Annotated in this window: 41 protein-coding genes, 1 pseudogene and 1 riboswitch (2 of these 43 only partly in view); of the genes and pseudogenes, 24 read left to right on the top strand and 18 right to left on the bottom strand. The window is 69.9% G+C overall.

Annotated features, from left to right (window positions below; translation table 11 throughout):
* On the bottom strand, positions 1 to 70 hold the beginning of the coding sequence (locus HNR20_RS03345; RefSeq protein ID WP_221309685.1) for a hypothetical protein. Its footprint begins 1988 nt before the window's first position; 70 of the gene's 2058 nt are visible here — the first part of the coding sequence; its start codon is at positions 68 to 70; its stop codon lies off the left edge, out of view.
* A 243-nt stretch (positions 71 to 313) separates the two neighbouring features.
* Here HNR20_RS03345 and HNR20_RS03340 point away from each other — a divergent pair, with 243 nt between their 5' ends.
* The 5 genes from HNR20_RS03340 (at position 314) to HNR20_RS03320 (ending at position 4402) form a co-directional block, all read left to right on the top strand.
* Positions 314 to 1189, top strand: a complete 876-nt coding sequence (locus tag HNR20_RS03340; RefSeq protein ID WP_184176388.1) for an endonuclease/exonuclease/phosphatase family protein — start codon at positions 314 to 316, stop codon at positions 1187 to 1189.
* Between the two features lie 99 nt (positions 1190 to 1288).
* Complete coding sequence (locus HNR20_RS03335) at positions 1289 to 1759, top strand: SRPBCC family protein (RefSeq protein WP_229687146.1); 471 nt, start codon at positions 1289 to 1291, stop codon at positions 1757 to 1759.
* Positions 1756 to 1893, top strand: coding sequence for a hypothetical protein (locus HNR20_RS03330; protein ID WP_184176386.1), 138 nt, complete (start codon positions 1756 to 1758; stop codon positions 1891 to 1893). The genes HNR20_RS03335 and HNR20_RS03330 overlap by 4 nt, the downstream gene beginning before the upstream one ends.
* A gap of 62 nt (positions 1894 to 1955) precedes the next feature.
* Positions 1956 to 3005: a serine hydrolase domain-containing protein gene (locus tag HNR20_RS03325; RefSeq protein ID WP_184176385.1), complete on the top strand. Its 1050-nt coding sequence runs from the start codon at positions 1956 to 1958 to the stop codon at positions 3003 to 3005.
* Between the two features lie 122 nt (positions 3006 to 3127).
* Positions 3128 to 4402: a hypothetical protein gene (locus tag HNR20_RS03320; protein WP_184176383.1), complete on the top strand. Its 1275-nt coding sequence runs from the start codon at positions 3128 to 3130 to the stop codon at positions 4400 to 4402.
* Positions 4403 to 4446: 44 nt separating this feature from the next.
* On the opposite strand, the gene HNR20_RS03315 is transcribed toward HNR20_RS03320, so the two are convergent.
* Positions 4447 to 5106, bottom strand: a complete 660-nt coding sequence (locus tag HNR20_RS03315; RefSeq protein ID WP_184176381.1) for a dihydrofolate reductase family protein — start codon at positions 5104 to 5106, stop codon at positions 4447 to 4449.
* A 57-nt stretch (positions 5107 to 5163) separates the two neighbouring features.
* Entirely contained in the window at positions 5164 to 5904 is a 741-nt protein-coding gene (locus HNR20_RS03310) for a helix-turn-helix domain-containing protein (protein WP_229687145.1), read from the bottom strand.
* Positions 5905 to 6066: 162 nt separating this feature from the next.
* Between HNR20_RS03310 and HNR20_RS03305 the strand changes: the two genes are divergently transcribed.
* From HNR20_RS03305 to wrbA, 3 genes are all read left to right on the top strand, one after another.
* Positions 6067 to 6777 (top strand): ThuA domain-containing protein, encoded by a 711-nt coding sequence (locus tag HNR20_RS03305; RefSeq protein ID WP_184176379.1) that lies wholly within the window; start codon positions 6067 to 6069, stop codon positions 6775 to 6777.
* Positions 6747 to 7856 carry a Gfo/Idh/MocA family protein gene (locus HNR20_RS03300; protein ID WP_184176377.1) on the top strand — a complete coding sequence of 370 codons (1110 nt, stop codon included), beginning with the start codon at positions 6747 to 6749 and terminating at the stop codon, positions 7854 to 7856. The genes HNR20_RS03305 and HNR20_RS03300 overlap by 31 nt, the downstream gene beginning before the upstream one ends.
* Positions 7857 to 8058: 202 nt before the next feature.
* Positions 8059 to 8658, top strand: coding sequence for an NAD(P)H:quinone oxidoreductase (gene wrbA / locus HNR20_RS03295; RefSeq protein WP_184176375.1), 600 nt, complete (start codon positions 8059 to 8061; stop codon positions 8656 to 8658).
* 137 nt (positions 8659 to 8795) lie between these two features.
* Here the strand turns inward: wrbA and HNR20_RS03290 are convergent, their stop codons facing one another.
* The gene (locus HNR20_RS03290; RefSeq protein WP_184176373.1) at positions 8796 to 9323 is read right to left on the bottom strand and encodes a PadR family transcriptional regulator; all 528 of its coding nucleotides are present in this window, start codon (positions 9321 to 9323) and stop codon (positions 8796 to 8798) included.
* Between the two features lie 62 nt (positions 9324 to 9385).
* Here HNR20_RS03290 and HNR20_RS03285 point away from each other — a divergent pair, with 62 nt between their 5' ends.
* The gene (locus HNR20_RS03285) at positions 9386 to 10138 is read left to right on the top strand and encodes an alpha/beta fold hydrolase (RefSeq protein ID WP_184176371.1); all 753 of its coding nucleotides are present in this window, start codon (positions 9386 to 9388) and stop codon (positions 10136 to 10138) included.
* A 51-nt stretch (positions 10139 to 10189) separates the two neighbouring features.
* Here HNR20_RS03285 and HNR20_RS03280 read toward each other — a convergent pair whose 3' ends face one another.
* Positions 10190 to 11056: an oxidoreductase gene (locus tag HNR20_RS03280; RefSeq protein WP_184176369.1), complete on the bottom strand. Its 867-nt coding sequence runs from the start codon at positions 11054 to 11056 to the stop codon at positions 10190 to 10192.
* Between the two features lie 70 nt (positions 11057 to 11126).
* Between HNR20_RS03280 and HNR20_RS03275 the strand changes: the two genes are divergently transcribed.
* From HNR20_RS03275 to HNR20_RS03260, 4 genes are all read left to right on the top strand, one after another.
* Entirely contained in the window at positions 11127 to 12026 is a 900-nt protein-coding gene (locus HNR20_RS03275) for an MBL fold metallo-hydrolase (RefSeq protein ID WP_308425435.1), read from the top strand.
* Positions 12023 to 12496 carry a MarR family winged helix-turn-helix transcriptional regulator gene (locus HNR20_RS03270; RefSeq protein ID WP_184176365.1) on the top strand — a complete coding sequence of 158 codons (474 nt, stop codon included), beginning with the start codon at positions 12023 to 12025 and terminating at the stop codon, positions 12494 to 12496. The genes HNR20_RS03275 and HNR20_RS03270 overlap by 4 nt, the downstream gene beginning before the upstream one ends.
* Positions 12497 to 12533: 37 nt before the next feature.
* Complete coding sequence (locus HNR20_RS03265) at positions 12534 to 12965, top strand: SRPBCC family protein (RefSeq protein ID WP_184176363.1); 432 nt, start codon at positions 12534 to 12536, stop codon at positions 12963 to 12965.
* 284 nt (positions 12966 to 13249) lie between these two features.
* Positions 13250 to 13831, top strand: a complete 582-nt coding sequence (locus HNR20_RS03260; RefSeq protein WP_184176362.1) for a GNAT family N-acetyltransferase — start codon at positions 13250 to 13252, stop codon at positions 13829 to 13831.
* Positions 13832 to 13936: 105 nt separating this feature from the next.
* On the opposite strand, the gene HNR20_RS03255 is transcribed toward HNR20_RS03260, so the two are convergent.
* The 6 genes from HNR20_RS03255 to HNR20_RS03230 form a co-directional block, all read right to left on the bottom strand.
* A complete protein-coding gene (locus HNR20_RS03255; protein WP_184176360.1) occupies positions 13937 to 15406 on the bottom strand; it encodes a PepSY-associated TM helix domain-containing protein in 1470 nt (489 codons plus the stop codon).
* 182 nt (positions 15407 to 15588) lie between these two features.
* Complete coding sequence (locus tag HNR20_RS03250) at positions 15589 to 17715, bottom strand: bifunctional copper resistance protein CopD/cytochrome c oxidase assembly protein (RefSeq protein ID WP_229687143.1); 2127 nt, start codon at positions 17713 to 17715, stop codon at positions 15589 to 15591.
* 54 nt (positions 17716 to 17769) lie between these two features.
* A complete protein-coding gene (locus HNR20_RS03245; RefSeq protein WP_184176358.1) occupies positions 17770 to 18369 on the bottom strand; it encodes a copper resistance CopC family protein in 600 nt (199 codons plus the stop codon).
* The gene (locus HNR20_RS03240) at positions 18366 to 19607 is read right to left on the bottom strand and encodes a Dyp-type peroxidase (protein WP_184176356.1); all 1242 of its coding nucleotides are present in this window, start codon (positions 19605 to 19607) and stop codon (positions 18366 to 18368) included. Before HNR20_RS03240 ends, HNR20_RS03245 begins: the two co-directional genes overlap by 4 nt.
* Complete coding sequence (locus HNR20_RS03235) at positions 19604 to 20188, bottom strand: copper chaperone PCu(A)C (protein ID WP_184176354.1); 585 nt, start codon at positions 20186 to 20188, stop codon at positions 19604 to 19606. The genes HNR20_RS03240 and HNR20_RS03235 overlap by 4 nt, the downstream gene beginning before the upstream one ends.
* Before the next feature lie 145 nt (positions 20189 to 20333).
* Positions 20334 to 22358 carry a copper resistance CopC family protein gene (locus tag HNR20_RS03230; protein WP_184176352.1) on the bottom strand — a complete coding sequence of 675 codons (2025 nt, stop codon included), beginning with the start codon at positions 22356 to 22358 and terminating at the stop codon, positions 20334 to 20336.
* A 158-nt stretch (positions 22359 to 22516) separates the two neighbouring features.
* A riboswitch (cobalamin riboswitch) is annotated at positions 22517 to 22733 on the top strand.
* A gap of 192 nt (positions 22734 to 22925) precedes the next feature.
* Here HNR20_RS03230 and HNR20_RS03225 point away from each other — a divergent pair.
* Both HNR20_RS03225 and HNR20_RS03220 read left to right on the top strand, forming a co-directional pair.
* Positions 22926 to 23372, top strand: coding sequence for an acyl-CoA thioesterase (locus tag HNR20_RS03225; RefSeq protein ID WP_260321991.1), 447 nt, complete (start codon positions 22926 to 22928; stop codon positions 23370 to 23372).
* Between the two features lie 91 nt (positions 23373 to 23463).
* The gene (locus HNR20_RS03220; protein ID WP_184176348.1) at positions 23464 to 24363 is read left to right on the top strand and encodes an ABC transporter substrate-binding protein; all 900 of its coding nucleotides are present in this window, start codon (positions 23464 to 23466) and stop codon (positions 24361 to 24363) included.
* A 72-nt stretch (positions 24364 to 24435) separates the two neighbouring features.
* Here HNR20_RS03220 and HNR20_RS03215 read toward each other — a convergent pair whose 3' ends face one another.
* The 6 genes from HNR20_RS03215 to HNR20_RS03190 all read right to left on the bottom strand — a co-directional run bounded on the left by HNR20_RS03215 (position 24436) and on the right by HNR20_RS03190 (position 32150).
* Positions 24436 to 24966, bottom strand: a complete 531-nt coding sequence (locus tag HNR20_RS03215) for a GNAT family N-acetyltransferase (RefSeq protein WP_184176346.1) — start codon at positions 24964 to 24966, stop codon at positions 24436 to 24438.
* A gap of 175 nt (positions 24967 to 25141) precedes the next feature.
* Positions 25142 to 26902 (bottom strand): acetyl/propionyl/methylcrotonyl-CoA carboxylase subunit alpha, encoded by a 1761-nt coding sequence (locus tag HNR20_RS03210; RefSeq protein ID WP_184176344.1) that lies wholly within the window; start codon positions 26900 to 26902, stop codon positions 25142 to 25144.
* A 29-nt stretch (positions 26903 to 26931) separates the two neighbouring features.
* Positions 26932 to 27144 carry an acyl-CoA carboxylase epsilon subunit gene (locus tag HNR20_RS03205; RefSeq protein WP_221309682.1) on the bottom strand — a complete coding sequence of 71 codons (213 nt, stop codon included), beginning with the start codon at positions 27142 to 27144 and terminating at the stop codon, positions 26932 to 26934.
* Positions 27141 to 28718, bottom strand: a complete 1578-nt coding sequence (locus HNR20_RS03200) for an acyl-CoA carboxylase subunit beta (protein WP_184176342.1) — start codon at positions 28716 to 28718, stop codon at positions 27141 to 27143. Before HNR20_RS03200 ends, HNR20_RS03205 begins: the two co-directional genes overlap by 4 nt.
* Positions 28708 to 30483 (bottom strand): fatty acyl-AMP ligase, encoded by a 1776-nt coding sequence (locus HNR20_RS03195; protein WP_184176340.1) that lies wholly within the window; start codon positions 30481 to 30483, stop codon positions 28708 to 28710. Before HNR20_RS03195 ends, HNR20_RS03200 begins: the two co-directional genes overlap by 11 nt.
* Before the next feature lie 38 nt (positions 30484 to 30521).
* Complete coding sequence (locus tag HNR20_RS03190; protein ID WP_229687224.1) at positions 30522 to 32150, bottom strand: flavin monoamine oxidase family protein; 1629 nt, start codon at positions 32148 to 32150, stop codon at positions 30522 to 30524.
* Between the two features lie 283 nt (positions 32151 to 32433).
* Between HNR20_RS03190 and HNR20_RS03185 the strand changes: the two genes are divergently transcribed.
* From HNR20_RS03185 to HNR20_RS32600, 9 genes and pseudogenes are all read left to right on the top strand, one after another.
* Complete coding sequence (locus HNR20_RS03185; RefSeq protein WP_221309680.1) at positions 32434 to 33363, top strand: ACP S-malonyltransferase; 930 nt, start codon at positions 32434 to 32436, stop codon at positions 33361 to 33363.
* A 156-nt stretch (positions 33364 to 33519) separates the two neighbouring features.
* On the top strand, positions 33520 to 53853 hold the full coding sequence (locus tag HNR20_RS03180) for an SDR family NAD(P)-dependent oxidoreductase (RefSeq protein ID WP_446425750.1): 20334 nt from the start codon (positions 33520 to 33522) through the stop codon (positions 53851 to 53853).
* Between the two features lie 21 nt (positions 53854 to 53874).
* The gene (locus tag HNR20_RS03175) at positions 53875 to 63945 is read left to right on the top strand and encodes an SDR family NAD(P)-dependent oxidoreductase (protein WP_184176334.1); all 10071 of its coding nucleotides are present in this window, start codon (positions 53875 to 53877) and stop codon (positions 63943 to 63945) included.
* A gap of 48 nt (positions 63946 to 63993) precedes the next feature.
* A complete protein-coding gene (locus HNR20_RS03170) occupies positions 63994 to 69513 on the top strand; it encodes a type I polyketide synthase (RefSeq protein WP_375791643.1) in 5520 nt (1839 codons plus the stop codon).
* 232 nt (positions 69514 to 69745) lie between these two features.
* Positions 69746 to 94675, top strand: coding sequence for a type I polyketide synthase (locus tag HNR20_RS03155; RefSeq protein ID WP_311736867.1), 24930 nt, complete (start codon positions 69746 to 69748; stop codon positions 94673 to 94675).
* A gap of 35 nt (positions 94676 to 94710) precedes the next feature.
* A complete protein-coding gene (locus HNR20_RS03150; protein ID WP_184176330.1) occupies positions 94711 to 104811 on the top strand; it encodes a type I polyketide synthase in 10101 nt (3366 codons plus the stop codon).
* Between the two features lie 20 nt (positions 104812 to 104831).
* Positions 104832 to 111047 (top strand): annotated as a pseudogene (locus tag HNR20_RS03145) (type I polyketide synthase); the annotation flags it as partial.
* Between the two features lie 120 nt (positions 111048 to 111167).
* On the top strand, positions 111168 to 111716 hold the full coding sequence (locus HNR20_RS03140) for a CcdC protein domain-containing protein (RefSeq protein WP_184176326.1): 549 nt from the start codon (positions 111168 to 111170) through the stop codon (positions 111714 to 111716).
* Between the two features lie 183 nt (positions 111717 to 111899).
* Positions 111900 to 113090: a glycosyltransferase gene (locus HNR20_RS32600; RefSeq protein WP_184176324.1), complete on the top strand. Its 1191-nt coding sequence runs from the start codon at positions 111900 to 111902 to the stop codon at positions 113088 to 113090.
* Between the two features lie 127 nt (positions 113091 to 113217).
* On the opposite strand, the gene HNR20_RS03130 is transcribed toward HNR20_RS32600, so the two are convergent.
* On the bottom strand, positions 113218 to 115343 hold the 3' portion of the coding sequence (locus tag HNR20_RS03130; RefSeq protein ID WP_184176322.1) for a helix-turn-helix transcriptional regulator. 694 nt of this gene lie beyond the right edge of the window; the window shows 2126 of its 2820 coding nt (coding positions 695–2820); its start codon lies beyond the right edge, outside the window; it ends in the stop codon at positions 113218 to 113220.

The following is a 115343-nucleotide window of genomic DNA, read 5'->3' as shown; positions in this document are numbered from 1 at the left end:
TACGTGCGCCGAAGACCGCCGCCCGGTTCTCGGCGGACACCCGCGGCACACTGAACCAGTCTCGGATCATGACCGACTCACCCGTCGGCTGTCCCAACTACCCCACCCCCTCCGGCCCCGAGTGCACTGTCCGGGCAGGGGGATTCGGGCGGTAGCGCTGGGTCCAGAACCCGACATCCATCCACTTCGGAATGCCTTGGCAGAGCAAGGGAACTTGTCGATTCTTTGTCGTCGGATGTTCGGTGTCGCGTCAACGAGAATTGTTAGCGTGCGCTGGCCGCCACCGACGGCGGTTCCGTGTGAAGGGACGTCGATGCGTAGGACAACACAGTGGTCGGCCCGCGCCCTGGGCGCTCTCGCGGGCGTGGTCGCGCTGGTGGCGGCCCTGCTGCCGGCCACTCCGGCGGCTGCGGCGAACGTGGCCTTCAAGGCTGCGACGCTGAACATCTACAACGGGCTGAGTCAGGCCGACTTTGTGCACGACCTGAACCTGATCGCGTCCAGGGCGGATCTCGTCGGTCTCAACGAGGTCGGCAACCGCAAGGCTTTCCTGAAGAGCTGGGCCGCCGACAACGGGTGGTGGTTGTCCGCGCCGGGCGGGACCAACCAGGCCGGCGAGGCGCTGATCGCCAAGAAGAGCATGTTCGACGTGCTCGATCAGGGCTCGGTTTTCGTTTGTGACACCAACGGTCCGGGCGAGGTGCCGCCCGCGCGCTACAACAACTGGGTCAAGTACCGGCACAGGGCCAGCGGCCGCAACGTGACACACATCAACGCCCACGCGGTGGCCAGCATCGAGACCGCCGGACGGCCGGAGGACCTGCCGCGCACCCGGTGCGCCGAGGCGCAGTTCCAGGGACTCAAGGAACTGGCGGTCGACAAGCAGAGCGAGGGCCAGGTCATCGTGAGCGGTGACCTCAACGTCGACTTCAGCGCCGACCGGAGCTACGGGTACGCGAAGTTTCCGTGGCAGGTCTTCGAGGCCAACGAGCTGCCGAACCTGCGCTCCAACTACAACCTCTACGGCGAGAAGGGCACCGGAACGCACGGCAACCGGCACATCGACTACGTCTACTTCTGGAAGCGGCTGCCCGAGCATCAGCTCATGTGGATGACCGACTACGACATCGTCGGTGGCACCAGGTCCGACCACAACGGTGTCGTCGCGACGTTCTCCATCCAGAACTGACGCGCTCGCCCTGGTCGTCGTGGATCGTCGCCCGGGACGGTTTGCCTGGTTCTTGACCGGTGGCTGTGCTGGCTCGGGGTGTTGATCTAGGCTGCCGACGTGGCGACGCTGATCGAGATCGTGTCCGTCATCGGCGCTGCCCCGAACGTGGTGTTCGATCTGGAACTTGACGTAGACGTTCATGCCGCATCCCTGCAGGGCAGCCAGGAGACGGCCACAACCAGCACAGGCCAGCGCCACCTCACCCTCGGGGACGAGGTTACCTTTCGCGCTCGTCATCTCGGTTTGCGCTGGTGCATGACCAGCCGTATCACCGCTTACGAACGCCCATACCGCTTTGTCGACGAGCAGACGCGGGGTCCTTTCCGCGCCCTCCGTCACGAGCACCACTTCCAGGCCCTCGCCGGCGGTGCTACGAAGATGACCGACCGCCTGAGTATCAGCGCACCCATGGGACCGTTGGGAGTGGCGGTGACCCGGTTGCTGATCGCGCCGTATCTGCGACAGCTACTCAAGCGGCGGGCGGCCCACATCAAGAATGTGGCCGAAGCCCGCATCCGTAGGGCATGACCCGCTTCAGACAATTCTGGTACGGCGAGGTCACCACGTTGGAAGGGCTCGCCCAGCCGGACGACTTCACTGCCCAGCGGCAGACGTACCTGAGCGGGGTCGCAGAACGGCGGCGCCGCATGGGCAAATACTGAGGCTCAGAAATCGGAGCCGTCCCGGGCGCCCTCATGTCGACACGTGGCAGACACTTGATGGCATGACTGTGTCTGTGGATCGGCAGGCTCTGGGACGGATCGTCCGCGAGTTCGGTGCCCGATGGACAAGGGATGCCGCCGACATCGATACCTACCTGGCAGCACAGGTCTCCGACACGAGTCATCGAGAGGTTGTCGGCCCGCTGCTTGCCGCCAGCGGGGCCAGTGGTGTTGTCCGGGTGGGGGGTCGCGAGGTCTCGGCCTGGGGCGATCCGGCCGTCCCTGAGATGGCGTTCAGCGTTACCAAGTCGGTCGTGTCGGTCGTGGCTGGCCTGGCCTTCGACGACGGGCTGCTGGTGCCGGACCAACCGGTACACCAGGTCGTTGACGTTCCCGAATTCCACGGGCCGCACAACGAGCGAATCACCTGGCGGCATCTGCTGCAGCAGTCGAGTCAGTGGGAGGGCGAGCTGTGGGGCAAGCCGACGAGCGTGGACGCGCAGAGCTTCCGCGAAAGGACAGAGGTGCACGGCACGCCGCCGGGAGAGGGGTGGGCGTACAACGACGTGCGGATGAACCTGCTCACCTACGCGCTGACGCTTCTGTTTCGTAGGTCGCTACCGGACGTGCTGCGGGAACGGGTCATGGTCCCTCTGGGTGGCTCGGACCGGTGGTCGTGGCACGGGTACCGGACGAGCGCCGTCGACATCGACGGCCACCGGGTCGAGGTGGTTTCCGGCGGCGCGCACTGGGGTGGGGGCCTTGTTGTCCCTGCCAGGGATCTGGCCCTGATCGGGCAGCTCTTCCTGAACCGAGGGACCTATGCCGGGACCCGCCTGCTGAGCGACGACTGGATTGATCAGTCATGGGCTCCATGCCCGGTCAAACGTGAATACGGCTATCTGTGGTGGCTCAATGATGAGCAGGTGCCGTGGCCCGGTGCCCCGGCGACCGGCCGCAGCGCCCGCGGCAACGGCGGACGACACCTGCTGTGGGTCGATCCGGCCCGTGAGCTCGTGCTCGCCTCCCACTGGACCGAAGAACCGCTCGATCTGATCCGCGAGGTTTCTCGAACCGTCACGGGCCTCAGCCCCAGCCCGACTTCGCCATAGCCACAGCCGATCTGCCTTCGGAGCTGGTTCCAGTTCGTCGCGGTGCATGTCGGTTTGGGTTCGAGCCTGGTTTGGGGGAGCCGGTTGGGAACTGGGCCTTGCAGCGGGAGCAGAATGGCCGGGTGGAGCAAAAGGTGATCGATGCTGTCCGGAACGGTGACCTCTCCGCTGCACGCCAACATCTGAACGCGCTGCCGGTTGAGGCGCAGTGGCAGGACGAGGGCCGTGCGGTGGCCGGCGAGATTGCCCGCTGGGGTGGCCCGGGGCTCACGCAACTGCTGTACGCGCACGGTGAAGCCGTGCCCTCCGGACCCTGGGGCGACGTCGACCCAGTGGTCTGGGCGGCCGAGCACGGGGCCAGCAGCCTGTTGGCACATCTCCTGTCGTGTCACCCGGTCCCGGAGGCCACACTGCGGACTGCGCTCGACGCAGCTCGGGCCTGGCTCGATGTCGACCCGGAGGCTGAGCTGCGCCGCCGGTCGGGGGCGGTGGACGACGACGCCGTCACGGTGACTCGGGATTACCTCAGCGTGGACGAATACTCGCCCCGAGCGCTGCGGATCCGCCTGACCGCCGCCGACGGCCGACGAGCGGAGGTCCTTGCCGAGCACCGGGCCGTCGTCACCGCCCTCGAAAGGTGGCTGGACCTCCCCGTCTCACGCGACGAACTGCTGGGGCGTGCCCTGTGGTCGGCGGACCCGGATTCGTACGACTGGCAGGCGTCGCGGCACGCCGTCATGACCCGGTACCCGGTGGAGGAGACCTTCCGGTGGGCAGCCGGGCGGCTCGCCGACCCGGAGGCGGCGGCGCGCGGCTTCGCCGCGGAACTGCTGCACTTCTGCACGCTGGACGGGGAGGCCGCGGACGCGCCGTACGCCGCCGATGCACTGGTGGTGCTGCGGGATCGAATGGCGGTCGAGACGGACACCGAGACGCTGTGCAGCGTGCTCGGTGCCTACGCAGGCTTCAGCGAGATCGGCGCGATCCTCTACGAGTTTCTACCGTTCGTCCTGGACCATCGCCCCCAGGTGCGCAGCCGCGTGGCTGCGGACCTGCTCAATGGCGTCGGTGGCCCCGCCGACGACCCACCACGTCACGTCCTGGAGGCGATGCTGAGCCTCGCCCAGGACCCGGACCGGACGGTCCGCGCGGTGACGACGGCGGAGTTCATCTATTCCGCGATCGACGTGCCCGCACTGCGAGAGCTGCTCGCCGATCTGATGAGCGGCGACGACAAAGAGGTCCGGGTCTACGCGGCGAGCGGCCTGGCCCTGCGAGGGGATGCGCACGCCCTCGCGGAGCTACGCCGGATGAGCGAGGAGGACGGGTATGACTCGCTCGCCTGGTCCCAACTCGATTCCGTGGAGCGGATGCTCGCGCCGCCGGCTCGGTCCTGACTTGCACCAGAGGGATGTGCCGAGATGAAGGCAAGCCATCGGTGTCAGTCGAGGACTGTCGTCGAGCGCCCCCTCTCCACGGTGTACGCGCCCGCAGAGATCACACCGAGGGTCGTGGGGGTCAGAGTCAGCGAGACAACGCCGCCGGGCAGCTCGCGCGCGCTCCCGTCGGAGGCTGCGAATGTCGCGAACGTCGATCCGTCCGGGAACAGGCGCTTTCCGGTTCCGACGACGACCGGGTACTGGAGCAGCCGGTAGAGGTCGACAAGTCCAGCCTGGTGCAGCGCCTGCACGAGCTTCCAGCTGCCGTGAACCTGAAGCTCCTTGCCGGGAAGCTCCTTGAGTCGGCGCACGTCGTCCACGATGTCAGTGCGGAGGACCGTCGTCGGGCTCCAGTCTGCCTCCTGGTCCGTCAGCGTCTTGCTGACGACATACTTCGGCAGCGTGTTCAGCTTGGTGGCGATCAGGTCGCCAGGCGCGGTGACCTTTGTCCAGTACCCGCCGAGCAGGCCGTAGCTCGTGCGGCCGAAGAGGAACGCGTCCGCCTCACGGAACCAGCCCTCGACGACCTCGTTGGTGTGCACGGATGCGTGCGGGACGAGCCACCCGCCGCGGTCGAAGCCGCCCGAGCGGTCCTCGTCGGGAGCTCCCGGTCCTTGCATGATTCCGTCGAGGCTGACGAAGACGTTGACGCTGAGCAGCACGGTTCTCCTCCGAATTCCGGAACGGGGACAGTCGCCGGGGCGGCCGGCAGACGGAGGTTAGCTGCCTGGTCGCGGGCCGATCTTGTACAGAAACGACATCGATGCCTCGTCGCCCGCGCGCAGCCCCCGCGCGGTGCGCCCGACGTAGCGCCGCAGCGCATGTGCCAGGTGAGCTTGGTCGAAGTACCCCAGCGCCTCGACGACCACGCGCCAGTCGAGCCCATCGCGCAGCATCGTGGCCGCGGCGTTCACGCGGTCGATCTGCGTCACGGCGGTCTGCGAGAGGCCGGTAACCGCGCGGTACTGCCGCTGAAGGGTTCGTTGGGACGGATGGCCCTCGGGGTGCCCGGCGAGGTGCTCCTCGACTCTCAGGCGTGATCGCACCAGCAGACCAGCGTGCCGCAGGCGCCGGACGAACTGCTCGGCGTTCTCGTACGTCGGCGCTTCCCAGTCCTCGCCGCCGATGACTATCCGGCCCGAGTCCGTCACCGGGAAGGGCACGTACCCGTCGACGATTGATGCTGCGGGGTGCGGCCGAAGAACGGTGCCGAGCGTGAGCCGGATCCCGAGGAACTCGGCGTTCGGTGGGACCGGCGCAGTAGTCGCCCTGGTCTCCGGCCCGCGCAGGCTGGCAAACAGATGTCCCTGCATGCGGGTGAGTATCAGTTGGCTGCACGTGCGTGCTGCGGACGTCATCGTTTCTTCCACGTCGCTGCTGGTCCGCCACACGCGGTCGACGATGCTCGCGTCTGTCTCGGTGTCACGATGGTCGAATCGCAAGCGCAAGGCCTCCTCCACCGCGAACCAGCGACGTTGGCTCCCGAGCGTAGGGGATCGATGTGGATCACGGACGGCATCTACGAGTACGGTTTCGGTGCTCGACGAGCACGGGCATCGGCGGCACGTCGCCAGGGCGGGAGCACCCGGCCCGGTGGTGACGGACCGTGGGAGGGAGCGAGCGTGGCGCAGCGGAGAGCACTGGTTGTTCGGGGTGGCTGGGAGGGGCACCAGCCGGTCAAGGCGACAGAGTTGTTCATCCCCTTCCTCGAACGCAGCGGCTATGCCGTACGGGTTGAGGAGTCGACGGAGATCTACGCCGATGCGGCCGAGATGGCCGCCACCGACCTCGTGGTGCAGTGCGTGACGATGTCGCAGATCACCTCGGACCAGTCGGCGGGCCTCAGCGCGGCGGTCATCGCCGGTACGGGCTTCACCGGCTGGCACGGCGGCATCGTCGACTCGTTCCGCGCGTCATCCGAGTACCTGCATCTGGTGGGCGGCCAGTTCGCGACCCACCCGGGTAAGGAGCCGTGCGAGCGTCACGGTGGCGCGGAGGACAACTTCCTGCCGCACACGGTGCGCATCACCGACCTCGGCCGCGAGCATCCGATCACTGCGGGGATCGAGGACTTCGACCTGGTCACCGAGCAGTACTGGGTGCTGCACGACGACCTGATCGACGTACTGGCCGTCACCACCCACCCAACGCAGGCGTGGCATCCCTGGCACCGGCCGGTCACCTCGCCGGCGATCTGGACCCGGCTCTGGGGTGCCGGGCGCATCGTCGTGACGACCCCGGGGCACAGCCCTGACGTGCTGGAGCACGCGGACGTCCGTACCGTCATCGAGAGGGGGATGGTGTGGGCGACCCGCACCGCGTCGGCGTCGTAGGTCTCGGGGTCATCTCCCGCGCGTACCTGGACACGCTCGCGAACCACCCCGCGGTGAACATCGTCGCGCTGGCCGACCTCGACGCAGCCCGGTCGGCCGCGGTCGCGGCCACGATTCCCGGCGCCGAGGCGATGAGCGTCGAGCGCCTGCTCGCCCGCCCGGACGTGCAGACGGTGCTCAACCTGACGATCCCCGCGGCGCACGCCGATATCTCGCTCGCCGCGATCGACGCGGGCAAGAACGTGTATGTCGAGAAGCCACTCGCCGTGACGTTCCCGGACGGTCGCTCGATCATCGAACGGGCCGCGTCGGCCGGCGTCCGCGTCGGGTGCGCGCCGGACACCGTTCTGGGAACGGGTACGCAGACGGCGCGGGCGGCGATCGACGGTGGGCTCATCGGACGCCCGATGTCCGCGTCGGCCGTCATGGTCACGCCGGGGCACGAGCGCTGGCATCCCAACCCCGACTTCTACTACGCCCCGGGCGGCGGTCCGTTGCTGGACATGGGGCCGTACTACATCTCGGCGCTGATCCACCTGCTCGGGCCGGTTCGCGCGGTGAGCGGAGCCGCCGGCCGTCTGCGCGCCGAGCGCGTCATCGGCTCGGGCCCGCGTACCGGCGAGCGGATCCCGGTGGGGGTGGACACCCACGTGACCGGGGTGCTCGAGCACGCCAACGGTGCTCTCTCCACCATCACGACGAGCTTCGACGGCGTCGCGACGACGGCCGCGCCGATCGAGGTGCACGGGGAGACCGGCACGCTCGCCGTACCCGATCCGAACCGTTTTGACGGTGAGGTCCGCCTCTTCGCGCTCGGTGGTACCGAATGGCGCGTTCTGGAACCGCGGGCCGGTTACGCCGAGGGTGCCCGAGGCGTCGGTCTGATCGATCTTGTCAGGGCCGAGGGTCAGCGTCCGCCGCGCGCTGGCGGCGGCGTCGCGCTGCACGTGCTCGAAACGATGACCACCCTGCTCCAGTCGGTGGCCGAAGGCCGGCGGATCGAGCTGACGACGGTGGTGGAGCGGCCCGCGCCAGTGCCACTCACGCCGGTCGAGGACTGGACGGCGTACGACGCGTAAGTAGTCAGGCGCGTCGAGCCTGAGCACCGAAGGCCGCATCGGGCACCTGCCCGGTGCGGCCTTCGCTGTGCGCGGTTCCTGCTGCGGCACTCGGACGGCCTGCTCAGGCCAGGTGGCGACCGCCTCGCTGCCGCTGCTACAGTCAAGTTGTTGCTGCAGCAAATTTATCACTAGCAAATACTTTGCCGAAAGGGTTCCTTCGATGACCAAGCTCTCCGTCATCTACTACTCCTCGACCGGTACGGTCCACGCGATGGCCAAGCGGCTCGCCGAGGCTGGCGAGAAGGCCGGCGCCGAGGTGCGGCTGCGCCAGGTTCCGGAGCTTGCCCCCGAGGAGGCCATCGCCTCCAACGCCGCCTGGAGCCAGCACTTCGACGCCACGAAGACCGAGGCGAAGGCGGCCGCCGACGACGTCGTCTGGGCCGACGCGGTGCTGTTCGGCACCCCCACCCGTTACGGCAACGTCTCCAGCCAGCTCAAGCAGTTCATCGACACCCTCGGCCCGCAGTGGGGGCAGGGGCTGCTGGCCGACAAGGTGTACGCCGGCTTCACCGCATCCATGACCGCCCACGGCGGTCAGGAGTCGACGCTCCTGGCGCTTTACAACACGATCCACCACTTCGGCGGTCTGGTCGTCGCCCCCGGGTACACCGACCCGCTGAAGTTCGGCGACGGCAACCCGTACGGCGTCTCGCACGTCACCGGCGGAAGCAACGACGCTCCGCTGGGCGACGCCCAGCTCAACGCCCTCGACCACATGGCTCAGCGGGTCGTCAAGATCGCTGGCAAGCTCACCGCCTGACAAGCCTCGCTGCTGCTGGGTGGCCTCCCGAGCAGACGCGAACGATCAGGGGACAGTGGTTCGAGTCGCTCCGAGCGCCCAGCAGGCCAAGGGCCGGTTTCCCGCCAGGGGGAGACCGGCCCTTTGGCTGCCGGTTGTCATCGCGGGAGTGATGTCAGCATTTCTCGCAACCAGGCAATCTCGGTGCGGCTGGTGGCGGTGGCGATGCGGAACAACCCTTGGCGAAAAGGGTCGTGGGGAAAGTCGTCAGCGCGCAGCGGTCGATCGCCGTCCCAGAAGAAGCTCGCCGGCTGGGTGAGGAAATCGAGCCGGCGGCGCAGGACGGCCGCCTGGGCTGCGGGATCGTCGAGGTGGCGCAGGAACGCCAGCAGCGTGAACCAGCGGTTCTCGTCGGTGATGAAGAGTTCGTCGGGTGTGCGGAGCTGACGCAACAACTCGGCCTGTCCGGCCGGGCTCAGGATCAGTACGTGCCGTGGTGCCGCCACCTGGCCAGCCTGCACGTCCCGGCGAAGCAGACCCGCACGCTCCAGGCGCTTGATCGTCGGGTACAGCGTCCCGTCCGCGATCGGCCGGACGTGGCCGGTGAGTGCAGCCGCGCGTTTGCGTAGCTCGTACCCGTGCAGCGGGGCGTCGGCCAGGAAGCCCAATATCGCGAACTCCAACACCGTGCTAACTTACCTCGGCAACGGAATACCTCGAACACGAGGTATCAGTCGGGAGGTATGTGATGCGTGGCGCCCAGGTCCGACCGGATGGCACGACGATCCGCTGGGTGGAACTCCCCGGCGCCGAACCCACACGGGTCTACCTGCACGGACTCGGCGCCTCCTCGCCGACGTACTACGCGGCGGTGGCCGCCAACCCCGCCCTGGCCGGACGGCGCAGTCTGCTGATGGATCTGCTCGGGCACGGCATCAGCGACCGGCCGGCCGACGCCTCGTACACCCTGGAGGAGCACGCCGACCTCACCGCCACCGCGTTGACCGCAGCCGGGGTCAGCGCCGCAGAGGTGATCGCACACAGCATGGGCGGCGCCGTCGCCGTCGTCCTGGCCGCCCGCCATCCGCACCTTGTCTCGGCACTGGTTCTCGTCGACGCCACCCTCGACCCGCAGCCTCCGGGCGTCGGCATCGGTGCCCGCTACACGGAGGAGCAGTTCGTACACGGCGGCGGCCGGTCCGAGACGCTCACCCGGGTCGGCCCGGCCTGGGCGGCGACGATGCGACTGGCCGGTCCGGAGGCGCTCTACCGCACGGCGGCACACCTCGGCCGCGGCACCACCCCCACCATGCGGGAACTGCTGCTCGAACTGCCCGTGCCGCGCACCTACCTCCACCCGGCCGGCAACGAACCGATCGGTGCGCAGGCCCTGACCGACGCCGGCGTGCGGGTGATCTCCGTACCCGACAGCGGCCACAACATCATGCTGGACAACCCCGACGGCTTCGTCGCGGCCACGGTCGCGGCATTGCCGGCGTAGCGCAGGCGTTCCATCCGCGATCCCGCGCGGTCGTACTCAATCGGCTGCCGCTCACCGCGCGGCATCGAGCAGGGCGAGGTCGTCTTCTGTCAGCCGCACCTGGGCGGCGGCGATGTTCTGTTCCAGGTGTGCCAGGGAGCTGGTGCCGGGGATGAGCACGATGTTCGGTGAGCGGGCCAGCAGCCAAGCCAGAGCCACCTGCGGCACGGTGATGTCGTGCCGGCTGGCGACGGCGCTCAGGTGCTCGGCGGTGAGCGGTTGGAACCCGCCGACGGGGAAGAACGGGACGTAGGCGATACCGGCCTCGGCGCAGGTGTCGACGAGTGGATCGTCGTCGCGGGCGGCGATGTTGTAGAGGTTCTGCACGCACACGATCTCGGCGACGGCGCGTGCCCGGTCGACCTGCTCGGGCGAGACGTTGGAGACCCCGATGTGGCGGACGAGGCCTTCCGCACGCAGGGACATGAGGGTTTCCAGCGCGCCTTCGAGCGGCGCGTCGGTGTGTCCGCGATCGCCCATGCGGAGGTTCACCACGTCCAGCCGGTCCACGCCGAGGGAGCGCAGGTTGGCCTCGATGCCGCGGCGGAGGCCATCGGGAGTGAGTCCGCGCTGCTCGGTGGGTGGCAGCGTGATGTCGGGCCCCTCGACCAACGCACCGACCTTGGTCACGATGACGAGATCATCGGGGTACGGGTGCAGTGCGGTGCGGATGAGTTCGTTCGCGGACACGCCGTCGCGTGCGTAGTAGTTGGACGTGTCGAGGTGGTTCACGCCAAGGTCCACGGCGCGACGCAGGATCGCCATGGCGGTGTCCCGGGCAGGTGCCTCACCCCGTGGCCAGCCGGTGAGTTTCATGGTGCCGTACCCGAGCCGGTTGACGGCGAGGTCTTCGCCGAGCGTCCATCGTTCGTTCGTCATGATCAACAATCTAGTCCTCGGTTCTTGACAGGGGGAGTCGCTTCGGCGTCTAATCCATGTCGCGACATACATGTCACGACACCTAAGGAGTACGATGAAGCCGATCAAGCGGGTTACGGTCGTCAGCACCGGCACCGTCCAGATCCGCCCCGAGCACCGCGAAACGAACGGCACCCCGCTGCTGTGGTGGCTCAACACGTCGCGCCGGTGGACCGAACCACTCCCGATCAACGTGTACGTGATCGAGCACGACAAGGGGCTGGTGCTGTTCGACACCGGCCAGGACAGGCGCTCGCTCACCGATCCGGGGTACTTTCCGGGCGGTCCGGCCGGACAGATCTACCGCAGGCTCGCCAAGTTCGACATTCCTGCGGGCGCAACCCTGACCGACCGACTTCGCGATCAGGGTTACGACATCGCCGACGTGCGCGTGGCGATCGTCTCCCACCTGCATCAAGACCACATCGGCGGCCTGCGGGAGCTGCCGAGATCGGCGCGGATTCTGGTCGATGCCGCCGAACTCGCGGAGGTCGACAAGAAGTTCGCAGTCTTCGCCGGGCTGATGCGGGAGCACATCCACGTGCCCGGCGTCAGGTTCACGGCTGTCACCCCGCAGCGCGTCGAAGACCCCGCCATCGCGCCGTTCACGCACGCCCACGACGTCATGGGCGATGGCTCGCTGTTGTTGCTGCCAACCCCCGGGCACACGCCGGGCTCGATGTCGCTGCTGCTACGCGGTGAGGGGCTGCCGCCCATGCTGTTCGTCGGTGACGTCACCTACGACGTGCAGCGTCTCGCGGCCGATCGCATCCCCGGAGTCGGCGACGCCCGCGGACTGCACGAGGTCACCAAGCGAGTCAACATGTTGGCCGCCCGCCATCCGAGCATGCCGATTCTCGCCGCACACGACCCTTCGGCGGCCGGGCTCCTGGCCACGGCGCTGCGAGAACACGGCACGATGCAGGTGTGAGAACAGCCGAGCAGCTTCGCTACCTCATCCTCGCAGCACAACGAGAAGGCAACCGCCAGCTCACCGTGCTGCTGTCCGAGATCGGCGTAACGCCGGCGCAGTCGGAAGCACTGCGCATCATCGGCGACCACGGACCGCTCGCGCTCAGAGAACTCGGCGACATGCTCGTCTGCGACACCGGCACCAGCCCCAGCCGCATCGTCGACCGACTCGTCGCCGCGGGTCTCGTGGAGAGAACCACGAGTGAACACGACCGGCGGCAGGTCAGGCTCATGCTCACCGAGCAGGGACGGGACAAGGCCCTCCGCGTCGCAGAGATCGAGAACCGGCTGTACGACCTGCTCGACCGTGCCAGTGAGGGAGCGGACATCGGCGCCTTCCTCAGGTTCCTCGACGGCTTCACCCGACAGTCGCCCGCCGGCTCAGCTCTCGCGAACCGCCTCGCCGCCGAGAAGAAGCAAACGGAATGACCGCGTCGCTGGGCGCGGCGCGTACACAGGGGATCCCATGACCTTTCAGCTAGGCCTCGACATCGCTGCCCCAGCGGAGCGGGTGTTTGAATTTGTCGCCGACTTCACCACCATGCCGAGGTGGTATTCCGCAGTGCGGCGCGTGGAGCGCATCGGCGGCATCCGCGGCCTGGGAACCCGATACAAGGTGTATCGAGATCTCCCCGGTGGGCCCGCCCTCAACGACGTGTCAATCACCAAGCATGCAGAGGGCGAGGAGGTCGTCTTCACATCACTGAGCGGACCTACTCCGTTCACCTATCGCTACCTCGTCCGGCCCGCACGCGACACCACGAGACTCATCCTCGAGGGCACGATCAGCGCAGCCGGACTCACCGGCCCGGCCGCACTCCTCGGACCGCTCGCCGAGCGACTCTTCAGGGGCGGGATGCGCGACAACCTCGGCGCACTGAAACAACTCCTGGAGTGACCAGCAGCTCTGCTCGGTGGCGTAGGGCTTCGCAGTGGCGCACAGCGCGCACTCGGGTCTGGTCAGGCTGAAGCGGGTCGCCACCACCGGCCGCGATGCTCTCCGGCGATGGATGACTCCTCCTCCCCAGCAGAGGGGAACGCACTGCCTCTGCTGAGGCATTGGCATCCGCCATTCCGATCACCGGCGGTTTGCTCGTCCCTCATCGGCGTCGACCCGTTAGGGTGACGCGGCCACGTTGGGACAATCGTGAGTGCTGTTCAATAGTCGCGGGGGAAGAGCCAATGAAGGATCTCAGCCACAAGCCGACCCTGACCGGACACCTGGTCACGCTGCGGCCCGTAACTGTCGACGATGCCGAGGCCATGATCGCAATCATGGCCGACCCCGAGGTGGGCCGCCTCACTGGAAGCGTCAGCAACAGCGCGGACCTGGGAGTTGCCCCACCCCTTGAGGGCAGCCGCGACTGGTACGGCTCACGGGGCGCCACCGACGACCGGCTGGACCTGGCCGTCGTGGACAAGGCCACACGCCGCCTCGTCGGCGAGGCAGTCCTCAACTGTTGGGACCCCGATGCCCGCAGCGTCAGCTTCCGCACCCTCATCGGGCCGGAGGGGCGCGGTCGCGGACTGGGCACCGAAGCTACTCGCCTCCTCGTCCGCTACGCCTTCGACGAGCTCGGAATGCATCGGGTCGGGCTCGAGGTCTTCGACTTCAATCCCCGCGCCCGCCACGTCTACGAGAAGCTCGGCTTCGTTCACGAAGGCACTCGTCGCCACGCCCTGTGTTTTGACGGCGATTGGATCGACGCCCACGACATGTCCATCCTCGAGCACGAGTGGGCCACGCACCGTGGCAACCTCTGACGGCACGGATGTCCCGGTCCGGGCCGGCTCGTCGTCCTGCTGAGGATCGCGGCGGTCGGATCGTCCCGGTCGTCCAGGCAGCGGCGACCGGGCACCGACGCGGCGTCAGCTGCCGGCCGGTGCCGGGGAGGTGGGGGCGGCGGCAGGACGTCGACGTCGCGACACCGCTCCCACCACGACGTCGACGACGAGGAAGGTCAGCAGGGTGAGCCCGAACAGCGGCAGCGCCCAGCCGATCGCCACGGTCACCGGTACGCCGATCAGCAGCGCCCAGAACGGGAGGCCGCGTAGGCCGCCGCGGGTCGGCGGGGTGCCCGCGAGGGCGCGGCGGTCGCCGCGGGTGGGTCGGCGCTGCCACCACATGCGGTAGCCCCAGACGATGACGCAGAGCAGCCCGAGGGCGAGCGCGGCGAGCAGGATCTGGTTGGCCAGGCCGAACAGCAGGCCCATGTGGGCCTGGATGCCGAGGCCGCTGAGTTTGGCCAGCAGGGGCCAGTCGGCGAAGTCGCTGCGGTCGGTGATCGTGTCGGTGGCGGGGTCGACGGCGACGCGGTCCTTGGCGACCGGCCACGTGTTGTCGGTCTGCGTGACGGTCCAGGCCGAGCCCGGCGCGGTCGCCGGGGCGATCTCGACCGGGCCGGAGAGGCCCGCGTCACGTGCGACCGTCAGTACGCGGTCGAAAGCCGCCGACTCGACCAGCCCGCCCGCCCCGGCGTCACCGTGGTGGTGGCTGCCGCCGTCGGTCCCGGCCGGGGCGGCGGCGAGGCTGGTGGAGATCTCCGGAGTGCGAGCGTCGAGCGCGTCGAGGCCGGCGCTGAAGTTCGCCCCGGCATAGCGGGACCAGGTCAGTCCGGTCGCCGAGAGGAAGAGCAGGCCGACGGCGAGCCAGATGCCGGTGGTGGCGTGCCAACCCCGGGTGCGGCGGACGCCTCTGCCGGCGGACAGGTCCGGCACGAGCAGGTGTCGGGCGGTGGCGCGAGCGGTGCTGCGGCGGCGCCACCACAGGATGACTCCACCGAGAGCTAGCACCCAGAGCCAGCTTGCGGCCAGTTCGGAATAGTGCTCGCCCACCGTGCCCAGGTGCAGGTGGCGGTGCAGGTCGTCCAGCCAGGTGGCGGCCGGTGTGGAGCCGAACCAGGTGGTGAGCTGCCCCTGGGACTCGGCGGTGTAGGGGTCGATGTAGACGGTGTGCTGTTTGTCGCCGAGCTCCGGCAGGGAGAACATCACCTTTGTGGTGCGGTCGCCGTCGCCGGGCTGCACGGCGGTGATGCTGCCGTCGGGGTGCGCGTTTCGCGCGGCGCCGACCTGCTCGGCCAGCGGTAGCGGACGCTCACCCACCTGGGCGACCGTCAACTGGTCTCCGTAGAGAATGTTGTCCAGTTGCGGGGTCGTGGTGTAGGCCAGACCAGTCAACGCGGCGACCACCAGGAACGGTGCGACGAGGACACCGGCGTAGAAGTGCAGCCGGAGCAGCAGCGCGCCCAACGGCGAGGCTCGCCGTGACGGCCGGGCGGGTGCGTCGTCGGCCGCAGCGGGCTCCGGCGTCGGCGTGCCGGACAACTCGGTGAGAGACATGTTCGTCCGATCGGCTCGTCGGGTCGCGCCCGATGGTCGGTCCTCGTACTGGTGGCGCGTCGGCGGGCGGTTCGTGCGCATCGGCTCCCGCTTGATGTGGTAGTCGGGAGGATGCAACGCGCGGTTCCCACGGACTTGCCAAACCAGGCACGGGCCAAGCTCGACGTGGTCGACGCGGCTGTTCAGATCTGGTGGAACCCGGGACCGGTCGTTCGTCGAGGGTCTTCGGCGTCCTGCCCCGCAACGGCGAGGAACGCGTTGTAACGGGCGAGGTCGTCATCCTCGCCCGCGGCGTCGGCCCGGTCGGCGGCCCGGTCGAGGCGGGCCTGTTCGCGCTGGTCGGCTCGGATCCACTGACGAACCAGAATGATCATGACAATCGCGGCGGGGATCTCCCCGAACGCCCAGGCGATGCCGGCGCCGAGCTTCTGGTCGTCGAGCAGCGATGACGCCCAGGCGGGGTGCACGGAGATGTACCAGTCGGGCGCGATCACGGTGGTGGTCTGCATCAGGACCAGGCCGAAGAAGCCGTGCGCCATCATCGACGCGAGATGGATGGTCACGAGCAGGGGGTGGGGGAGGCGCCGACGGCCCGGGTCGACGCCGATGAGCACCCAGAACATCAGGTAGCCGGCGACCACGAAGTGGGTGAGCATCGCCAGGTGACCGAGGTGCGAGCGCATCAGTACGCCGAGCAGGTCGCTGAAGTACAGGCCGAACAGGCTGACGGAGTAGATGCCGAGCGCGACGAGGGGGTGCGTGAGCAGCTTGGTCGGCCGGCTGCGCACCGCGATGAGCAGCCATTCCCGGGCACCGCGTACCTGCGGGTCGGCCGGTCGGCGCAGGGTACGTAGGGCGAGCGTGACCGGTGCGCCGCCGACCAGCAGGATCGGCACCACCATCGACAGCACCATGTGTTGGGCCATGTGCGCGCTGAACAGCACGTAGGCGTAGCCGGCGACGCCCAGATTGGTGGCCGCGGCCAGCAGCAGCATCCCGCCGACCCAGCTCGCCGTCCGGGTCGCCGGCCACCGGTGCCCGTCGGCGTGCAGTCGCCGTACGCCGCTCAGGTACCCGCCGATACCCAGGGCGCAGAGGGTCAGGAAGAACATGTCCGGCAGGGGTTGCCCAAGCAGGTTTTCGGGCGTGGGCGCGGCGGGCAGCGGGAAGCCGAGCAACTCGGTGATCGGGTCGGCCTCGCTGCTGGAGACGGCGGCGGGGGTAGGGCTGCGGGACAGCGCCACCGCCAGTCCCACGGTGGCGGCGAACACGATCAGCTCCCCGGCGGCCAACCGGCCGAAGGCGCGCCGCTGGCCGGCGCGCAAGGCTGGCAGGGTACGGGTGCGGTGTGCCGCGCCGGCGGCGCCGAGGATCAGCAGCGCGGCGAGTTTGCCGAGGACCAGCCAGCCGTAGCGGGAGTGCCAGAGCTGCTCCACCGCGCCGAGCCGTACGGCAGCATTGGCAGCGCCGCTCACCGTCACGGCGACGAAGCAGCCCAGCGCGAGGCGGCTGTACCGGGCGACGGCATCGGCGAGCAGCCGGTTGCGTCGCACCATCAGCAGGGCGACGAGCCCGCCGATCCACATCGCGGCGGCGAGGATGTGCAGGGCCAGGCTGGTGACCGCGATCTGGTGGTTGCCGGCCCCGGCGGCGTGGCCGGTGAAGGCCGGGGGCAGTACCGCGACGCAAGCCAGGACGGCGACGGTCGCAGCGAGCCCTCGGGAGACACCAGCGCGCGACAGGAGGGCCACCGTCAGAGCCAGACCTGCCTGCAGCGCGAGGGACTGCCCTTGGGCGATGGTGGTGGCGAAGCTGACCACTGTCGAGGGTCGGAGCGTGTCCAGGGGCTGCCCGAGCAGGTCGGAGACCGTCAGCACGATCAGCGACAGCGCCGCCACCGCCCATCCGACCGCCGCGATACTCGCCCGTCGCAGGAGCATATAGCCGTGGGGCGAGACGCTGCGTTCGTCGCCGGGCAACAGGAACGCGGCGGTCACCAGCATCCCGACGGTGACGGTGGCCAGCCCGTCGGAGAGCAGCCGGACCGCTGGCAGCGCCCAGGTCGTCGCCGGTCCCGCGTCGGGCAGGCCCGGGATCGCGGCCGTGAGGGCGCCGCCGAGCCGCAGGCCGAGCAGCAGCAGGGCGACCCCCGACATGCCGGCGGCAACCGCGATCAACCAGCTGGACCCTCCGGCGTCTGCGCGCCGAGCGTTGATTCGAGCTCGGGTGGTCGCTGGCGCGGCCGTGACGATCGTGGAGGCACTGCCGGAGCTGTCGGCGGCGAGCTGATGCGAATCTGTGTCGGACACTTGTTGACCTTGACTCTGGAGTGATGAGCTGTCGCAGCGGCGGGAGGCGCGGATTTACGGTCGGCGACGAGTCGACCGCCGCCACAGCAGGCTGGTCGCCACCACGGCGAGGGCGGCCAGCGCGCCGCCGCCCACGAGGACACCGGCTCCCGGACCGCGATCGGGCTCCGCCGCTGCGGCGGCCGATGGGCTGGCCCCTTGGGCGGCTGTGCTGGTCTGCGCTGCGGTGGCCGAAGGGTCGGCCACCGTGAAGGGATAAGACCCCTGGACCGGGTGCCCGTCGGTGGAGACCACCCGGTACGCGACCGTGTACGTGCCGTTCGGCAGGGTGTCGCTCACCTTGACCGTGCTCCTCGCCCCGGCGACCACCGGGTCGCCCGTCGGGATCTTCCGCTTGGAGGCGTCGGTGAGCACGATGGTGGTGAACGTGGGATCGAGCCGCTGCATGAATTCGAGCGTGAGCTCGGTAGGTGCGCTGGGCAGTGTCGCGTCCTTGGCCGGCGACGCGGACCTGAGCGAGTTGTGCGCCCAGGCGGGACCGGCCGGGACGAGCAGTGCCACCAGGGCGGCGAGCACCGCGACAACGAGCCGGACGGCTCGGGAGCGGGACAACGGGACGGTCCTGGTGAGCGACTCTCCGATGGGGCGGTTCATCCGAGCACCTGCTCGCCGATCCAACCGCCGGGCGGGCAGCCGGGCGGGATGGCGAAGACAGCGGATCCGATCGGGGTGGTCCATTCGTTGAGCAGGTCCCGCTCGGCCAGCCGACGTTGGATGGGGAGGAACTGTCGGCTGATGTCGGCCTGGTACGAGGTGAAGATCAGCCCGCTGTCCGCGTGGCCCTCCGTTATCGGAGCGCCGTCGTAGTTGTAGGGCCGACGCAGGATCTTCAGCCGGTCGTCGGTGACGTGTGCCCGGGTGAGGTGGGAGAAGTCCGGGATGACGGTGAGCCCGTCCGGGCCGGTGGCGGCGAAGTCGGGTTCGTCGTGTTCGGCGGTGCCGGTCAGGGGCGCGCCGGTGTCGAGGCGTCGGCCGCTGGCGAGTTCACGGTCGGCGCGGCCGAGCAGGTCCCAGGTCTCCAGGTTCATGCTGATGCGTCGTACGACAAGGGTGGTGCTGTCGCGCAGCCACGCGGGGCCGTCGGGCACCCAGACGGCGGAGTCCATCGGCGTCCCGGGTCGGGGGTTGGCGGTGCCGTCGAGTTGGCCGAACAGGTTGCGTTGGGTGCGGCCGCCGGGCTCCACGCCAGGGCTGCGGCGGAAGCCCTGCTGGACCCACCGGACGGTGGCGAAGGGCCGGCTGTCCTTGAGCAGGACTCGTTGGGCGTGCGCGACGGTTATCGGGTCGTCGGCGCAGATCTGCAGCAACAGGTCGCCGCCGGACCAGGCCGGCTGGAGCCGGTCGATGCGGAACGAGGGCAGCTCGGCCAGGGATGCCGGCCGCCGGTCCTCGACGCCGGCCGCCCGGTACAGGCCGGGGCCGAAGCCGAAGGTCACGGTCAGTCGTGCAGGCAGCAGGCCGAGTTCGGCCTCGGTGTCGGCCAGGGCGGGCTTGCCCTGGGTGAGGCGGGCGGCGTCGTCGGTCAGCAGCCGCAGCATCCGACCCGCCGCGGCCCGCTCGATGCCGGCGCGAAGAGTGAGCGCCACGAACGACGCGTGGGCCTGCGGGTCGGTGGCGACGCCAGCCTGCCGAGGCCCGTGGAACGGCTCGACCGTGCTACCGACGGCGGCGACGGGCACGGCCTCGGGCAGCCGGTCGTCGCGGTCCTCGGCCTGCTTGTCGCCGATCGCGGTGACTCCGGCGACACCGGCGAACGCGCCTCCAGCGGCGAGGGCACCGCCGGTGAGCAGGCCACGTCTGCTCACCGGACGGAGAGTGGGTTCCGGGGTCATGAGGCCGGGCTCATGCTCATTCCCGGCGTCGGGCTGGCCCCATGGCCGGGCGCGTAGCTCTCCTGGGCGCCGGTGAACGGCTTGGCCACCGCGGTGAACGTCTGGGTCCTGAGGTCGGCGAAGGTGAGGGTGAAGGTCAGCTCGTCGCCAGCCTGCACCGGCTGCTTCACGTCCATCAGCATCAGGTGGTCGCCCCCCGGCTCGAGCACATGTGTGCTCTTCGCCTTGATCACGATGCCGCCCGGCTTGGCCTGCATGACCATCTTTCCGTCCTTCATGGTCATCTCATGCAGTTCCATCCGAGACACCTCGGTGGAGGCGCCGGTGATGGTGACGTCGGTCTCGGTGTCGTTGACCAGCGTGCCGAACGCCGCGGTCATGCCCTTGTCGGCGGCCTTCACCCACGGGTCACGGATGCCGACCACGCCCGCGGCGACGCTCGCCGACGCCGACGGGCCCGCAGCGGCGGACGACGGGGTTTCCGACGATCCGCAGCCGGCGACACCGACTGCCAGGAGGGCGGCGGTGGCGAGCAGAGCGACCGGGCGGCGGCCTGCGCCGGCGTGGGTGGTGCTGGGCATGAACGGTCCCTTCGGTAACGGGTCTGGCGTCAGGTTGGTCGGCACCACCAGCGGAAAAGTTCCGGTATGGCTGGCAAATGACGTCACCTGGCTGCCGACGACCGGCCGCCGATCGGGCCGCGCGGGCGTCTACCGACCCCTCACCTCACGGCAGGTTGATCGTGTACTCGGCGGTGTGCACCTTCCCGCCAACCTGGAAGTCGAAGAACGCTCGGTACCGGCCGGAACTCGGAGCGGTCAGCCAGAACTTGACCGTTCCGTCGACCAGTTCCGGCTCGGGGTGGACGTGTACGTAGCCGAGGTCACCCTCGCGGACCACGACCAGGTGCCCGTACGCGCCCAGGTACCGCTCCAGTTGCGCCGACTCCGCCGTGCCGGCGCGGTTGACCTGGAACTGCACCGGCGCCGTCACCGCCACCGTTGGCGTGCCGGTCATCGACACCTCGAACGGCCCAGCCGCCGCTTGTGCCTGCGCCGGTGGCAGGGCGGCCGGCGCGTACGCGCCAGCAACATGGTGGTCGACGCCCAGGACGAGAGGCAGTTGGGCACCGTCGGCCGCGGTCACGGAGAAGTCGGCGTAGATGCGGTAGCCACCGGGCCGGGCCAGCGTCAGGGGGACGCTCCAGGTGCCATCGGAGGCCATCGTCGGGTGCAGATGCTGGTAGCCGCTCAGGTCGCGACCCACCACGATCATGTGCAACGGCTTGTCGTGGACCACCGCGAAGCGTGTCGCCGCCTGCCGGTCGGTCCCGACGATCCGGAACCGGTAGTCCGCGCGTACCCCGGGTGGTTGGGATCGCTCCAGCGGTTGCAGCGTGTACCCGCCGGCGCTGACCGTCGTCCCCGCCGCCAGCGTCTCGCCCGTGCCCCCGTCGCCGGGGTGCGAGTGCGGGCCGGTTCCTGCCGGGTGTTGATGCCCATCGCCTGCGGATATCGCTCGCCCGGAGGTAGCCGGAGCGCCGGCGGGCTGCCGCGCGTTGCTGGTCGGTTCCTCGGTGCCCGTACCGATGCGGGCCAGCCCGAACCCGGCGAGCAGGGCCAGCGTCAGCCCACCGACGAGCAGCGCCAGGTGCGTGTTGCTCAGCCGAGACCCGGGTGTCCCGGCAGCGACATGCTGCAGCAGAGGGTCGGCGGGGGTGGACCGCGACTCGTCCTCCGGGGTGGCTGGTGCCTGCGTCGACCCCGCCTGTTGACCTGCCGGCGTTGACCCGGTCGCGGCGGTCCTGGCGGTGACGAGTGCCCCGCTCCTACGCCCCGCGGGCACGGCGACGCCGCGCTGCCTGCCGCCGGAACCGGCCGCGCCGCCTCGACGACTGCCGCCGGTCGTACCGGTCTTGCCGCCGGTGGTCTTGCTCCCGGCTCGGGGTTCGGAGTCGCGTCGGCCCGAGGGCGCCTTCGATGCGCGGCCCCGGCCGGAGGATCTGCCGGCGGGCGCGGGGCGGCGCCAACCAATGAATCCCGCCACCGCCGCGACGACCGCGACCACCCAGCCGGTCCAGGCCAGGGGGCCGGAACCGCTCTCGTCGTTCGACGCTGCCGAAGCGGCAGCCGTCGCCGGTGCCGCCGACCCGGCTGCTGGGGCCGCCGATCCGGCCGGTGCGGCCGACGCCTGTCCTGACGTCGAATGCTGCTCGATGGCGGCGACGAGGGACGGGTCCGGCTGGTGGGTCGGCGGGCTCCACCCCTGGGGTGCGGCCGTCGCCCGGCCCGTGTAGCGGAAGGTCATCGTGCCCCGGACCGCGTCTCCGTCCGAGGCGACCGACAGGTAGCTCACCGAGTACTGTCCGGCCGCCGGCAGATGGGCGACGGTCACCACCGCCGGGAACCCGGTCTTGTACTCACGCGGTTCGAACTTCCCCTCCACCAGGAAGTACTCCCGCACCGGCTTGTCCAGCGGCTTCGGCTCGCCGTACGTCCAGCCGTTGTCGACGCGGGCGCCGCCCGGGGCGGTGATCGTGAAGTACGCGTTGGCGGCGACCTTCTCCGTGAAGTACAGCTGCACCGCCGCCAGCGGCTCACGCAACGTGGCACCGTCCCCTGGCGTGGACATCGCGAGGGTCCCGTGAGCTGCCGCGGGCTGAGCGGACGCGAGCAGAGCGACCGCCGAGGCGAGGACGAGCGCGAGGAGGGCCGAGACCACTCGCCCGGGAGTCTGGGGGAGACGACGCATCTGAATATCCTCACCACGCCGAGACTTTTTTCAAGAGGCGGTTTCGTTTTTACCGAGATGGCAAAAGTTGGCGAGGTTGGGGATCGATCTTCGTGTCCTGGCGTGGCCTGTCCAGCCGCGAGGCACGCCAGCTGGCTGGGCGGCCTCGCTGACCAGCTATGCTTCCCGGCGGCGCTGGTTCGCCCGGTCGGCTGCCGATCGGGCGTCGTAAGAGGGAACCCGGTGTGAATCCGGGACTGCCCCGCAGCGGTGAGTGGGAACGACCGCCGTCATCAGCACTGGGCCAGTGGCCTGGGAAGCGACGGCCAGTAGGAGATCGGCGTGGAGCCGGTCAGGCCCGCGAGTCCGAAGACCTGCCGGTGCCGCGTACACAACCGTGTGCGCTGCCGTCGGCCTCGCGGGTGGGCTGAGCGGGTGACCTGCCGCGCATCTGCGTGGGTGTGTCCTCGTCAGCGTGTCCGCGTTCCGGTGGTGTGGTTTCCCGAGGGACGGACTACCGCTGTGCACGACATCATCACGATCGACGGTCGAGCGCCGTCGGCGTCGCACCTGACCCTGTCGCAGATCATGGATCAGCACCACACGAACCTGATGGGTACGGTGCACGGTGGCCGGATCCTCAACCTCATCGACTCCGTTGCCGGGGTGGTCGCCGCCCGGCATTCCGACGGGCCGGCCGTCACCGCCGCCATCGACGAGACCGCGTTCCTCCGGGCGGTTCGGGTCGGTGACGTCGTCCACGTCGACGCGCGCATCACCTGGGCGGGACGCAGCTCGATGGAGGTGGCCGTGAAGGTCACCGCGGACCGGTGGGATCGGGCGGTGCCGCCCACCGACGTGGCCACCGCCCACCTGGTCATGGTCGCCATCGACGACGACGGGCAGCCGCGGGCGGTGCCGCCGCTGCTGCCGGAGACGGACGGGGACCGGCGTCGCTACCGGGAGGCGGAGATCCGCCGGGAGCACCGTTTGGCGCTGCGACGGGCGTTGCTCGACGGCGCCGAGGAGGTCTGAGACATGCTCGGACTGTCCGTCGCGACGTTGGCCGGCTCTCGCGGTGTCGGCGAGTGGACGTGGCTCGGTCATGCCTGGTAGGCAGGCGGGTGTGCGAATCGTTTCACTGCTGCCGGCGGCCACGGACATCGTGGCCATGCTTGGCGTGACCGGGCACCTGGTCGGCCGGACGCACGAGTGTGACTGGCCGCCGGGGGACCTCGCCGATATTCCGGCGGTAACTGCGACTTCCCTGCCTGAAGCCCTGACGAGCAGGGAGATCTCGGCGGCGATCGCTGGCGACGCGCACCGAGGATCGTCGTTGTACCAGCTCGACGTCGCCCTGCTGGAGGACTTGAAGCCGGATCTGATCCTGACCCAGGATCTGTGCGACGTGTGTGCGGTCTCCTACGAACGGGTCAACGACGCCGTGCGGATGATCGACCTCGATACCAGGGTGGTGTCCCTGGAGGCGAGGACCATCGGCGGGATCCTGGACACGGTCGACGTCGTGGCCGCGCTGACCGGCACCGAGGGCAGGGCAGCGGAGATCCGGGCTGACGGCGAGCGTCGCCTCGCCGCCTTGCCGGGGTCGGTGACCGATGCGCCGACGGTGCTGTTCGTCGAGTGGCTCGACCCGCTGATGCCCGGCGGACACTGGGTGCCGGAGCAGATCACCTATGCGGGCGGGCGGTCTCTGCTGCTCGGGCCGGGCGCGCACAGCATCCCGCACCGGTGGTCCGTGGTCGCGGACCTGGCTCCCGACGTGGTGGTGTTCGGGCCGTGCGGATTCACGCCCGAGCGAACCTTCGACGAGCTGTCCGTGGCGGCCACGCAACCCGGCTGGGCGGACCTGCCCGCGGTTCGTCAGGGGCAGGTGTGGGTGGTCGACGGGCCCGCCTACTTCAACCGACCCGGCCCGAGGGTCGTCGACGGCGCGGAGATCCTCGCCGCGATCCTTGCTGGCCGTCCAGACGCCCGCGCTCGGCGGGTTCCCGTCGACGCCGGTTGACGCAGCCGCTGGTGAACCTGGGTTCCGCGGGTAGCCGGACCCCGCCGAAGCGCGTCGGCGGCGAAGCGCGGCTCAAGCGACCCGTTGGGCGAGCACCTGCCCTGGCCAGGTTCCAGACAGGAAGCTTTCGGTGGAAGTGAACCCGTGGCGCTCGTAGAACGCCACCAATTCGCCACCGCCGCCCGCCCAGCAGTCGACCCGGAGCAACCGCACGCCGGCTCGCCGGGTTTCGTCCACGGCGTGTGCCAGCAGGGCCGACCCGAGTTTCCGACCGGCGAATCGTCGGTGGGAGACGAGTAGGCGGACGTACCGCTCGGGTTCTTTCGCGGGCGCGATCGGCGCCCGCGGGTTGGGCCCGGAGTCCAACACCAGGGTCGCGGCCGGTGTTCCGTCCACCTCCGCGATGTACGGGAGGTTCTCGGTCAGGTACCGGTCGACCAACTCGGGCCCTCCGGGCTTCTCCGAGAACGGGATCGTGCCCCACTGCTCGGTGTTGCCGCGATCGTTCATCCAGATCACCGCGGAATCGAGCATGTCCAGTACGGCGGGTGCATCGGCCGGGCCACCGCGTCTGATACGTATGCCGCGGGTGATGTCGTCCATGGCGGGATCGTAAACCGCGGCTGGCCGATCACGACCGAGATAATGATCATGGTCCTGGGGAATCCAGCGCCACGCCGACCAGCAGCTCATGCAGGGCATCGCCGTTCGGCGCCCGGTCGGTGCTGCGACCGGGCGGGGCAGGAGTGGTTGGCGCCGCGGCGTCGGCAGCGTGACCTCAGTCCCTGATCTCGCAGATGAGCGCACCGCTCTGCACGTTCGTACCGATCTCAGCGGTCATGCCCTTGACGGTGCCCGCCCGGTGCGCCTGCAGCGGCTGCTCCATCTTCATCGCCTCCAGCACGACGATCAGGTCGCCGGCCTGCACCCGCTGCCCGTCGGCAACCGCAACCTTCGTGATCGTGCCGTGCATCGGGGAGGTCAGCGCCTCTCCGCCCCCGGTGGGCGCACCGCCGGCGGCGGCAAGGCGCTGCGGGGGACGGTTGAGCCCACGGCCCGCTGCGGACGCCCTGCCGAGACCGGCGGGCACGGTGACCTCGACGCGTCTGCCACGGACCTCCACCACCACGGTCTCCCGGTCCTCGGGGCCGGGCACGCCCTGCCCGGGACCCGGGTACGGGGTCAGCCGGTTGGCGAATGCGGTCTCGATCCACCGGGTGTGCACGTCGAACTCGTCATCGGGGGAGTCGGGTGCGAACGCGGGGTCGGCGACCACCGCGCGGTGGAACGGCAGGGTCGTCGCCAGGCCCTCGATCCGGAACTCGGCCAGCGCCCGTCGGGCTCGTTGCAACGCCTGCTGCCGATCCCGCCCGGTGATGACCAGCTTGGCCAGCATGGAATCCCAGGCCGGCCCGATCACCGAACCGGCCTCGACGCCGGGGTCGAGCCGGACGCCGGGACCGCTCGGCGGAACGAAGCGGGTGAGGGTCCCCGGTGCCGGCAGGAAACCGCGGCCGGGATCCTCCCCGTTGATCCGGAACTCGATCGAGTGCCCGCGTACCGGCGGATCTTCGTAACCCAACGGCTCGCCGCGGGCGATCCGGAACATCTCCCGCACCAGGTCGATGCCGGTGACCTCCTCGGTGACCGGATGCTCGACCTGTAGCCGGGTGTTGACCTCCAGGAACGAGATGGTTCCGTCGCGGGCGATGAGAAACTCGCAGGTCCCGGCGCCGACGTAACCTGCCTCCCGGAGGATCGCCTTGGAAGCGTCGTACAGGGTCTCCTGCTGCGCTGGCGAGAGAAACGGCGCCGGCGCCTCCTCGACAAGCTTCTGGTGGCGTCGCTGCAGAGTGCAGTCCCGGGTGGACACCACCACCACGGAGCCGTGCCGGTCGGCCAGACACTGCGTCTCGACGTGCCGGGGCCCGTCGAGATACCGCTCGACGAAACACTCGCCCCGGCCGAACGCCGCGACCGCCTCCCGGACCGCGGATTGGTAGAGCTCGGGGATGTCCGCCACGGCCCGGGCGACCTTCAGACCCCGGCCACCACCACCGAACGCGGCCTTGATCGCCACCGGCAGCCCGTGCTCGCTGGCGAACGCGACGACCTCGTCGGCGCCGGCCACCGGACCCGGCGTGCCGGCCACCAAGGGAGCGCCCACCCGCTCGGCGATGTGCCGGGCGGTGACCTTGTCGCCCAAGGCCCGGATCGCCGCCGGCGGCGGGCCGATCCAGGTGAGGCCGGCGTCCAGCACCGCCTGGGCGAACTCGGCGTTCTCGGAGAGGAACCCGTAGCCGGGATGCACGGCGTCGGCCCCGGAGTCGACGGCCGCCCTCAGCACCTTGGTCGTGTCCAGGTAGCTGGTCGCGGGGGTCTCGCCGCCGAGCGCGTACGCCTCGTCGCAGACCCGTACGTGCAGGGCGTCGCGATCGGGCTCGGCGTAGACCGCGACGCTGGCGAGCCCTTCGTCGGAGCAGGCCCGCGCTATGCGGACCGCGATCTCGCCACGATTGGCGATGAGAACCTTGTGCACGACAGCTCTCCAGTCTTCTCCGGTGCCGGTCATCGGGTCGGCGGCGGCATCCAGCCGGCGGTCCGCCAGGCACCCTGCCCGAGCTCGACCGGCCGGCCGGTCATCCGCCGCGCGGGGGCCGCCCAGGCCGCACCAGCCGCCGCGGCGGAGCGGGACCGCAACAACGCGGCCACCACGATCGTGGCCAACTCCTCGTCGCTCGGGTCGCCGTGCACCACGAGGCGCGGCATCGCGGTGCTCACAGCGGGATGTTCCCGTGCTTGCGCGCGATCCGGGTCGTGCGCTTGTCGCGCAGCGCCTCCAGCGCCCGGGTCACGGCGAGCCGGGTCTCGTGCGGCATGATCACCTCGTCGATGTAGCCGCGCTCGGCGGCCACGTACGGGTTGCACAGGGCGCGCTCGTATTCCGCGCGCAGCCGAAGGCGCTCGGCGGCCGGGTCGGCGGCTTCCGCGACAGCGCGCCGGTGCAGGACCGTCACGGCGCTCTCACCACCCATGACCGCGATCTCCGCCGTGGGCCAGGCCAGGTTGATGTCGATGCCGAGGTGCTTGGAGCCCATGACGCCGTAGCCACCCCCGTAAGCCTTGCGAGTGACCACCGTGACCATGGGAACGGTGGCCTCGGCGTACGCATAGATCAGTTTCGCGCCGCGTCGGATGATGCCGTCGGTCTCCTGCTCGACGGCGGGCAGGAATCCGGGTACGTCGACGAAGGTCAGCACCGGTACGTGGAACGCGTCGCACATGCGGATGAACCGGGCAGCCTTCTCGCAGGCGTCGATGTCCAGAGCCGCCGCTGAGACCATCGGCTGGTTGGCCACGACGCCGACGCTGCGCCCGGCGACCCGGCCGAAGCCACAGATGATGTTGCGGGCGAACAGTTGCTGGGTCTCGAGCAGTTCACCGTCGTCCAACACGGCCCGCACCACCCGCTGCATGTCGTACGGCTGGTTGGGCCGATCCGGGATGAGCCCATCGAGCTCCCGGTCCTCGGCGGTGATCTCGGCGACCACCGGGGCGTCGTAGGCCGGCGGCTCCTGCATGTTGTTCGAGGGCAGGTGACTGAGCACCACGCGGATGTACTCGAATGCGTCCTTCTCGTCCCGGGCCAGGTAGTGCGAGGAACCCGAGACGGTGTTGTGGCGCATGGCGCCGCCGAGCTCCTCACGGTCCACCCGCTGGCCGGTGACGGTGTGCAGCACCTCGGGCCCGGTCACGAACATGTGCGAGATGTTCTCGACCATGACAACGAGGTCGGTGACCGCCGGCGCGTACACCGCGCCACCGGCGCACGGACCCACCATGAGGGAGATCTGCGGGATGACCCCGGACGCGGCGACGTGGCGCTTGACCAGCTCGGCGTAGAAGGCCAGGGAGACGACACCCTCCTGAATGCGCGCACCACCGGAGTCGTTGATCCCGATGATCGGGCAGCCGGTCTTGAGCGCCAGGTCCATGATCTTGACGATCTTCTCGCCGTACACCTCCCCGAGGCTCCCTCCGAAGACCGTGAAGTCCTGGGCGAAGACGCAGACCCGCCGGCCGTCGATGGTGCCGTAGCCGGTGACCACACCGTCGCCCAGTGGCCGGTGTCGATCCATCCCGAAGTCGCGGCTGCGGTGCCGGGCGAAGGCGTCCAGCTCGACGAAGGATCCCGCGTCGAAGAGCGCGTCGATCCGCTCCCGCGCGGTCATCTTGCCCTTCTCGTGCTGGCGGCGTACCGCGTCGGTCTCGGCCATGGCCGCCAGTTCCGTGCGGCGGTTGGCCAGTTCGGCGATGCGCTCCGCGGTGCTCGCCGTGATCTCGTCAGCGGACATCGGCGGCACCCGCCCGGACCACCGCGACCGACTCGGCCGACTTCAACTCGCCGTTCAGGTACAGCGCGCGGCAGGCGCGCCGCTGCACCTTCCCGCTGGAGGTCCGCGGCACGACGCCGCGCCGGACCACCACGACCCGGTCGGCGTCCAGCCGCACACCGTCGCGGATCGCGGCGTGGACGCGCTTCCTGAGCTCGTCGGCTCCGGTGGACCGCAACACCCGCCCATCGGCCTCCACCACGACGATCAACTGCTCGGTCAGCCCGTCGTCGACCGAGAACGCGGCCGCGCAGTTGGTCTGCAGACCGTCCACCGAGGACTCGGCCAGCAGCTCGATGTCCTGGGGATAGAAATTGCGCCCGTTGCGAATGATGACGTCCTTGAGTCTGCCGGTGACGAACAGCTCACCGTCGAGCAGGAAACCCAGGTCACCGGTACGCAGGTGTGCCTGGCCCGACGGGTCACCGGCGATTCGGGCGGCGAACGTCTCATCGGTCTCGCGCGGCCGGTCCAGGTAGCCCATGGCGACACACGGACCGTGGATCCAGATCTCACCGACGACGCCCGGCGGGCAGACGCCGCCGTTCTGCGGGTCGACGACGCGTACCGTGGTGCGGCCAACCGCCCGGCCCAACCCGACCAGTGGCTGCGCGCCCTCCGCGCCGTCGGCGGCCGGTTCGGCCCGGCCCTCGCGCAGCGCCTGGCTCGACACCCACCGTACGCTGGGCAGGTCCTCCTCGGCGGCGGCAGTCGCCTTGAGGGTGTTCTCGGCGAGACCGTACCCGGCGCACATCGCCTCCGCGGCGAACCCGGCGGCGGCGAACCGCTCGGTGAACGCCTCGATGGTGTGCCAGCGCACCGGCTCCGCGCCGTTGGCGGCGACCCGCCACGAGGACAGGTCGAGGGTGTCGCCGAGGGCCGCGGCGCCGGCGCGCACACACAGGTCGTACGCGAAGCTCGGCGCCGCCGCGTGCGTGCCACGGAACCGGGAGATGGCATGCAGCCAGCGCTCGGGGCGGCGGATGAACGCCTCGGGCGCCATCAGGTAGACCGGGGTGCCGGAGCACAGCGGCAACATGATGCCGAACAGCATCCCCATGTCGTGGAAGAGCGGCAGCCAGGAGACGATGACGTCGTCCGGGCGCAGCGGCCACGACTCCTCGGTCTCGGCGACATTGGCCAGGAAGTTCGCGTGGGTGACTATCACGCCCTTCGGGTCACCGGTCGAGCCCGAGGTGTACTGCAGCAGCGCGATGTCGTCCGGCTCCGGCGCGGCACCGATCCAGTCGGCGGTCGGCGCGGTGAGCGACTCGGTGTCGATCAGCGTCAACCCCCACAGCTCGGGCGCGTCGGCGAAGTCCGTCTCAAGGCGCTGCTTGATCGCGCCGGTGGTCAGCACCGTCGTGGTGCCGGCGTCGTCGGCGATCCGCCGCAGACGCCGCAGGCTGCTACGCCGATTGGGTGCCTGCACCGGCGCGGCGGCGATCCGGGCGTGCAGGCAGCCCAGCAGGGTACGGATGAATTCCAGCCCGGACGGGTACAGCAGCACGGCCCGACCACCGGCAAGACCGGCCTCGGCCAGCGCCCCGGCGCGCAGCCGGGCGGCGGCGTCCAGCTCCCGGTAGGTCAGCGAGCCGTCGGGCTCCTCGCCATCTCGCAGAAAAACGTAGACGACCTCGTCCGGCTGCTTCTCCCGGCGCAGCCGCAGCGCGTCGGTCACGGTGCTGAACGCGGTGGCCCGCGGCTCGAATCCCGTGCTCGTCATGGTGTTTTCCTCTCTTGGCAGTCGTCGCCGCGGCTGGCTCAGGTGTATGGAAGTTCGAGCGGCGCCAGGCTGTGGAAGAGGTCGCCCGGGCCAGGATTTGCCGGATCGGCTGCCCCGCCCAGGTGGTTGAGCACGCCCCACACCGCGTTGAGGGCGGTGGTGACCGCCCCCTCGGCGAAACCAGCGGTCCATGACACGTCGTCGCCGCACAGGAAGAAGCCGCGGTGCTCCGCCGCCATGTCGTGTTGCATGAACTGGGTGAACAACCGGCGCTGATACCGGTAGTGGCCGGGGAGGTTGGCCTTGAAGGCGCCCATGAAGTGCGGCTCGTTCTCCCAACTGACCGCGAGCGGCTCGCCGATCACGTGCGCCCGGATGTCCACCGCGGGATAGATCGAGGCGAGCCGGTCCAGCAGCACGTCGAGCCGTTCGCTGGCCGAGAGCGTCGCGACCTTCTGGGAGTCGTCGTTCCAGGTGTACGACAGACACATCACCGCGGGGTGCTGCGGCCCGTCGTCGAACAGGTACAGACCCCGTATGATCCGGTCGCTCAGCGTCATGCTGAGCACCTCACGGCCGGTCGCCGGGTCGACGTCGCGCCAGAACGGACGGTCGACCAGGACGAACAGCTTCGACGAGCCCATGTAGTGGGTACGCTCGACCGCAGTCCACAGCGGGGTCGGCATCAGCGCCTCGTCACAGCGGACCCGGTTCAGCAGCGTCCAAACGTGCGGCGTGTAGACCACCGCGGGATAACGGACCACCCCGCCGCCGGCGTCCTCGACCAGGATGTCGCGGCCGACCCGGCGCAGCCCGGTCACCCCGGGACGGGGCGAGCCGCCGTGCAGCCGGGTCAGCGATGTGCCGGCCGGCCAGTGCGCGAGGTCCGCCGGGCGGTGCTCCCACAACCCTCGGGGGAGCTGCTGTGAGCCGCCCAGGATCGCGACGTGGTTCTCGTCGGCCTCGGTGGACACCACCCGGAAGATCTCCAGGATCGAGTTCGGAAAGTCGGTGTCCCAGCCACCGGTCCCGAACCCGACCTGGCCGAACAGCTCCCGGTACCGGAACGAGTCGAAGCCGGGGCTGGTCGCGAGGAAACCGTAGAACGACTGGTCGTCGTACTCCTCGACCAGGCGGTTCCAAATGGTCTTGAGGGTGGGCAGATCGCGGTCGCGCAGCGCGCTGCGCAGGGTGGACAGCTCGGCCCGTTCCTGAAGCGCCTTGGTCCACAGCTCGGTGACGGTCTGGTACTGCTGCGGCAGGTCGGCGTCGGTCCGAGCGAACTCGCGCTCGCCGTTCAGATCGATCACCGTGCTCGGCGTGGTCGGGGCCAGCGGGTTCGGGAACGGGCGGGTGGGCAACCCAAGCAGGTCGATGTAGTGGAACAGGGAACGGGCCGCCACCGGGAACCGCATCGCGCCCATCTCGGCCACCTGGCCCGGATGGCCCGGGAACGACACCGAGCGCATCCGTCCGCCGATCTGGTCGGCCTCGTACACCACCGGCCGCAGGCCCAGGCGCATCAGCTCGTACGCCGCGGTGAGCCCCGCCATCCCACCGCCGATCACCGCCACCGGGGTGCCGGCCCGCTCCGGTGGCAGCGTGCCCAGCCCGGCGGGGTGGCCGAGCCATCCGTCGTAGGAGAACGGGAAGTCCGGCACTAGCATCGTCACCGGAGGGGAATCGGCTGCAGTCATCGCATACGCCCTTTAGCCTGAGTCGGCAATACTGATCTGGATTCGGAACCGTCCGGCTCGGTCGTGCACGTTCGACGACGCTATTTGCGGCCGTCGTTGCAGGACAACCCCTATCCGCCGGGCGACGATCCCCCCTAACCGGGCGCGGGCATGCCGGCTGGGGTCCGATAGGGGTTGATGGGGGTAGCCCCGGGACCGCACCGGTGACTATCGTCGGCAAAGCTGTCCGCCGGCTGACTGTGGGTGAATCTCGATGGAACAGAAGACAGCGGTTGTCTTCCCGGGAATGGGACCTTCTAATTTCTCCACGGTCGGGAGGTTCATGGTCCTCGACCCGTACGCGCGCCGTCGTATAGCCACCACCGACGAGGTTCTCGGATACAGCCTCCTGGACCGATTCTACGAATCCGACGACGACTATTCCGAATACACCCAGATCGCATTCCTCGTCAATTCGGTGGCGCTCGCCGACCGGGCGGTGGCCGAGGGCGGCATGCGCGCGGACGTCTGCGCCGGACCCAGCTTCGGGCAGAAGGCCGCCGCCTACTGGGCCGGGTCGATGGACTTCGGCGACGTGGTGCGGATGACCGCCGAGCTCGCCCGGTGCGAACGCGACTACTTCGCCGACCAGCACACGGACGTGGTCACGCACTCGTTCGTCCGGGTGCCCGAGGACCGCCTCCAGGAGTACCTGGACGACCTGACCCGTCGCGGCGGATGGTACGACATCTCCGGCCGCCTCGACCGTGGCTTCCTCATGCTGTCGATCCGCGCGGGCCTGCTGGACGAACTCAAACAGGCGATCAGCGACATGGGCGGCTATTCGATGTACACCATGCGCCCGCCGGTGCACGCCGCAATATTCGACGGCCTGCGCCGCCGTGCCGAGGAATCGGTGATCGGACGATATGCGATCGAAGCACCCCGGATGCCGGTCATCGCCGATCAGGACGGCCGGCTGGTGACCACTGCGGACGACATGCAAAGAATGCTGCTCGACACGTTCGACCGCCCGATCGACTGGCCGGCGATGGTCGCCACGCTGATCGAATCAGGGGTCAAGCGGATGTACATCACCGGGCCGGAGAACCTCTTCCGCCGGGTCGATTGCACGCGCCGCAATTTCGAGGTCGTGAACGTCGACCCGAAAGCGGCCCTGCGTACGTTGCTGACGCCTGCCTGACCCCGGTCGCGGTGGGGTCCGTAGGGGTGTGTTGCGTTTCCGGCGCCCACGTAATGTCGCCGCGAGTCGCGTTCTCTTTCAGGGCCGTGCCGGCGGAGTTGTGGAGCGGATAATATGGGGCAGCACGGGGAAAACGGTTCGCGGGCGGACGTCGCGGTGCTCGACCTGGTGACCGCGGTGACCGCCCGGGTCCTGCAGGCCGCCGAGTTGGGTGACGGCACCGTGGACGCCGACGTCTCCTTCATAGACCTCGGCTTCCATTCCCTGGCCGCGGTCGACCTGCACAGCCGCCTGAGCGGTGAGACCGGGCTGGACCTGCCGGTGACGATGCCGTTCGACTACCCGACCCCGCGAGCGCTCGCCCGCTACCTGCAGAGCCGTCTCACCGGCGACGGCGGGGAGCAGGTCGCCTGGTCGGCCGAGACCGCGCCCGGCCCGGTCGTCGACGACCCCGTGGTGGTCGTCGGCATGGGCTGCCGGCTGCCCGGCGGCATCGGTTCGCCCACCGAGCTCTGGGCGCTGCTGCAGGCCGGCGAGGACGCCATCGGCCCGTTCCCGGACGACCGGGGCTGGAACCTTGCCACCCTGTACTCGGAGGACCCCGACGAGCCCGGCACCGCCTACACCCGGCACGGTGGCTTCCTCCGCGACGCCGCCGACTTCGACGCCGAGTTCTTCGGCGTGTCCCCGCGCGAGGCAGTCGCGATGGACCCGCAGCAGCGGCTGCTGCTCGAAACCACCTGGGAGGCGCTCGAACGCGCCGGCATCGAACCACGCTCGATGCGCGGCCGGCAGGCCGGCGTCTTCGTCGGGGTCGAGAATCAGGAGTACGGCCCCCGGCTACAGGACGCCAGCGACGGACTGGAGGGCTACCTGCTCACCGGCACCGCCGCCAGCGTCGCCTCTGGACGTATCGCCTACACCTTCGGCTTCGAAGGCCCGACGGTCACCGTCGACACCGCCTGCTCCGCATCGCTGGTGGCGCTGCATCTTGCCGCCCAGTCGCTGCACCGCGGCGAGTGCTCGCTGGCGGTGGCTGGCGGCGCCGCGGTCATGTCGAGCCCTGGCGGCTTCATGGCGTTCAGCCGCCAGCGTGGACTGGCCCCGGACGGGCGCTGCAAGGCGTTCGGCGCCGGCGCGGACGGCACCGGCTGGGCTGAGGGTGCCGGCATGCTGGTCCTGGAGCGGCTCTCCGACGCCCGCCGCAACGGGCACCCGGTCCTCGCCGTCATCCGCGGCAGCGCCATCAACTCCGACGGCGCGTCGAACGGTTTGACCGCGCCGAACGGCCCGTCCCAGCAGCGGGTCATCCGGCAGGCGTTGGCGAACGCGGGGCTGTCGCCGGCTGACGTGGACGCGGTGGAGGCGCACGGCACCGGGACCCGGTTGGGTGACCCGATCGAGGCGCAGGCGCTGCTGGGCACCTATGGGCAGAACCGTCCGGAGGGGCAGCCGTTGTGGCTGGGCTCGATCAAGTCGAACATCGGGCACACCCAGGCCGCGGCCGGCGTCGCCGGCGTGATCAAGATGGTGCAGGCGCTGCGCCACGGGATGCTGCCTCGGACGCTGCACGCGGACGAGCCGACCGAGCAGGTGGACTGGTCGGCAGGAGCGGTGTCGCTGCTGACCGAGCCGCGGGCGTGGCCCCGGACCGAGCGGCCACGCCGGGCCGGCGTCTCGTCGTTCGGCATGAGCGGCACCAACGCGCACGTGATCATCGAGGAGGCGCCGCCAGCGGAACCGGCTCCGGCACCCGAGCCGGCCGGCGACGACCCGGCGACACCGTGGATCCTCTCCGGCCGTTCCCCGCAGGCCCTGCAGGAGCAGGCCTCGCGGCTGCTCACCTGGCTGGCCGCCGAGCCGGACCAGCGGCCCGCGGACGTCAGCCTGTCTCTGGCCGTGAGCCGGACCCAGTTCGAGCACCGGGCTGTCGTCCTCGGCGCCGGCCGGGAGACCCTCGTGCAGGGCCTGACCAGCCTGACCAACGGCACACCCGACCCGAACGTGGTCACCGGCGCGGCCCGTCCCACGCCCCGGCTCGCGGTGATGTTCACCGGCCAGGGCAGCCAGCGTGTCGGCATGGGTCGTCGGCTCTACGACACCGAGCCGGTCTTCGCCGCCGCGATCGACCAGATCTGCGGCCTGCTGGACCGCCAGCTCGGCGTCTCCCTGCGCGAACTGGTCTTCGGCGCGGACACGGCGACCGGCGACCTCGACGAGACCGTGTACGCCCAGGCCGGCCTGTTCGCCGTCGAGGTGGCCCTCTACCGGCTGGCCGAGTCCCGGGGCGTACGCCCGGACTACCTCATCGGCCACTCGGTCGGCGAAATCGCGGCGGCCCACGTCGCCGGCGTGCTGTCCCTGACCGACGCGTGCATCCTGGTCGCGGCCCGGGGCCGGCTGATGCAGGCGCTGCCCACCGGCGGCGCGATGGCCGCGGTCGCGCTCGACGAGGCCACCGTCCGCGCCGCCCTCGACGACCGGGTGTCGATCGCCGCGATCAACGGGCCGTCGTCGGTGGTGATCTCCGGCGTGGAGCAGGCCGTCGCCGACCTCGTCGAGCGCTGGCGTGCCGACGGGGTCCGGGTCCGCCGGCTGCGGGTCAGCCACGCGTTCCACTCCGCGCTCATGGAGCCGATGCTCCAGGAGTTCCGCTGGTACGCGCGGGTGATGGAGTACGCCCCGCCGCGTATCCCAATCGTCTCCAACGTCACCGGACGCATCGCCACCGCCGAAGAGCTGTGCTCCCCCGACTACTGGGTGCGGCACGTTCGCGAGGCCGTCCGCTTCGCCGACGGGATCTCCGCGGTACTCGACCATGGTGTGACCGCGTTGCTGGAGCTCGGTCCCGACGGGGTGCTGTCCGGCATGGCGCAGGAATGCCTGGGAGACGCTCCGGTCACCGTGGTCACCGCTCTGCGCCGCGAGCGCGACGAGGCGCAGACCTTCGCCGCCGCGGTGGCCCGGCTGCACACCGCCGGCATCGGAGTTGACTGGACCGGTGCGCCGGCCACCGCTGGCGCCCGGGTGGTGGAGCTTCCGACGTACGCGTTCCAGCGGCAGCGCTTCTGGCTGGACACCGCTGCCGTCGCCGGTGATCCGGCCAGTCTGGGCCTGAACGGGCTCGATCACCCCCTGCTGGGCGCGGCGATCACACTGCCGGACAGCGAGACCGTGGTGCTGACCGGTCAACTCGCGGCCGCCGGCCACCCGTGGCTGGCCGATTACCAGGTCGGTGACGTCGTCGTCGCCCCGAACAGCGTTCTGGTCGAACTGGCCGTTCAGGCCGGTGACCAGGTCGGCTGCGGCACGCTCCGGCAACTGACGATGCACGCGCCGTTGACCGTGGACCCGGACGGTGCCGTCGCGCTGCGAGTCACGGTCGAGCCGCCGACCGGCGGCGAACGGCCGGTGACGGTCCACTCCCGCCCGGCCGACGCTCCGGTGGAGACGCCCTGGACGATGCACGCCACCGGCACGGTCGCCGCTTCGGCGCCCGCCGCGCCGCCGGGAACCGGTGACGACGGCCCGACCGTCGAGGTCGACCTGCCGGTCACCGGATTCGGTCTGCACCCCGTGCTGCTCGACGAGGCGGTCCGAGGTGACGGTGTGCCGCTGCGCTGGGAAGGCTTCACCCTGTACGCCGAGGGCGCCACCGCCGTACGGGTCCGGCAGACTCCGGTCGACGACGGAACGGCCGTGCTGCTGACCGACACCGCGGGCGAGGTGGTCGCGACGATCGACCGGGTCGTCTTCGGTGAGCCAGCCGCGACCGTCCACGGGCGAACGCACGACTCACTGTTCCGCGTCGAGTGGCGTGAGGTGACGGTGCGGCCCGACACCGACGATCACGACGTCGTCGTCGTGCCCGTCCCGAACGACCCGACGGACGGCGTCCTCGAAGCCGTGCACGCCGCGACCGCAGAAGCCCTCGACACGGTGCAGCGACTGCTGGCCGACGAACGGGTGGACTCCCGGCTGCTGTTCGTGGCGCGCGGTCCCGGCCTGGTGCAGGCGGCCGTCTGGGGTTTGGTGCGCTCGGCGCAGAACGAGAACCCCGGCCGGTTCCTGCTGCTCGACACCGGTGACACGCCAATCAGCGACCGACTGCCGGACGGGTTGCTTTCGGCTGTTGTTGCGTCGGGTGAGTCGGAGTTGCGGGTGCGTGGGGGTGTGTTGGAGGTGCCGCGGTTGGTGCGGGCGGTGGTGGGTTCGGGTTCGGGTTCGGGTTCGGGGTTGGGGTTGGTGGGTGGTGGGGTGGTGTTGGTTACGGGTGGTACGGGGGCGTTGGGTGCGTTGGTGGCGCGGCATTTGGTGGTGGTTCATGGGGTGCGGGATTTGGTGTTGGTGAGTCGTCGTGGTGGTGGTGCGCCGGGGGCGTCGGAGTTGGTGGCGGAGTTGGTGGGGTTGGGGGCGTCGGTGCGGGTGGTGGCGTGTGATGTGGGGGATCGGGGGCAGTTGGCGGGTGTGGTGGGGGGGATTGTGGGTTTGCGGGGGGTGGTGCATACGGCGGGTGTGGTGGATGACGGTGTGGTGACGTCGTTGTCGGTGGGTCGGTTGGCGGGGGTGTTGGGGCCGAAGGTTGATGCGGCGTGGTATTTGCATGAGTTGACGGCTGGTTTGGGTTTGCAGTTTTTTGTGTTGTTTTCGTCGTCGGCGGGGTTGTTTGGTGATGCGGGGCAGGGTAGTTATGCGGCGGCGAATGTGTTTTTGGATGAGTTGGCGCGTCGGCGGCGGGCGGTTGGGCTTGCGGGGCTTTCGTTGCAGTGGGGGTTGTGGGAGGAGTCGTCGGGGATTACTGGTCATTTGACGCGGGCTGATTTTGATCGGATTCGGCGTGCGGGGATGCGGCCGTTGGAGTCGGGTCGGGCGCTTGCGTTGTTTGATGTTGCGCTTGGTGGTGGTCATCCGGTGCTCGCACCCATGCACCTCGACTTCACCACGCTGCGAGACAACGCGTCACCACTGCTGCGCGCCCTGGTCGGCACACCTGCCCGCCGCACGGCGAACGCGCGAGGGGGCGACTCCACCCTGACCGGCCGACTCGCCGGCATGTCCCGCGCCGACCAGGCCCAGACGATGTCCGCCCTGGTGCAGGTGGAGGTTGCCGGGGTGCTCGGGTTCACCGGCGGCGAGCAGGTCCGCACCGATCGGTCCTTCCGGGAACTCGGGTTCGACTCGCTGACGGCGGTCGAGCTGCGGAACCGGCTGAGTGTGGTGACCGGGCTGCGGCTTCCGGCGACGGTGGTCTTCGACTATCCGTCGGTGGCGGCGCTGGCCGACTTCCTGCTGGTGGAACTGGTCGGCGGAGCGGTTCCGGTCGTGCAGGAGGTGCGGCCGGGCGCGGTGGCCGACGAGCCGGTGGTGATCGTCGGGATCGGCTGCCGGTTCCCGGGCGGGATCGCCTCGCCGGACGACCTGTGGCGGGTGGTCGCCGGCGGCGAGGACGCCATCTCCGCGTTCCCGGTGAATCGTGGGTGGGATGTGGGTCGTCTGGTGGATCCGGGGTTGTCGCGGCCGGGTACGACGTATGTGGGTGTGGGTGGGTTTTTGCATGATGCGGGTTTGTTTGATGCGGGTTTTTTTGGTGTGTCGCCGCGTGAGGCGTTGGCGATGGATCCGCAGCAGCGGTTGTTGTTGGAGGCGTCGTGGGAGGCGTTGGAGTCGGCGGGTGTGGATGTTGGTGGTTTGCGGGGTTCGTTGACGGGTGTTTTTGCTGGTGTGATGAGTACTGATTATTTTCCGGGTTTGGGGTCGGTGTCGGCGGAGCTTGAGGGTTATTTGAGTACGGGGACGTCGGGGAGTGTGGCGTCGGGGCGGATTTCGTATTCGTTTGGTTTTGAGGGTCCTGCTGTGTCGGTTGATACGGCGTGTTCGTCGTCGTTGGTGGCGTTGCATTTGGCGGCGCAGTCGTTGGGTCGTGGTGAGTGTGATCTGGCGTTGGCCGGTGGGGTGACGGTGATGGCCAGTGCGGATACGTTTGTGGATTTCTCTCGGCAGCGTGGGTTGGCGCCGGATGGTCGGTGTAAGGCGTTCGCGGGTGCGGCGGATGGCACGGGTTGGTCTGAGGGTGTCGGCATGCTGGTGTTGGAGCGGCTCTCCGACGCGCAGCGCAACGGTCACCGCATCCTGGCCGTGGTGCGTGGCTCCGCCGTCAACCAGGATGGTGCGTCGAACGGCTTGACCGCGCCGAACGGTCCGTCGCAGCAGCGGGTGATCCGGCAGGCCCTGGCGAATGCCCGCTTGTCGGCGGCGGATGTGGATGCGGTGGAGGCGCACGGCACGGGCACCCGGTTGGGTGATCCGATCGAGGCGCAGGCGTTGTTGGCGACGTATGGGCAGGACCGGTCGGAGCCGTTGTGGTTGGGTTCGATCAAATCCAATATTGGTCACACCCAGGCCGCGGCGGGTGTCGCGGGCATCATCAAGATGATTCAGGCGATGCGGCACGAGTCCCTGCCGCGGACGTTGCACGTCGACGAGCCGTCGCCGCATGTGGACTGGTCGGCAGGAGCGGTGTCGCTGTTGACCGAGCAGCGGCCGTGGCCTCGGGGTGAGCGTCCGCGTCGGGCTGGCGTCTCCTCGTTCGGGATCAGTGGCACCAATGCGCACGTGATTTTGGAAGAGGCACCTGCCGTGGCGGCGGTTGTTGCGGAGCGTGTTGTTGATGCGCCGGTGCCGTGGGTGTTGTCGGCGAGGTCTGAGGCGGCTTTGCGGGATCAGGCAACTCGGCTCAGTGATTTCGTTGCCGCGCATCCGGAGATCTCGCCGGTCGATATCGGGTGGACGTTGGCGGGTCGGGCTCGTTTCGAGCATCGTGCGGTGCTCAACGCTGGTTCGTTCGATGTGTCGCCGCGGGTGGCGGTGGAGGCGCGGTTGGGGGTGATGTTCACCGGTCAGGGCAGTCAGCGTTTGGGTATGGGTCGGGGTTTGTATGACACCTTCCCGGTGTTCGCGGCAGCGTTCGACGAGGTGTGCGACCTGCTCCCGGGTGATGTGAAGTCGGTGGTGTTCGGGGATGACGCCGACCTGTTGAACAACACGGAGTACGCGCAGCCGGCGTTGTTCGCCGTCGAGGTGGCGTTGTTCCGGCTTGCGGAGTCGTGGGGTGTGCGCCCGCAGGTGCTGCTCGGCCATTCGGTGGGGGAGATCGTCGCCGCGCATGTCGCGGGTGTGTTCTCTCTGTCGGATGCGTGCACGTTGATCGCGGCGCGTGGTCGGTTGATGGCAGCTCTGCCTGCGGGTGGGGCTATGGCGGCGATCGGCCTGGACGAGGCCACGGTTGCCGCGGCCTTGCGGGCAGATGCGGCCTTGGGTGAGCGGGTGCAGATCGCTGCCGTGAACGGCCCCACCTCGGTCGTGATCTCCGGCGACGAGGAAGCTGTTGAGGCGCTGGTGGGGCGGTGGCGTGCTGAGGGTGTGCGGGTGCGCCGCTTGGCGGTGAGTCACGCATTCCATTCGCCTTTGATGGAGCCGATGCTGGCGGAGTTCACCACGGTGTTGGAGGGCCTGACGTTCGGGGCGGCGCGCCTGCCGGTGGTGTCGAACCTGACCGGTGAGGTCTCCGACTGCGGTTCGGTTGAGTACTGGGTGCGGCACGTGCGGGAAGCGGTCCGTTTCGCGGACAGTCTGGCGACGGTGGCGGGGATGGGTGTGACCGCCCTGTTGGAGTTGGGTCCGGACGGTGTGCTGTCCGCGATGGTCGACGACACGTTCGCGGTCGCTGCTCTGCGGGACGGTCGTGACGAGGCGGAGTCGTTCACTGCCGCGCTCGGTGGTCTTCATACGGTGGGGGTGGAGCTGGACTGGGCCGCTGTCTTCGCCGGCCGGGGGGCGAAGCTCGTCGACCTGCCGACCTACGCGTTCGAACATCAGGAGTTCTGGCTGCGCAAGAGCGTAAGCACCGGCGACGCCACCGGTCTGGGCCTCGGCGAAAGCAATCATCCGCTACTCGGCGCGACGATCTCGCTTCCCGGAAACGGCACCCTGATGCTGTCCGGTCGCCTCTCCGCCCACGCCCAGCCGTGGCTGGCCGACCACCGGATCGACGGCCGGATCGTGCTGCCCGCGACCGCACTGCTCGACCTCGCGATCCACGCCGCCGACCAGACCGGGGCCGGCTCGGTCAACGACCTCACGCTGCAGGCCCCGCTGGTCCTGCCGGAACACGGCGGCCTGGCCCTGCGGGTCAGCGTCACCGATGGCGACCGGGTCGCCATCCACAGCCGGCCCGAGGACGCGGCCACCGACGAGGTGTGGACACCACACGCGACCGCGGTGCTCGCGACCGAACCCGCCCCGACCGGTGTGGGGCTGGCCATCTGGCCGCCCGCCGGTGCGCAGCGTCTGAACCTCGACGGCCTGCAAGCGGAGCTCGCCGAGGCCGGGACCGACCATGGCCCGTCGTTCCAGGGGCTTCGCGCCGCCTGGCACAAGGGCGGGACGGTCTGGGCGGAGATCGTGGTACCCGACCGTACGACGCTGGCCACCGACGGATTCGGCCTGCATCCGGCACTGCTCGCTGCGGTCCTGGACAGCCTGACCGCGCGCCGCTTTCAGGACGGCGACCGGCGGACCCTTGTGCCGGAGTACTGGGACGGGGTGACCCTGCACGCCCAGGGCGCCACGACCCTCCGAGCGGAGCTCGCCCCGGACGGACACGACGGCGTGTCGCTCACCGTCGCCGACGCGGCCGGCGCTCCAGTGCTCACCGCGCGCTCGCTACGGCTGCGCCCGATCACGCCCGACGAACTCTCCTCGAATCGGCACCTGACTCGGGACGCGGTCTTCCGGGTGGACTGGGTGTCGCCGGCCGTCGCAGATCCGACAACCACCGCGCCGGCCCTGATCGTCGAGAGCCTCGACAGGCTGACCGCCGACGAGACGCCCGAGACCGTGCTGCTGCCCCTGACCGTCGAGTCCTCCGAGGACCTCGCGACGGCGACCCGGGCAGCTACCACCGCAGCGCTCTCCCTGGTCCAGCGCTGGCTCGGCGAGAACCGGTGGGCCGGTTCGCGGCTGGTGTTCGTGCTGCGGGGATCCGGCCCGGCGACGGCCGCCGTAACCGGCCTGCTGCGCTCCGCCCAGGCCGAAAACCCAGACCGGTTCGCTCTCGTGGACGTGGGCACGGCCCCGGTCGACGAGGGCACACTGGTCGCCGCCGCCGCGTCCGGCGAGCCGGAGATCCGGGTACGCCGGGGCGAACTGCTGGTGCCCAGGCTGGTCCGGGTGGCCCTACCTGAGCATTCCGACCGCCCGGAACTTGCCGGAACGGTGCTGGTCACGGGTGGTACGGGGGCGTTGGGTGCCCTGGTGACGCGGCATCTGGTGACGGTTCATGGCGTACGGGATCTGGTGTTGACGAGTCGTCGCGGTCTTGGCGCGCCGGGCGCGCCGGAGCTGGTGGCGGATCTCGCGGAGCTGGGTGCGTCGGTGCGGGTGGTGGCGTGTGACGTGGCGGATCGGGCGCAGTTGGCCGGTGTGCTCGACGGAATCGCCAAACTGAGTGGCGTCGTGCACACCGCGGGCGTGCTGGACGACGGCCTGGTGACCTCCCTGACCCCTGAGCGGTTGCACCGGGTGCTTGCCCCGAAGGCCGACGCGGCGGCTCACCTGCACGAGCTGACCCGCGACCGCGACCTCGCGATGTTCGTGCTGTTCTCCTCGGCCGCGGGTGTCTTCGGCGACCCGGGGCAAGGCAACTATGCGGCCGCGAACCGGTTCCTCGATGCCCTCGCCGCACACCGTCGCGAACTCGGACTGCCCGCCACCTCCCTGGCCTGGGGCTTCTGGGAGCAGCGCAGCGGTATCACCGGGCACCTGTCGGCGGCGGACGTCGACCGGATGCGGCGCGGCGGAATGCTGCCCCTCGACACCGCACGCGGCCTCGCCCTGTTCGATCTGGCGTGTGCGGGGGACGAGGCCGAACTCGTCCTGATGCCGCTCGACCTGCCCGCGCTGCGGACCGCCGGAACCACGCCCGCGCCGCTGCTGCGCGGACTGGTTGGTGCCCGCGCCCGGCGCAACGCGACCGAGGCCGAAACCCCCACCCTGGCCACGACCCTCGCCACACTGCCGCCCGCAGAACGTGAAACGCACCTGCTCGGTCTGGTCCGGGTCCACGTCGCGGCGGTGCTCGGACACGGCGATCCCTCGGCGATCGCACCCCGTACCGCGTTCCAGGATCTCGGCTTCGACTCGCTCACCGCTGTCGAGCTCCGCAACCGGCTCGGAAGCGCTACCGGTATGCGGCTGCCCAGCACGCTGATCTTCGACCACCCGAGTCCGGACGCGCTGGTGCGGCACCTGCTCAGCGAAGCGCTGGGTCAGGCCGCCGAGCAGGCTCCGACCCGTACGCGTGCCGCCCTGAGCGACGAGCACGACCCGATCGTCATCGTCGGCATGGCCTGCCGTTACCCGGGTGACGTCGCCTCACCCGACGACCTTTGGCAGCTGACCGCCAGCGGGCGCCTCGGTCTCACGCCGTTCCCGGTGAATCGTGGGTGGGATGTGGGTCGTCTGGTGGATCCGGGGTTGTCGCGGCCGGGTACGACGTATGTGGGTGTGGGTGGGTTTTTGCATGATGCGGGTTTGTTTGATGCGGGTTTTTTTGGTGTGTCGCCGCGTGAGGCGTTGGCGATGGATCCGCAGCAGCGGTTGTTGTTGGAGGCGTCGTGGGAGGCGTTGGAGTCGGCGGGTGTGGATGTTGGTGGTTTGCGGGGTTCGTTGACGGGTGTTTTTGCTGGTGTGATGAGTACTGATTATTTTCCGGGTTTGGGGTCGGTGTCGGCGGAGCTTGAGGGTTATTTGAGTACGGGGACGTCGGGGAGTGTGGCGTCGGGGCGGATTTCGTATTCGTTTGGTTTTGAGGGTCCTGCTGTGTCGGTTGATACGGCGTGTTCGTCGTCGTTGGTGGCGTTGCATTTGGCGGCGCAGTCGTTGGGTCGTGGTGAGTGTGATCTGGCGTTGGCCGGTGGGGTGACGGTGATGGCCAGTGCGGATACGTTTGTGGATTTCTCTCGGCAGCGTGGGTTGGCGCCGGATGGTCGGTGTAAGGCGTTCGCGGGTGCGGCGGACGGCACCGGCTGGTCCGAGGGTGTCGGCATGCTGGTGCTGGAGCGGCTCTCCGACGCGCAGCGCAACGGCCACCGCATCCTGGCCGTGGTGCGCGGTTCCGCCGTCAACCAGGACGGCGCGTCGAACGGCTTGACCGCGCCGAACGGTCCGTCGCAGCAGCGGGTGATCCGGCAGGCCCTGGCCAACGCCGGGCTGTCCCCGGCCGACGTCGACGCGGTCGAGGCACACGGCACCGGCACCCGGCTGGGTGATCCGATTGAAGCGCAGGCGTTGTTGGCGACGTATGGGCAGGACCGGTCGGAGCCGTTGTGGTTGGGCTCGATCAAATCCAATATTGGTCACACCCAGGCGGCGGCGGGTGTCGCGGGCATCATCAAGATGGTGCAGGCGATGCGGCACGAGACCTTGCCGAAGACCCTGCATGTGGATGAGCCGTCGCCGCACGTGGACTGGTCCGCTGGGGCGGTGTCGCTGCTGACCGATTCGCGGCCCTGGCCGGCGACGGATCGTCCGCGTCGGGCTGGTGTCTCGTCGTTCGGGATCAGTGGGACGAATGCGCACGTGATTCTGGAGGAGCCTCCGGCCGAGGTGGCCCGGGAGGTTTCAGTCTCGGCGCCGGTGCCGTGGGTGTTGTCGGCGAGGTCGGAGGCGGCTCTGCGGGATCAGGCCGGCCGGCTCAGTGATTTCGTCGCGGCGCATCCGGAGGTTTCTCCGGTGGATGTCGGGTGGACGTTGGCGGGTCGGGCTCGTTTCGAGCATCGTGCGGTGCTGACCGCTGGTTCGTTTGAGGTGTCGCCGCGGGTGGCGGTGGAGGCGCGGTTGGGGGTGATGTTCACCGGTCAGGGCAGTCAGCGTTTGGGTATGGGTCGGGGTTTGTATGAGGCGTTCCCGGTGTTCGCGGCGGCGTTCGATGAGGTGTGCGACCTGCTCCCAGGTGATCTCAAGGCCGTGGTGTTCGGTGCTGACCCTGACCTGTTGAACAACACGGAGTTTGCGCAGCCGGCGTTGTTCGCGGTCGAGGTGGCGTTGTTCCGACTCGCGGAGTCGTGGGGTGTGCGCCCGCAGGTACTGCTCGGCCACTCAGTGGGGGAGATCGTCGCCGCACACGTCGCGGGCGTCTTCTCCCTGGCGGATGCGTGCACGTTGATTAGCGCGCGCGGTCGGTTGATGCAGGCGTTGCCCTCGGGTGGGGCGATGGCCGCGATCGGCCTGGACGAGGCCACGGTCGCCGCGGCCTTGCGGGCAGATGCTGCGCGGGTGCAGATCGCCGCCGTGAATGGCCCTACCTCGGTGGTGATCTCCGGCGACGAGGAAGCGGTCGAGGAGTTGGTGGGGCGGTGGCGTGCTGAGGGTGTGCGGGTGCGCCGCTTGGCGGTGAGTCACGCGTTCCATTCGCATTTGATGGAGCCGATGCTGGCCGAGTTCACCACGGTGTTGGAGGGGCTGACGTTCGGGGCGGCCCGGTTGCCGGTGGTGTCGAACCTGACGGGTGAGGTGTCGGACTGCGGTTCGGTTGAGTACTGGGTGCGGCATGTGCGGGAAGCGGTCCGCTTCGCCGACAGTTTGAGCACGGTGGCGAGCATGGGTGTGACCGCGCTGCTGGAGTTGGGTCCGGACGGTGTGCTGTCCGCGATGGTCGACGACACCTTCGCGGTCTCCGCGTTGCGGGATGGTCGTGATGAGGCGGAGTCGTTCACTGCCGCGCTCGGTGGTCTGCATGCGGTGGGGGTGGAGTTGGACTGGGCTGGTGTGTTTGCCGGCCGGGGCGGCCGGCTGGTTGATCTGCCGACCTATGCGTTCGAGCATCAGGAGTTCTGGCTGCGTAGCAGCGCCGGCACCGGAGATGCCACGGGTCTGGGTCAGTCCGCGACCGGGCACCCGCTGCTTACCGCTGTCGTCACGGTTCCCGACAGCGACACGTTGGTACTGACCGGTCGTCTCACCGCCTCGGCGCACCCGTGGCTGCCCGCCGAGGGCACCCTCATCGAGTTGGTCGTGCATGCCGCAGACCAGGTCGGCGCGGTCTCGGTCGAGGAGCTGACCGTCCACACGCCGCTGATGCTGCCGGAGCGGGAAGCCCTGACACTGCGGGTGACCGTGGACGGAGCCCGCACGGTCAGCGTCTACTCCCAGCCCGAGGGGGCGGCAGCAGAAGATCCATGGACGCGGAACGCGAGCGGACTCCTGTCCGCCACGCCACCGGCCGCCGCAGCCGCCAACGACAGCACGGCCGTCGAGGTGAGCCTGTCGGAGACCCTGACCGTCGAGGGCTTCGGGCTGCACCCCGCCCTGCTTGACTCGGCCCTGCGAACGCTGCCCGTCGATGGTGTGCCGCTGCGGTGGCACGGGTTCACCCTGCACGCCCAGGGCGCCACCGTCGTACGGGTCCAGACGTCGCCGTCCGACGACGGTCACGCGCTCTGGCTGACCGATGCGGAGGGCCAGCTCGTCGCCTCGGTGGACCGGGTGGTGCTCGGCGAACCCGTGAGCGGCGCCCCGGGACGGCCCGAGGACGCATTGTTCCGGGTCGAGTGGCGGGAGATCACCTCGGAGTCGGTGGCCGACCCGGCGTGGACCATGCTCGGCACGGACCTTGACCACCTGCTGCGTGACGGGGCACCCGACGTGGTTGTCGTCCCACTGGAGAACGACCCGGACGGTGACGTCACCGCCGCACTGCACACCGAGACGGCACGCGTCCTGGCGCTGCTCCAGCGCTGGCTGGCGGACGAGCGATGCGCCGATGCCCGGCTGGTCTTCCTGACCGAGGAGCACGGACTGGTGCGGGCCGCCGCCGGTGGTCTCGTACGCTCCGCTCAGAGCGAGAATCCGGACCGGTTCCTCCTGCTGGACGTCGGCACGGCACCGGTCACGACCGGATTGCTTGCCGCTGCGATCGGATCGGGCGAGCCGGAGATCCGGGTACGCGACGGGGGCCTCCACGCACCGCGACTGGTCCGGGCGGCAGCCGGGGAGCGGGTGGTACCGGATCCGGACGGCACCGTACTGGTCACCGGCGGCACCGGTGGGCTGGGTGCGCTCGTGGCACGACACCTGGTGACCGGTTACGGCGTACGGAATCTGGTGTTGACGAGTCGCCGCGGTCTTGCCGCGCCGGGCGCACCGGAACTGGTCGCGGAACTCGCGGACCTGGGCGCTACGGCGCGAGTGATGGCCTGCGACGTGTCCGACCGGAGGGCACTGGCCGCGGTGCTCGACGGCATCGAGACGCTGACCGGCGTCGTGCACACCGCCGGCGTCCTCGACGACGGTCTGGTGACCTCGCTGACCCCGGAGCGGCTCAACCGCGTGCTGACGCCGAAGGCTGTCGCGGCGTACCACCTGCACGAGCTGACCCGGGACCGCGACCTTGCCATGTTCGTGCTCTTCTCCTCCGCGGCCGGGGTGTTCGGCGAGGCCGCGCAGGGCAACTACGTCGCCGCCAACCGGTTCCTCGACGCCCTCGCCGCGCACCGGCACGCGCTGGGCCTTCCCGCAGCGTCCGTGGCCTGGGGTCTCTGGGAGCAGCGCAGTGGCATTACCGAGCACCTGACTACGGCCGACCTGGACCGTATGCGCCGTGCCGGCACCATGCCGCTGTCCGCCGAGCGGGGCTTGAAGCTCTTCGACGCCACCGCCTCGGGTGCGGAGCCGCTGCTGGTGCCGATCGCCCTGGATCTCGCCGCCCTGCGGTCCGGTGCGTCCGGGATCCCGCCCCTGCTGCGAGCGCTGGCCAAGCGTCGCGCCCGGCGCACTGCCTCGGCGGGGACGTCCGCTTCGGCCTCTTCAGCCCTGGCCGACCGGCTCGCGACCATGACGCCAGCAGAGCGTGAGAACGAGTTGCTCGACCTGGTCCGCAAGCAGGTCGCGGCGGTTCTGGGGCACCTGGATCCGGCCGTCGTGGAAGCGTTGCGGCCATTCCACGAGACCGGTTTCGACTCACTCACCGCAGTCGAGCTGCGAAACCTGCTGCAAGCGGCGACCGGGCTGCGCCTGACCGCCACGCTGATCTACGACTTCCCGACTCCCGCTCTGCTGGCAGCGCACCTGGGAGAAGCCGTGCTCGGCGCGGACCCGGCCGGCGGCAACCGCGGTGTGACGCTGCTGCGGGCCGATGACGAACCGATCGCCGTGGTCGGCATGAGCTGCCGGTATCCGGGCGGAGCAGGATCTCCGGAAGACCTCTGGCGGCTGCTGGTCGATGGGCAGGAGGCCCTGACGCCGTTCCCCGCGGATCGCGGCTGGGACCTCGGGCAGCTCATCGATCCGGACGGGATCCGGCCCGGCACCACGTACGCGGGCGTCGGTGGCTTCCTTCGCGACGCCGGCGACTTCGACGCCGGCTTCTTCGGGATCTCGCCCCGCGAGGCACTGGCCATGGACCCACAGCAACGGTTGCTGCTGGAGGCTTCGTGGGAGGCGTTCGAGTCGGCCGGGATCGACCCCTCATCGGTACGCGGCACGCCGACCGGAGTGTTCGCCGGCGTGATGAGTTCCGACTATCACGCCGGACGCGACGAGCTGCCCGAGGGTGTCGCCGGATACCTGGTGACCGGCAACTCGGGCAGCGTGGCCTCGGGCCGGGTGTCCTACACGTTCGGGCTGGAAGGCCCGGCGGTCACGGTGGACACGGCGTGCTCGTCGTCGCTGGTGGCGATGCACCTGGCCGCCCAGGCGCTGGGTCGGGGCGAGTGTGACCTCGCGCTGGCCGGCGGCGCGACGGTGATGGCCAGCCCGGACACCTTTGTCGACTTCGCCCGCCAACGTGGTCTCGCCGTCGACGGACGGTGCAAGGCATTCGCGGGTGCCGCGGACGGCACCGGGTTCTCCGAGGGTGCCGGCATGCTGGTGCTGGAGCGGCTCTCCGACGCGCAGCGCAACGGCCACCAGGTCCTGGCCGTGCTGCGGGGCACGGCCGTCAACCAGGACGGCGCCAGCAGTGGCCTGACCGCGCCGAACGGCCCGTCACAGCAGCGGGTGATCCGGCAGGCTCTCGCGGATGCGGGCCTGACCCCGGCCGACGTCGAAGTGGTGGAGGCGCATGGCACCGGCACCCGGTTGGGTGATCCGATCGAGGCGCAGGCGCTGCTCGCCACGTACGGGCAGGACCGGTCCGAGCCGTTGTGGTTGGGATCAATCAAATCCAATATCGGTCACACCCAGGCGGCGGCGGGTGTCGCGGGTGTCATCAAGATGATCCAGGCTTTCCGCCACGAGGTGTTGCCCCGGACGTTGCATGTGGATGAGCCGTCGCCGCATGTGGACTGGTCGTCCGGGGCGGTGTCCCTGCTGACGGAGCAGCGGCCGTGGCCTCGGGGTGAGCGTCCGCGTCGGGCCGGCGTCTCGTCGTTCGGGATCAGTGGCACGAACGCGCACGTAATTTTGGAAGAGGCACCCGCCGTGGCGGAGGTGGCCTCGGAGTCTTCGGTGTCGGCGCCGGTGCCGTGGGTGTTGTCGGCGAGGTCGGAGGCGGCTCTGCGGGACCAGGCCGGCCGGCTCAGCGATTTCGTTGCCGCGCATCCGGAGATCTCTCCGGTGGATGTCGGGTGGACGCTGGCCGGTCGGACCCGTTTCGAGCATCGTGCGGTGCTCAACGCTGGTTCGTTCGATGTGTCGCCGCGGGTGGCGGTGGAGGCGCGGTTGGGGGTGATGTTCACCGGTCAGGGCAGTCAGCGCCTCGGTATGGGTCGAGGTTTGTATGACACCTTCCCGGTGTTCGCGGCAGCGTTCGACGAGGTGTGCGACCTGCTCCCGGGTGACCTAAAATCCGTGGTCTTCGGTGCTGACCCTGACCTGTTGAACAACACGGAGTTTGCGCAGCCGGCGTTGTTCGCCGTCGAGGTGGCGTTGTTCCGGCTTGCGGAGTCGTGGGGTGTGCGCCCGCAGGTGCTGCTCGGCCATTCGGTGGGGGAGATCGTCGCCGCGCATGTCGCGGGTGTGTTCTCTCTGGCGGATGCGTGCGCGTTGATCGCGGCGCGTGGTCGGTTGATGGCAGCTCTGCCCGCGGGTGGGGCGATGGCGGCGATCGGCCTGGATGAGGCGACGGTCGCTGCTGTCACAGATGAGCGGGTGCAGATCGCCGCCGTCAACGGCCCCACCTCAGTCGTGATCTCCGGCGACGAGGAAGCAGTCGAGGCGCTGGTGGAGCGGTGGCGCGCGGAAGGTGTGCGAGTGCGCCGCCTGGCGGTGAGTCACGCGTTCCACTCGCATTTGATGGAGCCGATGCTGGCGGAGTTCACCACGGTGTTGGAGGGCCTGACGTTCGGGGCGGCCCGGTTGCCGGTGGTGTCGAACCTGACGGGTGAGGTGTCGGACTGCGGTTCGGTTGAGTACTGGGTGCGGCATGTGCGGGAAGCGGTCCGCTTCGCGGACAGTTTGAGCACGGTCGCGGGGATGGGTGTGACCGCGCTGTTGGAGTTGGGTCCGGACGGTGTGCTGTCGGCGATGGTCGACGACACGTTCGCGGTTTCCGCGTTGCGGGATGGTCGTGATGAGGCGGAGTCGTTCACTGCCGCGCTCGGTGGTCTGCATGCGGTGGGGGTGGAGTTGGACTGGGCCGGTGTCTTCGCCGGCCGGGGCGGCAGGCTGGTTGATCTGCCGGCCTATGCGTTCCAGCATCAGCGGTACTGGCTCGACGCGCCTACCGGGACTGGTGACCCGTCGGGGCTCGGCCTGGGCCAGAGCAACCACCCGTTGCTCGGTGCGGCCGTGTCCCTGCCCGACAGCGACACCGTGCTGCTGACCGGCCGCCTGTCGCCGCGTTCGCACGCCTGGCTTGCCGACCACCGGATCGGCGGCACCGTCGTCGTGCCTGCCGCCGTGCTGGCCGACCTCGTCCTGCATGCTGCCGCCGGATCCGCCGTCGAGGAGTTGGTCGTGGAGACTCCACTGACCCTCGACGACGAGGGCGCGGTCGACCTTCGGGTCACCGTGACCGGCGGCCATCGCGTCACTGTCCACTCGCGGCCCGGCGACGCGCCCGCCGACCTGCCGTGGACCCGGCACGCCGAGGCGCGGATCGGCGTCGCCGAACCCTTCGCACCGGACAGTCTCGCCGCGTGGCCGCCAGCCGGCGCCCGCCCGATCGACGCCGATGGCGTTTACCACCGTCTCGGTGCCGCCGGCGTCGAGCACGGCGAGACGTACCAGAACCTGCAGGCGGCCTGGCAGCACGGCGACGACGTGTACGCCGAACTGGTCCTCCCCGAGACGACCGCCGTGACCGGGTTTGGCCTGCATCCCGCCCTGCTCGACGCCGCCCTGCACGCCGTCATGATCGACAGGTACGACGATGGTCAGGTAGCGACGACGGCGACGTGGAGCGGTGTCACCCTGTTCGCGGAGGGCGCCACCGCGCTCCGGGCGCGGATCTCGCCGGTCGGGGACGGTGCGGTCGCGGTGTTGCTCACCGACGCCGACGGGGAACCGGTCGCGACCGTGCGGTCGCTGACCTGGCAGCCGCTGCCGGAGAACGCGAGGCTGCGGCCACCGTCCCGGCTCCACGACTCGCTGTTCCGATCGGATTGGACCATAGTGGCCCCGGCGGCCGACGCGGTTCCTCGTACCGCGGTGCTGCTCGGCACGACGGAGAGCCTGCCCGAGGCGTTCGGTGCGCTCCCGGCGTACGGAAGCCTGGCCGCCCTGGCCCGCGACGTGGCCACCGGAACCGGCGTCCCCGACGTGGTCTTCGTCCCGTTCACGGACCCGGGCGTGGACGAGGTGGCCGACCGGGTCCATACCGCGACCCAGAAAGCCCTGGCCCTGGCCCAGGACTGGCTCGCCGAGGAGAGCCTGCTGGCCGCACGGCTGGTCCTGGTCACCCGGGGCGCCGTGGCGACCGGGCCGGACGAGCCGCTCACCGACCTGGCGCACGCGGCGCTCTGGGGCCTGATCCGGTCAGCGCAGCGCGAGAACCCCGAACGCTTCGGCCTGCTGGACCTCGGACCGGACGCGGCGGTACCGGACCTGTTGGCCGCGACGGCCGGCGGCGGCGAACCGGAACTCGCGGTCCGAGGCGGGACGCTGTACGGCCGCCGGCTGGTCCGGCACACCACGGACCTGGACGAGGTCGTCCCGGCTGGCACCCTGAACCCCGGTGGAACCGCTCTGATCACCGGCGGCACCGGCACCCTCGGGGCTCTCGTCGCCCGGCATCTGGTTGCCGAGCACGGCATCCGGCACCTGGTGCTGGTCAGCCGGCGCGGCCGGGTCGCGGCGGGGGCGGCGGAGATCGAGGCCGACCTGACGGCTCGCGGCGCCACGGTAGACATCCTGGCCTGCGACGTGACCGACCGCGACGCCGTCGAACTGGTCGTCAAGGCGATCCCGGCGGCGCATCCGCTGACTGCGGTGGTGCACACCGCGGGCGTCATCGACGATGCCACCATCGGCTCGCTCACCACGGACCGGCTGGACCGGGTCCTGCGGCCGAAGGTCGATGCCGCACTGCACCTGCACGAGCTCACCGCCGGACAACCGGTCGAGGCCTTCGTGCTGTTCTCCTCGGCGGCGGCCACGTTCGGCGAGGCGGGTCAGGGTAACTACGTTGCCGCCAACACCTTCCTCGACGCCCTCGCCCAGCACCGGCACGCCCTCGGCCTGGCGGGCACCTCCCTGCAGTGGGGCTTCTGGCAGGAACGCAGCGGCATCACCGAGCACCTCACCGAAGCCGACGTGCGCCGGATGGAACGCGGCGGCATGCTGCCGATCACCGCGGAGACCGGGATGGCGTTGTTCGACCGGGCGCTGGCGTCCGGGCGGCCGGTGCTCGCCCCGATGCGCCTCGACCTACCCGCGCTGTGGGCCGGCGAGGACGGTGAGTCGGCGCTGCTGCGGGCACTGCGGCCAGCCCGGGCCCGCCGTACGGTGCGAGTGGCTGGTGTCACGGAGCAGCCGGATCGCCTGGCGGACCAACTGGCCCGGCTCACAGCCGACGAGCGCGAGCGTGTCCTGCTCGACCTGGTCGGCGAGAACGTCGCCGCCGTGCTCGGGCACGACGGCACCGACGAACTCCATCCAGGGCGGCCATTCAAGGAGTTGGGCTTCGACTCGCTGACCGCAGTGGAGTTGCGCAACCGGCTCAACGCCGCAACCAACCTGAGGCTGAACAGCACCACGGTGTTCGACTACCCGACGCCGCTCGCCCTGGCACGCCATCTGCGTACGGCCCTCGGCACCGACCTTCCGGAGCCGGACGGCGACCCGGAGGAGCAGCGGATCCGCGCCGCCCTCGCGGCCCTGCCGTTGTCCCGCATCCGCGAGGCCGGGCTACTCGATCTGCTGCTCGACCTGACAGGTGAGACCGGGACGGGCAACACCGAGTCCGCCGCCGACCAGGGCGACACCCTCGAATCCATCGACGCCATGGACACCGAGCACCTGATCCGCATGGCGCTCGGCGACTCCGACTCCTGAACCGACACGGGGAGCCTTCTCATGACTACGTCCCAGGCCCAGCTGGTAGAGGCGCTGCGTGCTTCCCTGAAGGAGACCGAGCAGCTCCGGCAGCAAAACCGGCAATTGATCAACAGCGGCTCGGAACCCATCGCCATCGTCGGGATGAGCTGCCGGTACCCCGGGGGCGCCGGCAACCCGGAGGAACTGTGGCGGATCGCCTTCCAGGGCATCGACGCGGTGACGCCCTTCCCGGAGGACCGCGGCTGGGACGTGACGGATCTGTACGACCCGGATTCTGATCGTCCCGGCACGGTCGCCTGCCGCGAGGGCGGCTTCGTACCCGACGCCGGGGACTTCGACGCCGCCTTCTTCGGGATCTCGCCGCGCGAGGCGTTGGCCATGGACCCGCAACAGCGGATGCTGCTGGAGGCGTCCTGGGAAGCGTTCGAGTCCGCCGGGATCGACGTGACGACCCTGCGGGAGAGCCGGACCGGCGTGTTCACCGGCGTGATGAGCTCGGACTACCTGGCCAACCTGGCAGGCGCGCCGGAGAGCGTCGAGGGCTACGTGAGCACCGGCAACTCCGGCAGCGTGGCCTCCGGGCGGATCTCGTACACGTTCGGTTTCGAGGGCCCGGCGGTCAGCGTCGACACCGCCTGCTCGTCGTCGCTGGTCGCGCTGCACCTGGCGTTGCAGGCGCTGCGGCGTGGCGAGTGCGCTCTCGCGCTTGCTGGCGGCGTGACGGTGATGGCCAGCCCGGACACCTTCATCGAGTTCTCCCGGCAGCGTGGTCTCGCGGCGGACGGCCGGTGCAAGGCGTTCGCGAACGCGGCGGACGGCACCGGGTGGTCGGAGGGCGTCGGGATGCTGCTCGTCGAGCGACTCTCGGACGCCCGCCGCAACGGTCACCGAATCTTGGCGGTGGTGCGTGGTTCGGCGGTGAATCAGGACGGCGCGTCGAATGGTTTGACCGCGCCGAATGGTCCGTCGCAGCAGCGAGTGATCCGGCAGGCCCTGGCGAATGCCGGGCTGTCCCCGGCTGAGGTCGACGTGGTCGAGGCGCACGGCACGGGCACCCGGCTGGGTGATCCGATCGAGGCGCAGGCGCTGTTGGCGACGTACGGACAGGACCGGTCCGAACCGTTGTGGTTGGGCTCGATCAAATCCAATATTGGTCACTCGCAGGCCGCGGCGGGTGTCGCGGGGATCATCAAGATGATCCAGGCTTTCCGGTACGACGTCCTGCCGAAGACCCTGCACGTCGACGAGCCGACAGCGCAGGTGGACTGGTCGTCCGGGGCGGTGTCCCTGCTGACCGAGCAGCGGCCGTGGCCTCGGGGTGAGCGTCCGCGTCGAGCCGGTGTCTCGTCGTTCGGCATGAGCGGCACCAATGCGCACGTGATTTTGGAAGAGGCGCCTGCCGTGGCGGAGGTGGCCTCGGAGTCTTCGGTGTCGGCGCCGGTGCCGTGGGTGTTGTCGGCGAGGTCCGAGGCGGCTCTGCGGGACCAGGCCGGCCGGCTCAGCGATTTCGTTGCCGCACATCCGGAGATCTCTCCGGTCGATATCGGGTGGACGTTGGCCGGTCGGGCTCGTTTCGAGCATCGTGCGGTGCTCGACGCTGGTTCGTTTGAGGTGTCGCCGCGGGTGGCGGTGGAGGCGCGGTTGGGGGTGATGTTCACCGGTCAGGGCAGTCAGCGCCTGGGTATGGGTCGGGGTTTGTATGACACGTTCCCGGTGTTCGCGGCGGCGTTCGATGAGGTGTGCGATCTGCTCCCGGGTGATCTCAAGTCGGTGGTCTTCGGCGACGACCCCGACCTGTTGAACAACACGGAGTACGCGCAGCCGGCGTTGTTCGCCGTCGAGGTGGCGTTGTTCCGGCTTGCGGAGTCGTGGGGCGTGCGCCCGCAGGTGTTGTTGGGTCATTCGGTGGGGGAGATCGTCGCTGCGCATGTCGCGGGTGTGTTCTCTCTGGCGGATGCGTGCGTGTTGATTAGCGCGCGTGGTCGGTTGATGGCGGCTCTGCCTGCGGGTGGGGCGATGGCCGCGATCGGCCTTGACGAGGCGACGGTCGCTGCTGTCATTGGTGAGCGGGTGCAGATCGCCGCCGTGAATGGCCCCACCTCGGTCGTGATCTCCGGCGACGAGGAAGCGGTCGAGGAGTTGGTGGGGCGGTGGCGTGCTGAGGGTGTGCGGGTGCGCCGCTTGGCGGTGAGTCACGCATTCCATTCGCATCTGATGGAGCCGATGCTCGCCGAGTTCACCACGGTTCTGGAAGGCCTGACGTTCGGGTCCGCGCGCCTGCCGGTGGTGTCGAACCTGACGGGTGAGGTTTCGGACTGCGCTTCGGTTGAGTACTGGGTGCGGCATGTGCGGGAAGCGGTCCGCTTCGCCGACAGCCTGGCGACGGTTGCGGGTATGGGTGTGACCGCCCTGTTGGAGTTGGGCCCCGACGGTGTGTTGTCGGCGATGGCGGATGACACGTTCGCGGTCGCTGCTCTGCGGGATGGTCGTGATGAGGCGGAGTCGTTCACTGCCGCGTTGGGTCGTCTGCACGAGGTGGGTGTGGAGCTGGACTGGGCTGGGATGTTCGCCGGCCGTGGGGCGAAGCTCGTCGACCTGCCGACCTACGCGTTCGAACACCGCCGCTACTGGGCGACCTCCCCAGCCGGCCAGGGTGACGCCGCCGAACTCGGCCTGGACGTCACCGGCCACCCACTGCTCGGCGCCGCGGTCACCGTCCCCGGCACGGACACGGTGATCCTCACCGGCCGCGTCCCCGCCCAGGCACACTCCTGGCTCTCCGGCGGCGGCGCGCTCCTGGACCTGGTGGTGCACGCCGGCGACCAGGTCGGCTGCGGCACGGTCCGGCAGTTGACCATCGACGGGCCGCTGACGTCCGCAGCTGGCCGGACCCTCGCGATCCGCGCGATCGTCGACGGCCCGAGCCCGGACGGCTCGCGCCCGGTGACGGTCTTCTCCCGTCCGGCCGCCGACGTGCCGTGGACCCGGCACGCGCAGGGCACGGTCGTACCGGCACCGGCCTCCGTCCCCGCCTGGCCCGGCGACGACGGCGCGGTCGAAGTGACCCTGCCGGAGTCGGTGCCGGCCGAGGGCTTCGGGCTGCATCCGGCGCTGCTGGACGAGGCGCTGCCCGGCGCCGCGGTCGAGTGGCACAACTTCACGCTGTACGCCGTGGGCGCGACGGCGCTCCGGGTCCGTGCGGTGCCCGTCGACGGCGGCGTGTCGCTGCTGCTGGCCGATCGGACCGGCGCCGTGGTGGCGTCGGTGGACCGAGTCGTGCTCGGCGACCTGCGTCCGGTCGGGCAGGTGACGGACTCGCTGTTCGGCGTCGAGTGGGACGAGGTCGCGCCCGCGTCAGGGGCTGGTGTCGCCGACGTCGTGGTCGTCACGATCGCCGAGGACCCGGCCGATGACGTGGTCGCGGCCGTGCACACCGGGGCTGCGGAGGCGCTCGCCGCCGTGCAGCGGTGGCTGGCCGACGACGCGCGGACCAACTCTCGGCTGCTGTTCGTGGCCCGCGGGCCCGGCCTGGTGCAGGCGGCCGTGTGGGGTCTGGTGCGCTCGGCGCAGAACGAGAACCCGGACCAGTTTCTGCTGCTCGACACCGGTGGCGTGCCCGTCACCGAGGAACTGCTGACCACTGTCGCGGCTGCGGGCGAGACGGAACTGCGGTTGCGGGCCGGCGCGCTGCAGGCACCGCGGCTGGTCCGGGCGACCGCCGAGCCGGCGCCGGTGGAGTTGCCCGGGACGGTGCTGGTCACCGGCGGCACCGGGGCGCTGGGCGCGTTGGTGGCGCGGCATCTGGTGACTGCCTATGGCGTACGAAATCTGGTGTTGACGAGTCGTCGCGGTCTCGCTGCGCCGGACGCGGAGCAACTGGTCGCGGACCTCGCGGAGTCAGGCGCGTCAGCACGTGTGGTTGCTTGCGACGTCGCCGACCGGGCGGCGGTGGCGGGACTGCTCGCCGGAATCACGGACCTGGTGGGAGTGGTCCATACCGCGGGCGTGGTGCACGACGGCGTGGTCACCTCGCTGACGCCGGAGCGGCTGGACCGGGTGTTCGCGCCCAAGGTCGACGCGGCCCACCACCTGCATGAACTGACCGCCGAGCGGAATCTGCGGATGTTCGTGGTGTTCTCGTCGTCGGCCGGCCTGTTCGGTGACGCGGGGCAGGGCAACTATGCGGCGGCGAACAGTTTCCTGGACGAGCTGGCGCGCCAGCGTCGCGCGGCCGGGCTCGCGGGGCTTTCGCTGCAGTGGGGCCTGTGGGAGCAGTCGTCGGGGATCACCGGTCACCTGACGTCGGCGGATATCGATCGGATCCGGCGCGCGGGCATGCGGCCACTGGAGTCGAAGCAGGCCCTCGCCCTGTTCGACACCGCGCTCGGAGGAAACACGCCAGTTCTGGCGCCGATGAACCTCGACCCGGCGGTCGCGCGCGGCGCGGGCGGCGGACTTCTGGCCGGCTTCGCCACGCGGCCCGCCCGCCGGGTCGTCAGCACGGTGACCGCGGCGGGCGACACGTCGCTCAAGGGGCGGTTGGCGACGCTGCCGCGGACCGAGCAGCAGGAGACGGTCTCCCATCTGGTTCGCACAGAGGTGGCCGGAGTCCTCGGATTCGCCGGCACTGACGAGGTGCCCTCCGGGCGCTCGTTCAAGGAGCTCGGGTTCGACTCGCTGACGGCGGTCGAGCTGCGGAACCGGCTGAGTGTGGTGACCGGGCTGCGGCTTCCGGCGACGGTGGTGTTCGACTATCCGTCGGTGGCGGCGCTGGCCGATTTTCTGCTGGTGGAACTGGTCGGCGGAGCGGCTCCCGTGGTGCACGAGGTGCGGGCGGGCGCGGTGGCCGACGAGCCGGTGGTGATCGTCGGAATCGGCTGCCGGTTCCCGGGCGGAATCACCTCGGCGGACGACCTGTGGCAAATGGCCGCCGACGGCAGGGAGACCCTCACCGCCTTCCCAGCCGATCGCGGCTGGGACGTCGAGCGGCTCTACAACCCGGATCCGGACCAACCCGGATCGACGTACGTGACGGTCGGCGGCTTCGTCGACGCCAGCGCGTTCGACCCCGGCTTCTTCGGGATCTCACCACGTGAGGCGCTGGCCATGGACCCGCAGCAGCGGTTGCTGCTGGAGGCGTCCTGGGAGGCGTTCGAGGCCGCCGGGATCGACGTGACGACGCTACGGGGCAGCCGGACCGGCGTCTTCGCCGGCGTGATGAGCTCGGACTACTACTCGGACTTCAGCACCCTCCCGGACGGGCTTGAGGGCTACCTCGGCGTTGGCAACGCGGGCAGCGTGGCCTCGGGGCGGATCTCGTACACGTTCGGTTTCGAGGGCCCGGCGGTCAGCGTCGACACCGCCTGCTCGTCGTCGCTGGTGGCGCTGCACCTGGCCGCGCAGTCGCTGAGTCGTGGGGAGTGTGACCTGGCCCTGACCGGCGGCGTGACGGTGATGGCCAGCCCGGACACCTTCGTGGACTTCTCCCGGCAGCGTGGTCTCGCCGCGGACGGCCGGTGCAAGGCGTTCGCGAACGCGGCGGACGGCACCGGCTGGTCCGAGGGCGTCGGGATGCTGCTCGTCGAGCGACTCTCGGACGCCCGCCGCAACGGACACCGAATCTTGGCGGTGGTGCGGGGTTCGGCGGTGAATCAGGACGGCGCCTCGAATGGTTTGACGGCGCCGAATGGTCCGTCGCAGCAGCGGGTGATCCGGCAGGCATTGGCGAATGCGGGGCTGTCCCCGGCTGAGGTCGACGTGGTGGAGGCGCATGGCACGGGGACCCGGTTGGGTGATCCGATCGAGGCGCAGGCGTTGTTGGCGACGTATGGGCAGGATCGGTCGGAGCCGTTGTGGTTGGGGTCGGTCAAGTCGAACCTGGGTCACACGCAGGCGGCTGCCGGGGTGGCTGGGGTCATCAAGATGGTGCAGGCGATGCGGCATGAGGTGTTGCCGCGGACCCTGCATGTAGATGAGCCGTCGCCGCATGTGGACTGGTCGTCGGGTGCGGTGTCGTTGTTGACCGAGTCGCGGCCGTGGCCGGCGACGGATCGTCCGCGTCGGGCTGGTGTGTCGTCGTTCGGGATCAGTGGGACGAACGCGCACGTGATTTTGGAAGAGGCGCCCGCCGTGGCGGAGGTGGCCTCGGTGTCTTCGGTGTCGGCGCCGGTGCCGTGGGTGTTGTCGGCGAGGTCGGAGGCGGCTCTGCGGGATCAGGCCGGCCGGCTCAGCGATTTCGTTGCCGCACATCCGGAAATCTCTCCGGTCGACATCGGGTGGACGTTGGCCGGTCGAACCCGTTTCGAGCACCGTGCGGTGCTCGACGCTGGTTCGTTTGAGGTGTCGCCTCGGGTGGCGGTGGAGGCGCGGTTGGGGGTGATGTTCACCGGCCAGGGCAGTCAGCGCCTCGGTATGGGTCGGGGTCTGTATGACACGTTCCCGGTGTTCGCCGCCGCGTTCGACGAGGTATGCGACCTGCTCGCGGGTGATCTCAAGTCGGTCGTCTTCGGCGACGACCCCGACCTGTTGAACAACACCGAGTACGCGCAGCCAGCATTGTTCGCCGTCGAGGTGGCGTTGTTCCGGCTTGCGGAGTCATGGGGTGTGCGTCCGCAGGTGCTGCTCGGCCACTCAGTGGGGGAGATCGTCGCCGCACACGTTGCGGGCGTCTTCTCCCTGGCGGATGCGTGCGCGTTGATCGCGGCGCGTGGTCGGTTGATGGCGGCTCTGCCTGCGGGTGGGGCGATGGCCGCGATCGGCCTTGACGAGGCGACGGTCGCTGCTGTCACAGATGAGCGGGTGCAGATCGCCGCCGTGAACGGCCCCACCTCGGTCGTGATCTCCGGCGACGAGGAAGCTGTTGAGGCGCTGGTGGGGCGGTGGCGTGCTGAGGGTGTGCGGGTGCGCCGCTTGGCGGTGAGTCACGCGTTCCATTCGCATTTGATGGAGCCGATGCTGGCGGAGTTCACCACGGTGTTGGAGGGCCTGACGTTCGGGGCGGCGCGCCTGCCGGTGGTGTCGAACCTGACCGGTGAGGTCTCGGACTGCGGTTCGGTTGAGTACTGGGTGCGGCACGTGCGGGAAGCGGTCCGCTTCGCCGACAGTCTGAGCACGGTCGCGAGCATGGGTGTGACCGCGCTGCTGGAGTTGGGTCCCGACGGTGTGCTGTCCGCGATGGTCGACGACACGTTCGCGGTCGCTGCTCTGCGGGACGGCCGTGATGAGGCGGAGTCGTTCACTGCCGCGTTGGGTCGTCTGCACGAGGTGGGGGTGGAGCTGGACTGGGCTGGTGTCTTCGCCGGCCGCGGCGGCAAGCTGGTAGACCTGCCCGGGTACGCCTTCCAACACCAGGAGTACTGGCTGCACCAGGCCGCCGCGACCGGTGACGCGACCCAGATCGGTCTCACCGTCAGCGACCACCCTCTGTTCGGGGCGATCGTGCTGTCCCCGGACGGCGACGCCGTACAGCTGACCGGCCGGCTCACCCGTCAAACCGTCTCGTGGGCGGACGACCACCGGATCGGCGACGCCGTCGTGCTCCCCACCTCCGCGCTGGTCGACCTGGCCGTGTACGCCGGTGACCAGATCGGCGTTGGCACCGTCGACGCGCTGACCGTCGAGGCGCCGCTGACACTTCCCGACAGTGGTGGATTGTCCCTGCGGGTCGGTGTCGACGCCGGCCACCAGGTGACCGTGCATTCCAAGGCCGACGGTGACGAGGTCTGGGTCCGGCACGCGGTCGGGACCGTACGCCCGGCACCGGCCACGGTTCCGGCCGGGTTGACCGCCTGGCCGCCGCCCGGTGGCGAGCAGATCGACGTCGACGACCTGTACGCGGCTCTCACTGGAGCCGGTGTCGAGCATGGTCCGGCGCTGCGGGGTGTGCGGGCCGCCTGGCGGCACGGCGTCGACCTGTACGCCGAGGTAGCCCTGCCCTCGTCGGTCGAGCTGGCTGGCTTCGCCCTGCACCCGGCACTGCTCGATGCCGCCCTGCACCTGGTGGTCGCCGAGCAGTCCACGACGGGCGTCCGGCTACCGTCGGAGTGGACCGGCTTCACCCTGTACGCGCAGGACGCGACCGACCTGCGGGTACGGATCAGCCCGGTGGAGGACGGCGTCTCCCTGCAGGTCGCCGACGGGACCGGGGCTCCGGTGGCCACGGCGGAGCGCATCCGGTTGGCCGACGTCACGGCCGGCGCACCACGTCGTAGCAGCGAGTCGCTGTTCACCGTCGACTGGGTGGGAGCAGAGGAGTTCGACGCGACCCTGGACGGGTCGTGGGCGGTGCTCGGCGTCGATCATCTGAATCTGCACGCCGTGCTGAAGGAAGCAGGCGTCGAGGCTGCCGTGCACACCGACCTCGATGCTCTGCTCGAATCGGCGGTGCCCGGCACGGTCGTGGCGCAGCTGGACGGCGAGTCCACCGGCGACATGGTGACCGCGGCGCACGCGGCGGCGGCCCGAGCGATGGCCCTGCTGCAGCGGTGGCTCACCGATGACCGCTGCGCCGACTCCCGCCTGATCCTGGTGACGCGCGGCGCGGCCGGACTGGACGTCGACGACCTGGCGCACGCCACGGTGTGGGGTTTGGTGCGTTCGGCGCAGAACGAGAACCCGGACCGCTTCGTGTTGCTCGACGCGGGCGCCGAACCCGTTGGCGCTGGGTTGCTTTCGGCTGTTGTTGCGTCGGGTGAGTCGGAGTTGCGGGTGCGTGGGGGTGTGTTGGAGGTGCCGCGGTTGGTGCGGGCGGTGGTGGGTTCGGGTTCGGGTTCGGGGTTGGGGTTGGTGGGTGGTGGGGTGGTGTTGGTTACGGGTGGTACGGGGGCGTTGGGTGCGTTGGTGGCGCGGCATTTGGTGGTGGTTCATGGGGTGCGGGATTTGGTGTTGGTGAGTCGTCGTGGTGGTGGTGCGCCGGGGGCGTCGGAGTTGGTGGCGGAGTTGGTGGGGTTGGGGGCGTCGGTGCGGGTGGTGGCGTGTGATGTGGGGGATCGGGGGGAGTTGGCGGGTGTGGTGGGGGGGATTGTGGGTTTGCGGGGGGTGGTGCATACGGCGGGTGTGGTGGATGACGGTGTGGTGACGTCGTTGTCGGTGGGTCGGTTGGCGGGGGTGTTGGGGCCGAAGGTTGATGCGGCGTGGTATTTGCATGAGTTGACGGCTGGTTTGGGTTTGCAGTTTTTTGTGTTGTTTTCGTCGTCGGCGGGGTTGTTTGGTGATGCGGGGCAGGGTAGTTATGCGGCGGCGAATGTGTTTTTGGATGAGTTGGCGCGTCGGCGGCGGGCGGTTGGGCTTGCGGGGCTTTCGTTGCAGTGGGGGTTGTGGGAGGAGTCGTCGGGGATTACTGGTCATTTGACGCGGGCTGATTTTGATCGGATTCGGCGTGCGGGGATGCGGCCGTTGGAGTCGGGTCGGGCGCTTGCGTTGTTTGATGTTGCGCTTGGTGGTGGTCATCCGGTGCTCGCACCCATGCACCTCGACCTCGGCACCCTGCGGGCGAACGGACCGACCGCCCCGATCCTGCGCAAGCTCGTCGGGACCGGTGCCCGGCGGTCGGCCGCGGCGGCGATCGACGGACCGGGCCTGGCGGAGCGGCTCGCCGCGATGTCCCCGGCGCAGCGGCACAACGCCCTGCTCACCCTGGTCCGCACCCACGTCGCCGGGGTGCTCGGGCACACCTCCGTCGCGGCGGTGCCGCCGGAGCGGGCCTTCCGCGAGCTGGGCTTCGACTCGCTGACCGCAGTCGAGCTCCGCAACCGCCTCAACGCCGAGACCGGGCAGCGACTCAGCGCCACGCTGGTCTTCGACTACCCGACGCCGCTGGCCCTCGCCGAGCACCTCCTCGCCGAGGTGTTCGGCGCCCAGCAGGCCGGGCCAGGGTCGGTGCTGGCCGAGCTGGACCGCCTGGAATCACTGCTCGCGGGCTTGGAGGCGGACGGCGACGACGCCGACCGCATCGGCGATCGGCTGCGGACGCTGCTGGCCGAGTGGACCGGGAACCGGCGTACCGCGCCGGAGGAGCCCGTCGACGACCTGGCGTCTGCCGACGCCGACAAACTGCTCGACATCATTCAGCGGGAATTCGGTCGGTCCTGACCCCGGTGCCCGCTCCCCGCCGTAACTGAACAACCGATTGGTGGCCTGATCATGGCGCAGGACGACAAGCTGCTCGAGAACCTCAAGTTCATGACCGTCGAACTGCGCCGGACCCGGTCCCGGCTGGCGGAGGCCGAGGAGGCCGCGCGCGAGCCGATTGCGATCGTCGGCATGGCCTGCCGGTTCCCCGGCGGGGTGCGGTCGCCGGAAGACCTGTGGGACCTGGTGGCCGAGGGCGGCGACGCGATCGGCGAGTTCCCGGTGGGCCGTGGCTGGGACGTCGACGGCCTGTACGACCCGGACCCCGACAAGCCCGGCACCACGTACGTGCGGGAGGGCGGTTTCGTCGACGACGCGGACGGCTTCGACGCGTCGTTTTTCGGCATTTCCCCGCGCGAGGCTCTGGCGATGGACCCGCAACAGCGGCTGCTTCTGGAGACGAGCTGGGAGGCGCTGGAGCGCGCCGGCATCGACCCGTCCGAGCTGAAGGGCAGCTCCACCGGCGTCTACGTCGGCATGATCCACAACGACTACGGCTGGACGGTGCCGACGGTGCCCGCCGACATCGAGCCGTTCCTGTCGAACGGCAACATCAGCAGCGTCGCGTCCGGGCGGGTGGCGTACTGCCTGGGCCTGCAGGGGCCGGCTGTCACGCTGGACACCGCCTGCTCCTCGTCGCTGGTGACGCTGCACGTGGCAGCGCAGGCGCTACGGAACGGCGACTGCGACCTGGCGCTGGCCGGCGGTGTCACGATCATGTCGATGCCGGTGAACTTCACCGACTTCAGCCGCCAGCGCGGCTTGGCCCTGAACGGGCGGGTCAAGGCTTTCGCGACCGCGGCGGACGGCACCAACTGGGGCGAAGGCGTCGGCATGCTGGCACTGGAGCGGCTGTCGCAGGCGCGCCGCAACGGCCGCCGGATCCTCGCTGTCCTGAGTGGATCGGCGATCAACCAGGACGGTGCGTCGAACGGCCTGACCGCGCCGAACGGCCCGTCGCAACGGCGGGTCATCCGGCAGGCGTTGGCGAACGCGGGGCTGTCGCCGGTTGACGTGGACGCGGTGGAGGCGCACGGCACCGGGACCCGGTTGGGTGACCCGATCGAGGCGCAGGCGCTGTTGGCCACCTATGGGCAGGACCGTCCGCAGGGGCGGCCGTTGTGGCTGGGTTCGATCAAGTCGAACATCGGGCACACCCAGGCCGCGGCCGGCGTCGCCGGTGTGATCAAGATGGTGATGGCGCTGCGGCACGAGGTGCTGCCCGAGACGCTGCACGTGGACGAGCCGACGACGCAGGTGGACTGGTCGGCGGGTGAGGTGTCGCTGCTGACCGAGCCGCAGCCGTGGCCCCGGACCGAGCGTCCGCGCCGGGCGGGTGTCTCGTCGTTCGGCATCAGCGGGACGAACGCGCACGTGATCGTCGAAGAGGCCCCGGCCGTCGCCGCGCAGCCTGTCGAGGCCGGCGCCGAGCCGCCGCTGGCCACGGCCGTCGTGCCGTGGGTGCTCTCCGGCCGTTCCGAGGCCGCGCTGCGCGCGCAGGCCGAGCGCCTGGTCCGGTACGTCGAGCAGCGTCCCGACTTGGACGTCGCGGCGGTGGGCCGCGCTCTGGCCGGTAACCGGGCCGCCTTCGAGCACCGCGCCGTGGCCGTTGGCACCGACCGTGCCGAACTGCTCGCGGGCGTCCGGAGTGTCGCCTCTGGTGGTCCGGTGTCGGGTGTGGTGTCGGGTGTGGGTGGGGGTTCGGGGTGTGGGGTGGTTTTTGTTTTTCCGGGTCAGGGGTCGCAGTGGGTGGGGATGGCGGTGGAGTTGTTGGAGTCGTCTTCGGTGTTTGCGGGGGCGATGGGTGAGTGTGAGGTGGCGTTGTCGGAGTTTGTGGATTGGTCGTTGGTGGGGGTTTTGCGGGGGGTGGTGGGGGAGCCGTCGTTGGAGCGGGTAGATGTGGTGCAGCCGGTGTTGTGGGCGGTGATGGTGTCGTTGTCGCGGGTGTGGGCGGGGTTGGGTGTGGTGCCGTCGGTGGTGGTGGGTCATTCGCAGGGGGAGATTGCGGCGGCGGTGGTGGCGGGGGTGTTGTCGTTGCGGGATGGGGCGCGGGTGGTGGCGTTGCGGTCGCGGTTGTTGGTGGGGTTGGCCGGTGGTGGGGGGATGGTGTCGGTGGCGGCGGGTGTGGGTGTGGTGGAGGGGGTTTTGGGTCGGTGGGGTGGTGGGTTGTCGGTGGCGGTGGTGAATGGTCCGTCGTCGGTGGTGGTGTCGGGTGAGGTGGGGTTGTTGGCTGAGTTTGTGGGGTGGTGTGAGGGTGAGGGGGTGCGGGCGCGGTGGGTGCCGGTGGATTATGCGTCGCATTCGGCTCAGGTGGAGGTGTTGGAGTCGGAGTTGGTGGGGTTGTTGGGGTCGGTGTCGGGGGTTTCGGGGTCGGTGGCGATGGTGTCGTCGGTGTCGGGTGGGTTGGTGGATGGGTCGGAGTTGGGTGGGGGTTATTGGTATCGGAATTTGCGTGAGCGGGTGGATTTTGAGGGTGCGTTGGGTGTGGCGTTGGGGGTTGCGGGTGTGGGGTGTGTGGTGGTGGAGGTGTCGGCGCATCCGGTGTTGGTGATGGCGGTTCAGGATGTGGTGGAGGGTGTGGGTGGTGGGGTGTCGGTGGTGGGTTCGTTGCGGCGGGGTGAGGGTGGGGCGGGGCGGTTGTTGTTGTCGGCGGGTGAGGTTTTCGCGGCGGGTGTGGATGTGGATTGGTCGGGGGTGTTGGGTGTTGGTGGGTCGGTGGTGGATTTGCCGACGTATGCGTTTCAGCATCAACGCTTCTGGCTCGACGGTCCGGCCGCGGTCAGCGACGCGAAGGACCTCGGCCTGGAAGCCGTCGACCATCCGCTGCTGAGCGCCGCCGTCGCGCCCGCCGACTCGGACAGCCTCGTGCTCAGCGGACGGATCTCGCTGCGCACCCACCCATGGCTCGCCGAGCACGCCGTGCTGGGCAGCGTGCTGGTGCCCGGCACCGCTTTCGTCGACCTCGCCCTGCACGCCGGAGACCGGCTCGGCTGCGGCACTGTTGAGGAGCTCACCCTGCGGGCGCCGCTGGTGCTGCCCGCAGCCGGCGGAATCCGGCTGCAGGTCAGCGTCGAGGCCGCCGACAGTGACGGGCGGCGCGCGATCACCGTGCACTCCTGCCCGGACGACGACACCGATCCGGTCTGGACCTGCCACGCCGCTGGCACCCTCGCGCGCGGCGCGATCGTCGCCGACGACCTGACCAGTTGGCCGCCCGCCGGCGCCGAACCGCTCCCGGTCGACGGGGTGTACGAGCGCCTCGCCGGCCACGGCTACCAGTACGGCACGGTGTTCCAGGGGCTGCGCTCCGCCTGGCGGCACGACGGCGACCTGTACGCCGAAGTGGCGCTGCCGGACGCCGGAGCAACAGCCGGATTCGTGCTGCACCCGGCGCTGCTCGACGCCGCCCTGCACACCGTTCTGGTGGCCGCCGAGGCAGGCCCGGACCAGGACGTGCGGCTGCCGTTCTCCTGGGGCGGGGTGAGCGTGCACGCTACCGGCGCCGCCCGGCTACGGGTCCGCCTGCACGTCGACGACGACGGGCGGATCTCGTTGACCGCTGCGGACCCGACCGGCGCGCCGGTCGCCGTCGTCGAGGGGCTGTCCACCCGCCCAGTCACCGCCGGGCGCCTGGCCGCCGCGGGCGTCAACCTGCAGGACTCGCTGTTCCGCGTCGACTGGACCGCCCTGACGGCGGCCCCGGCCCGAGCCACGGTGTCCTACGCGATCCTGGGTGCCGGTGAGCTCACCGCCGCTCTCGGTGGTGCGGACGTACCGGAAACCGGCCCGGCCCCCGACGCCGTCTGCCTGGCCCTGGATCCGGAGCCGGTCGCGCCGACCACCGGCCTGCCGGAGCGGGCCCGGGCCGCCACCACGACCGTCCTGGAGACGGTCCAGGCGCTGCTCGCCGACGAGCGGCTCGCCGCGACCCGCCTGGTGATCCTGACCCGCGGCGCGGCCGGCCCGCAGGTCGGCGACCTGCCCGACGACCTGGTCCACGCCCCGGTCTGGGGTCTGATCCGCTCGGCCGAGTCGGAGAACCCCGGCCGATTCCTGCTGCTCGACGTCGGCGCCGATCTCCCGGACGGCGATCAACTGAGCGCGGCGCTGGCCTCCGGCGAACCCGAGTTGGCGCTGCGCGACGGCGTGCTGCACGCGCCCCGACTCGCCCGGACGGCGGCCGCCACCGAGCAGCCGGCCCTGGACCCGTCCGGCACCATGCTGATCACCGGTGGTACCGGCACCCTCGGTGCGCTGGTCGCCCGCCGTGCGGTCGCCGACTACGGCGCCCGGCGCCTGCTGCTGCTCAGCCGCCGCGGCCCGGCCGCCACCGGCGCCGCCGACCTGACCGCCGAGCTCGAGGCGGCCGGCGCGGACGTCACCGTGCTGGCCTGCGACACGGCCGATGAGACCGCGCTGGCCGCGGCGCTGGCCACGATCCCGGCGGACCGGCCGCTCACCGCGGTCGTCCACACGGCCGGTGACCTGGACGACGGGGTGCTCGGCTCGCTCACCCCGCAACGGCTCGACCGGGTGATGCGTCCCAAGGTCGACGCGGCGGTCCACCTGGACCGGCTCACCCGGGACCTGAAGCTCAGCGCGTTCGTGCTGTTCTCGTCGGCGGCCGGCGTCTTCGGCGGCCCGGGGCAGGGCAACTATGCGGCCGCGAACACGTTCCTGGACGCTCTGGCCCGGCACCGGCGTCGCGCCGGGCTGCCTGCGGTATCGCTGGCCTGGGGGCTCTGGGAGCAGCGCAGCGGACTCACCGGCGAGCTGGGCGAGGACGACCGGCGGCGGATCGCCGAGTCCGGGGTGGGCACGCTGCCGACCGCCGAAGGGCTGGCGCTGTTGGACGCCGGCTGGACGTCGGAGCAGGCGGTGGTCGTACCGGTGAAGCTTCAGCTGGCCCGGCTGCGGGCCCTGGCCGACCGCAGCGACCTTGCCCCGCTGATGCGTGGGCTGGTCCGCACCACGGCGCGGCGCGCTGCCGGCGGCGACGCCGAACCCGACGGCAACGCCCTCGCCCGGCGTCTCGCTGGGCTCGCCGAGACCGAACGCGCGAAGCTGCTGCAGGAGATGCTGCGTACGCACGTCGCCGCGGTGCTGGGCTTCGCCGGTCCACAGGACGTCACGCCCACTCGTGGCTTCCTCGACCTCGGCATCAACTCGCTGACCGCGCTGGAGCTGCGCAACCGGCTGAACGCGGCGACCGGACTGCGGCTGCCGGCCACCCTGATCTTCGACTACCCGTCCACCGACGCGCTCGCCGAGCACCTCGACAAGCAGCTGGTGGCCGGTGCCGGCGGCAGCGGCCGGACGGTGGTCCGAAAGGACCTGGAACGCCTGGAGTCGGCCCTGGCGGGCGCCGAGCTCGACGAGGCCGAGCAGGCCGAGATCACCCGGCGGCTGCAGGCGATCCTGGCTGGTCTGACCCGTAAGGACGCCGACGGTGACGTGGCCGCGCAACTCGACTCGGCCACCGACGACGAGATGTTCGCGCTGATCGACAACCAGCTCGGGGTGCTCTGACCGGCGGGCGGATCCTCGGGTGCGTAGGGGGACGGTTAGGGGTGTCAGCCATCCTGGACCGTCCCTTACGGTCGCATAGGAGAGCGAGCAGCCCCGACGGATCCCTGTTCTGACAAGGGAATTCGTCGAGCACCTGTCCGCTGTGTCCGCTCCGGGAGCCCGCATGTGGTGGCGGCTTCCGTTGACCTGAGTCCAGCCCGGTCGTGCTGCCGTATCGAAGAGGTTGCCGTACATGCAGAATGAGCAGAAACTTCGCGAATACCTCAAGCGCGTCACGGCCGACCTGCAGCAGACCAAGCAAAGGCTGGACGAGGCGGACGAGCGGCGACACGAGCCGATCGCGATCGTCGGGATCGGCTGCCGCTACCCGGGCGGCGCAGGCTCTCCTGAGGAGCTGTGGCGCATCGTCGCCGAGGAGCGCGACGTCGTCTCCGCGTTCCCCACCGACCGCGGCTGGGACTTCGACGCGCTGTACCACCCGGACCCCGACCAGCCGGGCACCTTCTACACCCGGGAGAGCGGCTTCCTCTACGACGCCGCCAACTTCGACCCGGCGTTCTTCGGCATCTCCCCGCGGGAGGCGCTGGCCATGGACCCGCAGCAACGGCTGCTGCTCGAGGTCGCCTGGGAGTCGCTGGAGCAGGCTGGGATCGACCCGCAGACGCTGCGCGGCACCCGCACCGGCGTCTTCGCCGGAGTCATGTACCAGGACTACGCCGCCCGTCTCGACACCATCCCCGCTGACATCGAGGGCTACCTCGGCGTCGGCAACGCCTACAGTGTCACCTCCGGACGCATCTCCTACACCCTGGGCCTGGAGGGTCCGGCCGTCTCGGTCGACACCGCCTGCTCGTCGTCGCTGGTCACCCTGCACCTGGCGGCACAGGCGCTGCGCAACGGCGACTGCACCCTGGCGCTGGCCGGCGGCACCACCGTCATGTCCACCCCGGACACCTTCGTCGACCTGGCCCGGCAGCGTGGCCTGGCGCCCGACGGCCGATGCAAGGCGTTCGCGGATGCCGCGGATGGCGCCGGTTTCGCCGAGGGCGTCGGAATGCTGGTCCTCGAACGGCTCTCCGACGCCCAGCGCAACGGGCACCGGGTACTGGCCGTCGTGCGCGGCTCGGCGATCAACCAGGACGGCGCGAGCAGCGGCTTGACCGCGCCGAACGGTCCCTCCCAGCAGCGCGTCATCCGCCAGGCCCTGGCAAACGCCCGGCTCACCGAAGCCGACGTCGACGTCGTCGAGGCGCACGGCACCGGCACCACCCTCGGCGACCCGATCGAGGCGCAGGCGCTGCTCGCCACCTACGGACAGGACCGTCCGGAGGGCCGGCCGCTGTGGCTGGGCTCGATCAAGTCGAACATCGGGCACACCCAGGCCGCGGCCGGCGTCGCCGGGGTGATCAAGATGGTGATGGCGATGCGGCACGGGATGCTTCCGCGCACCCTGCACGTCGACCAGAGGTCTTCCAAGGTGGACTGGTCGGCGGGTGCGGTCGCCCTGCTGACCGAGTCGCAGCCGTGGCCGATCGCGGAGCGTCCGCGCCGTGCGGGTGTCTCGTCGTTCGGCATCAGCGGCACCAACGCCCACGTCATCCTTGAAGAGGCGCCACCTGCGGCGGCCGAGGAGCCCGAGGCGTCAACCCAGCGTCGCGACCTGGACGGGCCGGTCGTGCCCTGGGTCCTGTCCGCCAAGACCCCGGCCGCCCTGCACGGACAGGCCGAGCGGCTCGCACGCTGGGTGACCGAGCGGCCCGATCTCGACCCGGCCGACATCGGCCGTTCCCTGCTGTCGTCGCGCTCACTGTTCGACCACCGCGCCGTCGTGGTGGGCGACAGCCGCGACGAGCTGCTGCGCAACCTCACCGACTTCGGCCGTGGTGGTCCGGTGTCGGGTGTGGTGTCGGGTGTGGGTGGGGGTTCGGGGTGTGGGGTGGTTTTTGTTTTTCCGGGTCAGGGGTCGCAGTGGGTGGGGATGGCGGTGGAGTTGTTGGAGTCGTCTTCGGTGTTTGCGGGGGCGATGGGTGAGTGTGAGGTGGCGTTGTCGGAGTTTGTGGATTGGTCGTTGGTGGGGGTTTTGCGGGGGGTGGTGGGGGAGCCGTCGTTGGAGCGGGTAGATGTGGTGCAGCCGGTGTTGTGGGCGGTGATGGTGTCGTTGTCGCGGGTGTGGGCGGGGTTGGGTGTGGTGCCGTCGGTGGTGGTGGGTCATTCGCAGGGGGAGATTGCGGCGGCGGTGGTGGCGGGGGTGTTGTCGTTGCGGGATGGGGCGCGGGTGGTGGCGTTGCGGTCGCGGTTGTTGGTGGGGTTGGCCGGTGGTGGGGGGATGGTGTCGGTGGCGGCGGGTGTGGGTGTGGTGGAGGGGGTTTTGGGTCGGTGGGGTGGTGGGTTGTCGGTGGCGGTGGTGAATGGTCCGTCGTCGGTGGTGGTGTCGGGTGAGGTGGGGTTGTTGGCTGAGTTTGTGGGGTGGTGTGAGGGTGAGGGGGTGCGGGCGCGGTGGGTGCCGGTGGATTATGCGTCGCATTCGGCTCAGGTGGAGGTGTTGGAGTCGGAGTTGGTGGGGTTGTTGGGGTCGGTGTCGGGGGTTTCGGGGTCGGTGGCGATGGTGTCGTCGGTGTCGGGTGGGTTGGTGGATGGGTCGGAGTTGGGTGGGGGTTATTGGTATCGGAATTTGCGTGAGCGGGTGGATTTTGAGGGTGCGTTGGGTGTGGCGTTGGGGGTTGCGGGTGTGGGGTGTGTGGTGGTGGAGGTGTCGGCGCATCCGGTGTTGGTGATGGCGGTTCAGGATGTGGTGGAGGGTGTGGGTGGTGGGGTGTCGGTGGTGGGTTCGTTGCGGCGGGGTGAGGGTGGGGCGGGGCGGTTGTTGTTGTCGGCGGGTGAGGTTTTCGCGGCGGGTGTGGATGTGGATTGGTCGGGGGTGTTGGGTGTTGGTGGGTCGGTGGTGGATTTGCCGACGTATGCGTTTCAGCATCAACGCTTCTGGCTCGAGGAAGCCGACGACGAACGCACCGCCGGGAACGTCCACGAGATGGCCCCCGAGGAATTCCGCTTCTGGGACGCCGTCGACCGCCAGGACACCGCCGCGCTCGAGGCCGCGCTAGACGCCGGTGAACAGCAATGGGTCGATTCCGCGCTCCCCGTTCTGGCCACCTGGCGTCGCCAGTACCAGGACCGCTCGACGATCGATCGCTGGCGCTACCGCGTCACCTGGAAACCGCTGCCGACCCGAACCACCGCGCTGAGCGGCACCTGGTTCCTGATCACCCCCGACGGCGTCGCCAACGACTGGATGGACGGTGCCGAGACCACCATCGCCGCGCACGGTGGCAACACGATCCGCCTCTCCTGCGACGCGGCGGAAATCACCCGCGCGGCGCTCGCCGATCGGATCCGCGAGCTCGCCGCCGCCACACCGCCGGCCGGCATCCTCTCCCTGCTCGCTCTCGACGACGCCCCGCACCCCGACCATCCAGCCGTGCCCTGCGGGCTCAACGGAAACCTCGCCCTCGTGCAGGCTCTCGGCGACGCCGGAATCGACGCCCCACTGTGGTTGGGAACCCGCGGCGCGGTCTCCACCAGTGGAGCCGACGCGGCTGCCCTTCCCGCCCAGGCGCAGATCTGGAGCCTCGGCAGGGTCGCCGGTCTGGAACACCCGGACCGTTGGGGCGGCCTGATCGACCTGCCACCGGCGGCCGAGCAGCGCAGCCTCGCCCAGTTCGCCGCCGCGCTCAGTGGCGCCGGTGACGACGACGAGATCGCCATACGCGCCAGCGGCATGTTCGGCCGTCGCTTCCAGCGCGCCTCGCTGATCGACTCGGCCGGCGGAGAAGGCTGGACCCCGCGCGGCACCATCCTGATCACCGGTGGCCTCGGCGCGCTCGGCCGGCACGTCGCCCGCTGGGCCGCCGGCAACGGGGCGAGTCACCTGGTGCTGTGCAGCCGCCGTGGCGCCGACAGCCCCGGCGTGGACGAGCTGAGCGCCGAACTGGCCGCCCTCGGCGCCCGCGTCACGATCGTGGCCGCCGACACCGCCGACCGCGACGCGCTGGCCGCCGTCCTCGCCGAGACCAACCAGGACAGCGACGAGCCACTCACCGCGGTCGTACACGCGGCCGGGGTGGGGGACACCGCCGCGCTGGCCGACACCGACCTCGACCAGACCGCGGCGATCATCACCGCCAAGGCCGCCGGCGCCGCCCACCTCGACGAACTGCTCGGCGACACCCCGCTCGACGCGTTCGTACTCTTCTCCTCGAACGCCGCGGTCTGGGGCGGCGCCGACCAGGGCGCGTACGCCGCGGCCAACGCCGCCCTGGACGCGGTCGCCGAGCAGCGGCGCGCCCGCGGCCTGACCGCCACGTCGATCGCCTGGGGCCTGTGGGCCGGTGGCGGCATGGGCGCCACCGGCGACGAGATCGCCGTGCTGCGCCTCGGGCTCAAGCCGATGGATCCGCGGCTCGCCGTGCTCGCCATGGTGCAGGCCGTCGAGCACGAAGAGACCACCGTGTCGATCTGCGACATGGACTGGGAACGCTTCGCCCCCGCATACACCGCCGCCCGACCCCGGCCGTTCATCGGTGACCTGCCCGACGTACGGCAGCAGACCCAGGCCCAGCAGCAGCCGCCGTCCATCGAGGCGGGCACCGAGTTTGCCCAGCGGCTGGCCGTCCTGCCCGCCGGTGAACGGCGCGACGTGGTCCTCGAGATCGTCCGGTCGCAGGCCGCCGCCGTGCTCGGCCACTCCGGCACCGACGCGATCCAGCCCGCCTCGGCCTTCCGTGACCTCGGCTTCGACTCACTGACCGCGGTCGAGGTGCGTAACCGGCTCAACGCGGCGACCGGCCTGCGTCTGCCGTCCACCCTGGTCTTCGACCACCCGAACGCGTACGCCGTCGCCGACTTTTTGCTGGCCGAGGCGCTCGGCGCCCACGACACGCCCGCGCCGATCGTGGGAAGCATGGTGGCCGCCGACGACGAGCCGATCGCCATCGTGGCGATGAGCTGCCGGTTCCCCGGCGACGTCCGCACCCCGGAGCAGCTCTGGGAACTCGCCGTCGAGGGCCGCGACGCGATCGCGCCGTTCCCCGCCGACCGCGGCTGGAACGACGGCGACAGCGAGGACGGCGAGTCGTACGCCCGTGACGGCGGCTTCGTCTACGACGCCGGCGACTTCGACGCCACCTTCTTCGGTATCAGCCCGCGCGAAGCCATCGTCACGGACCCGCAGCAGCGCATCCTGCTCGAGATCGCCTGGGAGGCCTTCGAGCGGGCCGGGATCGACCCGCACTCGCTGCGCGGTACCCCGGCCGGTGTCTTCGTCGGCGCGACCGCCCAGGGGTACGGCTCCGAGGCGTACGAGGCGCCGGAAGGCTCCGAGGGCTATTTCATCACCGGCAGCCAGACCGCCGTCATCTCTGGGCGCGTCTCCTACGTGCTGGGCCTGGAAGGGCCCGCGATCACCATCGACACCGCGTGCTCCTCGTCGCTGGTTGCCATGCACCTCGCGGCGCAGTCGCTGCGGCGCGGCGAGTGCAGCCTGGCGCTGGCCGGCGGCGTCACAGTGATGGCCAGCCCCGGAGCGTTCGTCGAGTTCGCCCGCCAACGCGGCCTCGCGGTGGACGGCCGCTGCAAGGCGTTCGCGGGCGCCGCCGACGGCACCGGCTGGGGCGAGGGCGCCGGGCTCGTGCTGCTCGAACGTCTCTCCGACGCCGAACGCAACGGCCACGAGGTGCTGGCCGTACTGCGTTCGTCGGCGATCAACCAGGACGGCGCCAGCAACGGCCTCAGCGCGCCGAACGGCCCGTCGCAACGGCGGGTCATCCGGCAGGCGTTGGCGAACGCGGGGCTGTCGCCGGTTGACGTGGACGCGGTGGAGGCGCACGGCACCGGGACCCGGTTGGGTGACCCGATCGAGGCGCAGGCGCTGTTGGCCACCTATGGGCAGGACCGTCCGCAGGGGCGGCCGCTGTGGCTGGGCTCGATCAAGTCGAACATCGGGCACACCCAGGCCGCGGCCGGCGTCGCCGGCGTGATCAAGATGGTGCAGGCGGTTCGGCACGGCTACCTGCCCCCGACCCTGCACGTGGACGAACCGACCCCGCAGGTGGACTGGTCGGCCGGCGCGGTCGAACTGCTGACCGAGGCCCAGCCGTGGCCCCGCACCGAACGCCCCCGCCGGGCCGGCATCTCATCGTTCGGTGTCAGCGGCACCAACGTGCACACCATCATCGAGCAGGCGCCACAGCCCGCCGCGGCCCCCACGGCGGCCGAACCGACGGTTCCGGACGGCGTCGTCGTGCCATGGGTGCTCTCCGCCCTGTCCGAGGCGGCCCTGCGTGACCAGGCGGCCCGGCTCGCCGAGTTCGTCGCCGCCGCACCGGACACGCACCCGGCCCAGGTCGGCCTCTCCCTGGCCGTGACCCGGGCCCGGTTCCCGCACCGCGCCGTCGTGCTCGGCGCCGACCACACCGAACTACTGCACGGTCTGACGGACCTGGCCGAGGGCCAGGGTGGCCTCGGCACGCTCGCCGGCGTCGCCCCGGCCGCCGCCCGCGTCGCCGTCATGTTCACCGGCCAGGGCAGTCAGCGCGTCGGCATGGGTCGTCGGCTGTACGACACCTTCCCGGTCTTTACCACCGCCTTCGACCAGGCATGCGAGCTGCTCGAAAACGAACTCGGCGCGTCCGTGCGCGACGTCGTGTTCGGCACCGACTCGACCGCCGGCGACCTCGACGACACCGTCTTCACACAGGCCGGGCTCTTCGCCGTCGAGGTCGCGCTGTTCCGCCTGGCCGAGTCGTGGGGCGTCGTGCCGGACTGCCTGATCGGCCACTCCATCGGCGAGATCGTGGCGGCCCACGTGGCCGGCGTCCTCTCGCTGGCTGACGCGTGCGTGCTCGTCGCCGCCCGCGGCCGGCTGATGCAGGCGCTGCCCGGCGGTGGCGCGATGGCCGCGGTCGCCCTGGACGAGGCCACCGTCGCCGAGGCGATAGCCGCCTCGGCCGGCCAGATCTCGATCGCGGCCGTCAACGGCCCCACCTCGGTGGTGATCTCCGGGAACGCGGACCACGTCGAGGACCTGGTCGAAACCTGGCGCGCCGCCGGGGAGCGGGTCCACCGGCTACGGGTCAGCCACGCGTTCCACTCCGCTCTGATGGAGCCGATGCTCGACGAGTTCGGCCGGGTCCTGGCCCACCTCGACTTCGCGGCGCCGCGGATCCCGGTCGTTTCCAACGTCACCGGCGCCCTGGCCACGACTGACGAGCTGTGCTCGCCCGCGTACTGGGTCCGGCACGTCCGCGACACCGTCCGCTTCGCCGACGGCATCACCGCGGTGCTCGCCCGCGGCGTGACTGCCCTGCTGGAGTTGGGCCCGGACGGCGTACTCTCCGGCCTGGCCCGGGAGAGCGCCGGCGACACGCCACTTGCCGTCGCCGCGGCGCTGCGCAAGGGCCGCGAAGAGATCGCCGCGTTCACCGCGGCGCTCACCGGCCTGCACACCAGCGGCCTCGAACTGGACTGGCACGGCGTGTTCGCCGGCCGGACGACCACCACGATCGACCTGCCCACCTACGCCTTCCAGCGCCAGCGCTACTGGTTGCGCGCCGCCCCCGCGGCCGGTGACGCGAGCGGCCTCGGCCAGTCCGCGACCGGCCACCCGCTGCTCGGCGCCGCTGTCGCCCTGCCCGACAGCGACACGGTCGTGCTCACCGGCCGCATCTCCGCTCAGAGCCAGCCGTGGATCGTCGACCACCAGGTCGCGGGCGCCGTCCTGCTGCCCGGTACCGCCCTGGTCGACCTCGCCGTCCACGCTGGTGACCAGGTCGGCTGCGGCACCCTGCAGGAACTCGTGATCGAGGCGCCGCTGGTCCTGCCGACGCGTGCCGCGGTCGTCCTGCGGGTGACCGTCGAGGGCTCCGCTGGTGCGACCTCGCGTCCTGTCGCCATCTACTCCCGCCGCGCCGACGCGGCCATCGACGACGCCTGGATCCGGCACGCCAGCGGTCTCCTCACCATCGAGACGCCCGTCGCGCCGCCGGAGCTGCAGGAATGGCCGCCAGCCGGCGCGCAGCCGCTCGACGCCGCCGGGCTCTACGACGACCTCGCCGCAGCCGGCTTCGGCTACGGCCCGATGTTCCAGGGACTGCAGGCCGCCTGGCGTCGCGGCGACGACGTGTACGCCGAGGTGGAGCTCCCGGAGACCGCCTCGGTCGCCGGATTCGGGCTGCACCCCGCGCTGCTCGACGCCGCCCTGCACGCCGACGCACTCGGCTTCCCGGCGGCGGAGCAGGACGCGCCGCGCCTCCCGTTCGCCTGGACCGGAGTCACCCTGTACGCCCGGGACGCGTCGGCCCTGCGGGTCCACCTCACCCGCGCCAACGAGGGCCTGACGATCAACGTCGCCGACGGGACCGGAGCCCCGGTCGCCGCCATCGACCGGCTGGTCTTCCGCGCGGTGGACACCGACCGACTGGCACAGGCACCGGCCGTCACCGACGCCCTGTTCCGGCTCGACTGGGTGCAGCTGCCGGTCACCGTCACCACCCAGCCCTCCTGGGCGGTGCTCGGCCCGGTCATCCCTGGCGTCGAGGCCGGCGTCCATCCGGATCTGGATTCCCTGCTCGAAGCCGAGGTGCCGGAGACGGTACTGGTGCCGCTCCCGCCCGCCCCGGACGCCGAGCTGCCAGCCGCGATGCATGCCGCGGCCACGGGTGTGCTCACCCTGATGCAGCAGTGGCTCACCGACGAGCGCTGTGCCGGGTCGCGTCTCGTGTTGATCACCTCGGGCGCGGCCGGTGACGACATCACCGACCTGGTGCACGCACCGGTCTGGGGACTGGTCCGTTCGGCGCAGAGCGAGAACCCGGGCCGCTTCGTCCTGGTGGACGTCGCCGGCGCGGCCGGCGGGGAACTGCTCGCCGCCGCCGTCGAGACGGGCGAACCCGAACTGACCGTACGGGACGGGGTGCTGCGCGCGCCGCGACTCGTTCGTACCACCGCCGCGCAGCCCGAACGTCCCGCCCTGGAGCCAGGTGGCACGGTGCTGGTCACCGGAGGCACCGGTGCACTGGGCGCGCTGGTGGCCCGGCACCTGATCACCGCGTACGGCGTGCGTCACCTGGTCCTGACCAGCCGCCGGGGACCCGCCGCACCGGGGGCCGACGACCTGGTCGCAGAACTCACCACCCTGGGCGCCACCGTTGAGGTGGCCGCCTGCGACGTGGCCGACCGCGCGTCGCTGGCCGCCCTGCTGGCACACCTCCCCGCGCTGACCGGCGTCGTGCACACCGCCGGTGTCATCGACGACGGGCTGGTCACCTCGCTGACCCCGAGCCGCCTGACGGACGTACTCGCCCCCAAGGCCGACGCTGCTCTGCACCTGCACGAGCTGACCCGGGACCGCAACCTGGCGATGTTCGCGCTGTTCTCCAGCGCCGCCGGCATCCTCGGCAGCGCGGGTCAGGCCAACTACGCCGCCGCCAACACCTTCCTGGACGCGCTCGCCCAGTACCGTCGTGCCGAGGGTCTGCCCGCCGTGTCCATGGCGTGGGGCCTGTGGGCGCAGTCGCAGGGCATGGGCGGCAGCCTGGACGACACCGGCCGGTCCCGTTTGCAGCGCGGCGGCGCCCGCGGCCTCGAGGACGCCGAGGGCTTGGCCCTCTTCGACGCCGCCCAGCTCGGACAGGACCCCGTGGCCCTGCCGATGCGTCTCGACCTCGCGTCGCTGCGGCGCACGGCGACCGAGGTGCCCCACCTGTTCCGCTCGTTGGTGCGTACCACCGGCCGCAAGTCCGCCCGCCGCGGTGCCGGCGGCGACGGTTGGGCGCGGCAGATGGCCGCGCTCGGCGAGGCCGAACGGCACGAGACGATCCTGAATCTGGTACGGACTCAGGTCGCGGCGGTGCTCGGGCACGCCAGCCCGGACGCGGTGCAGCCCACCTGGGCGTTCAAGAACCTCGGTTTCGACTCGCTGACCGCCGTGGAGCTGCGCAACCAACTGTCGGCCGCGACCGGCCTGCGGTTGCCCGCCACCCTCGTCTTCGACTACCCGAGCACGCTGGCGGTGGTCGAGTACCTGGAGAGCGAGTTGCTCGGCAGTTCGGCGGCGCCCGACCGTACGGCGGTTGCCACCGCGCGCACCTCCGACGACCCGATCGCCATCGTCGGCCTCGCCTGCCGGTACCCGGGCGGGGTGACCGGCCCGGAGGACCTGTGGCAGATGCTGCTCCGCGGCCGGGACGGGATGACGGCGTTCCCGGTTGACCGCGGCTGGGACCCGGCCGACCGGTTCGTCGCGGACCCGGAGCGGCCGGGCGTCGAACGGACGTTGGAGGGCGGCTTCCTGCACGACGCACCCGCCTTCGACGCCGGCTTCTTCGGGATCTCGCCGCGTGAGGCGTTGGCCATGGACCCGCAGCAGCGGTTGCTGCTGGAGGCGTCGTGGGAGGCGTTCGAGTCGGCGGGCATTGATCCGTCCTCGGTCCGTGGCAGTCAGACCGGTGTGTTCGCCGGCGTCATGTACCACAACTACGCGGCCCGGCTGACCGAGGTTCCCGATGGTGTCGGTGCCTTCCTCGGCACGGGAAACTCCAGCAGCGTCGTCTCCGGGCGGGTGTCGTACACGTTCGGATTTGAGGGCCCTGCGGTCACGGTTGATACGGCGTGCTCGTCGTCGTTGGTGACGTTGCACTTGGCGGCGCAGTCGCTGGGTCGAGGCGAGTGTGACCTGGCGTTGGCCGGTGGTGTCACGGTGATGCCGACGCCGGACACGTTCCTCGACTTCGCCATCCAGGGCGGGCTGGCCTTCGACGGTCGGTGCAAGGCGTTCGCGGGTGCGGCGGACGGCACCGGCTGGTCCGAGGGTGTCGGCATGTTGGTGCTGGAGCGGCTCTCCGACGCGCAGCGCAACGGCCATCGTGTCCTGGCGGTGGTGCGGGGTTCGGCGGTCAACCAGGACGGTGCGTCGAATGGTTTGACCGCGCCGAACGGTCCGTCACAGCAGCGGGTGATTCGGCAGGCTTTGGCGAATGCCCGCTTGTCGGCGGCGGATGTGGATGCGGTCGAGGCGCACGGCACCGGCACCCGGCTGGGTGATCCGATTGAAGCGCAGGCGTTGTTGGCGACGTATGGGCAGGACCGGTCGGAGCCGTTGTGGTTGGGGTCGGTCAAGTCGAACCTGGGTCACACGCAGGCGGCTGCCGGGGTGGCTGGGGTCATCAAGATGGTGCAGGCGATGCGGCATGAGGTGTTGCCGAAGACGTTGCACGTCGATGAGCCGTCGCCGCACGTGGACTGGTCGTCCGGGGCGGTGTCCCTACTGACCGAGCAGCGGCCGTGGCCTCGGGGTGAGCGTGTACGTCGGGCTGGTGTGTCGTCGTTCGGTATCAGTGGGACGAACGCGCACGTGATTCTGGAGGAGCCTCCAGCCGAGGTTGCCTCGGAGTCTTTGGTGTCGGCGCCTGTGCCGTGGGTGTTGTCGGCGAGGTCCGAGGCGGCTCTGCGGGATCAGGCAACTCGGCTCAGTGATTTCGTTGCCGCGCATCCGGAGATCTCCCCGGTCGATATCGGGTGGACGTTGGCGGGTCGGGCTCGTTTCGAGCATCGTGCGGTGCTCAACGCTGGTTCGTTCGATGTGTCGCCGCGGGTGGCGGTGGAGGCGCGGTTGGGGGTGATGTTCACCGGTCAGGGCAGTCAGCGTTTGGGTATGGGTCGGGGTTTGTATGACACCTTCCCGGTGTTCGCGGCAGCGTTCGACGAGGTGTGCGACCTGCTCCCGGGTGATGTGAAGTCGGTGGTGTTCGGGGATGACGCCGACCTGTTGAACAACACGGAGTACGCGCAGCCGGCGTTGTTCGCCGTCGAGGTGGCGTTGTTCCGGCTTGCGGAGTCGTGGGGTGTGCGCCCGCAGGTGCTGCTCGGCCATTCGGTGGGGGAGATCGTCGCCGCGCATGTCGCGGGTGTGTTCTCTCTGTCGGATGCGTGCACGTTGATCGCGGCGCGTGGTCGGTTGATGGCAGCTCTGCCTGCGGGTGGGGCTATGGCGGCGATCGGCCTGGACGAGGCCACGGTTGCCGCGGCCTTGCGGGCAGATGCGGCCTTGGGTGAGCGGGTGCAGATCGCTGCCGTGAACGGCCCCACCTCGGTCGTGATCTCCGGCGACGAGGAAGCTGTTGAGGCGCTGGTGGGGCGGTGGCGTGCTGAGGGTGTGCGGGTGCGCCGCTTGGCGGTGAGTCACGCGTTCCATTCGCATTTGATGGAGCCGATGCTGGCGGAGTTCACCACGGTGTTGGAGGGCCTGACGTTCGGGGCGGCGCGCCTGCCGGTGGTGTCGAACCTGACGGGTGAGGTTTCGGACTGCGGTTCGGTTGAGTACTGGGTGCGGCACGTGCGGGAGGCGGTCCGTTTCGCGGACAGTTTGAGCACGGTTGCGGGTATGGGTGTGACCGCGCTGTTGGAGTTGGGTCCGGACGGTGTGTTGTCGGCGATGGCGGATGACACGGTCGCGGTCTCGGCGTTGCGGGATGGTCGTGATGAGGCGGAGTCGTTCACTGCCGCGCTCGGTGGTCTGCACGAGGTGGGTGTGGAGTTGGACTGGGCTGGTGTGTTTGCCGGCCGGGGCGGCAGGCTGGTTGATCTGCCGGCCTATGCGTTCCAGCATCAGCGGTACTGGCTTGACGCGCCTACCGGGACTGGTGACCCGTCGGGGCTCGGTCTGGGCCAGAGCAGCCACCCGTTGCTCGGTGCGGCGGTGTCCCTGCCCGACAGCGACACCGTGCTGCTGACCGGCCGCCTGTCCGTCCAGACGCATCCTTGGCTGGCCGAACATCGGGTTGCCGGCACGATCCTCGTGCCGGGCACAGCGCTGATCGAACTCGCGATCCACGCCGGCGACCAGGCCGGCTACGGCACCCTGCAGGAACTCGCGATCGAGGCGCCGTTGGTGTTGCCGGAGCAGGGTGCGGTGGTGCTGCGGGTGACTGTGGATGCGTCCACGCAGGCGGTGTCGATCTATTCCCGTCCGGCGGACGGTGACGATTCGTGGACTCGGCACGCGCACGGCACGGTCTCGGCGCAGGTGGCCGGTGTCCCGACTGATCTGGCGGTGTGGCCGCCGGCCGGTGGCGAGTCGCTCGACGTCGATGGTCTGTATGACGTGTTGGGTGATGCTGGTCTGGGTTACGGTCCGGTGTTCCAGGGTGTTCGTGCGGCGTGGCGTGCCGGTGACGAGGTCTTCGCCGAAGTGGAGCTGCCCGATGGCACGGCGGTGACCGGCTTCGGCCTGCACCCGGCGCTGTTCGACGCGGCCCTACATGCCATTGCCCTCGGCGGCGTCGTCGACACCGCAGGCTCGGGCCCGTGGCTGCCGTTCGTGTGGAGCGGGGTGAACCTGTACGCCACCGACGCCTCCGTGCTGCGAGTGCGGCTCACCCCGGCCGGAATCGGCGCAGTGTCGGTACTGGCCTCGGACGCCGCCGGATCCCCGGTCCTCTCCGTTGAGTCGTTGGTGCTGCGTCCTCTGGAGTCGGCGCGGCTCTCCACGGTCCAGGATGCGATGTTCGGCCTGGAGTGGGCCGAGGTCGCCACTGCGAGTATCTGGGATGGGGATTGGACGACGACCGACGATGATTTCGATGGTCGGGTTCCGGCGGTGGTGGTCGTTCCGTCGTTGGTTGATTCTGCTGTTGGGGTGGTGCGTTCGGCTCATGAGGCTGTGGCGGCGGCGTTGGCGTTGGTGCAGCGGTGGGTTGGTGAGGATCGGTTCGGCGAGTCGTTGTTGGTGTTTGTGACGGCTGGTTCTGGGCCGGTGGACGCTGCGGTGCAGGGTTTGGTTCGTTCGGCGCAGACGGAGAATCCGGGGCGTTTCGTTTTGCTCGACCTGGGTGCCACGCCGGTGACGTCTGAGTTGCTGGGTGTGGCGTTGGGTAGCGGTGAGCCGGAGCTTGTTCTTCGGGATGGGCGTTGGTTGGCTCCGCGTCTGGTCCGTGTGGTGGCGTCGCCGGTTTCGGTGTCGGCCGACGGCACGGTGTTGATCACCGGTGGTACGGGTGCGTTGGGTGCGTTGTTGGCGCGGCATCTGGTGGTGGAGCACGGCCTGCGGAGTTTGGTGCTGACCAGTCGTCGTGGCCTGGATGCTCCGGGGGCTGTGGGGCTGGTCGCGGAGTTGTCGGCGTTGGGTGCTGTGGTGCGGGTGGTTGCGTGTGATGTGTCTGATCGTGAGGCGGTTGCTGGGCTTGTTGGGGGGATCGCGGATCTGCGTGGGGTGGTGCATACCGCGGGTGTTCTTGACGATGGGTTGGTTACGTCGTTGTCGTCGGAGCGGTTGGATGTGGTGTTCGGGCCGAAGGTCGATGCGGCGTATTACTTGCATGACCTGACTGTGGGTCGAGACCTGGACATGTTCGTGGTGTTCTCGTCGGCGGCGGGTGTGCTGGGTGGCGGTGGGCAGGGTAACTACGCGGCGGCGAACAGTTTCCTCGACGAGTTGATCCGGCAGCGCAACGCGGTCGGGTTGGTCGGTACGTCCCTGGCGTGGGGCCTGTGGGAGCAGGCCGACGGCATGGGTGGCGACGTTCACCGCGCCGGCGTCGCGGGACTCACCGAGACCGACGGCCTGCGTCTCTTCGACGCCGGATGGGCGCAGGGCGGGCTTGTCGTACCGATGCGCCTCGACCTCGCCGCGCTGCGGCGTACTCCCGGAGAGATCCCGCACCTGTTCCGTTCGCTGGTCCGGGTCTCTGGACGGCGTGCCGCGCGGCGCACCGCCGGCGGTTGGGTCGAGCGGTTGCTGGCGATGCCGTCGGGCGACCGCGCGGAGACTGTGTTGACGCTGGTTCGTACGGCGGTAGCTGAGGTTCTGGACTATGCCGGGCCGGACGCTGTCGGTCCGGGTTCGGCGTTCAAGGAGTTGGGTTTCGACTCGTTGACGGCGGTCGAGTTGCGTAATCGGTTGGCGTCGGTCACCGGGTTGCGACTGCCGGCGACGTTGGTCTTCGACTACCCGACGGCCACTGTGGCTGCGGAGTTCATCCTCGGCTTGGCGGTTGGTGATGACGCGGTTGCCGCGCCGGTGGTGGCGAGCGCGGTCACCGAGGATCCGATCGTGGTGGTGGGTATGGCCTGCCGCTATCCGGGTGGAGCGACCTCACCGGAACAACTCTGGGAGCTGGTTGCCACTGGTGGGGATGGCATCGGCGCGTTCCCCGACGACCGAGGCTGGGATGTAGCGGATCTGTTGGACACCACGGTCTACGAGGTGGCTGGTGGTTTCCTCTATGACGCGGCGGGCTTCGATCCGGGATTCTTCGGGATTTCCCCGCGTGAGGCGTTGGCCATGGATCCGCAGCAGCGGTTGCTGCTGGAGTCCTCGTGGGAGGCGTTCGAATCCGCCGGGATCAACCCCGTCTCGGTACGCGGCAGTCAGACCGGTGTCTTCGCCGGCGTGATGTACCACAACTACGCCGCCGGAGTCGTGGGCGTACCCGAAGGCGTCGAAGCCTTCCTCGGCACCGGCAGCTCCACGAGCGTGGTGTCGGGGCGCCTCTCCTACACCTTCGGGTTCGAGGGTCCGGCGGTCACGGTTGATACGGCGTGTTCGTCGTCGTTGGTGACGTTGCATTTGGCGGCGCAGTCGTTGGGTCGGGGTGAGTGTGATCTGGCGTTGGCGGGTGGTGTCACGGTGATGCCGACGCCGGACACGTTCGCGAGTTTCGCGCAGCAGCAGGGGTTGGCGCGTAACGGTCGGTGTAAGGCGTTCGCGGGTGCGGCGGACGGCACCGGCTGGTCCGAGGGTGTCGGCATGCTGGTGCTGGAGCGACTCTCCGACGCGCAGCGCAACGGTCACCGTGTCCTGGCGGTGGTGCGGGGTTCGGCGGTGAATCAGGACGGTGCGTCGAATGGTTTGACCGCGCCGAACGGCCCGTCACAGCAGCGCGTCATCCGGCAAGCCCTGGCCAACGCCGGGCTGTCCCCGGCCGACGTCGACGCCGTCGAGGCACACGGCACCGGCACCCGGCTGGGTGACCCGATCGAAGCGCAGGCGCTGCTCGCCACGTACGGACAGAACCGGTCCGAGCCGCTCTGGCTGGGCTCGATCAAGTCCAACATCGGCCACACGCAGGCCGCCGCCGGAGTCGCGGGTGTCATCAAGATGATCCAGGCCTTCCGGCACGAGTCCCTGCCGAAGACCCTGCACGTCGACGAGCCGACAGCGCAGGTGGACTGGTCCTCCGGGGCGGTGTCCCTGCTGACCGAGTCGCGGCCCTGGCCGGCGACGGATCGTCCGCGTCGGGCTGGTGTCTCGTCGTTCGGGATCAGTGGCACGAACGCGCACGTGATTCTGGAGGAGCCTCCGGCCGAGGTTGTCCCGGAGTCTTCGGTGGGTGGTCCGGTGCCGTGGGTGTTGTCGGCGAGGTCCGAGCCGGCTCTGCGGGGCCAGGCAACTCGGCTCAGCGATTTCGTCGCGGCGCATCCGGAGATCTCGCCGGTCGACATCGGGTGGACGCTGGCCGGTCGGACTCGTTTCGAGCATCGTGCGGTGCTCAAGGCTGGTTCGTTTGAGGTGTCGCCGCGGGTGGCGGTGGAGGCGTGGTTGGGGGTGATGTTCACCGGTCAGGGCAGTCAGCGTTTGGGTATGGGTCGGGGTTTGTATGACACCTTCCCGGTGTTCGCGGCAGCGTTCGACGAGGTGTGCGACCTGCTCCCGGGTGATGTGAAGTCGGTGGTGTTCGGGGATGACGCCGACCTGTTGAACAACACGGAGTACGCGCAGCCGGCGTTGTTCGCCGTCGAGGTGGCGTTGTTCCGGCTTGCGGAGTCGTGGGGTGTGCGCCCGCAGGTGTTGCTCGGTCACTCGGTGGGGGAGATCGTCGCGGCGCACGTCGCGGGCGTGTTCTCCCTGGCGGATGCGTGCGTGTTGATTAGCGCGCGTGGTCGGTTGATGGCAGCTCTGCCTGCGGGTGGGGCGATGGCGGCGATCGGCCTGGATGAGGCGACGGTCGCCGCGGCCTTGCGGGGAGATGCTGCGCGGGTGCAGATCGCTGCCGTGAATGGCCCTACCTCGGTGGTGATCTCCGGTGATGAGGGTGCGGTTGAGGAGTTGGTGGGGCGGTGGCGTGCTGAGGGTGTGCGGGTGCGCCGTCTGGCGGTGAGTCACGCATTCCATTCGCCTTTGATGGAGCCGATGCTGGCGGAGTTCACCACGGTGTTGGAGGGCCTGACGTTCGGGGCGGCGCGCCTGCCGGTGGTGTCGAACCTGACCGGTGAGGTCGCGGACTGCGGTTCGGTTGAGTACTGGGTGCGGCACGTGCGGGAAGCGGTCCGTTTCGCGGACAGTCTGGCGACGGTGGCGGGGATGGGTGTGACCGCCCTGTTGGAGTTGGGTCCGGACGGTGTGCTGTCCGCGATGGTCGACGACACGTTCGCGGTCGCTGCTCTGCGGGACGGTCGTGACGAGGCGGAGTCGTTCACTGCCGCGCTCGGTGGTCTTCATACGGTGGGGGTGGAGCTGGACTGGGCTGGTGTGTTCGCCGGCCGGGGGGCGAAACTCGTCGACCTGCCGACCTACGCGTTCGAGCATCAGGAGTTCTGGCTGCGTAGCAGCGCCGGCACCGGAGACGCCACGGGCCTGGGTCAGTCCGCGACCGGGCACCCGCTGCTGACCGCTGTCGTCACGGTTCCCGACAGCGACACGGTCGTGTTGACCGGTCGGCTGTCCGTGCAGACGCATCCGTGGTTGACCGACCACCGGGTCGGCGACGAGGTGATTCTCCCCGGCGCAGCGCTCGCCGAGCTCGCGGTCCACGCAGGTGACCAGGTTGGCTGTGGCACCGTCGACGAGCTCACCATCCACACGCCGCTGATCGTCCCGGCCCAGGGCGCGCTCGCGCTGCGCGTCACCGTGGACGACAACCGGGCCGTCGCCATCCACACTCGCCCGGACACCGCAGCCTCGGACGACCCGTGGACCCGGCACGCGAGCGGCGTCGTCACCACGGCCGAACCGGCCGGCGCAGCCGATCTGACCGCCTGGCCGCCGTCGAACGCCGAACAACTCGACACCGGGCACCTCTACGACGACCTCGCCGACACCGGACTCCACTACGGGCCCATCTTCCAGGGCCTGCACGCCGCCTGGCGGAAGGGCGACGAGGTCTACGCCGAGATCTCCCTGCCGGAGACGACGTCGGTGACCGGCTTCGGGCTGCACCCCGCACTCTTCGACGCTGCCCTGCACGCCGCCGCGTTTGGCGGCTTCGTCAGCTCCGCTGAAGAGGGGCGGACCCGACTCCCGTTCGCCTGGAACGGAGTGAGTCTGCACGCTGTCGGCGCCACGGCGTTGCGCGTACGGCTCGCTCCCGCAGGCCCGGACGCGGTCTCGCTAACCATTGCGGACAGCACCGGAAACGCCGTGGCGCAGGTTCGCAAGCTCCACTTCCGAGCCATGGAAACCCGTGGCCCGGCGGATCACCTCTTCGCTGTTGATTGGGTTGATGTGGCGCCGATGTCGGTGCCGGTGTCGGCTGAGGTGTTTGAGGTGGTGGTGTTGGAGCGGGTTGTGGGTGGTGTGGTTGATGGGGTGCGTGCGGTGGTGGGGGACGTGTTGAGTCGGGTGCAGTCGGTGAGTGGTGCTGGTCGGTTGGTGGTGGTGGCGCGGGGGATGGATGTGGTGTCGGCGGCGGTGTTCGGGTTGGTGCGGTCGGCGCAGAGTGAGAGTCCGGGTCGGTTTGTGTTGGTCGACGTGGGTGATGTGGCGGTGACGGATGAGTTGGTAGCGGGTGCTCTGGGTGTGGGCGAGCCGGAGTTGCGGTTGCGGGAGGGGGTGTGGCAGGCCCGGCGTTTGGTGCGTGGGGTGGGTGGTGTGTCGGTGCGGGTGCCGGCGGCGGGGACGGTGTTGGTGACGGGTGGTACGGGCGCGTTGGGTGGCTTGTTGGCGCGGCACTTGGTGGTGGAGCACGGGGTGCGGAGTTTGGTGTTGACGGGTCGCCGGGGGGTGGGGGCGCCTGGTGTGGAGGGCTTGGTCGATGAGTTGTCGGGGTTGGGCGCGGTGGTGCGGGTGGTGGCGTGTGACGTGTCTGATCGTGAGGCGGTCGCTGGGCTTCTTGGGGGGATCGCGGATCTGCGTGGGGTTGTGCATACCGCCGGTGTTCTTGACGACGGGCTGGTTGCGTCGTTGACGTCGGAGCGGGTTGGTCGGGTGTTTGGGCCGAAGGTGGATGGAGCGTGGTATTTGCATGAGTTGACGGCTGGCCGTGACTTGGAAATGTTTGTGGTGTTTTCGTCGGCGGCTGGTGTGGTGGGGAATGTCGGTCAGGGGAATTATGCGGCGGCGAATAGTTTTCTCGACGAGCTGATCCGGCAGCGCAATGCGGCCGGGTTGGTCGGTACGTCTTTGGCGTGGGGTTTGTGGGATCAGGCCGGTATGGGTGCGGGTGTTGATGGTGTGCCGGGCTTGTCTGAGGCTGAGGGGTTGGCGCTGTTCGATGAGGGCTGGGCGCAGGGCGGGGTTCTGGTGCCGATGCGTCTTGACCTTCCTGCTCTTCGTGCGGGTGGTGACGTGCCGCCTCTGTTCCGTTCGTTGGTTCGTGGCCGCACCCGACGCACCGCCCAGCAGGGCGGTTGGGTCGAGCGGTTGCTGGCGATGCCGTCGGGCGACCGCGCGGAGACTGTGTTGACGCTGGTTCGTACGGCGGTAGCTGAGGTTCTGGACTATGCCGGGCCGGACGCTGTCGGTCCGGGTTCGGCGTTCAAGGAGTTGGGTTTCGACTCGTTGACGGCGGTCGAGTTGCGTAATCGGTTGGCGTCGGTCACCGGGTTGCGACTGCCGGCGACGTTGGTCTTCGACTATCCGACGGCCACTGTGGCTGCGGAGTTCATCCTTGGCTTGGCGGTTGGTGATGACGCGGTTGCCGCGCCGGTGGTGGCGAGCGCGGTCACCGAGGATCCGATCGTGGTGGTGGGTATGGCCTGCCGCTATCCGGGTGGAGCGACCTCACCGGAACAACTCTGGGAGCTGGTCGCCTCCGGCCGTGACGGCATCGGCGCGTTCCCCGACGACCGAGGCTGGGACCTCGCCGGCCTGTTCGACCCGGACAGCGACCGGGCGGGCTCCTCGTACGCCCTGGAAGGCGGGTTCCTCTACGACGCCGCGGACTTCGATCCGGGATTCTTCGGCATCTCGCCGCGGGAGGCCCTGGCCATGGATCCGCAGCAGCGGTTGCTGCTGGAGTCCTCGTGGGAGGCGTTCGAGTCCGCCGGGATCAACCCCGTTTCGGTACGCGGCAGCCAGACCGGTGTCTTCGCCGGCGTGATGTACCACAACTATGCTTCGCGGCTGTCGGCGATCCCGGACGAGGTGGAAGGCTTCCTCAGCACCGGCACCTCGGGCAGTGTGGCCTCCGGCCGCATCTCGTACACATTCGGTTTCGAGGGACCCGCGGTCACGGTCGACACCGCCTGCTCATCCTCGCTGGTCACGTTGCACCTCGCGGCGCAGGCGCTGGCCCGCGGCGAATGCGACCTGGCGCTGGCCGGCGGCGTCACCGTGATGCCTTCGCCGGACACCTTCGCCAGCTTCTCCCGCCAGCGCGGCCTTGCCCGCGACGGTCGGTGCAAGGCGTTCGCGGGTGCGGCGGACGGTACCGGCTGGTCCGAGGGTGTCGGCATGCTGGTGCTGGAGCGGCTCTCCGACGCGCAGCGCAACGGCCACCGCATCCTGGCCGTGGTGCGCGGTTCCGCCGTCAACCAGGACGGCGCGTCGAACGGCTTGACCGCGCCGAACGGCCCATCGCAGCAGCGCGTCATCCGGCAGGCCCTGGCCAACGCCGGGCTTTCCCCGGCTGACGTCGACGCGGTCGAGGCACACGGCACCGGCACCCGGCTGGGTGACCCGATCGAAGCGCAGGCGCTGCTCGCCACGTACGGACAGAACCGGTCCGAGCCGCTGCGGCTTGGCTCGATCAAGTCCAACATCGGGCACACCCAGGCCGCTGCCGGCGTCGCCGGGATCATCAAGATGATCCAGGCCATGCGGTACGGAGTGCTGCCGCAGACCTTGCACGTCGACGAGCCCACCCCGCAGGTCGACTGGACGGCGGGCGCGGTCGAGCTGCTGACCGAGTCACGACCGTGGCCGGCCGTCGACCGTCCACGCCGGGCCGGCATCTCCTCGTTCGGGATCAGCGGCACCAACGCCCACGTGATCCTGGAGGAGGCGCCGCCCGCGCCGCCCGCTGCGGAGCCGATCGCCGACGTGCCCGTACCCTGGATCCTGTCGGCGAAGTCCGAGGCCGCCCTGCGGGACCAGGCCGCGCGCCTCGCCGGATTCCTGGCCGAGCACCCGGACGCCACGGACGTCGGCGTCGCCCGGGCACTGCTGAGCCGGACCAGGTTCGAGCATCGTGCCGCGTTGCTCGGCGAGGACCGCGCGACCCGGCTGGCCGGCCTGGCCGCTCTAGCCGCTGGCGAACCCTCCGCGGTCGTGGTGACCGGGGAGGCCGGGCCGGTCCGGACCGCGGTCATGTTCACCGGTCAGGGTAGTCAGCGACTCGGCATGGGCCGTGGGTTGTATGACACGTTCCCGGTGTTCGCCGCCGCCTTCGACGAGGTGTGCGACCTGTTGCCCCGCGACGTCAGGTCGGTCGTCTTCGGCGAGGACGCAGCACGGCTGGACGAGACCGAGTTCGCGCAGGCCGGCATCTTCGCGTTGGAGATCGCGCTGTACCGCCTCGCCGAGTCGTGGGGTCTGCGACCGGACTGCCTGATCGGCCACTCGATCGGTGAGATCGCCGCCGCGCATGTGGCCGGGGTGCTGTCCCTGCCCGACGCGTGCACGCTGGTCGGCGCCCGCGGCCGGCTGATGCAGGCACTGCCGGTCGGCGGCGCGATGGCCGCCGTGGCCCTGGACGAGGAGACCGTGCAGGCGGCCCTGGACGAACGGGTGTCGATTGCCGCGATCAACGGCCCGGCCTCGGTGGTGATCTCCGGTGCCGAGGACGCGGTGCTGAGCCTGATCGAGGCGTGGCGGAGCGAGGGCGTACGGGTCCGCCGCCTCAACGTCAGCCACGCGTTCCACTCGCCGCTGATGGAACCGATGCTCGCCGAATTCGAGCGGGTCCTGGACGGGCTCACGTTCGCACAGCCGCACCTGCCGGTGATCTCGAACGTCACCGGCCAACTCGCCCTGCCCAGCGAACTGGCCTCGCCCGGGTACTGGGTGCGGCACGTCCGGGAGGCGGTCCGGTTCGCCGACGGCGTCACCACTGTGCTCGAGCGGGGCGTGACCGCACTGCTGGAGTTCGGGCCGGATGGCGTGCTCACCGGTATGGCGCAGCAGAGCCTGACCGACTCGGCCGCGGTCCGGGTGGTCCCAGCCCTGCGCAGTGGTCGTGACGAAGCAGCGACTCTTGTCGCTGCCCTGGCGAGCCTGCACACGATCGGGGTCGACCTGATCCTGCCCGTCGGTGCCGCCCGCCCGGCTGACCTACCGACGTACGCCTTCCAGCACGAGCGGTACTGGCTGGAGGCACCGGCTACCGCCGCCGTTGACGCCGCAGGCCTCGGTCTCGGCGTGACCGGCCATCCGTTGCTCGGTGCCACGATGACGCTGCCGGAGAGCGACACGGTGGTGCTGACCGGGCGACTCTCCGTGCACACCCACGCATGGCTCGCCGAGCACCAGCTCGGTGACACGATCCTGGTCCCCGGCGCCGCGCTCGTCGAGCTGGCGATCCACGCCGGTGACCAGGTGGGCTGCGGCACGGTCGAGGAGCTGACAATTGAGGCGCCCCTGGTGCTGCCGGCGCAGGGTGCGGTGACGCTGCGGGTGACCGTGGACGAGTCCAGTCACGCGGTCTCGGTGTACTCGCAGGCCGAGCACGCCGACAACTGGACCCGGCACGCCCACGGACTGGTGACCGCACAGACCAAGGCAGCGCCGGCCGACCCGGAGGCCTGGCCCCCCGCGAACGCCGAGCGGCTGGACACCGATGGCCTGTACGACATGCTCGCCGACGCCGGACTGGTCTACGGCCCGATGTTCCAGGGTGTGCGCGCCGCTTGGCGTACCGGGGACGGGATCTGCGCCGAGGTGGCACTGCCCGACGGTGCCGCCGTCGACGGCTTCGGCCTGCATCCGGCGCTGTTCGACGCGGCGTTGCACGCTGTCGCGCTGGGCGGCTTCGTCGGTGGCGTCGGTGACGCTCCGGCGCTGCCGTTCGCGTGGTCGGGAGTGAGCCTCTACGTCACGGGCGCCGCCACACTGCGGGTACGGATGTCGCCGGCCGGCACCGACGCGATCGCTCTGGCCATCACCGATGAGACAGGTACGCCGGTCCTTCAGGTGGAGCGGCTGGTGCTGCGCGCGTCGGCCACCCCCGGCGGCAACCTGGACACGATGTTCCGTCGCGACTGGGTCACCATCTCGGCCGGAGCCAGCATGCCACCCGCGACCTGGGCGACTCTGGGCGAGGCGCTGCCGGGCCTGGAGGCCAAGGTGTACGAGGACCTGGCCGACGTCGCCGAGGCGGAGGTCGTACTCGTTCCGCTGCCCGCCCTCGCCGCCGCCGGACCCGCCCGGGCGGCGCACGACCTGACCGCCTCCGCTCTGGCACTGCTGCAACAGCGCCTCACCGCGGACCTGGAACTCGGCTCCCGCCTGGCCTTCGTCGCCACCGACGCCAGCCCAGCGGCGGCGGCGGTGTTCGGGCTGGTCCGCTCTGCGCAGGCAGAGAATCCGGATCGATTCGTCCTGCTCGACCTCGGCGGCGCCGAGGCCACCACCGACATGCTGGCCGAAGCTCTGGCCGCTGGCGAGCCGGAGCTGAGGTTCCGCGACGGCGCGTGGCAGGCCCCGCGTCTGGTCCGGGAAACCGTCGAACCTTCCCCGGTCCCAACCGAGGGCACGGTACTGATCACCGGTGGCACCGGTGCGCTGGGCGCGCTGGTGGCCCGGCACCTGGTCACCGAGCACGGGGTGCGGAGTCTGACCCTGACCAGCCGCCGGGGCTCGGAAGCGCCGGGTGCCTCGGAGTTGGCCGCCGAGCTGGCCGGGCTGGGCGCCGCGGTGAACGTCGTCGCCTGCGACGTGGCAGACCGGGCCGCAGTGGCCGCCGTCCTGACCGGCATTGGTGATCTGACCGGTGTGGTGCACACCGCCGGTGTGCTGGACGACGGACTGATCACGTCCCTGACACCCGAACGGCTGGACCGTGTGCTGGCACCGAAGGTCGATGCGGTCCAGCACCTGCACGAGCTGACGGCTGACCGGAACCTGGACATGTTCGTGGTGTTCTCGTCCGCAGCCGGGGTCGTCGGCAACCCGGGTCAGGGCGCCTACGCGGCGGCCAACAGCTTCCTGGACGCGCTGATGGCCGAGCGGACCGCGGCCGGGCTGGCCGGGACGTCTCTGGCCTGGGGCTTGTGGGAGCAGGCCGACGGCATGGGCGGGGACCTGCACCGGTCCGGGGTCGCCGGACTGAGTGACGCCGACGGTCTGCGACTGTTCGACGTTGGCTGGGCACATGGTGGTCTGCTCGTGCCGATGCGCCTCGACCTCGCGGCGATTCGGCGCGAGACGGAGACACCGCACCTGTTCCGGACACTCGTACGCAGCGGCACCCGCCGCCGGGCACAGCGGAACAGCGGACCCAACGACCTCGCCGCACGGCTCACCGCGATGAGCTCCGGCGAGCGGCTGGACACCCTGCTCGACTCGGTCCGCCGGCACACCGCCGGGGTGCTCGGATTCGCGGGCGCCGAGCAGGTCCTGCCACAGCGCGGCTTCCTGGAGATCGGCATCGACTCGCTGACCGCGGTGGAACTGCGCAACCAGCTGGGCGCGTCCCTCGGCCGCAAGCTCCCGGCCACGCTGATCTTCGACTACCCGACGCCGGCACTGCTCGCCGAACATCTGGCGGGTCAGTTCGGCCAGGACCACGCCATGACCTCGCTGTCCGCCTACGCGGAGATTGACAAGCTGGAAGCGCTGCTGAACGCGCTGAGCGGCGAGATCGACGACCGCGCTGGCATTACCGCCCGGCTGCGTGACGTCATGGCCAAGTGGACCGCGACGCGGGACAACGGCGAGCAGACCGCCACCGACAACCTGCGAACGGCGACCGCTGACGAGCTGTTCGACATGCTCGACAGCGAACTCGGCCAGTCCTGATCCCACCTGCCGCAGACCCACCAGGAGTGGCCGACATGGCGAATGAAGACAAGCTCGTCGATTACCTGAAGCGCGCGACCGCGGACCTGCGCGAGACCAAGCGCCGCCTGCGCGAGGCCGAGGAGAAGGACGCGGAACCGATTGCCGTCATCGGCATGAGCTGCCGCTACCCCGGCGGAGTCACCTCGCCGGACGGGCTGTGGCAACTGGTCGCCACCGGCGGCGACGGGATCGGCGACTTTCCCGCCGATCGCGGCTGGGACCTCGACGACCTGTACGACCCGGACCCCGACCGGGCCGGCACCGTCTACAACGTGCAGGGGGGATTCCTGCAGGGTGCCGGCGACTTCGACCCGGGCTTCTTCCGGATCTCGCCGCGGGAGGCGCTGGCCATGGATCCGCAGCAGCGGCTGCTGCTGGAGGCGTCGTGGGAGGCGTTCGAGTCGGCTGGAATCGACCCGCACCGAGTCGGCGGCAGCCGGACCGGTGTGTTCGCGGGGCTGATGAACAACACCGACTACACACCGTCGCTGGACGCCGTTCCCGAGGGCATCGAGGGTTTCCTTGGCACCGGCAGCTCCGGGAGCGTGGCCTCCGGACGCGTGGCGTACACCTTCGGACTGGAGGGGCCGGCGGTCACGGTCGACACGGCCTGCTCGTCGTCGCTGGTCACCATGCACCTGGCGGCGCAGGCCCTGCGCAGCGGGGACTGCACGCTCGCCCTCGCCGGTGGCGCGACGGTGATGGCCACCCCCGGTACCTACCTGGAGTTCTCCCGTCAGCGTGGCCTCGCGGCGGACGGCCGGTGCAAGGCGTTCGCCGGTGCCGCGGACGGCACCGGGTTCTCCGAGGGCGTGGGCATGCTGGTGCTGGAGCGGCTCTCCGACGCGCAGCGCAACGGACGCCGCATCCTGGCCATCGTGCGCGGGTCGGCGGTCAACCAGGACGGCGCCAGCAGTGGCCTGACCGCGCCGAATGGTCCGTCGCAGCAGCGGGTGATTCGGCAGGCTTTGGCGAATGCCCGCTTGTCGGCGGCGGATGTGGATGCGGTGGAGGCGCACGGCACCGGGACCCGGTTGGGTGATCCGATCGAGGCGCAGGCGTTGTTGGCGACGTATGGGCAGGACCGGTCGGAGCCGTTGTGGTTGGGTTCGATCAAATCCAATATTGGTCACACCCAGGCGGCTGCGGGTGTCGCGGGGATCATCAAGATGATCCAGGCTTTCCGGCACGAGTCCCTGCCGAAGACCCTGCATGTGGATGAGCCGTCGCCGCATGTGGACTGGTCGTCTGGTGCGGTGTCGCTGCTGACCGAGTCGCGGCCGTGGCCTCGGGGTGAGCGTGTACGTCGGGCTGGTGTGTCGTCGTTCGGTATCAGTGGGACGAACGCGCACGTGATTCTGGAGGAGCCTCCAGCCGAGGTTGCCTCGGAGTCTTTGGTGTCGGCGCCTGTGCCGTGGGTGTTGTCGGCGAGGTCCGAGGCGGCTCTGCGGGATCAGGCAACTCGGCTCAGTGATTTCGTTGCCGCGCATCCGGAGATCTCGCCGGTCGATATCGGGTGGACGTTGGCGGGTCGGGCTCGTTTCGAGCATCGTGCGGTGCTCAACGCTGGTTCGTTCGATGTGTCGCCGCGGGTGGCGGTGGAGGCGCGGTTGGGGGTGATGTTCACCGGTCAGGGCAGTCAGCGTTTGGGTATGGGTCGGGGTTTGTATGACACCTTCCCGGTGTTCGCGGCAGCGTTCGACGAGGTGTGCGACCTGCTCCCGGGTGATGTGAAGTCGGTGGTGTTCGGGGATGACGCCGACCTGTTGAACAACACGGAGTACGCGCAGCCGGCGTTGTTCGCCGTCGAGGTGGCGTTGTTCCGGCTTGCGGAGTCGTGGGGTGTGCGCCCGCAGGTGCTGCTCGGCCATTCGGTGGGGGAGATCGTCGCCGCGCATGTCGCGGGTGTGTTCTCTCTGTCGGATGCGTGCACGTTGATCGCGGCGCGTGGTCGGTTGATGGCAGCTCTGCCTGCGGGTGGGGCTATGGCGGCGATCGGCCTGGACGAGGCCACGGTTGCCGCGGCCTTGCGGGCAGATGCGGCCTTGGGTGAGCGGGTGCAGATCGCTGCCGTGAACGGCCCCACCTCGGTCGTGATCTCCGGCGACGAGGAAGCTGTTGAGGCGCTGGTGGGGCGGTGGCGTGCTGAGGGTGTGCGGGTGCGCCGCTTGGCGGTGAGTCACGCGTTCCACTCGCATTTGATGGAGCCGATGCTGGCCGAGTTCACCACGGTGCTGGAGGGACTGACGTTCGGGTCCGCCCAGTTGCCGGTGGTGTCGAACCTGACGGGTGAGGTTTCGGACTGCGGTTCGGTTGAGTACTGGGTGCGGCACGTGCGGGAGGCGGTCCGTTTCGCGGACAGTTTGAGCACGGTTGCGGGTATGGGTGTGACCGCGCTGTTGGAGTTGGGTCCGGACGGTGTGTTGTCGGCGATGGCGGATGACACGGTCGCGGTCTCGGCGTTGCGGGACGGCCGTGATGAGGCGGAGTCGTTCACTGCCGCGTTGGGTCGTCTGCACGCGGTGGGGGTGGAGTTGGACTGGGCTGGTGTGTTCGCCGGCCGTGGGGCGAAGCTGGTCGATCTGCCGACCTATGCGTTCGAGCATCAGGAGTTCTGGCTGCGTAGCAGCGCCGGCACTGGTGATGCCGCGGGTCTGGGTCAGTCCGCGACTGGTCATCCGTTGCTGACCGCTGTCGTCACGGTTCCCGACAGCGACACGGTCGTGTTGACCGGTCGGTTGTCGGTGCAGACGCATCCGTGGTTGGCGGAGCATCGGGTCGGTGACGGTGTGGTGGTCCCTGGTGCGGCGCTTGTTGAGTTGGCGGTGCATGCGGGTGATGAGATTGGTGCGGGTTCGGTTGTCGAGTTGACGATCGAGGCGCCGTTGGTGTTGCCGGAGCAGGGTGCGGTGGTGCTGCGGGTGACCGTGGATGGGTCCACGCATGCGGTGTCGATCTATTCCCGTCCGGCGGACGGCGACGATTCGTGGACTCGGCACGCGCACGGCACGTTGGGTACGGACCTGCCTGCCCTCGCCGTGGATCTGGCGGTGTGGCCACCCGCCGGTGCGGAGCAACTCGACGTCGATGGTCTGTATGACGTGTTGGCTGATGCTGGTCTGGGTTACGGCCCGGTGTTCCAGGGTGTTCGTGCGGCGTGGCGTGCCGGTGACGAGGTCTTCGCCGAAGTGGAGTTGCCGGACGGCACGGCGGTGACCGGCTTCGGCCTGCACCCCGCGCTGTTCGACGCGGCGCTGCACGCCATCGCCCTCGGCGATCTCGTCGAGGCGACGGCCACCGGTCCAATGCTGCCGTTCAACTGGAGTGGAGTTAGCCTCCACGCCACCGGTGCCTCGACGGTGCGGGTCCGGCTCGCCCAGGCCGGAACCGACGCGGTCTCGCTGGCAATCACCGACACTGCTGGCGCCCCGGTCCTCTCCGTTGAGTCGTTGGTGCTGCGTCCTCTGGAGTCGGCGCGGCTCTCCACGGTCCAGGATGCGATGTTCGGCCTGGAGTGGGCCGAGGTCGCCACTGCGAGTATCTGGGATGGGGATTGGACGACGACCGACGATGATTTCGATGGTCGGGTTCCGGCGGTGGTGGTCGTTCCGTCGTTGGTTGATTCTGCTGTTGGGGTGGTGCGTTCGGCTCATGAGGCTGTGGCGGCGGCGTTGGCGTTGGTGCAGCGGTGGGTTGGTGAGGATCGGTTCGGCGAGTCGTTGTTGGTGTTTGTGACGGCTGGTTCTGGGCCGGTGGACGCTGCGGTGCAGGGTTTGGTTCGTTCGGCGCAGACGGAGAATCCGGGGCGTTTCGTTTTGCTCGACCTGGGTGCCACGCCGGTGACGTCTGAGTTGCTGGGTGTGGCGTTGGGTAGCGGTGAGCCGGAGCTTGTTCTTCGGGATGGGCGTTGGTTGGCTCCGCGTCTGGTCCGTGTGGTGGCGTCGCCGGTTTCGGTGTCGGCCGACGGCACGGTGTTGATCACCGGTGGTACGGGTGCGTTGGGTGCGTTGTTGGCGCGGCATCTGGTGGTGGAGCACGGCCTGCGGAGTTTGGTGCTGACCAGTCGTCGTGGCCTGGATGCTCCGGGGGCTGTGGGGCTGGTCGCGGAGTTGTCGGCGTTGGGTGCTGTGGTGCGGGTGGTTGCGTGTGATGTGTCTGATCGTGAGGCGGTTGCTGGGCTTGTTGGGGGGATCGCGGATCTGCGTGGGGTGGTGCATACCGCGGGTGTTCTTGACGATGGGTTGGTTACGTCGTTGTCGTCGGAGCGGTTGGATGTGGTGTTCGGGCCGAAGGTCGATGCGGCGTATTACTTGCATGACCTGACTGTGGGTCGAGACCTGGACATGTTCGTGGTGTTCTCGTCGGCGGCGGGTGTGCTGGGTGGCGGTGGGCAGGGTAACTACGCGGCGGCGAACAGTTTCCTCGACGAGTTGATCCGGCAGCGCAACGCGGTCGGGTTGGTCGGTACGTCCCTGGCGTGGGGCCTGTGGGAGCAGGCCGACGGCATGGGCGCGGGCGTTGATGGTGTGGCGGGCTTGTCTGCGGCTGAGGGGTTGGCCCTGTTCGATGCGGGCTGGGCGCATGGTGGGGTTCTCGTTCCGATGCGTCTTGACCTTCCCGCTCTCCGTAAGAGCGACGACGTGCCGCCGATCCTTCGATCCCTTGTCCGGAAGTCCCGCCGGACGGCTCAACGCAGCAGCTCCGCTTCCGGCTGGAGTGACCAAATCGGCGCCCTGGCCGCCGAAGAGCGGCTCGAAGCCGTACTGAATCTGGTACGGACGGCTGCGGCCGGTGTACTCGGGCACGACGGCTCAGAGGCTGTCGGTCCGACAGCCGCCTTCAAGGAACTGGGCTTCGACTCCCTCACCGCGATCGAGCTGCGCAACCAGCTCGCGGCGAAGACCGGCCTCCGACTGCCGGCAACGCTCGTCTTCGACTACCCGACCGCCACTGTGGCCGCGGAGTTCATCCTCGGCCTGGTGGTAGGTGCCACCACCCCGGTCGCGACTGGCATCGTGCAGCCCCGGGCCGAGGATCCGATCGTGGTGGTGGGCATGGCCTGCCGCTACCCGGGTGGAGCCGCCTCACCGGAACAACTCTGGGAGCTGGTTGCCACTGGTGGGGATGGCATCGGCGCGTTCCCCGACGACCGAGGCTGGGATGTAGCGGATCTGTTGGACACCACGGTCTATGAGATGGCTGGTGGTTTCCTGTACGACGCGGCGGGCTTCGATCCGGGGTTCTTCGGGATTTCCCCGCGTGAGGCGTTGGCCATGGATCCGCAGCAGCGGTTGCTGTTGGAGTCCTCGTGGGAGGCGTTCGAGTCCGCCGGGATCAACCCCGTTTCGGTACGCGGCAGTCAGACCGGTGTCTTCGCTGGGGTGATGTACCACAACTACGGCGCCCGGGTGATCGACGTACCGGACGGCGTGGAGGCGTTCCTGGGCACCGGCAGCTCCAGCAGCGTCGTCTCCGGCCGGGTGTCGTACATGTTCGGGTTCGAGGGTCCGGCGGTCACGGTTGATACGGCGTGTTCGTCGTCGTTGGTGACGTTGCATTTGGCGGCGCAGTCGTTGGGTCGGGGTGAGTGTGATCTGGCGTTGGCGGGTGGTGTCACGGTGATGCCGACGCCGGACACGTTCGCGAGTTTCGCGCAGCAGCAGGGGTTGGCGCGTAACGGTCGGTGTAAGGCGTTCGCGGGTGCGGCGGACGGCACCGGCTGGTCCGAGGGTGTCGGCATGCTGGTGCTGGAGCGACTCTCCGACGCGCAGCGCAACGGTCACCGTGTCCTGGCGGTGGTGCGGGGTTCGGCGGTGAATCAGGACGGTGCGTCGAATGGTTTGACCGCGCCGAACGGCCCGTCACAGCAGCGCGTCATCCGGCAGGCCCTGGCGAATGCAGGGCTGTCCCCGGCCGACGTCGACGTGGTCGAGGCGCACGGCACCGGCACCCGGCTGGGTGATCCAATCGAGGCGCAGGCGCTGCTCGCCACGTACGGGCAGGACCGGTCCGAGCCGTTGTGGTTGGGCTCGATCAAGTCGAATATCGGTCACACGCAGGCCGCCGCCGGGGTGGCTGGGGTCATCAAGATGATTCAGGCTTTCCGGCACGAGTCCCTGCCGAAGACATTGCACGTCGACGAACCGTCGCCGCACGTGGACTGGTCCGCGGGAGCGGTGTCGCTGTTGACCGAGCAGCGGCCGTGGCCTCGGGGTGAGCGTCCGCGTCGGGCTGGTGTCTCCTCGTTCGGGATCAGTGGCACGAATGCACACGTGATCGTGGAGGAGCCTCCAGCCGAGGTTGCCCGGGAGGTTTCAGTCTCGGCGCCGGTGCCGTGGGTGTTGTCGGCGAAGTCCGAGGCGGCTCTGCGGGACCAGGCGGCCCGGCTCAGCGATTTCGTCGCGGCGCATCCGGAGATCTCCCCGGTCGACATCGGGTGGACGCTGGCCGGTCGGACTCGTTTCGAGCATCGTGCGGTGCTCAAGGCTGGTTCGTTTGAGGTGTCGCCGCGGGTGGCGGTGGAAGCGCGGTTGGGGGTGATGTTCACCGGCCAGGGCAGTCAGCGCCTCGGTATGGGTCGAGGTCTGTATGACACCTTCCCAGTGTTCGCCGCCGCGTTCGACGAGGTATGCGACCTGCTCCCGGGTGACCTCAAATCGGTCGTCTTCGGCGACGACCCCGACCTGTTGAACAACACCGAGTACGCGCAGCCGGCGTTGTTCGCCGTCGAGGTGGCGTTGTTCCGGCTTGCGGAGTCATGGGGTGTGCGTCCGCAGGTGCTGCTCGGCCACTCGGTCGGGGAGATCGTCGCCGCACATGTCGCGGGCGTCTTCTCTCTGGCGGATGCGTGCACGTTGATCGCGGCGCGTGGTCGGTTGATGGCAGCTCTGCCTGCGGGTGGGGCGATGGCGGCGATCGGCCTGGACGAGGCGACGGTCGCCGCGGCCTTGCGGGCAGATACCGCACGGGTGCAGATCGCCGCCGTGAACGGCCCCACCTCAGTCGTGATCTCCGGCGACGAGGAAGCAGTCGAGGCGCTGGTGGGGCGGTGGCGGGCTGAGGGTGTGCGGGTGCGCCGCCTGGCGGTGAGTCACGCGTTCCACTCGCATCTGATGGAGCCGATGCTGGCCGAGTTCACCACGGTTCTGGAAGGCCTGACGTTCGGGTCCGCGCGCCTGCCGGTGGTGTCGAACGTGACCGGTCGGGTTGAGGACCTGGGCACGCCTGAGTACTGGGTGCGGCATGTGCGGGAATCGGTCCGTTTCGCCGACAGTTTGAGCACGGTCGCGGGTATGGGGGTGACCGCCCTGCTCGAGTTAGGCCCGGACGGTGTGCTGTCCGCGATGGCGGACGACACGTTCGCGGTCTCCGCGTTGCGAGATGGCCGCGATGAGGCGGAAACGCTCACCGCCGCGCTCGGTGGTCTGCACGCGGTGGGTGTGGAGTTGGACTGGGCTGGGGTGTTCGTCGGCCGCGGCGGCAGGCTGGTCGACCTGCCCGGGTACGCCTTCGAGCATCAGGAGTTCTGGCTGCGTAGCGGCGCCGGCACCGGTGATGCCGCGGGTTTGGGTCAGTCCGCGACTGGTCATCCGTTGTTGACCGCTGTGGTTGCGGTTCCGGAGAGTGACACGGTTGTGTTGACCGGTCGGTTGTCGGTGCAGACGCATCCGTGGTTGGCGGAGCATCGGGTCGGTGACGGTGTGGTGGTCCCTGGTGCGGCGCTTGTTGAGTTGGCGGTGCATGCGGGTGATGAGATTGGTGCGGGTTCGGTTGTCGAGTTGACGATCGAGGCGCCGTTGGTGTTGCCGGAGCAGGGCGCGGTGGTGCTGCGGGTGACCGTGGATGAGTCCACGCACGCGGTGTCGATCTATTCCCGTCCGGCGGACAGTGACGATTCGTGGACTCGGCACGCGCACGGCACGGTCTCGGCGCAGGTGACCGGTGTCCCGACTGATCTGACGGTGTGGCCGCCGGCCGGTGGCGAGTCGCTCGACGTCGACGGTCTGTATGACGTGTTGGGCGATGCTGGTCTGGGTTACGGCCCGGTGTTCCAGGGTGTTCGTGCCGCGTGGCGTGCCGGCGACGAGGTCTTCGCCGAAGTGGAGCTGCCCGACGGCACCGCCGTGACCGGCTTCGGCCTGCACCCCGCGCTGTTCGACGCGGCCCTACATGCCATTGCCCTCGGCGCATTCGTCGACGCGGATCGTGCGGGTCCCTGGTTGCCGTTCGTCTGGAGTGGAGTGAATCTCCATGCCACCGGCGCGTCGGTGCTGCGGGTCCGGCTCACCCCGGCCGGAACCGACGCAATCTCACTGCTGGCAGTGGACGCCTCGGGCGCGCCGGTGCTGTCGGTGGCCTCGCTGGCCCTGCGTCCGGCCGACCTGACACGGATGTCCGGGACGGACCACCTTTTCGCTGTTGATTGGGTTGATGTGGCGCCGATATCGGTGCCGGTGTCGGGTGAGGTGTTTGAGGTGGTGGTGTTGGAGCGGGTTGTGGGTGGTGTGGTTGATGAGGTGCGTGCGGTGGTGGGGGATGTGCTGAGTCGGGTGCAGTCGGTGAGTGGTGCTGGTCGGTTGGTGGTGGTGGCGCGGGGGATGGATGTGGTGGCGGGGGCGGTCTTTGGGTTGGTGCGTTCGGCTGAGAGTGAGAGTCCGGGTCGGTTCGTCTTGTTGGACGTGGGTGATGTGCCGGTTACGGATGAGTTGGTGGCGGGTGGGGTGGGTGTGGGTGAGCCGGAGTTGCGGTTGCGGGAGGGGGTGTGGCAGGCGCGGCGCTTGGTGCGGGCGGTGGGTGGTGGTGTGTCGGTGGGGGTGCCGGCGGCGGGGACGGTGTTGGTGACGGGTGGTACCGGGGCGTTGGGTGGGTTGTTGGCTCGGCATTTGGTGGTGGGGCATGGGGTGCGGAGCTTGGTGTTGACGAGTCGTCGGGGTCTTGGTGCGGCGGGGGCGTTGGGGTTGGTGGCGGAGCTTGAGGGGTTGGGTGCGGTGGTGCGGGTGGCTGCGTGTGATGTGGGGGATCGGGCGGCGGTCGCGGGGTTGGTGGGGGGCATCGGTGACTTGGTGGGGGTGGTGCATGCGGCGGGTGTGTTGGATGACGGGTTGGTTGGCTCGTTGTCGCCGGAGCGGGTTGATCGGGTGTTCGGACCGAAGGTTGATGCGGCGTGGTATTTGCATGAGTTGACGGCCGGTCGCGATCTGGAAATGTTTGTGGCGTTTTCGTCGGCGGCTGGTGTGGTGGGGAATGTCGGTCAGGGTAGTTATGCGGCGGCGAACAGTTTCTTGGATGAGTTGATTCGGCAGCGCAACGCGGCCGGGTTGGTCGGCACGTCCCTGGCGTGGGGTTTGTGGGATCAGGCCGGTATGGGTGCGGGTGTTGATGGTGTGCCGGGCTTGTCCGAGGCTGAGGGGTTGGCGCTGTTCGATGGGGGCTGGGCGCAGGGCGGGGTCTTGGTGCCGATGCGTCTTGACCTTCCTGCTCTTCGTGCGGGTGGTGACGTGCCGCCTCTGTTCCGTTCGTTGGTCCGTGGCCGCACCCGACGCACGGCCCAGCAGGGCAACGACGCCGCCGACTGGAGTCGCCGGCTGGCGCCGATGACGCCGGAGGAGCGTCACGAAACCATGCTGCGTCTGGTGCGGACAGCCGCAGCCGGTGTGCTCGGGTACGCGGGCCCCGAGGCCGTTGGACCCACCGTCGCCTTCAAGGAGTTGGGCTTCGACTCGCTCACCGCGGTGGAGCTGCGAAATCAGCTCTCCGCGTCCACCGGTCTGCGGCTGCCGGCCACCCTGGTGTTCGACCAGCCGAACCCGACGGAGCTGGCCGATTACCTGATACCTGCCCTGCTCGGCGGCGCGGCCGGTCCGGACGTGGACACCGAGATCGACGCGTTGGAGGCGTTGCTCGACGCCGTGGACGTCGACAGCGGACAGCGATCCCGGATCACCACACGGCTGCAGACGCTGCTCACGCGATGGGCCGACCAGGGCCGGGCAGAGCCCGCCGGCGACGGCGAGACGACCGTCTCCGACCACCTGGAGCAGGCCACCGACGAGGAAATCTTCCAGTTCATCGGGCGCGAATTCGGCATTTCCTGACTCGCTAGGAGAACACAAACATGTCCAACGAGGACAAGCTCCGGCATTTTCTCAAGCAGCTCACCACCGATCTCCATCAGACTCGCGAGCAGCTGCGCAAGACCGAGGCCGACGCGCACGAGCCAATCGCAATCATCGGCATGAGCTGCCGGTACCCCGGCGACGTGGATTCGCCCGAGGCGCTCTGGGAGATGGTGCGCGACGGACGCGACGGGGTGTCACAGGTCCCCGGCGACCGCGGGTGGCAGCTGCCCGAGACGGATGACGGCGTGGCGCCGGGAGGCAGCGGCGGCTTCCTGTACGGCGCCGGCGACTTCGACTCGGCCTTCTTCGGCATCTCACCGTGGGAGGCACTGGCGATGGACCCCCAGCAGCGGCTGCTGCTCGAGTCGTCCTGGGAAGCCATGGAGCACGCCGGCCTGGACCCGGCGCGGCTGCGTGGCAGCTCGACGGGCGTCTTCGCCGGTTTGATGAACAACACCGACTATCTGGCGCAGGGCCCACAGCTGCCGGAGGGTATCGGCGGTTTCCTGAGCACCGGCACCTCCGGCAGCGTCGCCTCCGGTCGGATCGCGTACACCTTCGGCCTGGTCGGTCCGGCACTGACCGTCGACACCGCGTGCTCGTCCTCGCTGGTCACCCTACATCTGGCGGTCCAGTCACTGCGCCGCGGCGAATGCGCCCTGGCGCTCGCCGGAGGGGCCACGGTGATGTGTGCACCGGGCACGTTCATCGAGGTCAGCAAGCAGCAGGGGCTGGCCGCCGATGGCCGGTGCAAGGCGTTCTCCGACGACGCCGACGGCGCCGGGTTCGCCGAGGGCGCCGGCATGCTGATGCTGGAACGGCTGTCCGACGCGGTCCGTAACGGCCGGCGCATCCTTGCTGTCGTCCGCGGCAGCGCGGTCAACCAGGACGGTGCCTCCAACGGGCTCACCTCTCCGCACGGGCCGTCACAGCAGCGGGTCATCCGGGACGCCCTCGCCGACGCCCAGCTGACCCCGAAGCAGATCGACGCGGTCGAGGCGCACGGCACCGGCACCCCGCTGGGCGACCCCATCGAGGCGCAGTCGGTCATCGCGATCTACGGCCGGGCCAACGACGCGCAGCGCCCGCTGTGGCTGGGCTCGTTCAAGTCCAACGTCGGTCACACCCAGGCCGCGGCGGGGGTCGGCGGCATCATCAAGATGGTGATGGCGATGCGGGCCGGCATCCTGCCGCCCACGCTGCACGTCTCGAAACCCTCTGCGAAGGTTGATTGGGAGGGCAGCGGCGTCGCCCTGCTCACCGAGGCGCGGGCCTGGCCGGAGACCGGCGAGCCGCGCCGCGCCGGGGTCTCCTCGTTCGGCGTCAGCGGTACGAACGCCCACGTACTCCTTGAACAGGCACCCGAGCCCGTGGCGATGCCGCGTAAGGCCGGCGAGCCGGATCCGGCTCTGCCGGACGGACCTGCGCCGTGGGTGCTCTCCGCTCGCTCTCAGAAGGCGCTGCGCGGACAGGCCAAACGGCTGCACGAGTTCGTCGCCGCTCGCCCCGATCTCGAACCGGCGGCCGTCGCGGCCACCCTGCTGACCCGGAGGGCGACTTTCGACCATCGCGCTGCGGTCGTCGGAGACGATCGCGAGTCGTTCCTCGCCGGCCTGAAGCAGCTTGTGGCGGGTGGCCCCGCCGACAACCTGGTGCAGCACGAAGCCAATCCCGAGATGAGGACCGCCTTCGTCTTCCCCGGACAGGGCTCGCAGTGGGCCGGCATGGCGGCAGGGTTGCTCGACGCCTCACCCGTGTTCGCGGAGTCGGTGGCCCAGTGCGACGCGGCTCTGCGCGAGTTCCTCGACTGGTCCGTCATGGACGCGCTGCGGGGCGTGCCGGGAGCACCGACTGTCGAGCAGATCGACGCGTTGCAGCCGATGCTCTTCACCACGATGGTGTCCCTGGCGGAGCTGTGGCGCAGCTGCGGCGTGCAGCCGTCCGCGGTGGTCGGGCACTCGCAGGGTGAGGTCGCGGCCGCGTACGTTGCTGGCGCCCTGTCGTTGCGCGACGCCGCCCGGATCGTCGCGCTGCGCAGTCGGGCCCTGCTCACTCTGATCGGTACTGGAACGATGGCCTCGGTGCTCGCCCCGGTCGAGGCGGTACGGGAACGCCTCACCGCGTGGGGCGACCGGCTCTCGGTCGCGGTGGTGAACGGCCCCGGCGCGTGTGTGGTGGCCGGCGAGTCCGACGCGATGGACGAGTTCGCTGCGGCGTTGGAGCTGGAGAACATCCGGGTTCGCCGGATTCCCGGCGCGCTCGGCGCGGGTCACTCGGCGAGCGTCGAGGTGCTGCGCGACCGTGTTCTGGCCGACCTCGCGCCGATCCGCCCCCGCAGCGCCGAGATCCCGCTGTACTCGACCGTCACCGGCGGGCTGCTGGACACCGTGAAGATGGACGCGGAGTACTGGTACCGCAACATGCGCCAGACCGTCGAGTTCGAGCTTGCCATCCGGGCGCTGCTGGCCGACGGCCACGGCCTTGTCCTCGAAATGAGCGCGCACCCCGTCCTCACGGTGCCCGTGCAGGGCATCCTCGATGACGCCCGCAGTGACGCCACCGTGCAGGGCACGCTGCGCCGCGACGACGGGAGCCCGCTTCGCTTCGTCGCCGCGCTGGCCGATGCGCACACCCGGGGCGCGGCCCTGGACTGGCGAGCCGTCTTCGACCTTTCCGGTACGGAGCTGGTCGACCTGCCCACCTACGCGTTCCAACGCAGCCGCTACTGGTTGGAACCCGCCGTCCAGGCCGGCGACGTCACGTCGGCCGGCCTCGTCCCGGTCGCCCACCCGCTGCTCGTCGCGGCCGTGGAGCCGGCACAGACGGACGGACTGCTGCTCACGGGCCGGTTGTCGCTGAAGACCCACCCGTGGCTGGCGGACCACGCCGCCCTGGACACCGTGTTGTTGCCCGGCACGGCGTTCGTCGAACTCGCACTGCACGCCGGTGCGCTGGCCGGCTGCCCGCATCTCGCCGAGCTCACCTTCGAGGAGCCGATGGTGCTGCCCGAGCAGGGCGGGCTGGCCCTCCAGGTGGTGGTCGCGGAATCCGACGGCACCGGACAGCGCTCGATCGAGATCTACGCGCGCCCCGAGGATCAGGACCTGAGCGCGCCGTGGACGCGGCACGCCAGCGGCACGCTGGCCGCTGGAGCACCATCGGCCTCCTTCGACCTTCGTGCCTGGCCACCGCCGGGCGCCGAACCCGTCGACGTCGCTGGCGTCTACGACCGGTTCCACGCCGCCGGCATCGGGTACGGCCCGGCGTTCCAGGGCCTGCGCAGGGCGTGGCGGCGCGGCGAGGAGATCTTCGCGGACGTGGCACTCCCCGACGACCAGCGCGGGGACGCGGACAGCTTCGGCATCCATCCGGCCCTGCTGGACGCGGCGATGCATGCGGTAGGGGTCGGTGCCGCGGAGTCCGCCGACGATCCCGCGAACGAGGGCGGTGGGCTGTGGCTGCCGTTCTCCTGGCGCACGGTGACCCGCTATGCCACCGGCGTGAGCGCTCTGCGGGTCCGCTTCGCTCCTGCCGAGCAGGGGACGATGGCGCTGACCGTGGCGGATGACGCGGGCGAGCCTGTCCTGTCCGCCGCCGGCCTGATCGTGCGGCAGATCTCCGCCGACCGGTTCAGTGCCGTGGGAGGTCGCAATCGTCAGTCCCTGTTCCAGCTCGATTGGCCGCAGCAGCCACTGCCCGCCACCCCTGCGGCCGAGAGTCGCGCGGTCATCGGCACCACCCTGTCGGAGATCGGGACGGTCTACCCGGACCTGCGGTCACTGGTCGCCGCCCTCTACACCGGGTCGCAGCCACCGGCCGTCGTGTTCGCCCCGCTCGGGTCCTGGACGAGCGGGGCGGCACCCGAGCTGACGGCCGAGCGTACGCACGCGGCCGCGCAGGAGGCGCTGGCCCTGGTCCAGGCCTGGCTCGGCGAGCGCCGACTGGCCGACAGCCGGCTGGTGGTCGTGACCCGCGGCGCGGTGGCTGCCGGATCGGACGAGACTCCAGCCGACCCCGCGTACTCCCCGATCTGGGGACTGCTGCGGTCGGTGCAGTCGGAGAGCCCGGACCGCTTCACGCTTGTCGACCTGGACGAGAGCCCGGCTTCGGCGGCGGCCCTGCCGGCGGCGGCCGAGGCAGGCGAGCCCGAGGTGGCGCTGCGCGACGGCAAGCTGCTCGCCCCCCGGCTGGCCCGGGCAACCGTACGGGTCGACAGCCCGGCCCGGCTCGACCCGGCCGGCACGGTGCTGATCACCGGCGGCAGCGGAACGCTGGGGGCGCTCGTCGCCCGGCATTTGGTGACCGGCCACGGCGTCCGGCACCTGCTGCTGACGAGCCGGCGGGGACCAGACGCACCGGGCGCGGCCGAGCTTCGGGCCGAGTTGGAGGCGCTCGGCGCCACGGTCACCCTCGCCGCGTGCGACGTCAGCGACCGCGCGGCGCTGGCCGCCCTGCTCGCGGACATTCCGGCCGAGCACCCGCTGACCGCTGTCGTGCACAGTGCCGGCGTTCTCGACGACGGCGTGGTCGAAGGCCTCACCCCCGCCCGGCTGGAGCGCGTGCTGCGGCCCAAGGTGGACGCCGCGTTGAATCTGCACGAACTCACCCGTGACCATGATCTGGCCGCGTTCGTGCTGTTCTCCTCGGCGGCGGGGGTCCTGGGCAACCTGGGTCAGTCGAACTACGCGGCGGCGAACTCCTTCCTGGACGCCCTGGCCCAGCACCGCCGCGGTCAGGGTCTTGCGGCCACCTCGCTGGCCTGGGGACTGTGGCTCGACAGTCTCGGTGCGATCGACGCCATGGCCGGTGCCGCTACCGGCGCGCGCACCGCCGCCCGCATCCCCGGGCTCACCACCGACGAAGGCCTCGCGCTGTTCGACGCGGCACTGCTCTGTGAGCGACCGCTGCTGCTGCCGATGCGCCTGGACCTTGCGGGGCTGCGCAATCCGGCGGCGGGTGGCGGGGTGCCGGCGAAGCTGCGCGGCCTACTGCCGAAGACCCATCCCGGCGCTGGCCGCGTCGAGGAGCAGTCGTTGGCCGAACGGCTCGCCGGGATGCCGGTGGTGGAGCGTACGCCGATCCTGGTCGAACACGTCCGTGCGCAGGCCGCCGCCGTACTCGGCTATTCGGACACGGAAGCGGTCGGCGCCAACCACCGCTTCCTGCAGATGGGGTTCGACTCGCTGACCGCGCTGGAGTTGCGTAACCGGCTCGGCGCGGCCACGGGTGTGCGTCTGCCCGCCACGGTCGCGTTCGAGAACCCCACTCCGCAGGCGCTCGCCGCCTACCTGGCCACCGCGATGGCCGCCGAGCCGCAGCCGGGTGACGCCGGCCCGGTCGAGCGGCAGTCCGCGCCGGACGAGGCCGCCGGCGGCCTGCTCGGCCGGATGCTGGGCGAGGCCGGGCGCGCCGGGCAGGTGCCGGAGTTCCTGCATCTGCTGACCGCGGTGTCGCAGTTCCGGCCGACCTTCACCCGGGCCGAGCAGGCCGGTGCCGCGCTCGACGTGGTCCGGCTGGCCAAGGGCGAGACCGGTCCCGGCCTGGTGTGTATCCCCTCGGTGCTGCCGATGTCCGGCCCGCACGAGTACGCCAGGTTCGCCACCGCCCTGCGCGACCAGCGTGAGGTGGCGGTCCTGCCGGCCCCGGGATTCGGCCGCGGTGAGCTGCTGCCCGCCGACCTCGACGTGCTCGCCGATGCGCATGCGGAGTCGTTGCTGGCGTACACCGAGGGGCGGGAGTTCGCCCTGGCGGCGCACTCCTCCGGCGGCCTGCTGGCCCACCACCTGGTGAGCCGTTTGGAGGGCCGGGGGATCAGACCGGCGGCACTCGTGCTGATCGACATCTATCCGCTCGGCGACAAGGCGTTCTCCGGCGTCCGCACCCGTATCGAAGGACCGGCGGGCCCCGCGGGGGAGGACGACGGCACTGCCACGGTCCTCGGTCTGCCCGACGACAACCGGCTCACCGCGATGGCCGGTTACTTCCGTCTGTTCCGCGAGTGGCAGCCGGAGCCCATCGAGACACCCGTACTGCTGGTGCGCGCCAGCGAACCCCTGCCGTCCTGGCAGGACGAGCAGGACTGGCGCTCGACCTGGCAGCACGAGCACAGCGTGCTGGACGCGCCGGGTGATCACTTCACGATGATGGAGACCCACGCGGGCGAGACCGCCCAGCTGATCCATCACTGGCTCGGCGGTCTGCGGAGTCACTGAACGGGTGGGGGTGGACGCGGCATAACGCGCGTCCACCCTTTTCTCCATCCAAGGGCCCAGGCGCGGGTGCCGGTGATCCGCATAACCTCGGCGGAGAGAAAAAATGACAGGAGGTTTCTCATGAGTGACGCGATGCGTGATGCCGTGGTGCTGAGCGCCATCCTGCTCGCCATAGTCCTATTCACCCAGGTCGGCCGGCACCGATTCGGTGTCATCAAATTGCTACTGCCGCTCGGGCTGGTGGTCTTCGTCGCTTTCGAGATGTTGAGTAGCCTGGAATTCACGGCGCCCAACATGACCGCCGCAGGCACCGGCGTCGCCATTGGCGTCGGCATCGGTATTGGTCTATTGTGGACGATGAAGGTGGAGACGGACCGCGGCAACGGCAAGGTCTACACCAGGGCCGGCCTGGCCTACCTGGCGATCTGGCTGACGGTGCTGGTGGGTCGGCTCATCTTTATCTGGTCGCTGGAGAACGTCGACTCGTTCGCCATCGAATTCGGTAAGTGGATCGTGAAGAACGAGATCGACCCGGACGGAGTCGCCGCCTTCTTCGTGCTGATGGCGATGGCGATGGTGCTGGTACGCACCGTCGGTGTGGCGGCGCGCTGGATCAAAGCATTGCGAGCGGCGAATTCAGAGCCGCCGCAGGTACCCGTCGAGGTCTGACGCGGTTCCGTGGCCCCAGGCCCGCCGGCGTGTTCTCTCTCGCTATTCCGCGGCCGCCGTGGGATTGCAATTCAGGGGCACCTAGGGGTTTTGCGGATCCCCGCCCGGACAGAGGATGACAGGCGAGTCCTGGGGCACGGAGCAACGATGAAGTCGGGAGCGCACATGCGAATTTTCTGTACGGTGACCGGTACCCAGGGGCACGCGAATGAGGTCCTGCCGATCGCCCGGGCCCTGCTGCGGGCCGGGCACGAGGTCGCGGTCGCGGTCCCGGACGCGCTGACCGTGGTGTTCGACCAGACGCCGGTGCAGTTGCACCCCGTCATGCCGAGCATCCCCGAGGTGATGCAGTCCATCTTCTCGATGCGCTTCGAGCGGGACCCGAACCAGCCCGAGCTGGTGATCGATAACCGGATGGAGATGATCCTCTGGGGCGGCGGCCCGCACATCACGGGCACCTTCCACACGGTTCTCCCACTGGCCCGCGAGTTCCGACCCGACCTCATCCTGCGCGACGGTGGCGAGGTGACCGGCGTGCTGATCGCCGAGGCGCTCGGTGTGCCGCACGTGTCGTGCCCCTCCGGCCCAACGAACGTCATTGACCCCGAGGGTCTGCTGCCGCTGCTGAACAAGCGGCGCGCGGAAGTTGGGCTTCCCGCTCAGGACGATCCCTGGTCCATGTACCGCTACGGCCGGGTCGACTGCATGCCGGCCGCGTACTCCTTCGCCCGTTACGCGGTGCCGGAGGCCTTTGCCTACCGGCAGCCGGCGTCACTGAACGAGGCCGAAGGGCTGCCGGCGGAGCTCGCCGATCTCGCCGGTGACCGGCCCCTGGTGGTCGCCTCGGTGGGCAGTTCGCTGCCCACGGTGATGGCCATGCAGGACATGGGGATCGATCCGCCCGAGGGAATGATCCATCCGGCGGAGACCCTGCGCGCGATCGTCGGCGGGCTGTCGGCGCTGGACTGCCACGCGGTCGTCGGCACGGCGGGCTTTCCGATCGACGGCGTCACGGTCGGCGCCAACGTGCACCTCATGGACTGGATCCCGCAGATGCTGCTGCTGCAGTGCGCGCAACTGTTCATCACCCACGCGGGCTACAACAGTGTGCGGGAAGCGGTGCGGCAGGGCATTCCGATGGTCTCTCTCCCGCAGTTCGGCGACATGCACCACAACGCGGCCAGGATCGATGAGAGGCACCTGGGCCGTACCGTCAACGAGGTGACCCCCGAGGGGGTTGCCGCCGTGGCGAAGCAGGTCCTGCACGACGATCGGATCACCGCCGGGATACGCAGCGCGCACCGGCAGATGCTCGGACTGCCCGGCGTCGAGGCGGTCGTCGGCCTGATCGAGCGGACCGTTGACTCTCACTGAGTGTGGGGCCCGTTGGGCCTCGCACGGACTGCGGTGCGCCCCCGTTTCCGCGGTCCGTAAGCGCGGGTACGGAGGGCCATCCGGGCACTCCGCCGGTGGACCTCCGTACCCGCGCGACCCCTCCGGCTCAGGCGACCGCCCGCGAGTCGACGCCCGAGAGTTTGGTCGGCAGATCCCTCCGGCGCCGGACGTCGAGCTTGCGGTAGATCCGCGTGAGGTGCTGCTCCACCGTGCTCACCGTGACGAAGAGCTGAGCCGCGATCTCCCGGTTGGTGTGCCCCTCGGCGGCGAGCGCCGCCACTCGGGCCTCCGCCTCGGTCAGCGGCTCGGTCTCCGGAGACCGGGGGAGTGTCCCCCGGGTGGGCGGGGTCACCTCGCTCTCCGAGTAACCGGGGATCAACTGCTCGCACAGTGGTTCGGCGCCGCAGGACTTGGCCAGATGCCACGCCTTGCGGACCAACATGCGAGCCTGGTTGACGTCACCCTCGGCCTGGTGGCACCGGCCGAGCTCGCCTAGGGCGAGCGCCAGCTGCAACCGGTTGCCGCCGTCCTCAAGAATCTCGACAGCCTCACGCAGCATCGGCAGCCGTCGTGGCCCGGTCTCGATGCTGCCCAGGATGCGCAGCAGCACCGCACGCTGCCCGCGCAGACCCCGCCCGGAACGGCGCAGCTGCTCCTCGGCGAGGTCCTTGGCCCGCTTCGGCTCGCCGAGGGCGAGCCACGCCTCGGCGGCGTCGATGCGCCACGGCACCACCTGCGGATTGTCCATGCCGTAGGCCTCCATGGACTCACCACAGGCCAGGAAGGTCTCCAGCGCGGCGTGCGGCCGGCCAGTGGCCAGGTACCACCGCCCGCGGGCCTGCCGGTAATGCAGGCCGGGGGTGGTCTGTGAAAGAGCAGGGGGTACGGACTGGTCCAGCATGCGCATCGCCTCGTCGTAACGACCCATTGCCGTATAGGCCTGGACGAGCACCGCCAGCGGCTGGGCGATACCGAGGCCCCAGCTCTGCGTGGACATCTGGTTCAGTGCGACGCGGGCATGGTTCTCCGCGACACCGAGTTCCCCCAGCCGCAGGGCGATCTCGGCCCGCACGACGGTCAGCATCGCCCGCCAGGACGGCGTGTCCCGGCTGGAACACTCGTCGAGCAGTCGCTCGCACCAGGAGAGCGCGAGGTCAAGCCGGTCGGCGTAGATCAGCGCCCACAGCGCCGACACGAGGGGATGGACCGCGTTGTCGGTGAGGTGGTAGCGCTGCAGTACGCGGATCGCCTCGTCGACCGCCGGCGTCGTGTCGACGTCACCGGACAGCGCGGCGGAGTAGGCGGAGGCGGCGTGCAGGTACGGCAGCGCGTGCTGCGAGCCGGAGGCGGTATCGGCGAGCGTCGTCCCGCTGTCGGTGTCCGGGGTCGCGTCCTGCGAAGTCAGGAGGGTGAAGCGGGGGCGCAGGTGCGGGATGAAGGCCGTGAGCCAGTTCTGAGCGGCGTTGATCGCGGTCACGGCCGACGGGCCAGCCGCCTCCGGTGCGTCGGTCAGCTCCGCCACGATGTCGATTGCCCGGTCGACCTGTCCGGCCCAGGACAGGTACGCCACCGACATCGGCAGGCTCTGGTAGGCGGTCTGATCCTGCATGGTCGCCGGAGTCAGCCGGGACAGGTAGCCGCGGGCGGCCGCCGGGGCCGTACGCCAGGTGGCCCGGATGAGCCTGCTGTTGATCTCAGCCCGGACGTTCTGGTCCGGGCAGACCCGGTAAGCGAGCTCAAGGCAGCGACGGGCGAACTCGGTGTCGTCGTCGACGAGCGCGTAGTCGGCGGCCTTGCACAGCACCGGCACGGTCCACGGCTCGGTGTCGCGGCCGCGCAGCACGAGTTGCCGGGCAACGTCCGTCGGAGGGGCGCCACAGTCGAACAACAACCGGGCCGCCCGGTCACGCAGGCTGTACAGGACCTCCGCGGGTGCGTGATCCAGGACGGCCGCCCGTGCTGTCGGGTCCCGGAACTGTCCCTCGTCGATCAGTCCGCACCGGTTGAGGTCCTCGAGCGCCTGCACCACCGCACGGGGTTGCATGTCGAGCAGCCTGCTGATCATCAGTGGCGTGGCCGCCGTACCGAGCGCCGCGATGGCGCGGGCGACGCTGAGCATGTCGGGCTCACCGCGGTGCAGGCAGTCGAGCACACCGTGGACGTACGTCTCTGCTCGGACCAGAGGTTCGGCATCGGTCGTCGTCTGTTCCGCTGCGACGCGGGCGTCCTCGA

It is taken from the genome of Micromonospora parathelypteridis, assembly GCF_014201145.1.
GTDB lineage: Bacteria > Actinomycetota > Actinomycetes > Mycobacteriales > Micromonosporaceae > Micromonospora > Micromonospora parathelypteridis.
Note: the sequence above shows the minus strand (reverse complement) of the source record. Positions and strands in the feature narration are given on the sequence as shown.

What these genes read in the sequence shown, in the direction of transcription:
- HNR20_RS03200 (WP_184176342.1), bottom strand. Translation starts at nt 28,718, where the DNA reads ATGTCCGCTGACGAGATCACGGCGAGCACCGCGGAGCGCATCGCCGAA.
- HNR20_RS03195 (WP_184176340.1), bottom strand. Translation starts at nt 30,483, where the DNA reads ATGACGAGCACGGGATTCGAGCCGCGGGCCACCGCGTTCAGCACCGTG.
- wrbA (WP_184176375.1), top strand. Translation starts at nt 8,059, where the DNA reads ATGACCAAGCTCTCCGTCATCTACTACTCCTCGACCGGTACGGTCCAC.
- HNR20_RS03155 (WP_311736867.1), top strand. Translation starts at nt 69,746, where the DNA reads ATGCAGAATGAGCAGAAACTTCGCGAATACCTCAAGCGCGTCACGGCC.
- HNR20_RS03175 (WP_184176334.1), top strand. Translation starts at nt 53,875, where the DNA reads ATGACTACGTCCCAGGCCCAGCTGGTAGAGGCGCTGCGTGCTTCCCTG.
- HNR20_RS03185 (WP_221309680.1), top strand. Translation starts at nt 32,434, where the DNA reads ATGGAACAGAAGACAGCGGTTGTCTTCCCGGGAATGGGACCTTCTAAT.
- HNR20_RS03340 (WP_184176388.1), top strand. Translation starts at nt 314, where the DNA reads ATGCGTAGGACAACACAGTGGTCGGCCCGCGCCCTGGGCGCTCTCGCG.
- HNR20_RS03240 (WP_184176356.1), bottom strand. Translation starts at nt 19,607, where the DNA reads ATGACCCCGGAACCCACTCTCCGTCCGGTGAGCAGACGTGGCCTGCTC.
- HNR20_RS03225 (WP_260321991.1), top strand. Translation starts at nt 22,926, where the DNA reads ATGGATCAGCACCACACGAACCTGATGGGTACGGTGCACGGTGGCCGG.
- HNR20_RS03280 (WP_184176369.1), bottom strand. Translation starts at nt 11,056, where the DNA reads ATGACGAACGAACGATGGACGCTCGGCGAAGACCTCGCCGTCAACCGG.
- HNR20_RS03260 (WP_184176362.1), top strand. Translation starts at nt 13,250, where the DNA reads ATGAAGGATCTCAGCCACAAGCCGACCCTGACCGGACACCTGGTCACG.
- HNR20_RS03150 (WP_184176330.1), top strand. Translation starts at nt 94,711, where the DNA reads ATGGCGAATGAAGACAAGCTCGTCGATTACCTGAAGCGCGCGACCGCG.
- HNR20_RS03275 (WP_308425435.1), top strand. Translation starts at nt 11,127, where the DNA reads ATGTCACGACACCTAAGGAGTACGATGAAGCCGATCAAGCGGGTTACG.
- HNR20_RS03330 (WP_184176386.1), top strand. Translation starts at nt 1,756, where the DNA reads ATGACCCGCTTCAGACAATTCTGGTACGGCGAGGTCACCACGTTGGAA.
- HNR20_RS03265 (WP_184176363.1), top strand. Translation starts at nt 12,534, where the DNA reads ATGACCTTTCAGCTAGGCCTCGACATCGCTGCCCCAGCGGAGCGGGTG.
- HNR20_RS03255 (WP_184176360.1), bottom strand. Translation starts at nt 15,406, where the DNA reads ATGTCTCTCACCGAGTTGTCCGGCACGCCGACGCCGGAGCCCGCTGCG.
- HNR20_RS03235 (WP_184176354.1), bottom strand. Translation starts at nt 20,188, where the DNA reads ATGCCCAGCACCACCCACGCCGGCGCAGGCCGCCGCCCGGTCGCTCTG.
- HNR20_RS03245 (WP_184176358.1), bottom strand. Translation starts at nt 18,369, where the DNA reads ATGAACCGCCCCATCGGAGAGTCGCTCACCAGGACCGTCCCGTTGTCC.
- HNR20_RS03230 (WP_184176352.1), bottom strand. Translation starts at nt 22,358, where the DNA reads ATGCGTCGTCTCCCCCAGACTCCCGGGCGAGTGGTCTCGGCCCTCCTC.
- HNR20_RS03215 (WP_184176346.1), bottom strand. Translation starts at nt 24,966, where the DNA reads ATGGACGACATCACCCGCGGCATACGTATCAGACGCGGTGGCCCGGCC.
- HNR20_RS03190 (WP_229687224.1), bottom strand. Translation starts at nt 32,150, where the DNA reads ATGCTAGTGCCGGACTTCCCGTTCTCCTACGACGGATGGCTCGGCCAC.
- HNR20_RS03140 (WP_184176326.1), top strand. Translation starts at nt 111,168, where the DNA reads ATGAGTGACGCGATGCGTGATGCCGTGGTGCTGAGCGCCATCCTGCTC.
- HNR20_RS03325 (WP_184176385.1), top strand. Translation starts at nt 1,956, where the DNA reads ATGACTGTGTCTGTGGATCGGCAGGCTCTGGGACGGATCGTCCGCGAG.
- HNR20_RS03285 (WP_184176371.1), top strand. Translation starts at nt 9,386, where the DNA reads ATGCGTGGCGCCCAGGTCCGACCGGATGGCACGACGATCCGCTGGGTG.